The sequence below is a fragment of the Arthrobacter sp. 10N410 genome (assembly GCF_056394945.1).
This window is the reverse complement of record NZ_JBFTIP010000002.1, coordinates 115344-229760: the sequence shown is the minus strand read 5'-3', so window position 1 is coordinate 229760 and position 114417 is coordinate 115344. Positions and strand designations below refer to the sequence as shown.

96 protein-coding genes, 6 tRNA genes, 1 pseudogene and 1 riboswitch (2 of these 104 running past the window's edge) are annotated in these 114417 nt (G+C 67.4%); of the genes and pseudogenes, 34 read left to right on the top strand and 69 right to left on the bottom strand.

Going from position 1 to position 114417, the window contains the following annotated elements; all coding sequences use genetic code 11:
* Together AC1DB8_RS05570 and AC1DB8_RS05565 are read left to right on the top strand one after the other, a co-directional pair.
* A protein-coding gene (locus AC1DB8_RS05570) for an aminotransferase-like domain-containing protein (protein ID WP_476892424.1) crosses the window boundary here: on the top strand, positions 1–662 show its end. It extends 751 nt beyond the left edge of the window; the window shows 662 of its 1413 coding nt (coding positions 752–1413); its start codon lies off the left edge, out of view; its stop codon occupies positions 660–662.
* Between the two features lie 52 nt (positions 663–714).
* Positions 715–2148 (top strand): AAA family ATPase, encoded by a 1434-nt coding sequence (locus tag AC1DB8_RS05565; RefSeq protein WP_476892423.1) that lies wholly within the window; start codon positions 715–717, stop codon positions 2146–2148.
* Here the strand turns inward: AC1DB8_RS05565 and AC1DB8_RS05560 are convergent.
* From AC1DB8_RS05560 to AC1DB8_RS05550, 3 genes and pseudogenes are all read right to left on the bottom strand, one after another.
* Positions 2134–2802 carry a hypothetical protein gene (locus AC1DB8_RS05560; RefSeq protein WP_476892422.1) on the bottom strand — a complete coding sequence of 223 codons (669 nt, stop codon included), beginning with the start codon at positions 2800–2802 and terminating at the stop codon, positions 2134–2136. The two genes, AC1DB8_RS05565 and AC1DB8_RS05560, sit on opposite strands and share 15 nt — an antisense overlap.
* Positions 2799–3521 (bottom strand): dienelactone hydrolase family protein, encoded by a 723-nt coding sequence (locus AC1DB8_RS05555; RefSeq protein WP_476892421.1) that lies wholly within the window; start codon positions 3519–3521, stop codon positions 2799–2801. Before AC1DB8_RS05555 ends, AC1DB8_RS05560 begins: the two co-directional genes overlap by 4 nt.
* A 168-nt stretch (positions 3522–3689) precedes the next feature.
* Positions 3690–3936, bottom strand: a pseudogene (locus AC1DB8_RS05550) (LLM class flavin-dependent oxidoreductase); the annotation flags it as partial.
* 84 nt (positions 3937–4020) lie between these two features.
* Between AC1DB8_RS05550 and AC1DB8_RS05545 the strand changes: the two are divergent.
* Positions 4021–6168, top strand: coding sequence for a transglycosylase domain-containing protein (locus AC1DB8_RS05545; RefSeq protein WP_476892420.1), 2148 nt, complete (start codon positions 4021–4023; stop codon positions 6166–6168).
* A 73-nt stretch (positions 6169–6241) separates the two neighbouring features.
* Positions 6242–7090 (top strand): SDR family oxidoreductase, encoded by an 849-nt coding sequence (locus AC1DB8_RS05540; protein WP_476892419.1) that lies wholly within the window; start codon positions 6242–6244, stop codon positions 7088–7090.
* Between the two features lie 30 nt (positions 7091–7120).
* Here the strand turns inward: AC1DB8_RS05540 and AC1DB8_RS05535 are convergent, their stop codons facing one another.
* Complete coding sequence (locus tag AC1DB8_RS05535) at positions 7121–7978, bottom strand: 3-hydroxyacyl-CoA dehydrogenase (protein ID WP_476892418.1); 858 nt, start codon at positions 7976–7978, stop codon at positions 7121–7123.
* A 26-nt stretch (positions 7979–8004) separates the two neighbouring features.
* Positions 8005–8637 (bottom strand): TetR/AcrR family transcriptional regulator, encoded by a 633-nt coding sequence (locus AC1DB8_RS05530; RefSeq protein WP_476892417.1) that lies wholly within the window; start codon positions 8635–8637, stop codon positions 8005–8007.
* 70 nt (positions 8638–8707) lie between these two features.
* On the opposite strand from AC1DB8_RS05530, the gene AC1DB8_RS05525 reads away from it, so the two are divergent.
* Together AC1DB8_RS05525 and AC1DB8_RS05520 are read left to right on the top strand one after the other, a co-directional pair.
* Positions 8708–11113 carry an alpha/beta fold hydrolase gene (locus AC1DB8_RS05525; protein WP_476892416.1) on the top strand — a complete coding sequence of 802 codons (2406 nt, stop codon included), beginning with the start codon at positions 8708–8710 and terminating at the stop codon, positions 11111–11113.
* Between the two features lie 77 nt (positions 11114–11190).
* Complete coding sequence (locus tag AC1DB8_RS05520; RefSeq protein ID WP_476892415.1) at positions 11191–11778, top strand: TMEM175 family protein; 588 nt, start codon at positions 11191–11193, stop codon at positions 11776–11778.
* On the opposite strand, the gene AC1DB8_RS05515 is transcribed toward AC1DB8_RS05520, so the two are convergent.
* Both AC1DB8_RS05515 and AC1DB8_RS05510 read right to left on the bottom strand, forming a co-directional pair.
* Positions 11779–13233 (bottom strand): FAD-dependent monooxygenase, encoded by a 1455-nt coding sequence (locus AC1DB8_RS05515; RefSeq protein ID WP_476892414.1) that lies wholly within the window; start codon positions 13231–13233, stop codon positions 11779–11781. It abuts the gene before it with no gap.
* Positions 13234–13416: 183 nt separating this feature from the next.
* Positions 13417–14214: a dioxygenase family protein gene (locus AC1DB8_RS05510; RefSeq protein WP_441417629.1), complete on the bottom strand. Its 798-nt coding sequence runs from the start codon at positions 14212–14214 to the stop codon at positions 13417–13419.
* Positions 14215–14352: 138 nt separating this feature from the next.
* Between AC1DB8_RS05510 and AC1DB8_RS05505 the strand changes: the two genes are divergently transcribed.
* Positions 14353–15426, top strand: coding sequence for a DNA polymerase IV (locus AC1DB8_RS05505; protein WP_476892413.1), 1074 nt, complete (start codon positions 14353–14355; stop codon positions 15424–15426).
* Positions 15427–16183: 757 nt separating this feature from the next.
* Here the strand turns inward: AC1DB8_RS05505 and AC1DB8_RS05500 are convergent.
* Entirely contained in the window at positions 16184–16945 is a 762-nt protein-coding gene (locus AC1DB8_RS05500; RefSeq protein WP_476892412.1) for a GAF and ANTAR domain-containing protein, read from the bottom strand.
* A 322-nt stretch (positions 16946–17267) separates the two neighbouring features.
* On the opposite strand from AC1DB8_RS05500, the gene fdh reads away from it, so the two are divergent.
* The 3 genes from fdh to nrfD are packed head-to-tail and all read left to right on the top strand — an operon-like array spanning position 17268 to position 22678.
* A complete protein-coding gene (fdh, locus tag AC1DB8_RS05495) occupies positions 17268–20582 on the top strand; it encodes a formate dehydrogenase (protein ID WP_476892411.1) in 3315 nt (1104 codons plus the stop codon).
* On the top strand, positions 20583–21593 hold the full coding sequence (locus AC1DB8_RS05490) for a 4Fe-4S dicluster domain-containing protein (protein WP_476892410.1): 1011 nt from the start codon (positions 20583–20585) through the stop codon (positions 21591–21593). It begins immediately after the preceding gene.
* Positions 21590–22678 (top strand): NrfD/PsrC family molybdoenzyme membrane anchor subunit, encoded by a 1089-nt coding sequence (nrfD, locus tag AC1DB8_RS05485; RefSeq protein ID WP_476892409.1) that lies wholly within the window; start codon positions 21590–21592, stop codon positions 22676–22678. The genes AC1DB8_RS05490 and nrfD overlap by 4 nt, the downstream gene beginning before the upstream one ends.
* 62 nt (positions 22679–22740) lie before the next feature.
* Here the strand turns inward: nrfD and selD are convergent, their stop codons facing one another.
* Positions 22741–23766 (bottom strand): selenide, water dikinase SelD, encoded by a 1026-nt coding sequence (gene selD / locus AC1DB8_RS05480; protein ID WP_476892408.1) that lies wholly within the window; start codon positions 23764–23766, stop codon positions 22741–22743.
* A gap of 42 nt (positions 23767–23808) precedes the next feature.
* Here selD and AC1DB8_RS05475 point away from each other — a divergent pair.
* From AC1DB8_RS05475 to AC1DB8_RS05460, 4 genes are all read left to right on the top strand, one after another.
* Positions 23809–23903, top strand: a tRNA-Sec gene (locus AC1DB8_RS05475).
* Between the two features lie 39 nt (positions 23904–23942).
* Positions 23943–25274, top strand: a complete 1332-nt coding sequence (gene selA / locus AC1DB8_RS05470) for an L-seryl-tRNA(Sec) selenium transferase (RefSeq protein WP_476892407.1) — start codon at positions 23943–23945, stop codon at positions 25272–25274.
* 3 nt (positions 25275–25277) lie between these two features.
* On the top strand, positions 25278–27068 hold the full coding sequence (gene selB, locus AC1DB8_RS05465) for a selenocysteine-specific translation elongation factor (protein WP_476892406.1): 1791 nt from the start codon (positions 25278–25280) through the stop codon (positions 27066–27068).
* Positions 27069–27122: 54 nt separating this feature from the next.
* Entirely contained in the window at positions 27123–28298 is a 1176-nt protein-coding gene (locus tag AC1DB8_RS05460) for a hypothetical protein (protein ID WP_476892405.1), read from the top strand.
* Here AC1DB8_RS05460 and AC1DB8_RS05455 read toward each other — a convergent pair.
* The gene (locus AC1DB8_RS05455; RefSeq protein WP_476892404.1) at positions 28249–29271 is read right to left on the bottom strand and encodes an LLM class flavin-dependent oxidoreductase; all 1023 of its coding nucleotides are present in this window, start codon (positions 29269–29271) and stop codon (positions 28249–28251) included. The two genes, AC1DB8_RS05460 and AC1DB8_RS05455, sit on opposite strands and share 50 nt — an antisense overlap.
* A 174-nt stretch (positions 29272–29445) precedes the next feature.
* Between AC1DB8_RS05455 and AC1DB8_RS05450 the strand changes: the two genes are divergently transcribed.
* Positions 29446–29943: a rhodanese-like domain-containing protein gene (locus tag AC1DB8_RS05450; RefSeq protein ID WP_476892403.1), complete on the top strand. Its 498-nt coding sequence runs from the start codon at positions 29446–29448 to the stop codon at positions 29941–29943.
* Positions 29944–30110: 167 nt separating this feature from the next.
* Here the strand turns inward: AC1DB8_RS05450 and AC1DB8_RS05445 are convergent, their stop codons facing one another.
* The gene (locus AC1DB8_RS05445; RefSeq protein ID WP_441417618.1) at positions 30111–30686 is read right to left on the bottom strand and encodes a MarR family winged helix-turn-helix transcriptional regulator; all 576 of its coding nucleotides are present in this window, start codon (positions 30684–30686) and stop codon (positions 30111–30113) included.
* A 230-nt stretch (positions 30687–30916) separates the two neighbouring features.
* On the opposite strand from AC1DB8_RS05445, the gene AC1DB8_RS05440 reads away from it, so the two are divergent.
* Complete coding sequence (locus AC1DB8_RS05440) at positions 30917–31864, top strand: FUSC family protein (RefSeq protein ID WP_476892402.1); 948 nt, start codon at positions 30917–30919, stop codon at positions 31862–31864.
* Between the two features lie 696 nt (positions 31865–32560).
* A complete protein-coding gene (locus AC1DB8_RS05435) occupies positions 32561–32854 on the top strand; it encodes a hypothetical protein (protein ID WP_476892401.1) in 294 nt (97 codons plus the stop codon).
* Positions 32855–32946: 92 nt separating this feature from the next.
* Here AC1DB8_RS05435 and AC1DB8_RS05430 read toward each other — a convergent pair whose 3' ends face one another.
* The 8 genes from AC1DB8_RS05430 to AC1DB8_RS05395 form a co-directional block, all read right to left on the bottom strand.
* On the bottom strand, positions 32947–33993 hold the full coding sequence (locus AC1DB8_RS05430) for an MsnO8 family LLM class oxidoreductase (RefSeq protein ID WP_476892400.1): 1047 nt from the start codon (positions 33991–33993) through the stop codon (positions 32947–32949).
* 376 nt (positions 33994–34369) lie between these two features.
* The gene (gene nrdF / locus AC1DB8_RS05425) at positions 34370–35344 is read right to left on the bottom strand and encodes a class 1b ribonucleoside-diphosphate reductase subunit beta (RefSeq protein ID WP_018773326.1); all 975 of its coding nucleotides are present in this window, start codon (positions 35342–35344) and stop codon (positions 34370–34372) included.
* A gap of 90 nt (positions 35345–35434) precedes the next feature.
* Positions 35435–37555, bottom strand: a complete 2121-nt coding sequence (nrdE, locus tag AC1DB8_RS05420; protein ID WP_476892673.1) for a class 1b ribonucleoside-diphosphate reductase subunit alpha — start codon at positions 37553–37555, stop codon at positions 35435–35437.
* An 80-nt stretch (positions 37556–37635) separates the two neighbouring features.
* A complete protein-coding gene (gene nrdI, locus AC1DB8_RS05415) occupies positions 37636–38130 on the bottom strand; it encodes a class Ib ribonucleoside-diphosphate reductase assembly flavoprotein NrdI (protein ID WP_441417599.1) in 495 nt (164 codons plus the stop codon).
* A gap of 42 nt (positions 38131–38172) precedes the next feature.
* A complete protein-coding gene (nrdH, locus tag AC1DB8_RS05410) occupies positions 38173–38418 on the bottom strand; it encodes a glutaredoxin-like protein NrdH (protein WP_018773329.1) in 246 nt (81 codons plus the stop codon).
* A 478-nt stretch (positions 38419–38896) separates the two neighbouring features.
* Entirely contained in the window at positions 38897–39394 is a 498-nt protein-coding gene (locus AC1DB8_RS05405; protein WP_441417598.1) for a hypothetical protein, read from the bottom strand.
* Between the two features lie 428 nt (positions 39395–39822).
* A complete protein-coding gene (locus AC1DB8_RS05400) occupies positions 39823–40722 on the bottom strand; it encodes a hypothetical protein (RefSeq protein WP_476892399.1) in 900 nt (299 codons plus the stop codon).
* Positions 40723–40965: 243 nt separating this feature from the next.
* Positions 40966–41598 carry a hypothetical protein gene (locus tag AC1DB8_RS05395; protein ID WP_476892398.1) on the bottom strand — a complete coding sequence of 211 codons (633 nt, stop codon included), beginning with the start codon at positions 41596–41598 and terminating at the stop codon, positions 40966–40968.
* A gap of 431 nt (positions 41599–42029) precedes the next feature.
* Here AC1DB8_RS05395 and AC1DB8_RS05390 point away from each other — a divergent pair, with 431 nt between their 5' ends.
* Together AC1DB8_RS05390 and AC1DB8_RS05385 are read left to right on the top strand one after the other, a co-directional pair.
* The gene (locus AC1DB8_RS05390) at positions 42030–44366 is read left to right on the top strand and encodes a bifunctional polysaccharide deacetylase/glycosyltransferase family 2 protein (protein WP_441417595.1); all 2337 of its coding nucleotides are present in this window, start codon (positions 42030–42032) and stop codon (positions 44364–44366) included.
* A 68-nt stretch (positions 44367–44434) separates the two neighbouring features.
* Positions 44435–45523, top strand: a complete 1089-nt coding sequence (locus AC1DB8_RS05385) for a chitinase (protein ID WP_476892397.1) — start codon at positions 44435–44437, stop codon at positions 45521–45523.
* Between the two features lie 19 nt (positions 45524–45542).
* On the opposite strand, the gene AC1DB8_RS05380 is transcribed toward AC1DB8_RS05385, so the two are convergent.
* From AC1DB8_RS05380 to AC1DB8_RS05365, 4 genes are read right to left on the bottom strand one after another with little or no spacing between them, the layout of a single operon-like run.
* A complete protein-coding gene (locus AC1DB8_RS05380) occupies positions 45543–46784 on the bottom strand; it encodes a class I SAM-dependent methyltransferase (protein WP_476892396.1) in 1242 nt (413 codons plus the stop codon).
* Positions 46781–48229, bottom strand: a complete 1449-nt coding sequence (locus tag AC1DB8_RS05375) for a class I SAM-dependent methyltransferase (protein WP_476892395.1) — start codon at positions 48227–48229, stop codon at positions 46781–46783. Before AC1DB8_RS05375 ends, AC1DB8_RS05380 begins: the two co-directional genes overlap by 4 nt.
* On the bottom strand, positions 48226–48957 hold the full coding sequence (locus AC1DB8_RS05370; protein ID WP_476892394.1) for a DUF1365 domain-containing protein: 732 nt from the start codon (positions 48955–48957) through the stop codon (positions 48226–48228). The genes AC1DB8_RS05375 and AC1DB8_RS05370 overlap by 4 nt, the downstream gene beginning before the upstream one ends.
* Positions 48954–50324 (bottom strand): NAD(P)/FAD-dependent oxidoreductase, encoded by a 1371-nt coding sequence (locus AC1DB8_RS05365; RefSeq protein ID WP_476892393.1) that lies wholly within the window; start codon positions 50322–50324, stop codon positions 48954–48956. Before AC1DB8_RS05365 ends, AC1DB8_RS05370 begins: the two co-directional genes overlap by 4 nt.
* Positions 50325–50496: 172 nt before the next feature.
* Between AC1DB8_RS05365 and AC1DB8_RS05360 the strand changes: the two genes are divergently transcribed.
* Positions 50497–51417 (top strand): LysR family transcriptional regulator, encoded by a 921-nt coding sequence (locus AC1DB8_RS05360; protein ID WP_476892392.1) that lies wholly within the window; start codon positions 50497–50499, stop codon positions 51415–51417.
* A gap of 3 nt (positions 51418–51420) precedes the next feature.
* Here the strand turns inward: AC1DB8_RS05360 and AC1DB8_RS05355 are convergent, their stop codons facing one another.
* Positions 51421–52848, bottom strand: coding sequence for an aldehyde dehydrogenase family protein (locus tag AC1DB8_RS05355; RefSeq protein ID WP_476892391.1), 1428 nt, complete (start codon positions 52846–52848; stop codon positions 51421–51423).
* Positions 52849–52947: 99 nt separating this feature from the next.
* Between AC1DB8_RS05355 and AC1DB8_RS05350 the strand changes: the two genes are divergently transcribed.
* Positions 52948–53454: a DUF2004 domain-containing protein gene (locus tag AC1DB8_RS05350; RefSeq protein ID WP_441417587.1), complete on the top strand. Its 507-nt coding sequence runs from the start codon at positions 52948–52950 to the stop codon at positions 53452–53454.
* A 159-nt stretch (positions 53455–53613) separates the two neighbouring features.
* Here AC1DB8_RS05350 and metE read toward each other — a convergent pair whose 3' ends face one another.
* Together metE and AC1DB8_RS05340 are read right to left on the bottom strand one after the other, a co-directional pair.
* Positions 53614–55956 (bottom strand): 5-methyltetrahydropteroyltriglutamate--homocysteine S-methyltransferase, encoded by a 2343-nt coding sequence (metE, locus tag AC1DB8_RS05345; RefSeq protein ID WP_476892390.1) that lies wholly within the window; start codon positions 55954–55956, stop codon positions 53614–53616.
* Between the two features lie 57 nt (positions 55957–56013).
* Positions 56014–56988, bottom strand: coding sequence for a methylenetetrahydrofolate reductase (locus tag AC1DB8_RS05340; protein ID WP_476892389.1), 975 nt, complete (start codon positions 56986–56988; stop codon positions 56014–56016).
* Between the two features lie 460 nt (positions 56989–57448).
* On the opposite strand from AC1DB8_RS05340, the gene AC1DB8_RS05335 reads away from it, so the two are divergent.
* A complete protein-coding gene (locus tag AC1DB8_RS05335; protein ID WP_249777074.1) occupies positions 57449–57646 on the top strand; it encodes a hypothetical protein in 198 nt (65 codons plus the stop codon).
* A 46-nt stretch (positions 57647–57692) separates the two neighbouring features.
* On the opposite strand, the gene AC1DB8_RS05330 is transcribed toward AC1DB8_RS05335, so the two are convergent.
* The 17 genes from AC1DB8_RS05330 to AC1DB8_RS05250 all read right to left on the bottom strand — a co-directional run bounded on the left by AC1DB8_RS05330 (position 57693) and on the right by AC1DB8_RS05250 (position 75594).
* Entirely contained in the window at positions 57693–58895 is a 1203-nt protein-coding gene (locus AC1DB8_RS05330; RefSeq protein WP_476892388.1) for an ROK family transcriptional regulator, read from the bottom strand.
* A gap of 187 nt (positions 58896–59082) precedes the next feature.
* On the bottom strand, positions 59083–60243 hold the full coding sequence (locus AC1DB8_RS05325; protein WP_441417583.1) for a class I SAM-dependent methyltransferase: 1161 nt from the start codon (positions 60241–60243) through the stop codon (positions 59083–59085).
* Positions 60244–60252: 9 nt separating this feature from the next.
* Positions 60253–61341 (bottom strand): NAD(P)-binding domain-containing protein, encoded by a 1089-nt coding sequence (locus AC1DB8_RS05320; RefSeq protein ID WP_476892387.1) that lies wholly within the window; start codon positions 61339–61341, stop codon positions 60253–60255.
* A gap of 68 nt (positions 61342–61409) precedes the next feature.
* Positions 61410–61772 carry a zinc ribbon domain-containing protein YjdM gene (locus AC1DB8_RS05315; RefSeq protein ID WP_476892386.1) on the bottom strand — a complete coding sequence of 121 codons (363 nt, stop codon included), beginning with the start codon at positions 61770–61772 and terminating at the stop codon, positions 61410–61412.
* A gap of 64 nt (positions 61773–61836) precedes the next feature.
* A tRNA-Ala gene (locus tag AC1DB8_RS05310) sits at positions 61837–61909 on the bottom strand.
* Between the two features lie 187 nt (positions 61910–62096).
* Positions 62097–62169: transfer RNA gene (locus AC1DB8_RS05305), tRNA-Ala, on the bottom strand.
* Positions 62170–62287: 118 nt separating this feature from the next.
* On the bottom strand, positions 62288–62689 hold the full coding sequence (rsfS, locus tag AC1DB8_RS05300; protein WP_441417580.1) for a ribosome silencing factor: 402 nt from the start codon (positions 62687–62689) through the stop codon (positions 62288–62290).
* 113 nt (positions 62690–62802) lie between these two features.
* A complete protein-coding gene (locus AC1DB8_RS05295; RefSeq protein ID WP_476892385.1) occupies positions 62803–64146 on the bottom strand; it encodes a hypothetical protein in 1344 nt (447 codons plus the stop codon).
* Between the two features lie 7 nt (positions 64147–64153).
* Positions 64154–64825, bottom strand: a complete 672-nt coding sequence (gene nadD / locus AC1DB8_RS05290) for a nicotinate-nucleotide adenylyltransferase (RefSeq protein ID WP_441417578.1) — start codon at positions 64823–64825, stop codon at positions 64154–64156.
* A 13-nt stretch (positions 64826–64838) separates the two neighbouring features.
* The gene (locus tag AC1DB8_RS05285) at positions 64839–65072 is read right to left on the bottom strand and encodes a hypothetical protein (RefSeq protein WP_175320924.1); all 234 of its coding nucleotides are present in this window, start codon (positions 65070–65072) and stop codon (positions 64839–64841) included.
* Between the two features lie 91 nt (positions 65073–65163).
* The gene (locus AC1DB8_RS05280; RefSeq protein WP_476892384.1) at positions 65164–66498 is read right to left on the bottom strand and encodes a glutamate-5-semialdehyde dehydrogenase; all 1335 of its coding nucleotides are present in this window, start codon (positions 66496–66498) and stop codon (positions 65164–65166) included.
* Positions 66499–66524: 26 nt separating this feature from the next.
* The gene (gene proB, locus AC1DB8_RS05275) at positions 66525–67676 is read right to left on the bottom strand and encodes a glutamate 5-kinase (protein WP_476892672.1); all 1152 of its coding nucleotides are present in this window, start codon (positions 67674–67676) and stop codon (positions 66525–66527) included.
* Positions 67666–69255, bottom strand: coding sequence for a GTPase ObgE (obgE, locus tag AC1DB8_RS05270; protein ID WP_441417575.1), 1590 nt, complete (start codon positions 69253–69255; stop codon positions 67666–67668). The genes proB and obgE overlap by 11 nt, the downstream gene beginning before the upstream one ends.
* A 116-nt stretch (positions 69256–69371) precedes the next feature.
* Complete coding sequence (gene rpmA, locus AC1DB8_RS05265; RefSeq protein WP_009372867.1) at positions 69372–69635, bottom strand: 50S ribosomal protein L27; 264 nt, start codon at positions 69633–69635, stop codon at positions 69372–69374.
* 60 nt (positions 69636–69695) lie between these two features.
* A complete protein-coding gene (rplU, locus tag AC1DB8_RS05260; RefSeq protein WP_175321083.1) occupies positions 69696–70004 on the bottom strand; it encodes a 50S ribosomal protein L21 in 309 nt (102 codons plus the stop codon).
* Between the two features lie 368 nt (positions 70005–70372).
* A complete protein-coding gene (locus tag AC1DB8_RS05255) occupies positions 70373–71953 on the bottom strand; it encodes a bifunctional hydroxymethylpyrimidine kinase/phosphomethylpyrimidine kinase (protein ID WP_476892671.1) in 1581 nt (526 codons plus the stop codon).
* A gap of 49 nt (positions 71954–72002) precedes the next feature.
* A riboswitch (TPP riboswitch) is annotated at positions 72003–72100 on the bottom strand.
* 137 nt (positions 72101–72237) lie between these two features.
* On the bottom strand, positions 72238–75594 hold the full coding sequence (locus AC1DB8_RS05250; RefSeq protein WP_476892383.1) for an Rne/Rng family ribonuclease: 3357 nt from the start codon (positions 75592–75594) through the stop codon (positions 72238–72240).
* A 474-nt stretch (positions 75595–76068) separates the two neighbouring features.
* Between AC1DB8_RS05250 and AC1DB8_RS05245 the strand changes: the two genes are divergently transcribed.
* A complete protein-coding gene (locus AC1DB8_RS05245; RefSeq protein WP_441417573.1) occupies positions 76069–76740 on the top strand; it encodes a vitamin K epoxide reductase family protein in 672 nt (223 codons plus the stop codon).
* 92 nt (positions 76741–76832) lie between these two features.
* On the opposite strand, the gene ndk is transcribed toward AC1DB8_RS05245, so the two are convergent.
* The 7 genes from ndk to AC1DB8_RS05210 all read right to left on the bottom strand — a co-directional run bounded on the left by ndk (position 76833) and on the right by AC1DB8_RS05210 (position 85043).
* On the bottom strand, positions 76833–77246 hold the full coding sequence (ndk, locus tag AC1DB8_RS05240; protein WP_441417572.1) for a nucleoside-diphosphate kinase: 414 nt from the start codon (positions 77244–77246) through the stop codon (positions 76833–76835).
* Between the two features lie 38 nt (positions 77247–77284).
* Positions 77285–77728, bottom strand: coding sequence for a DUF4233 domain-containing protein (locus AC1DB8_RS05235; protein WP_441417571.1), 444 nt, complete (start codon positions 77726–77728; stop codon positions 77285–77287).
* A 3-nt stretch (positions 77729–77731) separates the two neighbouring features.
* The gene (locus tag AC1DB8_RS05230) at positions 77732–79090 is read right to left on the bottom strand and encodes a bifunctional folylpolyglutamate synthase/dihydrofolate synthase (protein WP_476892382.1); all 1359 of its coding nucleotides are present in this window, start codon (positions 79088–79090) and stop codon (positions 77732–77734) included.
* A 3-nt stretch (positions 79091–79093) separates the two neighbouring features.
* Positions 79094–82441, bottom strand: a complete 3348-nt coding sequence (gene ileS, locus AC1DB8_RS05225; RefSeq protein ID WP_441417569.1) for an isoleucine--tRNA ligase — start codon at positions 82439–82441, stop codon at positions 79094–79096.
* 311 nt (positions 82442–82752) lie between these two features.
* Complete coding sequence (locus tag AC1DB8_RS05220) at positions 82753–83832, bottom strand: glycerophosphodiester phosphodiesterase (RefSeq protein ID WP_476892381.1); 1080 nt, start codon at positions 83830–83832, stop codon at positions 82753–82755.
* A gap of 165 nt (positions 83833–83997) precedes the next feature.
* Positions 83998–84777, bottom strand: a complete 780-nt coding sequence (locus AC1DB8_RS05215) for an SDR family oxidoreductase (RefSeq protein ID WP_441417567.1) — start codon at positions 84775–84777, stop codon at positions 83998–84000.
* A gap of 26 nt (positions 84778–84803) precedes the next feature.
* The gene (locus AC1DB8_RS05210) at positions 84804–85043 is read right to left on the bottom strand and encodes a DUF488 domain-containing protein (protein ID WP_476892380.1); all 240 of its coding nucleotides are present in this window, start codon (positions 85041–85043) and stop codon (positions 84804–84806) included.
* A 211-nt stretch (positions 85044–85254) separates the two neighbouring features.
* Between AC1DB8_RS05210 and valS the strand changes: the two genes are divergently transcribed.
* Complete coding sequence (gene valS / locus AC1DB8_RS05205) at positions 85255–87873, top strand: valine--tRNA ligase (RefSeq protein WP_476892379.1); 2619 nt, start codon at positions 85255–85257, stop codon at positions 87871–87873.
* 114 nt (positions 87874–87987) lie between these two features.
* Here valS and AC1DB8_RS05200 read toward each other — a convergent pair whose 3' ends face one another.
* The 8 genes from AC1DB8_RS05200 to AC1DB8_RS05165 all read right to left on the bottom strand — a co-directional run bounded on the left by AC1DB8_RS05200 (position 87988) and on the right by AC1DB8_RS05165 (position 95920).
* The gene (locus AC1DB8_RS05200) at positions 87988–88281 is read right to left on the bottom strand and encodes a putative quinol monooxygenase (protein WP_441417564.1); all 294 of its coding nucleotides are present in this window, start codon (positions 88279–88281) and stop codon (positions 87988–87990) included.
* Positions 88282–88377: 96 nt separating this feature from the next.
* Positions 88378–90207 carry a glycoside hydrolase family 15 protein gene (locus AC1DB8_RS05195; RefSeq protein WP_476892378.1) on the bottom strand — a complete coding sequence of 610 codons (1830 nt, stop codon included), beginning with the start codon at positions 90205–90207 and terminating at the stop codon, positions 88378–88380.
* A gap of 336 nt (positions 90208–90543) precedes the next feature.
* Positions 90544–91161 (bottom strand): mycothiol-dependent nitroreductase Rv2466c family protein, encoded by a 618-nt coding sequence (locus AC1DB8_RS05190; protein WP_476892377.1) that lies wholly within the window; start codon positions 91159–91161, stop codon positions 90544–90546.
* A gap of 147 nt (positions 91162–91308) precedes the next feature.
* On the bottom strand, positions 91309–92589 hold the full coding sequence (clpX, locus tag AC1DB8_RS05185; RefSeq protein WP_441417561.1) for an ATP-dependent Clp protease ATP-binding subunit ClpX: 1281 nt from the start codon (positions 92587–92589) through the stop codon (positions 91309–91311).
* A gap of 210 nt (positions 92590–92799) precedes the next feature.
* Positions 92800–93459, bottom strand: coding sequence for an ATP-dependent Clp protease proteolytic subunit (locus AC1DB8_RS05180; protein WP_441417867.1), 660 nt, complete (start codon positions 93457–93459; stop codon positions 92800–92802).
* A 38-nt stretch (positions 93460–93497) separates the two neighbouring features.
* Complete coding sequence (locus tag AC1DB8_RS05175) at positions 93498–94109, bottom strand: ATP-dependent Clp protease proteolytic subunit (RefSeq protein WP_476892670.1); 612 nt, start codon at positions 94107–94109, stop codon at positions 93498–93500.
* Positions 94110–94355: 246 nt separating this feature from the next.
* Positions 94356–95777: a trigger factor gene (tig, locus tag AC1DB8_RS05170; RefSeq protein ID WP_476892376.1), complete on the bottom strand. Its 1422-nt coding sequence runs from the start codon at positions 95775–95777 to the stop codon at positions 94356–94358.
* A gap of 68 nt (positions 95778–95845) precedes the next feature.
* A tRNA-Pro gene (locus AC1DB8_RS05165) sits at positions 95846–95920 on the bottom strand.
* A 131-nt stretch (positions 95921–96051) separates the two neighbouring features.
* On the opposite strand from AC1DB8_RS05165, the gene AC1DB8_RS05160 reads away from it, so the two are divergent.
* Positions 96052–96122, top strand: a tRNA-Gly gene (locus AC1DB8_RS05160).
* A gap of 93 nt (positions 96123–96215) precedes the next feature.
* Here the strand turns inward: AC1DB8_RS05160 and AC1DB8_RS05155 are convergent.
* The 3 genes from AC1DB8_RS05155 to AC1DB8_RS05145 form a co-directional block, all read right to left on the bottom strand.
* Positions 96216–97130 carry an Fpg/Nei family DNA glycosylase gene (locus AC1DB8_RS05155; RefSeq protein WP_476892375.1) on the bottom strand — a complete coding sequence of 305 codons (915 nt, stop codon included), beginning with the start codon at positions 97128–97130 and terminating at the stop codon, positions 96216–96218.
* Complete coding sequence (locus tag AC1DB8_RS05150; protein ID WP_476892374.1) at positions 97130–97624, bottom strand: ribose-5-phosphate isomerase; 495 nt, start codon at positions 97622–97624, stop codon at positions 97130–97132. Before AC1DB8_RS05150 ends, AC1DB8_RS05155 begins: the two co-directional genes overlap by 1 nt.
* Positions 97625–97696: 72 nt before the next feature.
* Positions 97697–98698, bottom strand: a complete 1002-nt coding sequence (locus AC1DB8_RS05145) for a hypothetical protein (RefSeq protein ID WP_441417557.1) — start codon at positions 98696–98698, stop codon at positions 97697–97699.
* A gap of 144 nt (positions 98699–98842) precedes the next feature.
* Between AC1DB8_RS05145 and pepN the strand changes: the two genes are divergently transcribed.
* Positions 98843–101395, top strand: coding sequence for an aminopeptidase N (pepN, locus tag AC1DB8_RS05140; RefSeq protein WP_476892373.1), 2553 nt, complete (start codon positions 98843–98845; stop codon positions 101393–101395).
* Positions 101396–101500: 105 nt separating this feature from the next.
* The gene (locus tag AC1DB8_RS05135) at positions 101501–102028 is read left to right on the top strand and encodes an OsmC family protein (RefSeq protein WP_441417555.1); all 528 of its coding nucleotides are present in this window, start codon (positions 101501–101503) and stop codon (positions 102026–102028) included.
* Here the strand turns inward: AC1DB8_RS05135 and AC1DB8_RS05130 are convergent.
* Positions 102016–103023 (bottom strand): NAD-dependent epimerase/dehydratase family protein, encoded by a 1008-nt coding sequence (locus tag AC1DB8_RS05130; RefSeq protein ID WP_441417554.1) that lies wholly within the window; start codon positions 103021–103023, stop codon positions 102016–102018. The two genes, AC1DB8_RS05135 and AC1DB8_RS05130, sit on opposite strands and share 13 nt — an antisense overlap.
* Positions 103024–103111: 88 nt before the next feature.
* Here AC1DB8_RS05130 and AC1DB8_RS05125 point away from each other — a divergent pair, with 88 nt between their 5' ends.
* From AC1DB8_RS05125 to AC1DB8_RS05110, 4 genes are all read left to right on the top strand, one after another.
* On the top strand, positions 103112–103771 hold the full coding sequence (locus AC1DB8_RS05125; RefSeq protein ID WP_441417553.1) for a mechanosensitive ion channel family protein: 660 nt from the start codon (positions 103112–103114) through the stop codon (positions 103769–103771).
* 1 nt (position 103772) lies between these two features.
* On the top strand, positions 103773–104231 hold the full coding sequence (locus AC1DB8_RS05120) for a globin (RefSeq protein WP_441417552.1): 459 nt from the start codon (positions 103773–103775) through the stop codon (positions 104229–104231).
* Positions 104232–104367: 136 nt separating this feature from the next.
* Positions 104368–104811: a GNAT family N-acetyltransferase gene (locus tag AC1DB8_RS05115; RefSeq protein WP_476892372.1), complete on the top strand. Its 444-nt coding sequence runs from the start codon at positions 104368–104370 to the stop codon at positions 104809–104811.
* A gap of 36 nt (positions 104812–104847) precedes the next feature.
* Positions 104848–105477: a CG0192-related protein gene (locus tag AC1DB8_RS05110; RefSeq protein ID WP_476892371.1), complete on the top strand. Its 630-nt coding sequence runs from the start codon at positions 104848–104850 to the stop codon at positions 105475–105477.
* A gap of 43 nt (positions 105478–105520) precedes the next feature.
* Here AC1DB8_RS05110 and AC1DB8_RS05105 read toward each other — a convergent pair whose 3' ends face one another.
* Positions 105521–106180, bottom strand: coding sequence for a DUF8185 domain-containing protein (locus AC1DB8_RS05105; RefSeq protein WP_441417549.1), 660 nt, complete (start codon positions 106178–106180; stop codon positions 105521–105523).
* Positions 106181–106243: 63 nt separating this feature from the next.
* Here AC1DB8_RS05105 and tesB point away from each other — a divergent pair, with 63 nt between their 5' ends.
* Positions 106244–107224 (top strand): acyl-CoA thioesterase II, encoded by a 981-nt coding sequence (gene tesB / locus AC1DB8_RS05100; RefSeq protein ID WP_476892370.1) that lies wholly within the window; start codon positions 106244–106246, stop codon positions 107222–107224.
* 78 nt (positions 107225–107302) lie between these two features.
* Here the strand turns inward: tesB and ettA are convergent, their stop codons facing one another.
* From ettA to AC1DB8_RS05085, 3 genes are all read right to left on the bottom strand, one after another.
* A complete protein-coding gene (gene ettA / locus AC1DB8_RS05095; protein ID WP_346960802.1) occupies positions 107303–108985 on the bottom strand; it encodes an energy-dependent translational throttle protein EttA in 1683 nt (560 codons plus the stop codon).
* 88 nt (positions 108986–109073) lie between these two features.
* Positions 109074–109529, bottom strand: a complete 456-nt coding sequence (locus AC1DB8_RS05090; RefSeq protein ID WP_476892669.1) for a DUF6993 domain-containing protein — start codon at positions 109527–109529, stop codon at positions 109074–109076.
* Between the two features lie 80 nt (positions 109530–109609).
* On the bottom strand, positions 109610–110152 hold the full coding sequence (locus AC1DB8_RS05085; RefSeq protein WP_476892369.1) for a single-stranded DNA-binding protein: 543 nt from the start codon (positions 110150–110152) through the stop codon (positions 109610–109612).
* Positions 110153–110408: 256 nt separating this feature from the next.
* Between AC1DB8_RS05085 and AC1DB8_RS05080 the strand changes: the two genes are divergently transcribed.
* Positions 110409–110481 (top strand) — tRNA-Arg (locus tag AC1DB8_RS05080).
* An 89-nt stretch (positions 110482–110570) separates the two neighbouring features.
* On the opposite strand, the gene AC1DB8_RS05075 is transcribed toward AC1DB8_RS05080, so the two are convergent.
* Entirely contained in the window at positions 110571–111587 is a 1017-nt protein-coding gene (locus tag AC1DB8_RS05075; RefSeq protein WP_441417546.1) for a magnesium and cobalt transport protein CorA, read from the bottom strand.
* Positions 111588–111824: 237 nt separating this feature from the next.
* Between AC1DB8_RS05075 and AC1DB8_RS05070 the strand changes: the two genes are divergently transcribed.
* Positions 111825–112334 carry a LapA family protein gene (locus AC1DB8_RS05070; RefSeq protein ID WP_476892368.1) on the top strand — a complete coding sequence of 170 codons (510 nt, stop codon included), beginning with the start codon at positions 111825–111827 and terminating at the stop codon, positions 112332–112334.
* A gap of 31 nt (positions 112335–112365) precedes the next feature.
* Here the strand turns inward: AC1DB8_RS05070 and map are convergent, their stop codons facing one another.
* Together map and mptB are read right to left on the bottom strand one after the other, a co-directional pair.
* Positions 112366–113133: a type I methionyl aminopeptidase gene (gene map / locus AC1DB8_RS05065; RefSeq protein ID WP_476892367.1), complete on the bottom strand. Its 768-nt coding sequence runs from the start codon at positions 113131–113133 to the stop codon at positions 112366–112368.
* Positions 113134–113173: 40 nt separating this feature from the next.
* Positions 113174–114417: the 3' portion of a polyprenol phosphomannose-dependent alpha 1,6 mannosyltransferase MptB gene (gene mptB, locus AC1DB8_RS05060; RefSeq protein WP_441417543.1), read on the bottom strand. The gene runs 322 nt beyond the window's last position; the window shows 1244 of its 1566 coding nt (coding positions 323–1566); the start codon falls outside the window, past its right edge; it ends in the stop codon at positions 113174–113176.

Here is a 114417-nt window from a genome sequence, read left to right as displayed (position 1 = left end):
CCAACCCCACCGGGGCGCAGTGGACGGGCCGGCGCGGCGAAGAGGTCCTGGAGGTCGTGCGCCGGCACGGAGCGTTCCTGGTGGAGGATGACTGGGCCCACGACTTCGGCATCACATCGGCCCCCTCCCCCGTCGCCGCGCGTGACGATTCCGGCCACGTCGTATACCTGCGGTCCCTGACGAAGAGTGTCTCGCCTGCCATGCGGGTGGGGGCCGTGATCGCGCGCGGCCCGGCTCGGGACCGCATCCTCGCGGACCGCGGGGCCGAGTCGATGTACGTCAGCGGCGTCCTCCAGTCCGCTGCCCTCGACGTCGTCACCCAGCCGGCCTGGCAGACGCACCTGCGCAGCGTCCGCCACCAGCTCCAGTCACGCCGCGACCTGCTGGTCACGAGCCTTCGCGAGCATGCCCCGCAGGCCCATCTGACGCTGGTCCCCAAGGGCGGGCTGAACCTCTGGGCCCGCCTGCCTGACGGGACCGACGTCGACCGGCTCAGCGCCGACTGCGAGCGCGCCGGGGTGCTGATCGCCGCCGGCACGGAATGGTTCCCTGCCGAACCCGCGGGTCCCTTCATCCGGCTCAACTACGCCGGGCCGAACCCGGGTGACTTCCCGGAGGGCGCCCGGGTCCTGGGCCAGGCGATCGAGCGGAACGGGCAGTAGCGGATGGTGCGGCAGCGGACGCTACGCTGGCGGCCGCTGGTAGGGTCTGCGCATGGATGAAAATTTGGGGAAGTTCATCGACGATTTTGCGCAGCTTGTGCAACTTGCGCAGTCCGGCCAGCACCGGACGCCGGCGGGACCACAGTTGCTGTCGACGCTTACCGAACATTTGGGCGCGCCGGCCGGGTCGGTTTCTGTCGTGGTGGAGGAGATTCCGCCGCACCGGTTCGTCGACGCAGACATCCAAATGGCCGAGCTGGCGCGCGAGGATCCGAAGTCCCGGCTGGTCGGCATCGGTGGCGGCGACCAGCGACACCATCATTCCTTGAGCGACATGCTGCAGCAGGCGCAGGTCTTTCCCCAATTCCCGCTCTCCCAGCCGGACTACGCCAACCTCGCGGTGGGCCCTGACGAGCAGCGGCAGGCCGTGGCGCTGGGGCTCTGGCTGTTCAGTCACGGCGGACATCCGATCGTGGTGCTGCAACGGGATGCCAACCCCCGGTACGGTCGGCAAACGGCGTCCCTGGAAGTCCTGGCCGGCGCTACCGATACTGCCGCAAGCTTCCTCGCGGAGTTCCGACGTCGGATGCAGCGCCACAGCATCTTGAAGGGACAGGTCATCTCCCTTGTCATGGGCGAGTACGGACCCAGCGCGGCAGGCGTGACCTTCCACGCCCGGCCGGATCTGGCCGCGTCCGAGGTCATCCTGCCGGACGGTCTGCTGCAGAAAGTGTCTGACCATGCCCTCGGCATCGCCGAGCACCGGGACACCCTCAACCAGTACGGGCAGCACCTGAAGCGGGGCATCCTGCTCTACGGGCGGCCGGGCACCGGAAAGACCCACACGGTGCGGTATCTGCTGAGCCGGAGCCAAGGTGCCACTGCCATCCTGTTGTCCGGCGGATCGCTTGCCCGGATTTCCGAGGCGGCCTCCATGGCCAGGGCGCTGCAGCCCTCCATCGTGGTGCTCGAGGACTGTGACCTCATTGCCGAGGACCGCAGCTTCGGACATGGACCCCAGCCGCTGCTATTCGAGGTGCTCGACGCGATGGATGGCCTGGCCAGCGACGCCGACGTGGCGTTCGTCCTCACCACCAACCGGGTGGACATGCTGGAACGCGCCCTCGCGCAACGCCCCGGGCGGGTGGATCTGGCCGTGGAGATTCCCCTGCCCGCGCAGCCCGAGCGCGTGGCGTTGCTCAAGCTGTATTCACGCGGGATCCCCTTCAGTGTTGCCGCCCTTGATGAGGCGGCTGCCCGCACCGAAGGAACCACGGCCTCCTTTGCCCGCGAACTGATCCGCCGTGCCGTCGTGGCGGCCGCCCTGGCCGGCGTCCCGGTCGCGGACGGCCACCTTCAGACTTCCGTGGGCCAGCTGATGGCCGACGGCGAGGCGCTCACCCGCAGTTTGCTGGGCAGCGGGGTCGGAGAGGGCGCTGGTGGTGGCCCTGCCGGAGGCGAATTCCGGGGTTCAGCTGCTTTCTGACTCAACGAGACGTTTCAGATTTGAGAACTGGCGGGTCTGCATGACCCAGTGCGAGGGCTCCAACACCAAGATACTCAGCGCGGGTTGAAGCCATTGGGGCCGGAACGACCAATAGCCGCTGACCACCAGCCTGGTGCGGCCGCCTGCCGCGTCCTTCAGCTCGAACCCCCACAGCGAGTCGGTGAAGTGACGGGGCCGCTCTCCCGCTGGGTCGAACGGACGCCCGCGCAAATCGATCGACATGCGCAGACCCAGAAACTTCTCGGGTTCCAGCGCCGCGACCTCCCACCACTGGCTGCCGTCCGGCGTGGCCGCCAGCCGGTCCCCAACGGCGACATCCTGCCACTCAGGATGGATTGTCCCGGCACTGCGGCGCCCGAAGTTATCCAGGCGGTCCCAGCTGTACCAGCCGCCCTGCCTGGTTCCCATCTGCACCAGCCAGGGCCACACGCGCGAACGGGGCGCGTCAACGGTCACGGCCATCGTGGCGCTTCGGGTCCCGTCCGGGATAAGCCCGGCACCCGGGTAGGGTCCGTGAACTTCACCGTCGGTCGCACCGGCGCGTAGCAGGCGCGGGCGCACAACCATCAGATAAGCGGCGGTGAGAAACGCGGCAACTCCGCCGGCCATTCCCCCCATCCGGTGCGAGGTCATCGTGGCACCCCCTCAGGTTTCAGATGCGTCCGGAAGAACGCCAGGATCCGCCGTCGGGCGTCTTCGGCCGAGGGCTCGTGGTAACCGGCGGCCACCAGTTTCGCCAGCAACTTGTCGCCGAACGTCAGGTCTGACGGGCCATGCCGGTTGAGGAAGCCGTGGCCCGCGCCGGGATAGACCTTGATGTCGTGGTCTATCCCCGCGTCAGCCAGCAGCGGTTCCAGCCGGGCGGGCACCCGGCGCACCCCCGGCCAGCGGTCTCTTGCTCCGTAGCTCGCCACGATTGGGCAGGCCCGCGGCATGGCCCGGGCCGTGGCGTCGTCGAGTCCGCCGTAGTTCACGCTGGCCGCGGCAAAGTCGTGATCCGGTGCGAGCATGAGGGCGAAGCCACCACCCATGCAGAAGCCGATCACCCCGACGCGGCCTGTGCAGTCGCCGCGTGCCACCAGCCAGGCGCGGGTGAGGTCCAGGTCGCCGAGGGGCCGCCAGCCGCGGATAAGTGACCAGAGGCAGGCTGCCCTGGTGTCCCAGTAGAACAGGTCCGGTGCCACTGCGAGGAACCCCTCGCGGGCCAGCCAGTCGGCCTGCCCCCGGGTGTCTCGACTCAGGCCCAGCGCGTCATGGATAACCACGACGCCGGGCCAGGGACCTTCGCCGGACGGCGTGGCCACGTAGGCCGGCATTTCGCCGCGGGAAGTGCCAATGATTACCTCGGCCATGGGGCCTCCCGGACGACTGGAACAATCAGGACCTGATTACCGGCCTACCAGCGACACGCCCCTCGCGGGAAGAGTCATTGGCCACCGACCGGGGCGCCGGCACACGGGAGAGCTCCTGCACGAGGGCTCGGGTTCGCCGGCGTAGCTGCGCCCGAAGCGGTCAAGTCCGCCGTCGAGGTACCCCATCTGGTCCCGGGCATCCGCCTGGGCCCGGGAGTCCTCCTCGGCCATATAGAGCGGGTTCTCGTAGCGCATGTCAATCACGCCGGTGCCGAGTTCGATGCGCGAGGTGCGGCGGCGATTGCGGCGAGCAGCGGAAACGGCGAGGCCTGCTGTTCCGCAAAAAATGGTGAACTCTCACAGGGACTCGGGCTCCCGGAAGCGGACGGGTGTCGCGCCTCACGGATGCCGGCAGCGGGAAGGCCTTCCGGCACTGGTCCTTCGGGGGCGGCCCGGCCTAATCTGGGCACAGATTTTGAGCGTGATAGCTGGACAGAAAATGGCGCAGAAAAAGCGATTCGGAGCTCGGCTGGCCGCGGCCTTTAGGAGGGTCCTCGGGTTCTTGATAGTGAGCGCGTTCTGCGGTGTTCTGGCCGCCAGCCTGGTGGTCCCCGGTGTGGCGGCGGCCGGCGTCGCCGTCAGCAGATCAATCACGTTCTTCAATAACCTTCCCTCCGAGCTGGCCGTGACTGCGCCGTCGCAGTCAACCAAAGTACTGAGCGCGGACGGGAAACCGATTGCCACCTTTTTCGCGGAGAACCGTGTGAAGGTGAGGCTGGACCAGATGTCCCCGTACATCAAGGATGCGATTGTCGCCATCGAGGACAGCCGCTTCTACGAACACGGCGGCGTCGACCCGCAGGGCATTCTCCGGGCGCTCACCTCCAACCTGACCGGCGGCGCGAGGCAGGGAGCATCGACGCTCACCCAGCAGTACGTCACGAACGTAATCAACGAGTCCCTGCTGTCGGCGGACCGGAGCGATCAGGTCATCCTCAGCGGGCAGAAAAACATCGGCGACAAGGTACGCGAGATGAAGCTCGCCATCGAGCTGGAAAAGAAGTACACCAAGGCACAGATCCTGGAGGGCTATCTCAATATCGTGTTCTTCAGCCGCGACGCATACGGCATTGAGGCCGCAGCCAGGCATTTCTTCAGCACCACCGCCAAGGCTCTCACCCTGCCCCAGGCTGCCCTGCTGGCCGGCCTGGTCAACAGTCCCAGCTTCTACGACCCCGCCGTCCATCCGGAAAACTCCATCAAGCGGCGCAACCAGGTCCTGGACAAGATGCTCAGCGAGGAAAAAATTACCCAGGCTGCCCATGACGCCGCCGTCGCCAGCGGTGTCAGGCTGAAAATCGCCGCCGCAAAGCAGGGCTGCTCCGCGGCGGACATGGCCCCGTACTTCTGCGACTATGTCTCCCACCTGATCCTCAACAACCCGGCCTACGGCGCCGACACCACGGAACGCGAAAGGAGGCTGTACCGCGGCGGCCTGACCATCACCACCACGCTGGACAGCAGGCTGCAGGCGGCCGCCCAGGTGCAGGTCGACGCCACAGCCGGGGCCAACCCGGACAAATGGGGCGCGTCCCTGGTCTCTATCCAGCCGGGCACCGGCAAGATCCTCGCCATGGCGCAAAACACCGTGTTTCTGCCCGCCCCCGGAAAGTTCGACACCCAGCTGAACTTCAACGTCGATTCCAAGGACGCCAACGGCAAGGACCTGAACGGCGCCGGCGGATTCCAGCCCGGGTCCACAATGAAACCGTTCACTTTCGCGGAGTGGCTCAATGAAGGCAAATCCATGCTCACCAAGGTGGATGCTTCCCGGCGGGTCTATCCGCTGGACTTCCCCTGGAAGTCCAGCTGTGGCAAGGTCCTCGGCGCCTACAACACAGCGCAGAGGGCCCTCGGTGCCGCCGACGACTTGAAGAACAATGATGAGGGTTACTACCGCAAGATGCCCGTCAATTACGGGCTCTACAACTCCATCAACACGGCAACCTTCGCCGAGGCCGCCCAGCTGGACTTCTGCGGCATCCAGAAAATGGTGGACACGGTGGGCCTCCACAGCGGCGTGGACAACGCCCGGGTGAACATGCACCAGCTGGGCAACTTGCTCGGGGCCATCGGCGTGGCGCCGCTCCATCTGGCGAATGCCTTTGCCACCTTCGCCGCCGATGGCAAGTACTGCGCCCCCATCGCGATCACCGCGGTGACCGATGCCGCCGGACGGGAGCTTCCGGCCCAGGCCAGCGACTGCCGGAGCGCGGTCAGGCCCGAGGTGGCCCGCGGCGTGAATGCCGTGCTGCAGGACGTGCTGAAACGGGGGTCGGGAATCTACATTGAACCCAAGGTCCAGGCCCGAGTTCCGGTGGCTGCCAAGACCGGCACCTCCAACAACAATGGCGCGACTTGGGTGGTCGGCTACACCACCGGCCTCGCCACCGCATCGTTCTTCGGCGACACCCTGGCGGCCCAGAAACGGCCAGGCCAGAACGTCACCATCAACGGCAAGTTCTACCGGAACATTGACGGTTACATGCTCGCCGGCCCGCAGTGGGCCAACTACATGCAGCAGGTGGCCCCGCTCTACCCCGCCGCACCCTTCCCGCCGCCGCCCAAGTCGATGACCAAGCCCTGAGCCTCGCTCCGCCCCGGTACCGAGTCCGATGACAACTCTTGCTCTCCACGGCCGCTGCGCGTATGAGAGAAGCATGAGTTCGCAACGGGACGTCCTCCACGGACGCGTGGCGGTCGTGACCGGCTCGACACGCGGTTTGGGTTTTGCCATGGCGCGGCTGCTGGGGCACCAGGGGGCGACCGTGGTGCTGGCGTCAAGATCCGACGCCGACGTCGCCGCCGCCGTGGAGCGGCTGAGAACGGAAGGGATCGCGGCGTCCGGACGTCGCTGCGACACCGGGGAGCTCGCCGACGTGGAGGCCCTTCGCGACGAGGCGCTAAGCCGCGGGACGCTCGACATCTGGGTCAACAACGCCGGAGTCTCCGGCGTCTTCGGGCCCACGGCGTCCACACCGGTCGACGACTTCACGCGGGTGGTGCGCACAAACATCCTCGGCACGTTCCACGGATCGAGAGTCGCGTTGCCCGTGTTCCTCGGCCAGGGCCGCGGCGACCTCGTCAACGTCTACGGCCAAGGCGACCGGGGGCCCGTCGCGCTGCAGAATGCCTACGCGTCAAGCAAGCGCTGGGTCCGGCAGTTCACCGAGACGTTGCGGCTGGAGACCCGAGGCACCGGCGTCCGGGTGCATGGCATGAACCCGGGGCTGGTGGTGACGGACCTGCTGGGGCACATCACGTCCCAGCCGGGGTACGACCATCGGCTGGGCGCGTTGCAGGTCGTCGTCGGATTGTGGGGGCAGACCCCCGACGACGCCGCGCGCCCCCTCCTGGATCTCGTAACGTCGGACGCGGCCGAGTTCCGGTATCTGACGAAGACCACCATGGTGACCCGTGGAGTGCGCAACGTGCTGGCCGGACGGCTCCGCCGGGCCAACCGGATGCCCCTGAGCGTCACGGTCCTGGACACGAACGGCCGGGGCTGACACCCGGGACGCACGTGGCGCCGGCATGGCTCAGTACCGGTAAAAGCCCTCGCCCGTCGCGACACCGAGCTTGCCCATGTCGATGTAATTGTCCTTCAGATGCTTAGCGAATGCCTGAGACCCGGCGTCCGGCGAGGAGGCGGCGATGTTGTACGCGGTGCCCAGGCCGACGACGTCGAAAATCTGGAACGGTCCGCTCGGCGCCCCGGTGGCAATGCGCCAGGTCTTGTCGATTGTCTCCGGGCTGGCGATGCCCTGCAGCAGCAGGCCGGCGGCCGCGTTCAGCAACGGAACCAGCAGCGAGTTCAGCACGTAGCCGGCCTTCTCCTTCTTGATCTCGATCGGCTCCAGGCCGCTGTTCCGCGCGAACTCGACGACGGCGTCGAACACTTCCGGGTCGGTGTCAGCGGTGCCCATCACCTCGGCGATGTTTTGCGCCCAAATGTTGTTGGCGTAATGGATGGCGAGGAAGCGGTCGGGGCGGCCGGTGGACTCCTTGAGGTCGCTGGGCAGCAGGGTTGAGGAGTTGGTGGCGAAGATGGTCCTGGCGGGGGCCAGCTCCGCGAGTTTGCGGTACACGTCCCGCTTGAGCTCGAGCAGTTCGGGTACGGCCTCGATCACGAGGTCCGCCTCGGAGACGGCGTCCCCGAGGTCGGCGGTGAGGCGGAGGTTGCCGAGAGCCGCCTCGGCCTTGCCCTCCCCGGCGCCGGCAATGTTCGCCGCCCGGTAGATGCCGGCGAGCTGCGCGAAGCGGGAGCGGGCCTTGTCGAGGGCCTCATCGTCGAGGTCGTAGGCGGTGACGGCGAACCCGTGGAACGCGGCCTGGTAGGCGATTTGGGAGCCGAGTACTCCGGTGCCAAGCACGGTGAGGGTCTTGATTTCTGCCATTTGCGTTCTTCCTTTCGGCACGGACGTTACCGTCGGCCGGGGTTGTCGGAGCCGTAGATGCTGCGGATCCAGATGGTCGATAACACGTGCAGGGCGCTGGACTCCGCGATGGCGGGACTCTCCTGGTTGAGGACCGCGGTGATCACCCGTTCGTTCATCAGGTTGAGGCTTACTGCCAGGTCGTGGGCGTCGACGCCCTCCGGCGCAGCGCCTCGTGCCTGCTCGGACCGGATCACGTCGCTGGAGAAGTCGACCCATGACTGCATCGACTTGGACCATAGCGCACGCACCTCCTCGTTGCGGGCGCGCGCCGCGATCGCCGCAGTGGAAACACCCCGGTGGGCCGCGAACACCTCGACGAACATTCCAATGGAACGGGTCCAGGCTGCCGCGGGGTCGCTCTCGAAATCGCGCGGCAGGTCACCGACCCGGTGCTCCACCTCGGTGATGACACGGTCCAGCAGGGCCAGCAGCACCTCGTCCTTGGACCCGAAGTAGAAATAGAAGGTAGGGCGTGAAATGCCGGCGCCGCGGGCCAGCTCCTCAATCGAAATGTCGTCGAAGGCCCGCTCGGCCAGGAGGGCCTCGGCGGTAATCAGGATTGTGTCCTGGCGCTCATCACCCGAGACCTTTGCGGAGCGTCTTCCTCGCTGAACCATGCCGCCCATCCTAATCCAACTTTCCGACGCCGTGTTGACTCTCTCAACACTAAGTCGATAACTTGGCGGTATGAGCGAACACGTGGATGTGTTGATTGTCGGCGCCGGGCTGAGCGGCATAGGTTTCGCCAGCCGGCTGAAACGCGAGCTGCCCGGGAAGTCGTTCGCGATCCTGGAATCCCGCAGCGCCGTCGGAGGCACCTGGGACCTCTTCCGGTACCCCGGCATCCGCTCCGACAGCGACATGTACACGCTCGGCTACTCCTTCCGGCCCTGGGCCGGCGCCAAGGCCATCGCCGACGGCGATTCGATTCGCGAGTACATCCAGGCGACGGTCGCGGACGAGGGTCTCGAATCGCGGATCCGGCTGAATTACCGGGTCGTCTCGGCCGAGTGGTCAAGCGAAGCCGCGCTGTGGACGGTGACGGCGGTCCCGACGTCGGGCGGCGAGTACCGCCAGGACGCTGCGGCATCCCGTCCCGGCAAGCCGGCCACCTTTACCTGCTCGTTCCTGTCCGTCTGCTCGGGTTACTACCGCTATGACGAGGGCTTCACCCCGGCCATCGAGGGCGCCGACACCTTCACCGGATCGATCGTCCACCCGCAGCACTGGCCGGCCGACCTCGATTACGAGGGCAAGCAGGTGGTGGTCATCGGCAGCGGCGCCACCGCGGTGACGCTCGTGCCGTCGATGGCGAAGACGGCCGCCAGGGTCACCATGCTGCAGCGCTCCCCCACCTACATCGCCCCCGTGCCCTCCCGGGACCACCTGGCCGACCGCCTCCGAGGCAAGATGCCCGCCCAGCTGGCTTACGACGTCGTCCGGGCCAAGAACATTCTCTTTTCGATGTTCACGTACCAGCTCAGCCGGCGGCGGCCGGAAACGATGAAGGCGATCCTCCGGAAATCAGCCGTCGCCAAACTGCCGGCCGGCTTTCCGGTCGACACGCACCTGGCCCCGTCGTATCAGCCCTGGGACCAGCGGGTCTGCGCCATCCCCAATGGGGACCTTTACCGGGCGATCAGCGCCGGCACTGCCGACATCGTGACCGACGAGATCTCCCGGATCACCCCGGACGGCATTGACCTGGTTTCCGGCGGATCGATTCCTGCCGACGTGATTGTCACGGCGACCGGGCTGAACCTGCTGGTGATTGGCGGAATGACCCTCACCGTGGACGGCGAGCCCGTGGACGTCGGCAAGACCTTGACCTACAAGGGCATGATGCTCGACGGCGTACCCAACTTTGCGCTCACCATCGGCTACACGAACGCGTCATGGACGCTCAAGGCCGATCTGGTCGCGGGTTATATCTGCCGGCTGCTCAAGCACCTCGACCGCCGGAACCTGCAGTGGGTTGCACCCGCGGCGCCCGGCGAGGTTGCGGACGCGGGGCTGACTTCGATGATCGACCTGAAAGCCGGGTACATCCTGCGCGGCGCGGACAAGCTCCCCCGGCAGGGCGCCGGCTCACCCTGGCGGCTGCACCAGAACTATCTGCGCGACTTCGCCCTGCTCAGGGCCGGCCGGGTCACGGACCACGTCCGTTTCGGCCGGCGCGGGCAGCAAGTGCGCGGGTCCAGACGTACGACGGCGGCGCTTGGCCCTCTTGAGCTTCCGGGAACGGGATACGTCGACGTCGGCGGTGCGCGGCTGCGCTTCCGGAAGACCGGCAGCGGGGACCCCGTGCTGCTCCTGCACGGCATCGGCCAGAGCCTGGAGGATTGGAACGAGCAGCACGATCGTCTCGCGGCACGGCACACGGTCATCAGCGTGGACCTGCCCGGGTTCGCGTACTCTGCCCGCCTCTCCGGGCCGGCGACGTTGGCAAAGCTTGCCGACGCCCTGCCGGCCTTCCTCGACGCCGTCGGGGTGCACGAGCCGCTGCCCGTGATCGGCAACTCGCTGGGCGGGGCCGTCGCCATGAAACTGGCGGCCGACCATCCGGACCGCGTCTCCGCCCTGGTTCTTGCCAACAGCGCCGGATTCGGCAAGGAGGTTGCGCTAGTCCTGCGCCTGCTTACGATCCGGCCGCTCGCGGCCCTGCTCATGCGTCCCGCTGCGGCGGCCTCCCGCCGCACGGTCGAGTCGATCTTCTATGACAAGAGGCTGGTGACCGACGACCGGGTTGGCCACGCTTTCGCCCTGTCGCGACGGGCCACGCACCGCAAGACGCTGCTGGACGTCGCCCGCGACCTTGGCACAGTCTCCGGCGTTCGGGCCGAATGGCGGACGTCCCTGCTTGGTGCTTTGGCGACGTCGGAGATACCCGCCCTGGTGTTGTGGGGCTCCCACGACCACATCCTGCCGTTTAGCCATCTGGCGGCGGCGACGGCGGCACTGCCGCAGGCCGAGTCACATGTCTTCGCCAAGACGGGGCACATGCCGCAGATCGAGCGGCCTGACGAGTTCGCCGCAGTGGTGGAGGAGTTCCTTTCCCGGCGCGTGGCGGGGCGCGAGGCTGCCAACATCTGATCCGACCGGCGTTGCCGTTGCGTTGCCGTTGCCGTTGCAGTCTGCCGCGAGCATGATGACTTGATGGAGCAAACGGTGTGAACAAGAACCGCCTGGAGGCGTTCAGCGACGGCGTGCTGGCCATCATCATCACGATCATGGTCCTGGAGCTGAGGGTGCCGGAAGAACCGACCTGGCATAGCCTGGCCGATGTCCTGCCAACCTTCCTCAGCTACCTGCTCAGCTTCGTTTACGTTGGAATCTACTGGAACAACCACCACCACATGATCCACCTGGCCGACCACGTCAACGGGGCAATCCTCTGGGCGAACCTGCACCTGTTGTTCTGGCTTTCGCTGTTCCCCTTCACGACCCGCTGGATGGATGAAACCGGCTTCGTCCAGGTACCGGTGCTGGTCTACGGGATGAACTTATTCTGTGCAGCCATCGCCTACTTCATTGTGCAGCAGGCACTGATCCGCCAGCAGGGCAGGGACGGCGCCCTGGCACGCGCTGTCGGCCGGGACTGGAAGGGCAAGGCGTCGCCGCTGATTTACCTCACCGGGATTGCCGTGGGCGTCGTACAACCGCTGCTCGGGCTTGCCGTGTACACCGTGGTGGCCCTGATCTGGCTGGTGCCGGACCGCCGGGTTGAGCACTTTGTCACCCAGGCGGGCCGTGGCTAGTCAGCCCTGAGGCCCGAACCACCTGGCCAGCGCCTCGGCCAGCCCCCGCGAGGTTCCGTCTCCCGTCCACGCCACATACCCGTCCGGACGGATCAACACGGCAGCCGGGGCGCTCACCGGACCGATCACCGGAAGCTCCCATCCGCCGTCGTACATGGCGTCCACCGGCTGCACCCGGTCCGCCCACGGCCCCGGGTCGACGCTGCCCGGCGCCCCGAGGTTGAGCAGCACCGCGCGGGCGTTGTGCAGGAAGCTGAACACGCGCAGCGGACCGCTGGCGGTGACGACGTCGAGATCGGGCATCCTGCGTCCGAGCAGCGGATGCCCCTCCCCCAAGTCGTAGCGGACGTCGAGGCCGGAGATGAGGCCGCCAAGCCGTTTCCGGGCCTCATCGATCGTCAGCAGGCCGGCCACAGTGTCGGCCAATGCGCCGATGCGCGGGTCGGACCGCTGCATAACGGACTGTGCCATCGTGTGCTGTAGCGCGCGTGCCCCGGCGGGGTGCCGCTCGGCGTGATAGCTGTCCAGCAGGCCCTCCGGCGCCTGTCCCTTGACCACCTGGGCGAGTTTCCAGCCGAGGTTCACGGCGTCCTGGATCCCAAGGCCGATCCCCTGGCCACCCGACGGAGAGTGGATATGCGCGGCGTCCCCGGCGAGCAGCACACGGCCGCTGCGGTAGGCCGCGGCCTGGCGTGTGGCGTCGGTGAACCGCGAGATCCAGGTCGGAGTATGGACCCCGAAGTCCGTGCCGTAGACCTCGACCAGCGCCCTGGCGAGGTCAGCCAGGGTCGGCTCCGTGGCCGGTCCGAGATGCTTCTCGGTCACGACCACCCGCATGGTTCGCCCGTCCTCCATCGGGTGCAGCCCGTGGACCCCCACCTCGTCGATGCGCATGCCCGTTGGCGTCTCCTCCGTCACCTCCACCTCGGCGATCAGGCTGCTCCTCGTCGCATCCCAGCCGGGGAACTCGATGCCGGCCGCCTTCCGGACGGCACTCCGGCCGCCGTCGGCGCCTATAAGGTACAGCGCGCGCCTCGCACCGCCGTCGGCGAGCTGGACGGTGACACCGCCGCTGTCCTGGGCAAAGCCGGCAACGTCGAGCCCCCGATGAACCGGCACACCCAGCTCTTCCACCCAGCCTGCCAGGATCCGCTCGATGTGGTTCTGCCACAAGCCGAGCGTGTACGGATACCGGGTAGGAAAGTCACCCAGGTCCAGGGCCGTCGTGCCGAAGAATGCCGCCTGGACGGCCTTGCCCTCGGCGAGGAACCGGTCTGCAATCCCGCGCTGGTCGAGGAGTTCGATCGTCCGCGAGTGGAACCCGCCCGCTCTCGAGCCCACCAGTTCCGGCGTCGGTCGGCGTTCCACAATCGCCACATCTATCCCGGCCAAGGCGAGCTCGCCGGCCACCATCAACCCCGTCGGACCGCCGCCCGCAACAATCACATCAACCACCAATACCCCCGCCTCTCCGCGCCTTCTACAGGCTGGCTTCCCCGGCACCGCTTCCGGCACCACCGAGCCAGTTTGAAGCATGAAGGGGGCCTTGCCGCAAGCCCTTTAGGGCGCGGTAGATTGGAAGAAGGGCGGGACACCCGGAGAACGGACCGGAGGAAGTCCCGCAGCCGGTTTCTTGGCTTAGGTCAGGGTCCAGGAGCGCTTCGACAGGCCGAACCAGAACCCGTCGATGGCGGTCTTGGCCTGCAGGTCACCGGACTCGTAGGCCGCGCCAAGCGCCACATACAGCGGTGCCCAGTGCTCGCTGCGGGGGTGCGCCTCGCGGGCTGCCGGGGCCTTGTGCAGGAAGTCCAGGATAGAGTCGACGTCGCCGCGCGCCATCGCTTCCTCGGCCCACTGGTCGAACTCACGGGAGACCGACGGCGGGGTGCTGTCGGGTCCCCCGGCGGGGTTGAACCAGCGCAGGTTGTGTGTGGTGAAGCCGGATCCGACGATCAGCGTGCCGCGGTCCCGCAACGGCGCCAGCGACTTGCCCAGATCGAACAGGCCCTGCGGATCAAGGGTGGGCATCGACATCTGCACCACCGGTACATCCGCGTCCGGGAACATCTCCTTGAGCGGGACGTAGGCGCCATGGTCCAGGCCGCGGCTCTCGTCCCGCTCGACGTGATGGCCATGGCCGACCACAAGCTTCTCCACCTCGGCGGCCAGCCCGGGAGCCTGCGGGGCGTCGTACGTGACGTCGTAGTACTTCTGGGCGAACCCGCCGAAGTCGTAGACCAGTCCCGGGTTGCGCCCGGTGGCACTGAGGGTGACCGGGGCGTTCTCCCAGTGGGCGGACACCATCAGGATGTCTTTGGGCTTGTCAAAGGTGGCGGACCAATTCTTGAGTTCACCCGTCCACGTCGCGTCGTCAGCCAGCGGCGGCGCGCCATGGCTGAGGAAAAGAACCGGAGGGCGGTCGAGTGTCGAAGTCATGCCTTCAGCTTAGTCGGCTTTACTTGAAGGTTCAAGCTTCGTGAATCACATAGTGAGGGCTAGCTTCCCCGGACCGGCGCCGCAAACTCGACTGCTGCGGCCGATGCCTGCCGGTGATGTTTAGGGCAGACTGGTGGCGTGGACGGAATCCGGTGGGTGCTGCACGTCGATCTCGACCAGTTCATCGCCGCCGTCGAAGTGCTCCGGCGGCCGGAGCTTGCGGGCAAGCCGATCATCGTCGGCGGCCGCGGCGATCCCACGGAACGGGCGGTGGTCTCCACCGCGTCCTACGAAGCCAGGGCGTTCGGGGTGGGATCCGGAATGCCCTTGCGCATTGCGGCCCGGAAAGTGCCCGACGCCGTGATCCTGCCCGTCGATCACGAGGCATACCTCGCGGCGTCTGAAACGGTGATGGCTACCCTGCGCGCGCAGCCGGGCGCCACCGTCCAGGTGCTGGGTTGGGATGAAGCCTTTGTCGGCATCGAGTCAGAGGATCCGGAAGCCTACGCCCGGCAGGTGCAGGCCGCCGTCCTGGAGCAAACGCAGCTGCATTGCAGCGTGGGCATCGGCGACACCCTGGTCCGTGCCAAGGTGGCCACCGGTTTCGGCAAGCCGGCCGGCGTCTTCCGCCTCACTTCCGAGAACTGGCTCGAGGTCATGGGCAGCCTGCCCACCAAGGAGCTGTGGGGCGTCGGAACCAAGGTGTCCGGCCGGCTGGCCAAGCTCGGCATCAACACTGTCGCCGAGCTCGCCGCCGCCGACCCTCAGGACCTGGTCCCGGAGTTCGGCCCCAGAATGGGTCCCTGGTACGCGGAGCTGGCACGTGGCGACGGCACCAGCGTGGTGGACGCCACCCCGTGGGTTGCCCGCGGTCACAGCAGGGAGACCACCTTCCAGCACGACCTGACCGAGGCAGCCCAGGTGGCCGGCGCTGTCAGGGAGCTGACAGCGCGCGTCCTCGAGGATGTTGCGGCCGAAGGACGACCCGTCATTGGGCTGACCTTGAAGGTTCGGTACGCGCCGTTCGTCACCAAGACCCACGCAAGGAAGATTCCGGAGACATTCGACCGGGACGAGATCCTCGCGCAGGCGTTGGACCTTGCGGCCGCAATCGAAGCGGGCAGGCCCATCCGGCTCCTGGGCCTGCGGGCCGAAATGCCGATGCCCGACGACGCCCGGAAGGGTCACACCCCAACGCGCGGCGGCTGGTGACGCCGTCGTGCGGCGGCCGCAGCTAGCGGGCGGATCCGCGGGCGGATCAACTCGTCGGACCGTCGCAGGCGCTGGTCGCAGCCCGGCGACCGACCGTCGGCGCGCTGACGCCGCCGGGAATAGTGTCGTCACAACGGGTCCGTTCCAGCCATACTCCGATACTCTGGAAGAGGTCAGGCAGTGGCCTCCGTTCTTTTCCAGAGGACACACTGTATGCCCGCGAAACTCTCCGTAACTGTCGCCGTCGACATGGACGCCGCCGCCGTTACCCTTCGACCCACCGGCCGGTTGACCCCCAGGAACGTTTAAGGCCTCCTTGCTGTGGTGCGACGCGCGACGCGCGTCCTGCCCGGCTTTGACGTCCTGCTTGATCTTGACCAGCTCCTCGTGGATTGCCCTGAAACGCTCCCCGCCCTTAGCCAGGCCGGGGCCCGGACCATTCGCAGCCATCACCCACGCGCCGGGTGCCGCCCCAGTGCCCCAACGCGGACGGCCGCGTGATGGAACTAAGCAGCTCCGGCTACCACGAGCGGATATTCCACCATTTCGGGAGATGGCCGTTCGTGCCCGCTGAAGACCTGTTGAAGTTGCGCCAATCACTGCGTCAGGCGCAGAGCCTCGGCGGCCGGACCGGCGCCAGCGAGCTCCTTCTCCTTGTCGATGAGGAAGTAGTCAGGCGCCGGGGCGGCGCACCGCGCGACGATGAGCCCTCCGGGGACGGGGCAGGCGCGAACTGACGATCTGCCGCGGCACTGCCCTACTTTGGACGCGGAGGTATTTCGGTCGACATTTCTCCGCTACTGGTCAGGTTTTCTGCCACCTCACGCAGTTTCGTGTTGGACGTGGTGCTGGCGCGTGAGAGGACCAGAAAGGCCTGCTGGGCGGTTAGTTTGTAACGCTCCATGAGGATGCCTTCGGCCTGGCCGATGAGCTGGCGGGAGACCAGCGCCTCATTGAGCTGGCTGATTTTCTGGGAGTCGGCGAAGGCCACCGCTGCGTGGGCGGCGACGAGCAGCCCAATTTGCTCCGACTCTAGGTCGAAAGCGTTCGGACTGGCGCCATACAGGTTCAACGCACCCAGCCGGTCGCCTTCGACGAACAACTGGATTGAAAGCATGCTGCGCGCCCCAAGCTCAACGGCGCCGCGGGAGAAGGCCGGCCAACGGGTCTCACTGCTGAGGTCGGGCACCCGCACAATCCGGTCTTCGTAGGCCGCGTCCAGGCACGGCCCCTGTCCGGATGTGCTTTGCAGAGCGTCAACCCTGCGGGGAAGGTCTCCCGAAGCGACCGGTGAATCGATCTTCTTCCGGCCAGTGACCACGCTGATGGACGCATCGGCGGCGCCGGGGATGAGCTGGACGGCGGCCTGCACTATCCCGGCAAGCACCCTGTCGGGATCATGTTCGTGCTGCAGCTCCCTGGCCAGGTCGCTGAGCCGTGTGGCCAGTCCGCCGCTGCCACTCCCGCCCTGTTCTGGCTGCCCGGAAGGGCCGTCCGTCTGTGATGCGTCGGTGTTCATCTGCTCACCTCAGTTCTTCCGTATGCGCTGATACTACGTCCGGAATCTCCTGCCGGACCCTCTCGGCAGGGGTTTTCTTCCGGCACCGGACGGCCAAGCATTAGCTCGGACTTCGGCCCACAATGTCCGGCCCCCGGGTCCCGGCGCCGCGATGCGGACAAGCCGCACTTATCCAGGACTTCTCCGGATTTGTTCGACGGCTCGCCTGGATAACGGCGGCCGTGCACTCCAACGGCCCGCTGAAACGTCGGAGGCGATGGGCAGCACGGAACGCTTCATCGACACCCTGTCGTTGGGGCCCCGGATTGTGTAGGCTCCTGCCATGGCTCGGCGCAGTTTTCTTCAGTGGCCGGTCGTCCGGCAGTTCAGCACGGGCGATCTGCTGGGACGCGGCCCGGCGGTAACCTCCCCGCGGACGAGGGACATCACCCCGCGCACGGCCACCGCAGACCGCGTCGTGCAGAGCGTGTGCCCGTATTGTGCCGTGGGCTGTGGACAGCGGGTCTACGTCAAGGACGAAAAGGTCGTTCAGATCGAAGGCGATCCCGATTCGCCGATTTCCCGTGGCCGGTTGTGCCCCAAGGGCTCGGCGAGCGAGCAGTTGGTCAACTCGCCGGGCCGACAGACCGAGGTGCTCTACCGTGCGCCACGCTCCACCCAGTGGCAGCATTTGGATCTGGAAACTGCCATCGACATGGTGGCGGACCGCTTCGTCGACTCCCGCCGCCGGACCTGGCAGCAGGAAGACGAAAAAGGCCGGCTGCTTCGACGCACCATGGGCATAGCCTCGCTGGGCGGGGCAACCCTGGACAACGAAGAGAACTACCTGATCAAGAAACTCTTCACGGCTGCCGGAGCAGTGCAAATCGAGAACCAAGCCCGCATTTGACACTCCTCCACGGTTCCCAGTTTGGGAGCCTCGTTTGGACGCGGTGGTGCGACGCAATCACTGCAAGATATGGCCAACGCCGACTGCATCATCATTCAGGGTTCCAATATGGCCGAATGCCATCCTGTGGGATACCAGTGGGTTGCGGAGGCCAAGGCCCGCGGAGCGAAGGTCATCCACGTCGACCCCAGGTTCACGCGCACCTCGGCCGTCGCGGATAAGCACATCCCCATCCGGGCCGGCTCTGACGTTGTCCTCCTGGGCGCGCTGATTAACTACGTGATCACCAACGACCTGTGGTTCAAGGAGTACGTCAGCGCCTACACGAACGCGGCCACGCTGGTTCACGCCGATTACCGCGACGCCGAGGACCTTGGCGGCCTGTTCTCCGGCTACGATCCCGAAACCGGAGCATACGACATGGCGTCATGGTCGTACGCGGAACAGGGCGGAGGCACCATCGGGGACGCTGGGGCGGGCACCGAGCACGGCTCCCACGCGTCGGATCGGGCCGCGGGAGACCAGTTCGGCAGCGGGGGCCCCGCCCTGGAACACGCCCAAGTGCAGCGTGACGATACCCTGCAGGACCCCCGGACCGTCTTCCAGATCCTGAAGCGCCATTACGCCCGTTACACCCCGGAGATGGTCCAGGATATGTGTGGCATCAACGCCAAGGACTTCGAGTATCTGGCCCACGCCATCACGGAAAACTCGGGGCGCGAACGGACAACGTGCTTTGCCTACGCCGTCGGCTGGACCCAGCACACGCTCGGAGCGCAGTTCATCCGGGCCGCCGCTATCCTGCAGCTTCTGCTCGGCAACGTGGGCCGCCCGGGCAGCGGAATTATGGCCCTGCGCGGGCATGCAAGCATCCAAGGCTCCACGGATATTCCAACCCTGTTCAACCTGCTGCCCGGTTACCTGCCGATGCCCAGCGCCGGACGCCACGACACCTTCAGCGAATACCTGGATGCGATCGCGTCGAAGAAGCAGAAGGGCTTCTGGGCGGACGCCGACTCCTACGTCATCAGCCTGCTGAAGGCCTGGTGGGGCGACGCCGCGACCGCGGAGAACGACTGGGCCTACGACTACCTTCCCAGACTGACCGGAGCGCACGGCACGTACCAGACGGTGATGGACATGCTCGAGGACAAGGTGGAGGGCTACTTTCTGCTCGGACAGAACCCCGCCGTAGGTTCGTCCAACGGCCGGATGCAACGCCTTGGCATGTCGCACTTGAAGTGGCTGGTGGTGCGCGACCTGAACCTCATCGAGTCGGCGACCTGGTGGAAGGACGGCCCGGAGATCGAATCGGGCGAACTGCGCACCGAAGACATCGAGACCGAAGTGTTCTTCCTGCCTGCAGCAAGCCACGTCGAAAAGGCCGGCTCGTTCACGCAGACCCAACGGCTGCTGCAGTGGCGGCACCAGGCGGTGGCACCGCCTGGTGCGTGTCAAAGTGAATTGCAGTTTTTCTTTGAGCTGGGCCAGCGGATCCGCGAAAAACTGGCGGGTTCGGAGGATGAACGCGACCGTCCGCTGCTCGACCTCACCTGGGATTACCCCACCGACGAACACGGCGAGCCCGACGGCGAGGCGGTGCTGGCCGAGATCAACGGCCGCCACCTCAGCGGCCCGGACGCAGGCAAACCGCTCTCCGCGTATACAGAGCTGCGCGCCGACGGTTCCACGTCGGCGGGCTGCTGGATCTACACCGGCGTCTACGCCGACGGCATCAACCATGCCGCCAACCGGAAACCGGGCCATGAGCAAGGGCCTGTTGCCTCGGAATGGGGCTGGGCCTGGCCGGCCAACCGCCGGATCCTCTACAACCGGGCGTCGGCCGACCCGGCCGGTAAACCGTGGAGCGAGCGGAAGAAATACATCTGGTGGGACCAGGAGCAGGGACGTTGGGTCGGAGACGACGTTCCCGACTTCCCGGTTGACCTTGCACCGGGCAGCCAACCCGACCCCGATCTCGGTGGTCCGGCCGCCCTGACAGGAGATGATCCCTTCATCATGCAGTCAGACGGCAAGGGATGGTTGTTCGCGCCGAAGGGCGTCGTCGACGGCCCCCTTCCCACCCACTACGAACCGCAGGAATCGCCGGTGGCCAATGGCCTTTACCCGCAGCAGCAAAATCCGGCCCGGCTGGTGTACCCCCGCGCAGACAACCTCAGTGCACCAAGCGCCGGTACCAGTGGCGCGGGCGTCTACCCCTACGTCTTCACCACGTACCGGCTGACCGAGCACCACACGGCCGGCGGAATGAGCCGCTGGTTGCCGTACCTCTCGGAGCTGCAGCCGGAAATGTTCTGCGAGGTCTCTCCCGAGCTGGCCGCTGAGCGCGGGCTTGAGCCGTACGGGTGGGCCACCATCATTTCGGCCCGCTCCGCCATCGAGGCGAAGGTGCTCGTCACCGAGCGGATGAAACCGCTGGCCGTCGGCGGCCACACCGTCCATCAGATCGGGTTGCCGTACCACTGGGGCGTCGGAGCGGATGCTGTGGTCAGCGGTGACGCGGCCAATGACCTGTTGGGCGTGACGCTGGACCCCAACGTCCAGATCCAGGAATCCAAGGCCGCCTCCTGTGACATCCGTCCGGGCCGCCGGCCCCGCGGGGCGGAGCTGCTTTCCCTGGTTGCTGAGTACCAGGCCCGGGCCGGAGCGACGACCGAGACCGGGAACCGACTCGTTACCGATCCGGGCGGCACCGTTCCGGATGCCGACTCGATGTTGGAGGATTAGATGGGCCAGCTGTCCGGACCGACCGACCCCGCCGCCGATGCCCGGTGGGAGGACCAGCAGCCGCGCAAGGGGTTCTTCACAGACACCTCCATCTGCATCGGCTGCAAGGCCTGCGAAGTGGCCTGCAAGGAGTGGAACCACAACCCCCACGACGGGAACCTGGAGCTGCTGGGATCCTCCTATGACAACACCGGAGGACTCGGCGCCAGCACCTGGCGGCATGTTGCCTTCGTTGAACAGGGCCAGGAACGCATTACCGAGGCGCGGGAATCCGGGCGCGCGCTGGTCAACCTCGGCATGCCCCGCATCGGGCCTCCCCCGACGGCGGCGTCCGCCGGGGCGGACCTGGCGAATGTGGATACGACGCCGCCGGACACGGCAGACTTCCGTTGGTTGATGTCCTCCGATGTCTGCAAGCACTGCACGCACGCCGGGTGCCTTGATGTCTGCCCGACCGGAGCGCTGTTCCGCACCGAGTTCGGCACGGTGGTGGTCCAGGACGATGTGTGCAACGGCTGCGGAACCTGCGTGGCCGGGTGTCCCTTCGGCGTGATTGAGCGCCGCAGCGACGGCATGGTGGCGGTGGCCGCCCAACGGGAGGAGCCGCACGCCAAGCAGCCCGCCGTCCCCAACGTCGGCGTCGCCCAGAAGTGCACGCTGTGCTACGACCGGCTGGTCGACGATGAGACGCCCGCTTGCGCTAAAGCCTGCCCGACGACGTCCATCAAGTACGGCAACCATGACGACATGGTGGAGACCGCCCGGGAGCGGGTCGCCGCCCTGCACCAGCAGGGACTCACGGAAGCCAGGCTCTATGGTGCGAACGAACTCGACGGCGTCGGCGGAACCGGAGCGGTCTTCCTCCTGCTCGACGAACCGGAAGTGTACGGGCTTCCGCCGGATCCGAGAGTGCCAACCGCCGATCTGCCGCAGATGTACCGGCGGGCCGGTATGGCCGTCGCCGGCATGGCCGCCGCTGCGGCGCTGGCTTTCCTGGGAGGGCGCGCGTGACCCACTCTGAGTTCGACAGCTTTCGGCCGCCCGAACCTGCCCGCCGGCGTCGGGCTGGCGGCAAGCGCGGCACCGGCCGCCGCGACGGCGGTGACGGTTCCCGAGAAATGCCTATGGTCCCGGAGCCGGAATTCACCTCGTACTACGGCCGTCCCGTGGTCAAACCGGCACCCTGGACCGAAGATGTGGCCGCCTACCTGTTCCTTGGCGGCGTGGCGGCCGGCTCTGCACTGCTCGGTCTCGGCGGCCAGCTGACCGGGCGGCCGACGCTGCGCCGGAATGCCCGGCTGAGTGCCCTGACGGCAGCAAGCATGGGCACCGTTGCGCTGTTGAAGGATCTGGGCAGGCCGGAGCGCTTCCTGAACATGCTGCGGACCATCAAACTGACCTCGCCGATGAGCGTGGGCTCGTGGATTCTCAGCGCATTCAGCGTGGGCGCGGCGGTCTCGGCGGCAGCGGAGGTCGATCGGATGACCGGAGCGCGGTTGCCGCTGGGGCCGTTGCGGAACCTGCTGTACGCGGTCGAGGGACCGGCCGGCTTCGAGGCCGCGTTTTTCGCCGGACCGCTGGCGGCGTACACGGCGGTCCTGCTCGGTGACACGGCCACCCCCACCTGGAACGCCGCGCACGAGGAACTGCCCTTCGTTTTCGTGAGTTCCGCGGCCCTCGCTTCTGCCGGGCTCGCGATGATCACGACTCCGGCACAGGAGGCGGGCCCGGCACGGAAACTTGCGGTGCTGGGCGTGATGGGTGACGTGGTGGCCATGCGGGTGATGGAGCACCGGATGGACCCGGTGGTCGCCGAGCCCCTGCATCAGGGCAAGGCAGGTGTCATGCTGAAATGGAGCGAGCGGCTAGCCGTTGCGGGCGGACTGGGGGCACTGTTGGGCGGACGCAACCGGGCGGTGGCCGCGGCCTCGGGACTGGCACTGCTGGCCGCCTCGGGGCTGACCCGGTTCGGGGTGTTCGAGGCCGGCCTTGCCTCGGCTCGGGACCCGCGGTATACGATCGAACCGCAGAAGAACCGTCTCGCCGCCCGCCGCGCCGCCGGCATCACCGGAGACTCGATCACCACTGCCGGCTGACGAGTCCGCTGTGCTCTAGGGGATGCTGTTCTAGAGGACCGTGGGTTCAGGAGATCCCGGGTTCAGCGGATCTCGATGCCCTGACCGACGACGGTATGCCCGATCACTGGATAGCCTGGCACCTCGCCGACCACGAGCAAGCCGCCGGAAGTCTGCGCATCGGCAAGCAGCAGCAGATCGTCTTCAGTGACGCCCGCCTCGGTCTGCAGGTGCGGTCGAACCCAATCGAGGTTGCGCCGCGTCCCGCCGGAGACAAAGCCGTCCCGCAACGCCTCCCGGGCGCCCTCGACGAGTGGCAGCGCCGCCCGGTCGATCACTGCCCCCACTCCGGAGGCGCGGCACATCTTGTACAAATGTCCAAGCAGCCCGAAACCCGTCACGTCCGTGGCCGCCCGCACGCCGGCCGCCACCGCGGACTCGGCGGCGTCGCGGTTGAGGCGCGTCATCGTCGCCACGGCTTCCGCGAACACTTCACCGGTCTGCTTGTGCCGGTTATTGAGCAGTCCGACGCCGATCGGCTTCGTGAGGGTGAGCGGCAGCCCGGGCCGGGCGGCGTCGTTGCGCAGCAACCGGTCCGGATGGGCGACGCCGGTGACCGCCATGCCGTATTTCGGCTCGGGATCGTCAATCGAATGCCCGCCAATCACCGGGCACCCCGCCTCGGAGGCGACGCTCAGGCCGCCGCGGAGCACTTCAGTCATCAACTCGAGCGGCAGCACGCCGCGGGGCCAACCGACGAGGTTGATTGCCATGATCGGGCGGCCGCCCATGGCGTAAATGTCAGAGAGCGCGTTGGCGGCAGCAATCCGGCCCCAGTCAAAGGCGTCGTCGACCACGGGAGTGAAGAAGTCGGCGGTGGACAATACCGCCAGGTCGCCGCGCACCAGGACGGCGGCTGCGTCGTCGCCGCTGTCAAGACCCACCAGCACGTCCGCTCCTGGCTGGCCGGTAAGGCCGCGCACCGCTTCTTCGAGTTCGCCGGGCGGAATCTTGCACGCGCAGCCCCCACCGTGGGCATAGCCGGTGAGCCGGACTGCGCCGACGCCGTCGTTTTTGAGCTGCGGAATAGACGTCTCGGTCTCTTTCACACCCCTAGGCTACCCCCGGGGGCAATCTGCTACATTGAACGCGGTGGCGTCCGGGTCCTGGTGGGCCCCCCGGTCTTCAAAACCGGTGAGGCTGAGTATCTCGGCCTGGCGGGTTCGATTCCCGTCCGCCTCCGCCAACCACCGTCACGCAATGCCGCGGAAGGAAGAGGGACTGTGTGGACCAGGTCGATCCCCGCCGCCTGATTCCGCGCACCGACGATCTGCTGGCATTGCCGGCCGTCCGCGCGGCCCGGAGTCGTCTGAGTGCACAACTCATCGGTGAACTCGTCCGGCAAACCCAGGAGCGGGCGCGGCGCGGTGAACTCGCTCCCGGCCAGGTGGAACCGGCCCTGCTCACCGCCGTCGCCGCACGCAGGGCGACCACCCTGCGCCCGGTGCTCAACGCAACCGGCGTAGTCGTCCACACCAACCTCGGCCGCGCCCCGCTGTCCGCGGCCGCGGTCGAAGCTCTTGTCGCAGCCAGCGGCTACGTCGACGTGGAGCTCGACCTGGCAACCGGCAGCCGCGCCCGCCGCGGCGCCGGTGCCCGGGCCGCATTGCTCGCCGCCTGTCCCGCTGCCGAGGACGCTCTGGTGGTCAACAACGGGGCTGCGGCGCTGGTGCTGGCCACCACGGCCCTCGCCGCGGGCCGGGAGGTGGTGGTGAGCCGCGGCGAACTGGTTGAGATCGGTGCCGGCTTCCGGCTTCCCGACCTGATCGAATCAACGGGCGCGACACTGCACGAGGTGGGCACGACCAACCGCACACACCTGCGGGACTACGCCGACGCCATCGGACCAGCCACCGGCTGCCTCCTCAAGGTCCACCCGAGCAACTTCCGGGTGGACGGATTCACCTCCGCTGTTCCATTGGACGAACTGAGCAGGCTCGCCGCGGCGCACGGGGTCGCCCTCGTGGCCGATCTCGGCAGTGGACTGCTGGCGCCCGATCCGCTTCTTCCCGCAGAACCGGACGCTGCCACCGCGCTGGCAAGCGGGGCCGACGTCGTGATCGCCAGCGGCGACAAACTCCTGGGCGGACCACAGGCCGGTCTGCTGCTCGGCCGGACGGAGATCATCTCCCGGCTGGCACGCCACCCGCTGGCCCGAGCAGTGCGGGCCGATAAACTGGCCCTCGCGGCGCTGGAGGCGACGGTCGCGGGTGAAGCACCGCCGGTTGTCCGGGCCCTGCACGCGGACCCGGAGTGGTTGCGGAACCGTACCGGCCGGCTCGCCGCGGCACTCGGGGTACCGGTGGTCGCGCACGACGGCCGGGTCGGCGGCGGCGGAGCGCCCGGCGTGGCGCTGCAGGGGTGGGCGCTCCGGCTACCCGAAGCGCTCGCGGCGCCCCTGCGAACCGGCGACCCAGCCGTGCTCCCGCGCGTCCATGACGGCTCCTGCCTGCTCGATCTGCGCTGCGTGCCCGAAGCGGACGATGACCGGATACTCGACGCGGTGCGCCAGGCGCTGGCGACCCTCACGGATTCGGATGCAGGCAGGGCGGGCTGAACCGTGCATGTCGTTGCCACCGCCGGACACGTCGATTGCGGCAAGAGCACGCTGGTGCGCGCGCTTACCGGCATGGAACCGGATCGCTGGGAGGAAGAGCGGCGCCGTGGGCTGACCATTGACCTGGGCTATGCCTGGACCACGTTGCCTTCCGGGCAGGATGTTGCCTTCGTGGACGTACCGGGCCACGAACGGTTCCTCGGGAACATGCTCGCCGGAATCGGACCCGCTCCCGTCGTCTGCTTCGTCGTCGCTGCCGATGGAGGCTGGCAGGCGCAGTCAAGCGACCACCGGGACGCCGTCGCGGCGCTGGGCATCGAGTACGGCGTCGTAGTCATTAGCCGAACCGACCGGGCACCCGGGCAGGTTGGTGAAGTGCTCGCCCGGACGCGCAGAGAGCTGGCCGGGACAGGTCTGGCGGATGCGCCCGCAGTGGCTGTGTCTGCCATCGAGGGCACCGGGCTGACCGAACTGCGTGCCACGCTCGACGGCGTTCTGGCCGGGGTGCCCGCCCCCGCCACCACAGGCCGGCTCCGGCTGTGGGTGGACCGCTCGTTTACCATCAAGGGTGCCGGAACCGTGGTGACCGGAACTTTGGCAGCGGGAACACTTGCTCAAGGTGACCGGCTGGAGCTGCTTGGCCACGATGGCTCGCGGTCCGTCGTGGTCCGCGGCCTGCAAAGCCGCGACACGTCGTACTCCTCGCTGGGGCCGGTCAACCGGGTGGCACTGAACCTGCGCGATGTTTCCGCCGCCGACGTCCGACGGGGAGACGCGTTGCTGACCCCCGACGCGTGGCCCGTCACGGGCGTCCTGGGCATCCAGCGCACAACCGGCGTGGCCTACACGGACGTACCGGAGCAGCTCATGGTGCATGCCGGAACCGCTGCCGTGCCGGCCCGGCTGCGTCCCTTCGGTGCCGATCACGCCCGGCTTGTCCTGGACCGGCGCCTGCCGCTCGTTCTCGGAGACCGTCTGGTGCTGCGGGACCCCGGGACCCGCTCGGTGCTGGGCGGCGCGCAGGTGCTCGACGCCGATCCGCCGGCCTTGCGGCGGCGCGGGGACGGCGTCCACTGGGCTGAGCGGCTCGCAGGCATGGACGCCGCCGGAGACGTGCTTGGGGAAGTGGCAGGCCGCGGGGCCGTGCAGGAAGAGCACCTGCGTCGGCTCGGGCTATTGTCTGCGCACGAGGCGGCGCCACCCGGCGTCCGGGTTCTCGGCGACTGGTGGGTGCACGCTCCCCTCTTCGAGGCATGGCAGCGTCGGCTGCGTACGGCGCTCGGGGAACTGCAGGAGCGCGATCCTCTCGCCCCGGGCCTTTCCCGAGGCGCGGCCCGGGACCTTCTCAAACTGCCCGATGAGCGGCTTCTTGACCCGGTCATCCGCGAAGCAAGTCTCGAACAGGAGGGCGGCCACGTCCGGCTGCCAGGGACCCAAGGCAACCTGGGCGCCGCCGGGCCGGCGGTCGCCGAGCTGGAGCGCAGGCTCACTGAAAACGCCTTCCATGCCCCGGAAACCGATGAGCTGGCCGCACTGGGCCTGGGCGCCCGGGAGCTCGCTGCCGGCGAGCGCACCGGGCGGCTCTTGCGGTTGCGCGACGGGGTGGTGCTGCTGCCTACGGCCCCGGCCCTGGCGATGCGCGAACTGGCCCGCTTGGAGCAGCCCTTCACCACCAGCCAGGCACGCCAGGCCCTCGGCACAACTCGACGGGTCGCGGTCCCCTTGCTTGAATATCTGGACTCGCGCGGCTGGACCCGGCGTCTGGATGCCGGTCACCGCACCGTGATGCGGTGACCCCCGGGCTTTTAGCCTCTCGCCCCCAAAGGCCGCGAGTCCTACTGTGGAACCATGGACGCCGCAGCCGCCAACGCCTTGGCCATTCCGCAGGTCTCAGTGCACCGTCCCACTACGGTCGCTGAAGACACCATCACCCTCGCCGCCGGGGTCTGGCTCCTCGGCGGGACGTACGTGGACGGCTGGGCCCACAACAACCTCCACGACCTTGAGAGCTTCTTCACGCCTTGGCACGCGGTCCTCTACTCGGGCTTTGCTGCCTGCGCCCTCTGGCTCGCCGCCCTGACGTGGCGCCGGCACGCACCGGGCATGCGGTGGACGGAAGCGATCCCGGCAGGCTACGGACCCGCCGCTGCAGGCGTCTTCCTCTTCCTTGCCTCCGGGGTGGCCGACTTCGCCTGGCATTCGGTCTTCGGAATTGAGCAGAACCTCAAGGCGCTGTTCAGCCCGTCCCATCTGGGACTTGCTGCGGGCGCATTCCTGATCCTCAGCGCGCCGTTTTCCGCCGCATGGCACGCGCCAGAGCGGTCACGGCCACAGCTGGTGCCGGCCGTCGTGAGCGCGATGCTTTCGGGCATGGTTGCGGCGTTCATCCTGCAGGAATTCGCTGTCTTCGCGCGCCATGGCCTCGTCCAGACGTACACCGGCTCCGCAGCCCAGCCCGCGGTGACGGCTCCGACGTCGTCGGCCATCCTGGTCGCCTTGGGATCGTTCTTCGTCTCAACGGCCGTGCTCTTCGTGCCCGTCCTGTTGCTGTCGCTGCGCTGGCACGTGAACGCAGCGGTGCCCGCGGCCATGGCACTCGTACCCTCCGTAGCGATGCAGCTTATGGTCGCGATGCGGGACGCCTGGCTCGTGCCGGTGGCCCTCGTCGGTTCCCTGCTCGTGGGAGTGGTGTGGGCAGCGGTCCGCCCGGCCCCGGGCCACCAGGCAAGGCTCATGACCGCGGCAGCACTCTCGCCCGTCGTGTTCTGGGCCGCCTACTTCGCCGGTGTGGCACTCCACGATGGGGCCCTCAGCTTCTCCGCCGAGATTTGGGGCGGGACGCTCGCCTGGACTGGGCTCGAGATGCTGGGGCTGGCCTTGCTCGCGCTCAAAGGGGGCGCTCCGGCACGCGTACAGCACCAGCCAACCGCGCCACTAATTCAGCAGTCTCCCAGGGGGAAGCTGCCACGCGGGGTCAGCGCCAGCCGAGCTGCGGCGCCACATACTTCAGAATCGACTCGATGACGTGGGCGTTGTAGTCGACACCGAGCTGGTTCGGGACCGTGAGCAGTAGGGTGTCTGCCGTGGCGACCGCCTCGTCCTCCGCCAGCTTCGCGGCCAGCTCATCCGGGGCACCCGCATAGGACCGGCCAAATACCGCGCGCGTATTCTCGTCGATGTTGCCCACCTGGTCCGAGCTGCGGCGGTCGCGGCCGAAGTATTGCCAGTCGCGCTCGTCCGTCAGGGCGAAGATGCTACGGCTGACCGAAACGCGCGGCTCCCGCTCGTGCCCCGCCTCCTTCCAGGCCTGCCGGTAGAGCTCGATCTGCTCGGCCTGCTGGACGTGGAAGGGCTTGCCGCTCTCGTCATCCTTGAGCGTGGAGCTCTGCAGGTTCATGCCGAGCTTCGCCGCCCAGATAGCCGTGGCGTTCGAGCCGGAACCCCACCAGATGCGCTCACGCAGGCCCTCCGAATGCGGCTCCACGCGCAGCAGGCCCGGAGGGTTCGGGAACATCGGGCGGGGGCTCGGCGCCGCGAAGCCCTCGCCAGTGAGCACCTCGAGCAGGCGCTCGGTGTGCCTGCGGCCCATATCGGCGTCCGACTCGCCCTCGGCGGGGGCGAAGCCGAAGTGACGCCACCCGTCGATGACCTGCTCGGGTGAACCCCTACTTATGCCCAGCTGCAGCCGGCCGCCCGAGATCAGATCGGCCGCACCGGCGTCCTCCGCCATGTAGAGCGGGTTCTCGTAGCGCATGTCGATCACGCCGGTACCAATCTCGATGCGGCTGGTCCGTGCCCCGATGGCGGCGAGCAACGGGAATGGGGAGGCGTACTGCCGCGCGAAGTGGTGGACGCGGAAGTACGCGCCGTCCGCCCCCAGCTCCTCGGCCGCGACCGCAAGATCGATCGCCTGCAACAGCGCGTCCGACGCGCTGCGCGTGCCGGACTCCGGGTGGTCGGTCCAATGGCCAAAGGACAGGAATCCGATGTTTTTCACACGACAATCCAACCTCTTGTCGGGGGTTCTTATTCCCGCGGGGCCCCAGCCTCGCACCTCATCCCGCGGCACGGGCCGACTCCGCCGAGAGAGGCCGGGCATGGCCGTAGTGCATGACTGACGTGTATTGACATGATTCCCTCCATGCCCTTGGATTGATGACCAAAATAGCTCATGGTTCCGCTTGGGGGTGGAACGACAGACGGATCAGCAGGCAGAGCGAGGAAAACCGTGACGCAGTGTGAAATCTCCGATGACGGCGTTCCGATCTGCCAACGGGTCCTAGATCCGAGCGCTTCCCCTGCAACGCTTACGATCAACGAATTACTACTTGAGAGCCGCATGGGGCTCGAGCGTGTTCACGCTTCGGATCTTGAGCGAGAGATGGCAGCGGGCGCCCTCGTTGTCGACACGCGGCCGGTCGATCAGCGAGACCGCGACGGTGATCTTCCGGGAGCGGTCGTTATTGACCGAAACGTTCTCGAGTGGCGGCTGGACCCTTCCAGCCCCCACCGGCTCCCGATCGCTGACAACCCCGCACGGCGGATCGTGGTGGTCTGCAATGAAGGTTACAGCTCGAGTCTCGCTGCACACACCCTGCGACGGCTGGGACTGACCCGCGCGACCGACCCTATCGGCGGTTTCCAAGCCTGGGCAGCGTTGCGCAAATAGTCCCCTAAACAAGCTGCCGGCGTCGGGAGTCGGCAGGGCTGATGACCACCGCGCATCGCGCGGTAGCTCTTCGTCCTCAGGTTGGAGCAGCGCGCCGTTGGTGGTCTACCACGCGGAGCCCGGTAGCGCGTCGGCTGATGCTCACCCGAAGCGCGCGCTGCTGCGGCTCATCCGGAGGGCTCGAGCGCGCCGTTCCGCCGGTCCTTGCTGGACCCGGCTTGGTGGCCTCGTCCTTGCTCCCACACCGAGGTCAGTGCCCGCAGAGGACCGACCAAGCCCTCGATGGCCCAGGCCGGGGCTTCACCGAGTAGGGCATCTTCGAGGGCGAGCTGGGCGGGAATCACCTCGTCCACGAGCGCGGCGCCAGTGTCGGTGAGGACGAGCAGGGACGAGCGGCCGTCGGCCGGGTTGGCCGTCCGGCTCAGCAGTCCCCGAGCCTGGAGGGCGTTCAGCCGCATGGTGATCGCGGAGCGCGGGGCAAGCAGCGTCTGGGCCAGCGTCGTTGGGCTCAGAGGTTCGCCCGTACGGCGCAGCGCGGAAAGCACGTCCAGCTCGCCGCGGGTGAGCCCGTAGTCGGCGAGGAAGGCGTCACTGGCTTCGAGGATGAGGCGGGAAGCGCGCAGCACGCGGTGGATCACCCCGAGGCTGGTGAAGCTCAGGTCCGGGCGCAGCAGGGCCCACTCACGCTGCATCCGGTCTACGACGTCGCCATGAGCGGGCAGGCTGTCTGCGTCCTGGTCCATCCGGCTCCTCCGCGCCTCCGTGGCGGTCGCCTCGGTCAACTCAATAGTAGTTCATACGTGTAGTAACCTTGAGGTACTTCATTCCTGTACCACCTCGGAAGGTTAAAATGACGCAGGCCACCCCCACGCGGTCCTGGTGGGCGGCAGTCTTCGATCTGGGCCCGCATGCCGGCGCCCATTGGACCGCCCTGCGCGCAAGCCTGGCTATCTTCGTGCCGCTGGTGGCTTGCTTGGCGTCCGGTCGCGGCGACCTGCTGCTGTATGCGGCGATCGGTGCCTTCGCCGCCCTGTACGGCCGACACGAGCCGGGTCGGGTACGCCTAACCATGCAGGCGCAGGCGGGCCTGGTGATGGTGGTCGGCGTCGTCGTCGGCGCCCTAGTGGCGACCGTCCCGTTCCGGCTCTGGCTGCTCGTCCCGGTCGCGGCCGCCTGGGCCGGCGTCGCGGTAGTGCTAGCCGAGCTGGGCCGATGGCATCCGGCCGGAGCTCTCAACCCGGTCTTCGCCCTTACAGCCTCGGCCACGGTCCCGATCGCGCTGAGCACGGTGCCCGCAGCCGCCCTCGCTGCGACTGGCGCGGCCGTCTTCGCACTGCTGCTCGCCCTCCCGGGTCGCACCGCCCGCGACGGCGGCGACCCGGTGCGGTATCGGCTGTCGTGGCGCGGCCTACGCCCGTCCGACCCGGTGGGCCGCCACGCCGCCCGCTATCTGCTCGGTATCGCCGCCGCCGCCCTCGCCGTCGCGACCAGCGGCATCGGCCACCCCTACTGGACCTTCGTCACGGCGTCCGTCCCCATGTCGGCACCCGACCTGCACGCCAGCCTCACGCGCGCTGCCCAGCGGGTGATCGGCACCGCCGCCGGCCTCGGCGTCGCAGCCCTCGTCCTGGCCGCCCACCCCAGCAGCTATGCCGCGATCATCGTGATCGCCGTGCTCCAGGCGTGCACCGAGCTGACAACCGGGCGCAACTACAGCCTCGGCCTGGTCTTCTTCACCCCGATGGCCCTTCTGCTCGGCGATCTCATGCTGCCCGCCTCGATCGGCACCCTCCTGACTCAGCGGGCCCTCGAGACCGTCGTTGGCCTCAGCATCGCCCTGGCCGCCACTGTCATCACCCACGAACGGCGCACTCGTACGAGCCAGACCCCACCGCGCGATCATGTGCTCGACCACGTTTAAAGGCGGCCGCGGGGAGGCGAACCTGCCCTCAGCCGCGGGGTTCCTTGTCGCGGGCGAGTTCCGTAGAGGCTCGATCATCGGCAGATGAGTGCACTCACAACCCGAATAGGGACACACCCAGTAAGACTTCGAAGCGAACTGGCTCTTTACGGATGGGACATCTACTTCTGGAGGGAGTCGGGTGGACGGGTGTTCCACCCTGCTTAGCTCCCAATCTTGGATGCTGTCCCCTGGCCCGCTAGGTATGGCCAGATGATGATTGTGCCCCCCGTAAGGCCGCCCGCGACGGCACCACGTGCGGGTGCGGTTCCGAATGAGAACGCAAGGATGACCGCTGGAATGATGAGGGCGAGTGCTGTCGGGCAAAGCCCATGCCGCGCTCGCCGCATTCCCTTCCCCCGGACCGGGTGCGGGCTCGTCTTTTGCTGACCAGAGGGTAGAAGAATAAGAATCGTCCCCGGTTGTGGACAGCGCACAGGATCCGGGGGCCGTATGCGCTGCTTCTTCGGCGCCGTCGTGTCCTCCGTCAATATTGCATCGATCGCCCTCGCCCGACTGCCCAATGCAACACTGCCGGGGTGCGCATTGACCCTATCCCTCTCCAGCGCTCCTTAAAGTCGCCCGGCCGCGTCCGGGTCATACCTGAGCTGCCGGGCATACGCTGAGGTGATTGAGGCTTTACGAAAGGATGAACCAATGACCGGCAACAGCGAAGGCAGCTTCAACGGCTTTATAGTTCCGAACCCGTCAAAGTTCAGCGAGGACGTCCCGGGCGACGTCGGCGACGAAGCGAACGAGATCCGCTTCAGCGAAGAGGAAGCCCTGATCGAGGAACAAGCCCACGGCATCTTTCCGGATACTTACAGCGTCCCCGGAATGCCCAATATGTCCGAGGCGATCGGGAACATCGACCTGCCCCCGGAGGACCTCGGCGCAACACCAGACACCGACGCCAGCAACGACCCCCTGCACGGCGGCGCCGAGCAGTAGCTCCTCCACCAGAGCGCATTTACAGGACCGGGCCGGGCCGGAATGGCTGCTCGCGCTGGGAGGGCGCTAGGCGGCGTCAAGTCAGGTGGGCGTCAGTGGGATGCCGCGAATCCACGGCGGTCGTCCATGCTGCGGCGCTCGTCTTGGGGGAAAAGCCCGGCCAGGATCCGGTCGGATTCCGCCTGTGCCGCGACATCGAAGGCTCCGCCAGTGACCAGCAACTCGTTAGCTCCGGAGGCCGCGAGCAGGTGCTGGACTTGGGTCCGCACCTCGGAGGCCGTGCCGTAGAGCGATGTGGACAGGCTCATTTCGACCGCTTCCTTTTCCCGGCGAGTCAGCCCGGCCCATTCGGTCGGACCCACGGGCGCCAAGGCAGCGAATTCGCCGGTGGTCCTGGAACGGGCCAGCGCGACGGCTTCGGGCAGAAGCAGTTCCCTCGCTGCCTGGCGGGTGGCGGCCACTGCTACGTTGGCGGAAACCAGGATATAGGGCCGCTCGAACCAGCGTGATGGACGGAACTGTGAGCGGTACCTTTCCAGCGCCGGGAGTGTGCCGTTCTGATCCGTCCGGAACACGGCCGGCCCGCCCAGCACCACAGCCAGGCCGGCACGGGCTGCAATATCGATTCCCGAACCGGTGGCCAGCACGAATACCGGTGTAGCCGAATCGTTCCGCGGCCGGGCAGTGATGGGCGCGGCTCCGGACAGGTAAGCCAGCAGTTGGGCCAGCGGCTCTCCAAACCGCTCCGCGTCCTGTTTCCCGGCGCCCAGCGCATTCCGGACTGCCGGGGTGAAACCGACAGACCGGCCGACGCCCAGGTCGATCCGTGCGGGATGCAGAGCCTCCAGCGTGGCCGCCTGTTCGGCCACCACGAGTGGTTGGTGGTTGGGGAGCATGATGCCTCCTGAACCGACCCGGATGGAATGCGTCCGGGCAGCAACGGCGGCCATCAGCACGGCCGGAACGGAACCGGCAATGCCTGGCACCGCGTGGTGCTCTGCAACCCAGAAGCGGTGGTAACCCCATTCCTCGGCCCGCTGGGCCCGTTCCAGCACCCGGTTCAGGGCGTCCGCAGCAGGAAACCCGTCCCGTGCGTTGGCACGGTCGAGAATGGAAATCCGGGGAAGGGGAAGGGCCATACTCTTGGAACCACTCCGGGCGAGGAAGAATTCCGCTCCGGGACGCGGGTTCGGAGTCCGGGTCCCGGCACTGTCCAACCTCATGTGTGCGGACGGCCGAGGGCAGGTCCCCGGGTGCCTCGTTCTCGTGTTCTAAGTCGAAGCTGCGGTACCCACGGCCGAGGGGGCGGAGCGCGTGTGGATGTCTCGTCCCCTGGCCAGCTCAGTCAGCGCGTGGGCGTGTCCGTGGTCAATCTCGTGGTGAAAGACGACCGCGCCACTGCTACAAACCATGGACGAAGCTCACGAAGCGAGCCCTGCACGATTCATCGCGCAGGGCTCGCTTCAGTGACACCTACTTGGAGGAATGCCAACTAGCTTCCGATCTCACAAGGACCTAGAAGTCCCAGTCATCATCCTCAGTGTTAACAGCCTTGCCGATCACATACGACGACCCCGACCCGGAGAAGAAGTCGTGGTTCTCGTCCGCGTTGGGTGACAGGGCCGAGAGGATCGCCGGGTTCACGTCGGTGACGGAGGCCGGGAACATGGCCTCGTAGCCCAGATTCATCAGCGCCTTGTTGGCGTTGTAGTGCAAGAACTTCTTGACGTCCTCGGCCAGGCCGACGGAGTCGTAAAGGTCGTGCGTGTACTGGACTTCGTTCTCGTACAGCTCGAAGAGGAGCTCGAACGTGTAGTCCTTGATCTCCTGCTTGCGCTCCTCGGAGAGACCTTCCAGGCCCTTCTGGAACTTGTAGCCGATGTAGTAGCCGTGCACGGCTTCGTCGCGGATGATCAGGCGGATCAGGTCGGCCGTGTTCGTCAGCTTGGCCCGTGAGGACCAGTACATCGGAAGGTAGAAGCCGGAGTAGAACAGGAAGCTCTCCAGCAGCGTGGAAGCCACCTTGCGCTTCAGCGGGTCGTCGCCCTGGTAGTAGTCCATGACGATCTGGGCCTTCTTCTGAAGGTTCTCGTTCTCGGTGGACCAGCGGAACGCCTCGTCGATCTCCTTGGTGGAGGCCAGCGTGGAGAAGATGGAGGAGTAGCTCTTGGCGTGCACGGACTCCATGAACGCGATGTTCGTGTAGACAGCCTCTTCGTGCGGGGTAAGGGCGTCCGGAATGAGCGAGACGGCGCCGACGGTGCCCTGGATGGTGTCCAGCAGGGTCAGGCCGGTAAACACGCGCATGGTGAGCTGCTGCTCGTCCGGGGTAAGCGTCGCCCACGACTGCACGTCGTTGGACAGCGGCACCTTCTCCGGCAGCCAGAAGTTGTTGACCAGGCGGTTCCAGACGTCAACGTCCTTGTCGTCCTGGATCCGGTTCCAGTTGATCGCCTCGACGTGGCTAAGCAGCTTGACCTTCTCGGTCATGTCATCCCCTCAATGTTGGGTTGTTCTCTAAGTTAAAGCGTACGACGGCGGGCGGGCGCCCGCCGTCGTACTCAAGCCTTCAGCGGCTGGTTACAGCATGCAGCTGACGCAGCCCTCTACCTCGGTCCCTTCCAGCGCGAGCTGGCGGAGACGGATGTAGTAGATGGTCTTGATGCCCTTCTTCCAGGCGTAGATCTGGGCCTTGTTGATGTCGCGCGTGGTGGCGGTGTCCTTGAAGAACAGCGTCAGGGACAGGCCCTGGTCCACGTGCTGCGTGGCGGCGGCGTAGGTGTCGATGACCTTCTCGTAGCCGATCTCGTACGCGTCCTGGTAGTACTCGAGGTTGTCGTTGGTCAGGTACGGCGCCGGGTAGTACACGCGGCCCAGCTTGCCTTCCTTGCGGATTTCGATCTTGGACGCCACCGGGTGGATCGAGGAGGTGGAGTTGTTGATGTAGGAGATCGAGCCGGTCGGCGGGACGGCCTGCAGGTTCTGGTTGTAGATGCCGTGCTCCATGACGGAAGCCTTCAGCTCGCGCCAGTCATCCTGGGTGGGGATGTGGATGTGGGCGAACAGCTCGGCGACCTTCGCCGTCTGCGGGACCCATTTCCGGTCCGTGTACTTGTCGAAGAACTCCCCGGACGCATACTTGGACTTCTCGAAGCCGCCGAAGGTCTGGCCGGTCTGGATGGCCAGCAGGTTCGAGGCCCGGACAGCGTGGTAGACCACCGAGTAGAAGTAGATGTTGGTGAAGTCCAGGCCCTCTTCGGACCCGTAGTGGACCCGCTCGCGGGCCAGGTAGCCGTGCAGGTTCATCTGGCCGAGGCCGATTGCGTGGCTCTGGTCGTTGCCGCGGGCGATCGAGGGCACCGAGGTGATGTTGGACATGTCCGAGACGGCCGAGAGCGAGCGGATGGCCGTCTCGATGGTCAGGCCGAAGTCCGGCGAGTCCATGGCCTTGGCGATGTTCATCGAACCCAGGTTGCAGGAGATGTCCTTGCCGGTCTGGTCGTAGGACAGGTCATCGTGGTACGTCGTCGGCTGGGAGACCTGGAGGATCTCCGAGCACAGGTTGGACATGATGATCTTGCCGTCGATCGGGTTTTCCCGGTTCACGGTGTCCTCGAACATGATGTACGGGTAGCCGGATTCGAACTGGATCTCGGCGAGGGTCTGGAAGAACTCGCGGGCCTTGATCTTGGTCTTCTTGATCCGGGAATCGTCCACCATCTCGTAGTACTTCTCGGTGACCGAGACGTCGGAGAACGGCATGCCGTAGACCTTTTCGACGTCGTACGGCGAGAACAGGTACATGTCCTCGTCCTTCTTGGCCAGCTCGAAGGTGATGTCCGGGATGACGACACCCAGAGAGAGGGTCTTGATGCGGATTTTCTCGTCCGCGTTCTCGCGCTTGGTGTCCAGGAAGCGGTAGATGTCCGGGTGGTGGGCGTGCAGGTACACCGCGCCGGCACCCTGGCGGGCACCGAGCTGGTTGGCGTAGGAGAAGCTGTCCTCGAGGAGCTTCATCACGGGGATGACGCCGGAGGACTGGTTCTCGATCTGCTTGATCGGCGCGCCGACCTCGCGGATGTTGGTCAGTGCGAACGCGACGCCGCCGCCGCGCTTGGAGAGCTGCAGCGCGGAGTTGATGGACCGGCCGATCGACTCCATGTTGTCTTCGATGCGGAGCAGGAAGCAGGAGACCAGCTCGCCGCGCTGCTTCTTGCCCGCGTTCAGGAACGTGGGGGTGGCCGGCTGGAAGCGGCCTTCGATGATCTCGTCCACCATCTGCAGGGCAAGCTTCTCGTCGCCGCGGGCCAGGTGCAGGGCCACCATGCAGACGCGGTCCTCGTAGCGCTCCAGGAAGCGCTTTCCATCGAACGTCTTGAGCGTGTAGGAGGTATAGAACTTGAACGCGCCAAGGAAGGTCTCGAAGCGGAACTTCTTCTTGTAGGCGCGGTTGAAGAGCTCGCGGATGAAGTTCATCGTGTACTGGTCGAGGGTTTCCCGCTCGTAGTACTCGTTCTTGACGAGGTAGTCGAGCTTTTCCTCGAGGTCGTGGAAGAACACGGTGTTGTTGTTCACGTGCTGCAGGAAGTACTGGTGGGCAGCCTCGCGGTCGGCCTCGAACTGGATCTCGCCGTTGGGGCCGTAGAGGTTCAGCATGGCGTTGAGCTCGTGGTAGCCCAGGCCCTGGTAGGCGGCCGGCATGGCCGGCTTCTCGCCAGCTACGGTGTGCTTCTCGACGGCGGTATTGCTGGCCTTACCGGCGGTGCCGTGGGAGTCCCCGGTCACTTCGGTGTCTGCGACAGTCGTGTCCAAAATTCTTCCAATCCTTGTTGTACTCGGCTGACGTCTTCCGGCGTCCCCATGAGTTCGAAACGATATAGGTGCGGGACCTGGCACTTGGCGGCGACGATGTCCCCGGCCATGCAGTAGTTGTCCCCAAAGTTCGTGTTGCCCGCCCCGATCACTCCACGGAGCTGTTGCCGGTTCCTCGGATCGTTCAGAAAGCGGATGACCTGCTTCGGAACCGATCCTTCTCCCCCGGTCCCCCCGTAGGTGGGAAGCACCAGCACGTAGGGCTCGGTCGCCACCAGCCCCGGTTCCCTCGCGTGGAGGGGGATGCGGGCGGCGTCGACACCCAGCTTCGCAACGAAGCGTTTGGTGTTCTCGGAGGTGGAGGAAAAGTAGATGAGGTGGCTGCTGGTGGTTCGGACCGGGTCCGGATCTCCGGCGCCTGCTGCCAGCGGCGTGTCAGCTGTTGCCGCTGTAACCGGTGCCATCGGAGTCACCTCATCTGACGTGCTTGTGCCGTGTGTTGGCTTTCAGGCGACCGCGACGGCGGCAGCCTGTGCCAGTTCTTCGATCTTGTCCGGGCGGAATCCGGACCAGTGGTCCTGGTCGGTGACGACGACCGGGGCCTGCATGTAGCCCAGGGACTTGAGGCGCTCAAGGGCCTCGGCATCCTGGGAGATGTCGACGCTCTGGTAGGCGATGCCCTTCTTGTCGAGAGCGCGGTAGGTGGCGTTGCACTGCACGCAAGCCGGCTTCGTGTAAACCGTAACGGTCATGTCCTTCAGTCCCCTTTGTTGAAATCTGTGGTTCGTGTCCGGTGGGGCCTGACCGGAACAGGAATCCTTATCCGTTACTGGCCTCGCCTGGCGGTCTGCAACCGCTCCGCTCGAACTGTATGTCGATACTACATGTAGTGCAAGAGTCCCGCGCGGACCCCAAGATGATGTATTACAAGTATGTCATTTAACCCACTTTTAATCCACAGCCCAGGGCCTTCAAAATGTCCGGATTTCAGCCGTTTTCGAGGACGAAATCCACACCCTGTGGAGTACTTAGCCACAATTAACCGCCCCGCGTGTCGCATTTTGGACGGCGTGTCGCAGGTGCGTCGCAGCAGGCCGCGGAGTGGCACGAAGCACCACATCCAGTGGGCGAAGGCACAGCAAGAGCCACCCCGAGTGTCCGGACCGGGATGGACGGATCTGGACCCGAGGCGGCGGCGCGCTGCCCTCGGCAGGTGGCGCCCGGCCGGGTCTAGTCCGCCGGACGCAGCGAGGTGATCATCTGCCGTAGCGAGTCGTACTCCTCGGTTCCCGTATAGGACTCCGGGGTGTCGACGTCGGGCGTGTCCCCCGGTGTCGTAAGGAGCGGATCGTAGACGCCGCTGAAGGCCGCCACGCCCGGCGGCCAGTTGAAGAACTGGAAAATCGGGCAGGCGCTGGGGCCGGCCGGCAGCGGTGCGGAGGTGATCCCGTAGGACAACGGGGCCGGCCTTGAGGGGTAGGACTCATGGTCGTCCCGGCCCTCGAACACAAAGCGCGGCTTCACACCGTTCCGGGCAAGAGCCGGCAACTCCTGTGAGTCCATCAGGGCATAGGGCAACTTCCGGGTGCAGTTCGCCTTGGTCACAATGTTGGTCCGCAGGGTGGCGATCGACTTGCGGGCGCCGGTGAGGACTTCGATGAAGACTCCCCCGGGCGCTGCCTCGCGGGCCCGGTCCTTGACGGTCCAGTCCGGCGGGTAGTCGAACATAAGCGTGCCATCCGGCGTCGTGTAGGTCTTCCAGTCGGCCTGCCCTGTCGGCCGGGGTGAAGCCTGGGCCAACGGTTTCAGGCCCGGCTTCGAGCTTGCGGACGAGGCGGCCGGCGACGGCGTAGCTGTCCCGGTACCCGTTGGCGGGCCACTGGGGGAAGAACAGGACGCCAGCAGAAAAGCGACGCAAAACCCTACTGAAACTGCCCTGACGGACTGTGCGGACCGACGCATGGCGCCCTCCCCTTTTGGGTGCGACTACTCCATCCAAGTCTGCGTTGTCCCAGGCCAGGAACAAGGGTCTTTGGGCCTCCGGAGCGGAACGGGGCGGCCCAACACCGGCCCCGCCAACAGAAAACGGGGGCCGGCGAAGTCTCGCCAGCCCCCGCAGGGCCTCCGGCCGCAGCCGGAGGTCAATCTCCCGAAAGCTACCGCTTCAGGAGCGTGTTGCCATAGCCGGCGTCGCACTTGCCGTCGTGGATCACGCCCGTGCCCGGGGCAACCGCGTAGTTGCTGGCAGGGTTGAAGACGGCCGTACGGACGTTCGTCACCCGGCTGGCGCAGTTGTCGGCACCGTCAGCGCTCATGCTCTGGCCGCCGATCCACATGTCGATCCAGATGGTGGAGTTGGTCCCCTCCACGTTGGTGCCCTGGTGGCAGGGGCCGCCCTGGGGGTCGTCGCCGTCGCCGCAGCTGTCCTCGACGATAAAGTAGCGGCGCACGTCCGGAAGATAGATCCGGGTGCCGGCCGGGAAGTCCAGCACGTCCTTACCGGTGGCGGTGGAATGACCCACGGCGATGGTGATCGGGTCGTTGTAGGTGCCGGTGCCCCCGGCCGTGCTGTGCAGAATGGGGTGGCTGATCGTGGCTGAGCCCACCGGTGTGTTGTCGTACCAGGTGTACGCCGTCGTGTACGTGGTGTGGACAACCCGCTCGGAGGACGACGCCGGCACAACGGGTGCCGGGGCCGGCTTCGGAGCCACGGCCGGCACGGCGGGTGCGGCGGGAACAGTTACCGGCGTCTTTACTGCGGCCGCCGTTTTGGCTGCTGCAGCGGCTGCGGCTTTCTGAGCCGCGGCCTTCTGCGCTGCTGCCGCCTTGGCCTTCTTGGCGGCTACAGCTGCAACCTTGGCCTTCTCGGCAGCGGCCCGCTGCGAGGCGCCGACCTCGGCGGACGGCTTATCGGCAGCGGCCGAAACCTCAACACCGGCGTTTGCCGCTCCGGAAGACTGGGCGGATGAATTGGAGGCGCCGGTTTCGGCGCCACACGCCGAGGTGGCGAGGAGGACCGAGAGCATGCCGGCGGCCAGCAGAGTATTTCTGCGCATGGAAAATAAAGCCTTTTCATGGGGTGCGGAAAACGGGCAGTCCCTGGGGATGGTTCCTGCCCGGAGTTGGTCACGGCATGCGGAGCGCTAAGACGCCTCGCCGAGGGGATTACCACACGCAAGAGCATTCTGGATGTTCTGTCGGGCGTGTGTACCAACCGGTAACCCAAACGTTACCTTGGCAAGCGCGGAGAGGCCAATCGACAGGGTCCTTTGACCTGTTTTCAAACTCGGAGCAGGAAATCAGCGGGCCTTCGGGGACGGTGACGTGGTGACGAGCTGATTGCCGTAGCCGCTATCGCACTTGCCGTCGTGGATCACACCCACCCCGGAAGCCACGACGTAGTTGTCCGCAGGGTGGAAGACGGCGGCCCGGACACCGGTTACCTGGTCCGCGCAGCGCCTGGCAAATGACTCGCTCTCCCCCTCACCGCCAATCCAGACATCAAGCCAGCTGGATGCACCCCCGTGCCTGGCCGCCAGTGCGTGGCAGGGCCCGTCCTCCGGGGTGGGGCCGTCCCCGCAGGTGTCCTCCACGATGAAGTACCGGCGGACGTCGGGTAAGTAGATCCGGGTGCCGGCAGGGAAATCAAGGACATCCTGGCCTGTCTCCAGGGAGTGCCCGACGGCGATCGTCACCGGATCCGCGTAGGTCCCTGCCCCGCCCGCCTTCTTGTGCAGCACCGGGTGGCTGATGTCCGGGGAGCCCTCGGGCGTGTTGTCGAACCAGGTATAGGCCGTGATGTACGTGTCCGGGACGGCCGAGAGCCCCGATGACGAAGGAGAAGGCGGTGGCGACGGCGGCGCGCCCTCGCACGCGGCGGCAGCCAGGACAACCGACAGCAAGCCCGCGGCCAGTCCGATCTCTCTGCGCATTCGGCATCTGCCTCCACTAATTCGGACCACGTACCTAGAACGCTACCCGTCGGCCCGGCTGCGGCGATAGACGCAAGCTTCACCCGTCTCTCAGAGTCCGGCGGCACCCCAGTTGTGCCCCTCCGCGCTTACTCGACTCGTCGCCACCAATCGCGGTAGTCGGCCCCTCAAACCAAGTAGAACCACTCTTAAAACGCGGGTGTTTCCTACGCGTGTGTGACCCCATCGGGCGCTCCTAACCTCGAAGGCATAGGGGGACGCCGCGAACCGGCGGCTCCCGCGGCTTCAAGGGAGAGATCAGATGAGCGCCGATTTTTCCCTCCGCGAGTTGGCCGCCAATTCCGGGTTTGACCCCCGGGCACGAGCACTGGCGCTCACGCCCTGACTCCGGTCGGGACTTCATCACACCAGATTCCCTGTCGAGGCAATCCATGAAGAAAATATCCCCAGTTTCCGGCACTGCACCGGTCTTCTTCGATCCCAGTGGAAAACGGTGGCGACGCATCCTCGTCGCCCTGGTGGCGAGCGTGCTGTTGATCGTCCTGTCGGTCGTGTGGATCCTGCCCGCTGCCAGCGCCCCGGTATGGAAAGCAGCGGAGAACCAGTCCGTGGAGTATCCCCGGAAATTGCTGTCCACCCAGGATCTGCGCAACATTCCCCGAATCGGCCCTGAAGGCGGCTTCGCCTTCGACCGGATAGCGCTCATCGAGCGGCGAGGCGGCAAAGTCTTCCTCAAGGATCCCTTCAGCAACACCATCTGGAGGGAGGCCACCGCCGAGGAAATTGAGCTGATCGGCAACAGCCCCTACGCCATGGAAACTTTTGGGAAGCCGGCGGACCACACATTGATGTTGACCTTCGATGATGGGCCGGACCCGCGGAATACGCCGCAAATTCTGGATTTGCTGTCCAAAGAAGGCGTGCCGGCGACGTTCTTTACGGTTGGCGACAACATCGTCAAGTACCCGGATATCTTCCGCCGCATGACCCAGGAAGGTCATATGGTCGGAAACCACACGATGTCCCACATCGATTTCTGGGCTCACGACGACCTGTTTAACCGCCAGCAAATTATCGGGGCGGACCGGGTTATGCGCGCCGCAGACAACTATGGAACACGGCTGTTCCGGATCCCCACCGGAGACCCGGAAAACAACACATTGGCTCTCCTGCAATCCCAGCAGTTGGGGTTCCTCCACATCAACATGGACTTTGATACGCGTGACTGGTCCTACGCCCCCGGCGTTCCGATCAAGGCGCAGAAACTGGACGGACAAGGACACATTGTCCTGGTTCACGACGGCGGCGGTGATCGCAGCGCAACGATCGAAATGCTGAAGACTTTCATCCCGCAGGCAAAAGCGATGGGTTACACCTTCACCACGGTCGAGCCGCTGCTTCCGCCCGAATACATTCCCCAGTCGGACGCCAAGGCCGCCGTGGAGGACGATGCGACCCTGGCCGCGATGACGACGTATCTAGTGACTCCGAACGTGGTCCTCACCTGGCTTTTCTGGTTCGGAATCGGCTCACTGACCGTCCTGACGTTCCTCTACGTGGTCCTCGCCGTCATCAACAATCAGCGGCAGAAGAAACGTCTTTGGGCGGACGTCAAGGAGGAAGAGTGGCCGTTCGTCAGCGTCGTCCTGCCGGTGTTCAACGAAGAACTTGTCGTGGCCAAAACATTGGATGCCCTTAGAGCCAGCGACTACCCCCGGATGGAAGTCGTCGCCATTAATGACGGCTCTACCGACGGCACCTTGGCGGTTCTTTCCGAATACGCCCAGACCTGGCCGCAACTGCGCGTCATCGACCAGCCCAACGGCGGAAAGTCCGCCGCCAGTAACCACGGAATAGCCCAGTCCCGCGGAGAAATTGTGGTCACCCTCGACGGTGACACGCTGTTTGAACCCCAGACCATCAAGATGTTTGCCCGCCATTTCCTGGCGCCGCGCAACGGCAAGATCGTCGGAGCAGTCGCCGGGCACGTGAAAGTCGGAAACCGCCGCAATCTCCTGACTGCCTGGCAAAGCCTTGAATATCTCTCCGGCATCTGCGTCACCCGAATGGCGGAGGGCCTGATGGGAGCGATCTCGATTGTCCCGGGCGCCTGCGCAGCCTGGCGGCGGGAGGCACTCATCCAGGCAGGCGGCTACTCCCACGACACGCTCGCAGAGGATGCTGACCTCACCCTCTCCCTGCAGCGGCTCGGCTACAGCATCGTGCAGGAGAACTCCGCCGTGGCATGGACGGAAGCGCCCATGACCCTGCGGGGATTGTTCAAGCAGCGGCTCCGCTGGACTTATGGCAACATCCAGACGCTCTACAAGCACCGCTCGATGCTCTTCAATCCCCGGTTCGGCGCCCTCGGCATGCTGACCATGCCCTACGCCCTGATCTCGGTGCTGGTTCCGCTGGTCTTCATGCCCCTGACGGTCATTGTGGCTGTGACCAGCCTGGCCCGCGGCGAATGGCAGGCCGTCGCCGCGTTCTCGGTGTTCGTCGCCGCAACCCACATGATCATCTCGATAGTGGCCGTGCTGATGGTCCATGAGAGCCCGATGCACCTCCTCATGGTCCCCATCTACCGGCTCATCTACGAACCCCTCCGCGCCTACGTGGTGTTCGGGTCCGCGATTCTGGCCCTGCGGGGCACCGCCGTCGGCTGGTACAGGCCCGAACGCACCAACAGCGTCCTGATGCCGACGGGCCAGGCAAAACTGGGTGCCCTCGCCCCGGCGCATGCGGACCAGCTGGCCCCGTTGTAGCCTAGGGCCGTTGGCGGGATCCGTGGCGAAGAAAGGGACGGCCCTCGTGGCGGACGGAGGAAGCATTCATGCAAAGACGGAATAGGCCCCGCTCCCGCAGCCGGAGCGGGGTCCTCGCCACCTCCGCCATAGTGTTGGCGGTTGCCGCTTGTTCTCCGGCACCGCCGACCAACTACGGACAGGAGCCGCGCAGGAGCCAGTCCGCGCCGGCCCCTCAGTGGTTCGGCGGCTACCTCGACGTCACGCTCCTCCCGAGCCTGCGCCTACAGGACACGGCACTTCACGGAGCCGCCACGACCGTTCTGTCCTTTGTTGGCGCACATCCGAAAAATACCTGCCAACCCTCCTGGGACGGCGTACACACGCTTGACCAGGCCGGCGCCAAGCTGAGCGTGGACGACCAGATCAAATCATTCCGCAAGGCCGGCAATGACATAGCTGTCTCTTTCGGAGGACAGCTCGGCAAGGAGCTCGCCGAAACCTGCACCGACCTCGGCGCGCTGGTGAAGGCCTACGCGGCGGTCATCACCAAGTACGGACTCGACATCCTGGACTTCGACATAGAAGGCGCGGGCTTGAGCGATCAGGTCGCGGCAACACGACGTGCCGCGGCCGCCGCGAAGCTTCAGGCCGACAGTCCTGCCGTCAACCCGTTGAAGGTCTGGCTGACCCTTCCCGTGTCGATGCAGGGCCTGACGACAGACGGCGAAAAGTCCGTGACAGCCATGCTGGATGCCGGAGTCGAACTCGCCGGCGTCAACATCATGGTGATGGACTTTGAACCGCTCGCGCCTGGCCAGACGATGCTCGCCGCGGCAAAAAGCGCTGCTGAGGCTACCCACCAGACTCTGGGTGCACTGTACAAGCAAGCCGGCAAGCCGCTCGACGATGCGGCGTTGTGGCAGCGGATCGGGCTCACCCCGATGATCGGGGTGAACGATGTGAAAGGCCAGGTCTTCACCCTCGCGGACGCCGAAGGCCTGAACAGCTTCGCCGCGGAACGCGGCATCGCGCGGATGTCCATGTGGTCGCTGAACCGGGACATCGCCTGCACTTCCGCCAGCCGGCCCGAAGAAGGCAGCAGCGCTTCCAGCAACTGCAGCGGCGTGCAGCAGGCGCCCGGGATGTTCGCGAAGCTGCTGGCCAAGTCCTTCTAGGGTGGAGCTTCCGGAACAGTTAGTCCGGCCGGCTGCAGAGGATCTGTTCCACGCCCATCCGGCCCTCCGCGAAGCTGCGCAGTGCGCCCACCAGGTACAGCCGCCATACCCGGGCGATCTCCTCACCCATCATCGCGACGGCGGCGTCGTGGTTCTGCTCGAACCGCGCGTACCAGGCCTCAAGGGTGCGGACGTAGTCGCGGCGCATCGCCTCGACGGCCTCGACCTCAAGACCGGCGCCCTCCAGGAACCCCAGCGTCTCCCCGACCGGGCGCATATGCATGTCCGGGGCGATGAACGACTCGATGAACGGCCCTCCCCCGGGGTGCTTGCCGCGACGGGACATCTGCTGCACCAGGACGCGGCCGCCGGGGACCACGTTGTTGAACAGTGCGGCGGCGTAGATGGGGTAGTTACGCTGCCCCACGTGCTCGCCCATCTCGAGCGATGCTACGGCGTCGAACGGGCCGTCCGGGATCTCGCGGTAGTCCTGCACCCGGATGTCTGCCCGGCCCTCCAGCCCTCGCTCCTTGATCCGCGCGTCGATGAACGCCTTCTGCTCGACCGACAGGGTGACACCGACGACGTCGACGCCGTAGTGCTGCGCCGCATGCAGGCTCAGCGATCCCCAGCCGCAGCCGATATCGAGCAGCCGCATCCCCGGCTTCAGCCCGATCTTGCGGCAGACCAGATCCAGCTTGTCCCGCTGGGCGTCCTCGAGCCCATACCCTGGGGCGGCGTTCCCGCGGGAATCCATCCAGTAGCCGCTGGAATACGCCATCTGCGGGTCCAGGATCAGCGCATAAAAGTCGTTGCTGAGGTCGTAGTGGTGGCTGATGGCGGCGCGGTCACGGATCAGGCTGTGCAGCCGGCCCTTCACCCGGGCCTGGCTGGCCGGCGGTTCGGGCGGCGCGCCCAAGGCGCCGGCAGCCTTAGCGATCCGGCCGACGCCGGCCAGAATGGACGGGGTGGGCCGGACGCCGGACAGACCGCGGTCCCGGACCACCTTCCAGAGGTGCTCAAGCACCGAGTTCAGGTCGCCGTCGACGTCGAGTTCCCCGGTGACGTAAGCCTGCGCGGCACCCAGCTCCCCCGGCGCCCAGAGCAGCCGGCGGATGGCATCCGGGGAGTTGAGCCGCACCACCGGTGCCCCGGCCGGACCAGCCTCGCTGCCGTCCCACACGACGAGCCGGACGGGGAGTTCACCGCCGACCACCGGGCGAAGGACGTCAGCGATCATGGTTGCAAGCGCCGCCGTCATCCTGCGGTCCGCTCGCTGGAAACCTTGGCCGCTGCCTTACCGGCGGCAGTCTTGCTGGAAACCTTGTCCAGCACGATCTGCTGCACGTCCAGGTAACCGGTCTCAAAGCCGGCGCGGGAGTAGCACAGGTAGAACAGCCACATCCGCTGGAAGATTTCGTCGAACCCGAGGGCGCGGACGTCCTCCGCGCGGGCCATGAAGCGTTCCTCCCAGAGCCGCAGGGTCTGGGCGTAGTGTTCGCCCATGGCGAGTCGTTCGCGGACCCGGAGCCCGGTCTGCTTCTCGGTGATCTCCTCGATCGCCCGGACCGAGGGAATGACGCCGCCCGGGAAGATGTACTTGTGCACCCAGGTGTAGCTGGTCCGGGTGGCGATCAACCGGTCGTGGCCGATAGTGATGGCCTGGATGGCGACCTTGCCGCCGGGGGCCAGCACGCGCTCGATCGTCTGGAAGTAGGTGGCCCAGTACTCGTAGCCGACCGCCTCGATCATCTCCACGGAGACGACGGCGTCGTACTCGCCTTCCACCGCGCGGTAATCCTTGAGCTCGATCGTGACGGCGTCGGCGTAGCCTGCTTCGGCCACGCGCTGTCGCGCCAGTTCCTGCTGCTCGCTGGAGAGGGTCACGGAGTAGACCGTCGCCCCGCGGGCCGCGGCCCGGAGGGCAAGTTCACCCCAGCCGGTGCCGATTTCCAGCACGCGGGTTCCCTCCGTGACACCGGCCTTGTCCAGCAGCCGGTCGATCTTCGCCTGCTGCGCGGCGGCCAGGCCGTCCCAGGCAACATTCCGCAACGCGTCGCCGCTCTCCGGGAAGAGGGCGCTGGAGTAGGTCATGGTGCTGTCCAGGAACGTGGCAAAGAGCTCGTTGGACAGGTCGTAGTGCCGGGAGATGTTGGAGCGGGTGTTCTGCTCCGTGTTCCGCTCGGTGCGCGGCGTCCGGGGCAGGTACAGGCCGCGGAGCTTCTGCAACGGCTCAGGTACGAGTGTTCCCACCCGGGCCGCGAAGACCTCCATCACGGCGGTCAGGTCGTCCGCGTCCCAGTCCCCGGCCATGTAGGACTCACCAAGGCCGATCAGTCCGCCGTCGCCGAGCCGGGCAGCGAATGCCTCCGGACGGTTCATCGTCATCACCGGGAAGGACTGGCCCGGCCCGGCCTGGCCGGATGCCGCCCTCCCGAGGACGGAGCCGTCGGGGTAGCGCACCTCCAGCGGGAGGCGGCGCACCGCGGCACGGAAGATCGCATCGGCGGCCTTCCCCGCCAGCCGGGCCTTGAGGCTGGAGGGCACGGCCGCGATGCTGGGCCAGATCGTGGCGTCGATAGCCGCCGGCGGCTGCGGAACCGTGTAGGGCACCGACGGGTTCGCGGATGTGTTCGTCTGCGCCGTGTTCGCCTGCGTGGTGTTCGTCTGCGCAGGCTGGGACCCGGTCGCTTCGGTCATGGTCACTGGACTGCCTCCTGTGAGGGGTGGTGTGGTCTTTTGATGATGGGCAACCGACGTGCCCAAAGCTTGATTCCCTGCCAGCGGATCTGCGCGGCCACCCGCAGCGGCGCCAGCGGGACGGCGAGCGCCGCGGCCAGGATGTTCGGCACGGTGGCGTCGCGGCGGCTGCCGTCCACCGTCGCGACGAACGGCTTCTGCCCGTCCCGCTCCAGGACAATCGAGACGGCGAGCCGCTCGGCGGGTTCCGGCAGCTTCATCCGGTACTGGCCGTCGACGTCGTTGAACGGCGAGACGTAGAACGCCTTGGGTACGGTGGCCCGTCCGGCGTCGTCGGTCTCCAGCAGGTAGCAGTGCCGTTCCCCGTACGTGTTGTGGACCTCGGCGACGACGCAGCGCAGCTCCCCCGCGGCGTCGCGGCACCAGAACAGGCTGAGCGGGTTGAAGACGTGGCCGAAGACGCGCGCGCTGGCCAGCATGGTGATCCGCCCGCCATCGAGCTCAATGTTCTGGGTGGCGAGATAACGTTCGACGTTGCCGCGCAGCGTTCCGTCCGGGTCACCGAGGTGGTCGGCAACGCAGAAGCCGGCCAGCGGGGCGAGCCAGCGCGGCAGGCTGGGGAGGGAATCGACGTCGACATACCAGCTGTAGCTGCGGTAAGTGAAGGCATTGTGCAGCGGGGTGCGGCGCACGTGCGCGATCGACGTGCGGTAAATGGCTGCCTGACTGCTCATGCACCCTCCTGGGCAGCCGCCTGCAAGGAAGCCGCCTTCACTTCGGCAACACCGGCGGGTTCCCACTCGCGTCCCAGCTCTCCTGCGGCGCGGACGCCGGAGAGGGCGCCGTCCTCATGGAAGCCCCAGCCGTGGTAGGCGCCGGCGAACGCCAGGCTGCCGTCGCCAAGGCCCAGGATCTGCTGCTGGGCGCGCAGTGAATCCGGCGTGTACTGCGGGTGTTCGTAGACCATCCGCTCCAGGACGGTGCCGTCTCCAATCAGCTCCGACTCGCCCAGGCTGACGATGTAACGCTTACCGTCCGCCGGTTCCAGACGCTGCAGGCGGGTCATGTCGTAGCTGACCAGGACCCTGTCGGGGCGGGCGTCGCACGAGGGCAGCCGGTAGTTCCAGGACGCCTTGGCATTGTCGCTGGCGGGCAGCACGGCGTCGTCGCGGTGGAAGACCGTGTGGTTGACCGAGTAGGGCATGCCGGCCAGGGCTTCGCGCTCGGCGGCAGTGGCGTCCTCGAGCATCCGCAGCGCCTGCGCCGGATGGGTGGCGATCACGACGGCGTCGAACTGCTCGGTGCTCTCCCCGGTGGTGACTTCCACCCCGCCGGCGTGGCGGCGGACCCGTGTGACCGGGCTGGAGAGGCGGATGTCCGGCAGAGTCGCGGCGACTTTATCCACGTAGCTGCGCGAGCCGCCGGTGACCGTGCGCCATTGCGGGGAGCCCTTCACGCCGAGCAGCCCGTGGTGGCCGAGGAAGGTGAAGAGGTAGCGGGCCGGGTAGGCCAGGGCGGTGGTGGGGTCGCAGGACCACACTGCGCTGACCACGGGGGTCATGAAGTGGACGACGAAGTAGCTGCTGAACTTCTCCCGGTCCAGGAACTCGCCGAGGGTCAGCTCGGGCGCAGCCGTGCCGGTGGCGGCGTCGGCCTCGGCCAGCAGGGCCCGGGCCCGGCGGTAGAAGCGGGTGACCTCCAGCAGCATCAGCAGGTAGCGGCCGCGCATCAGGGTGGAGGGCCTCGGGATGATGCCCCGCGCGCCGCCCCGGGCGCCCGCGTATTCCAGTCCGCAGCCGTCGCAGCGGATGGACATGCTCATTTCCGATTCCTGGGTCTGCACGCCCAGTTCCTTGAACAGCCGCAGCAGGGTGGGGTAGGTCCGGTTGTTGTGGACGATGAAGCCGGTGTCAATCCCCAGGACGGAGCCGTCGGCCTGGCCGACGTCGTGCGTGTGGGCGTGGCCCCCAAGCCGTGCATCCGCTTCGAACACCGTCACGTGGTCGCGCCGGTTCAGGACGTAGGCGGCGGTCAGTCCGGCGACCCCGCTTCCGATCACGGCGACGCGCCGTCCGTCCGGGATGCTTGATGCTTGCTGCACTGGTCTGCTCCTGTTGCTTCGCCTGAATCGTCCTGGTGGACCGTCTTATGGGCAATTCGTAACCGCGGGGCGGCCGGATGAGTCCGATTTCCCAGCGGCTGCCTGCACACCAATGTGCCAGAATGAAGCGGGATTTCGCTCCCGCCTCACCGTAACCACCGAAGGGCCGCCCTTGATCAACCCCGTGCACCTCCGAACGCTCGTGGAAGTGGTCCGGCTGGGCTCGTTCGCGGCGGCCGCCACGCGGCTGGGCTACACCGCCTCGGCGGTGTCGCAGCAGATGTCAGCCCTGGAGCGGGACACCGGGGTGGCCCTGTTTCAGCGCTCGGCCCGCAGCATCAACCCGACGGAGGCCGCTGTCGTGATGACCCGGCATGCGGCCAAGGTCCTCACCGACATCGACGCGCTGATGGCGGCGGCGGCCCGGACCCACGACAGTGCCAGCCAGGAACTCCGGCTCGGCATCTTCCCCAGCCTGGCCACGTACGTCCTCCCCCGGATCCTGCAGAATCCGGCGTGGAAGAAGCTGGGCATCGAACTGCGGGTCTCCGTGGCCGAGCCGGGCCAGACCATCCAGGGGCTGCGCACCGGCGGCGAGCTCGACGTCGCGCTGGTCTACCAGGTGGGCCAGTCCGGCCTCGCCTGGCCGCATACGGTGAACCGGCAGTGGATCGGCGACGACGACTTCCGGGTGGTGCTGCCCGCGGCCTGGGGCATCGGCCCCGAATCCAAGGTGGCGGCCGACCACCTTTCCGACATGCCCTGGATCATGCACCACCCCGGCACCTCCGACGCCACGGTGATCGAACGGCTCTTCGCCAGCTGCAACCTGCACCCGCGCGTAGTGGCCTACAGCGACGATTTCCACGCCAGCCTGGAAATGGCCGCTGCCAGCCTGGGCGCGGCCTTGGTCCCCGAGCTGGCCTTGCTGCACCGGCCGGCCGGCGTGGTGGTGCTGGATGTCCCCGAGATCCGGCTGGCCCGCAACGTCTTCGCGCTGCTGCCCAAGGAGAAGCAGACGGCCCAGGTCCAGCTGTTCGTGGAACTGCTGGCCGACACGCTCCACAAACTCGGAACCACGCGCCGGGACTGAGCGCTAGGACCGGCCGGGCTTCTCCGCCGGCTTCCGGGACTTTCCGGTCTTCCCGGCCGGCGCCACGAGCGTGCTGATGATCCGGTGCTTCGCCCTTGTGTACGGCGGATAGATCAGCGCCAGGGTGTCCGGCCAGAGCGGTTTGGAGAGCGTGGAGCGCTCGTGCGAGAACGTCCGCAGCGAGTGTTCGCCGTGGTAGGCGCCCATGCCGCTGCCGCCCACCCCGCCGAAGGGCAGCCCGGGAACGGTCAGGTGCGCGGCCGGCACGTCGAAGCACAGCGCCCCCGAGGAGGTCTGTTCGGCGAACGCCCGGCGCGTGTCGGCGTCGTTGCTGAACACATACAGGGCCAGCGGCTTGGCTCCGGCGTTGATCGTCCGGATCGCCTCGTCGCGGCCGCTGACCGGCACCAGCGGCAACAGCGGGCCGAAGATCTCCTCCCCCATCACGGCATCCCCGGGCGCCGGGCGCAGCAGCGTCGGAGCGAAGTGCCGGCTGACGGCGTCGCGCTCACCGCCGTGGACCACGGTGCTGCTGTCCGCGAGCGCGGCGAGCCGGGCAAAGTGCCGGTCGTTGACGATCCGGCCGTAGGACTCGCTCCGCGCGGAATCCGTGCCAAACAGCGCCTTGATGGCCTTGACCAGCTCGCGTTCCAGCGGCACCAAGACGTCCTCCGTGGCCAGAATGTAGTCGGGAGCGACACACGTCTGCCCGGCATTCATGAACCTGCCCCAGGCGATCCGTTTGGCGGCGCCGGCCAGGTCCGTGGAGGCATCCACATACACCGGGGACTTGCCGCCCAGTTCCAGGGTCACCGGCGTCAGGTGCTCGGCTGCGGCGCGGAGCACCACCTTGGCCGCGGCCTCGCCCCCGGTGAAGAAGATGTGGTCGAAGCGCTCCGCCAGCAGCGCCGTGGTCTCGGGGATGCCGCCCTCGACCACCTGGGCCGCGCCGGGCAGGTATTCCGGAATCCAGCGGGCCAGGGCGGCGGAGGTGGCGGGGGCGTGCTCACTGGGCTTGAGCACCACGGCGTTGCCCGCGGCCAGGGCGCCGGCCAGCGGGGCGAGCAGCAGCTGCAGCGGGTAGTTCCACGGGCCGATCACCAGGACCACGCCCAGCGGGGTGAGTTCGGTCCAGGCCTTCGCCGGCTGGACCGCCAGCGGTACGGACACCGGCCGCCGCCGCAGCCAGGCTTCGAGGTGCTTCTCCAGGTACGCGGCTTCCGCCGTGACAAACCCGATTTCCGTCAGCTGCGCCTCGGTTTCGTGTTTGCCCAGGTCGCGGGCCAGTGCGGCGGCAAACTCCCGGCGCCGCTCAATGAGCATCCGCCGCAGGTTGCCGAGCTGCTCCAGCCGCCACGCCAGCGGGCGGGTGGTTCCGCTGTCAAAAAAATCTCGGGCGCGGGCGACGGTGGCGGCCGCAACTGTTTGCATCCGATCAATGTACCGTTCCCCTGCCGGAGTTCAGGGGCGGTATCGGATAAATGCCGGCCAATGCTGGAACGGACCAGTATTCAGGACTATGTTGAAGACATGAGCAAGGTAGCGAGCCAGCACTTTGGAGAGATCGAGCTCAACCACGGGCGTGACCATAATTTCGCTGCGAAGCACGAACTTGCCGGCCAGCCCCTGGAGCTTGACCTGAATGTCAACGCGCATGACCATTTCGACGAGGCGGCCATGCACAAGGTTGACTACCGGCTGCGCTTCCTGCCCGAGCTTGTGGACCAGGTCCGCGAAATGATTGCCGAGGAGTTGGAGCAGGAAGGCACCAGCCCGCAGGAATACCTCCGCTTCCACTGCAACGCCATCAAGCCCGAGCACCTGCAGCAGGTCTTCGGCGTCACGGACAAGTCACAGCTGACCAACCAGGTCTTCCTCAAGGCCCTGAAGCTCGGCCACGTCGGCATCTACCCGGGCCAGCCGGAGCGCTACTTCGTCCTCGACTTCACCCTGGGCGCCCACTTCTCCGACGAGGTACTGGTGGCCTCCGCGGACGAGGACGGCGTGGTTGACGACGAGATCCTCTGGGAATCCTGAATCGATTGTTCCGCAGCGGCCCTTCTGAGCGCTGACAGGGGCCCCTGCTCAGCAGCCGATGGGACATGCGTACGACGGCGGCCGGCCACCTAGGAAGGTGGCCGGCCGCCGTCGTCGGTTAAGCCGCCGACCGTTCAGCGACCGCCGGGCCGGCTGCTGCTACTTGGCCGCTTCGAGCACTTCCGCGCGGACCGTCCTGGTGGCCGTGACCACGTTGCGCAGCGACTCCTCGGTTTCGGCGTAGCCGCGGGTCTTCAGGCCGCAGTCCGGATTGACCCAGAGCTGGCGGGACGGGACGTGCTTGACCGCCGTGCTGAGCAGTTCGGTGACTTCCTGCTCGCCCGGGACGCGCGGCGAGTGGATGTCGTAGACGCCCGGGCCCACGCCGCGGCCGAAGCCGTGCGATTCGAGGTCGTGCACAACCTCCATGCGGGAGCGGGCGGCCTCGATCGAGGTCACGTCGGCGTCCAGGCCGTCGATCGCGTCGATGATGGCGCCGAACTCGGAGTAGCACAGGTGCGTGTGGACCTGGGTGGCGTCCGCGGCGCCGGCGGTGGCGAGGCGGAAGGACTTCACGGACCAGTCCAGGTAGGCGGCCTGGTCCGCCTTGCGCAGCGGCAGGAGCTCGCGTAGGGCCGGCTCGTCGACCTGGATGACCTTGATACCGGCCGCCTCCAGGTCCGCGATCTCGTCGCGGAGCGCGAGGGCCACCTGGTTGGCGGTCTCGCCGAGGGGCTGGTCGTCGCGGACGAAGGACCAGGCGAGGATGGTGACCGGCCCGGTGAGCATGCCCTTCATCGGCTTGCTGGTCAGCGACTGCGCGTAGCGGGCCCATTCCACCGTGATCGGGGCGCTGCGGGTGACGTCGCCCCAGAGGATGGACGGGCGGGTGCAGCGCGAGCCGTAGGACTGCACCCAGCCGTGCACGGTGACGTCGAAGCCTTCGAGGTTCTCCGCGAAGTACTGCACCATGTCGTTGCGCTCGGGCTCGCCGTGGACCAGGACGTCGAAGCCGAGCCCCTCCTGCAGCTCCACGACGCGCTTGATCTCATCCTTCATGAGCTGCTCGTACTGTTCGGTGCTGAGCTCGCCCTTGTTGGCGCGGGCCCGGGCGGTGCGGATCTCGGAGGTCTGCGGGAAGGAGCCGATGGTGGTGGTGGGCAGCGGCGGCAGGTGCAGCGCCTCGGTCTGCGCGGCTTCGCGGACCGCGTAGGCGGAGCGGCTGAAGTCCGCGTCGGTCAGGGCAGCGGTGCGGGCACGGACCTCGGCACGGCGGACACCCTCGGCCTCGGCGCGGGAGGCGATGATGCGGGTGGCCTCCTCGATGGCCGGGCGGACGGCGTCGGCATCGCTCAGCAGCCCGGCGAGGGTGACGACCTCGGTGGCCTTCTGGTCGGCGAAGGCCAGCCAGCTGCGCAGCTGCGCGGAGAGCTGGACTTCCTCGTCGACGTCGTGCGGGACGTGCTGGGTGGACGTGGAGGTGCTGATGGCGAGCTTCGCCACCGACTTCTGCAGCTCGGCGATCTTCGCGGCCGAGGCCGACAGTTCATTGCGCCAGATATTGTGGCCGTCCACGACGCCGGCCACGAGGGTCTTGTCGCCCAGCGCGGCCAGGGCGGCGGCGGACGGGACGTCGCCCTTGAAGACGTCCAGGTGCAGGGCATCGATGCCGGTCGCCGCGAGGGTGCCGAGCTGGCCGTTGAGCGCACCGTAGGGGGTGGAGACGAACAGCTGCGGACGGTCCGCGGCGGCGGCGAGCACCTCGTAGGAGCGGGCGACGGCGGCCTGGATCTCGTCGGCGGGGGTGTCCTGGTCCACCACGAGGGCGGGCTCGTCGAGCTGGACCCAGCTGGCGCCGGCCGCGGCGAGCTTTTCCAGCAGTGCGGTGTAGACGGGGAGGACGTCCTCGAGGCGGGACAGCGGGTTGAACCCGGCCGGGGCGTCGTCGGAGGCCTTGCTCAGCAGCAGGAAGGTGACCGGGCCGACGATGTACGGGCGGGTCTCCACCCCGTCGGCCAGGGCGTATTCGAATTCTTCGACGATCCGGTTGGACGTCAGCGCGAAGCTGGTCTCGGGGCCGATTTCCGGGACGAGGTAGTGGTAATTGGTGTCGAACCACTTGGTCATTTCCAGCGGCTGCTGGTCCTTGGTGCCGCGCGCCAGGGTGAAGTAGCCGTCGATGTCCAGCTGGCCCTCGGCGTCGAGGAGGTTTCCGAAGCGGGCCGGAACGGCGCCGAGGTGGGCGGCGGCATCGAGCACCTGGTCATAGTAGGAGAAAGTGCCGGGGACGGCGGCGGCTTCGGTCAGGCCGAGGCCCTGGAGGCGCTTGGCGGTGCCCAGCTGGATCTCCTTGGCGGCGGCATCCAGGGCGGCAGCGTCGATCTTGCCGGCCCAGTAGGCCTCGACGGCCTTCTTGAGCTCGCGGCGGCGGCCGATGCGCGGGTAGCCCAGGATCGAGGCGGCCGGGAACGGGGTGGGGGCAGTGGTGTTGTGGTCAGTCATGGAAAGTCCTAAGAGTTCGTGGTGCTGTGCAGAGGAAAGTTGTGTCTACCGGCGCCGTCAGCTGGCGAGCTGGCGGCGGCCGGCCGGGCGCTGGTGGCTACTGTGCCGGTTGCCGCTTCGAGGGCGGGGAAGCGCGAGCTTGTCCAGCACCTCGAGGGCACTGGCGTGCTCGTTGAACGTGTACAGGTGCAGGCCCGGGGCCCCGGCGTCCAGGGCCGCGTTGGCCAGGTCCACGGTGGCGCTGACCCCGATCCGGTTGCGTTCGGCGTCGGTATCGGCGGCTGCCAGCCGCTCAATCAGCTCCGGCGCCGGTTCGACGCCGGTCAGTTCGCCCAGCCGGGTGAGCCGCCGGATGCTGGTCAGCGGCATGACCCCGGGGACGATCGGGATGGTGACGCCGGCCCGGCGTGCCCGGGACAGCAGCTGGGCGTACTGCTCGGTGTGGAAGAAGACCTGGGTGATGGCGAAGTCCGCGCCGGAGCGCTGCTTGGCCAGCAGCACCTCGACGTCGTGCGCCTCACTCGGGGATTCGGGGTGCCGCGTGGGGTAGGCCGCGACGCCGACCGCCACCTTGCCGGCGCAGAGCAGAGCCGAGCGTCGCTGCTCGACGCGGCGGATGAGCTCGATCAGGTCCTGGGCGTAGCGCAGCGAGCCATCGGCCGGCGCGCCGCCGTCCCTGGGCTGGTCGCCGCGCAGGGCGAGAATGCCGCGCACGCCGACGTCGAGCAGTTCGCCGATGATTTCGGCCAGCTCCTGGGGGGTGTTGCCTACGCAGGTCAGGTGCGCCAGCGGGCGCAGCGTGGTTTCCTGCACCAGGCGGTTGACGAGTTCGACGGCGGTGTTCCGGTTCGAGCCGCTCGCGCCGTAGGTGACGGACACGTAGTCGGGGCTGGTGGCTTCCAGTTCCCCGATGGTGGTCCAGAGCGACTCAGCAGCCGCTGGCGAACGTGGCGGGAAGAGTTCGTAGGACAGGGCGACGGGGGCCGCGCCGGCGAGATTTGGATGTGCGTCAATAAGGCTTGGTGGAGACATTTGCGTCCTTGGCTGTGGGCCATTGGTGCCAGCTGGGCCGGAGTCCGGCCGGCGCTGCCGCCAATGAGTTGAGTTTGGGGAACACGGAGGAAACTTCAGCAGGACGCAGCCGCGACTGTTACGCCTGATACGAAGTTGTCCGTGAGCAAATGTCAGGCCCACATGGGGGCACCCACACCCTCCTAGGCCGCCCGTGAATAATTCGCATGGAATTCTTCCAAGAGCCGGCCCGCAGCGGAGGATCGCTGACACGTTACCGCGGTAACTTGTCTACGACTCTAAGGTGCCTGGGAAGGGCATTCAAGTTCTCCGCCGAATTAAGACGCGACTTTACGCCTTCGCGAAGCCTTCCACGGAAGATTCTTCGCCTACCAGGCCGATTACGTTGGCTGACGTTGTCCCGGAACCTGGGGCCCTATCGGCCCTCCCCATGTCCGCGGCGCAGGTCTATCCTGAGGGCATGATCCAGCTTCCAGCCAGTTACCAGGAGTATCTCGCCGGCAAGAGCGAGAGCGTCATCAACACCGTCCGCCCGATCCTGATGCAGTCGGCGGCTGACAAGTTGCACGGGGTCCGGGTGGTGGTGCACCCGCACGACCACCAGGCGCATCTTGATGACACCATCCCGTTCGGGACCGTCATCGAGGACATCGACTGACGGCTCCGGCTCACGGCTGACGGCAAGGCACCCGGACGGCTCCCGGCTACCCCTCCAGCAGGAGGCGCTGGGAGCGCGGAGCCAGGGTGTGCTCCAGGACCAGGCAGGCGGCGCCGACGGCGCCCACATCCTCACCCACGCCGGTGCCGACGACCTCGATCCCGTGGATCTTCCGGGTGGCGCTGTTGTCCCCGACGAGTCCCGGGATCAGCTCCAGGTAGGCCGGCGCGAGGCAGGTCCAGAACGGGCCGCCGAAGACGACGCGGTCCACGTCCAGGGCGTTGGTGACGGCCGAGATGGCCCGTCCCACCAGCACGGCGGACCTCCGCAGGATGCCCTGGGCCTCCTCGTTCCCGCCGTAGGCCAGTGCGCAGAGTTCCGCGAAGCGTTCCTGCACCGCCGGAGCGCTCCGGTCCGCGAGGGCGCCGTCCAGCACGCCGGCCGCCTCGGCCTGGGCCACGAGGACCTGGGGGATGGCGGAGGACTTCACGCAGCCGTGCTGCCCGCAGTCGCACAGCGGGCCGTCGGGGTCGACGATGATATGCCCGATTTCGCCGGCGTTGCCGGAGGTCCCGCGGATGACCTCGTCGTTGAGGACCACCCCGCAGCCGATTCCGGTGCCCATGTACATAAAGACGAAGCTGCCGGCGCCACTGGGGCCGCCGGCCCAGGTTTCGGCCACGGCGGCGCTGGTGACGTCCTTGTCCAGGAGCGTGGACAGCCCGGTGGCTTCAGCGAGCCGGTCGCGCAGCGGAACGCGTTCCCAGCCCGGCAGCAGCGGCGGGTCCACCACGGCGCCTTCCTCGAGGTCGATCGGCCCCGGCGAGGCGATGCCCAGCCCGGCGACCTTGGCCCGGTCCACCCCGGAGTCCTCGATCAGCTGCTTGATCTCGGCGGCAATGGTGTCGATGATGGACCCCGGATCCGCGCCCGAGGGTGTCTTGATCCGGGAGTGCTTCACCACGGCGCCGACGAGGTCCAGCAGCACGAACGTCAGCACGGCGGGATCGAGGTGGACGCCGACGGCGTACATTCCGCCCGGATGAAGCCGGAGCATGGTCCGCGGCTTTCCGGGACCGGTACCCTCCTTGCCCGCCTCGACGATCAGGTTCTGGTCCAGCAGCCGGCGGGAGATGTTGGAGATGGTCTGCGGCGAGAGTCCGACGAGCTGCGCGAGTTCCACCCGGCTAAGGCCGCCCGGGGCGCGCCGGATCGCATCCAGGATAACCGTGAGGTTGAAATCCCCCATCCGTGGGAGGTTCGTTCCGCGCCGCGGCGAGGGTGTTCGGATCTCAGTCACTGATACCTCTAAACGTCTTCGGCCAAGCACTGCTGATGTCAGAATCGTACGTTACCCGCGGCCCCACGCCCCCACCTTCGGCCGTCACAGTCGGTCAGATTTCGCCCGAACGGCCTACCGTTACCGGCGCGGGCTCCTACGGCCGTGGCCTGCGGACACTCGCGGTGACGGTAAATTTCGGATTGCGGCCCACCTCCCGCGTGCGGCCGACCAGCCGTTCCAGCGCGGGCTGGTAGTGAAGATGGCTGTTGAACACCGTCCAGAGTTCACCGCCGGGGGCCAGGACCCGGGCCGCGGCTTCGATCAGTTTGATCCCGGCTCCGGCGTGCACCGCGGCGCCGAGATGGAAGGGCGGGTTGAGTAGGACCAGCTCGGCGCATCCGTCCGGCAGGGTGCTCATGGCGTCGTCCTGCAGGACCTCGATCCGGCGGTCCAGGCCGTTGGCGCGGGCCGTCGCCCGGGCGGAATCGACGGCCGCCGCGGACCGGTCGGTGGCGGTGACCCGGGCCTCCGGATGGCTGCGGGCGTACAGTGCGGCCAGGATGCCGGTGCCGCAGCCGAGGTCGACGGCGTGCCGGACGCCGGGGATCTCCGGCAGGAAATCCAGCAGGAAGCGGGTTCCGATGTCCAGCCCGGTGCCGGCGAACACGGCGCCGCGGGCGCAGACCGTGAGCTCCAGCCCGGTGTTCCGCTCAGAGACGGGGAACGGCGGTGGCCCGTCCATTGCTTTCGCGGCCCGGGCCAGCAGGATCCGTGATTTTTGCCGCGCCAGCTGCGGCTGCACCTCCCCGAAGTAGCGCTCCAGCACAGCGTTCATGCCCAGGCTCATGTGCTTGACCCGGCCGCCGGCGAGCAGCACCACCCCGGGTGCGGCGTACCGCGCGACGGCGTCGGCGATCTCCTCCAGCTCGGCCAGGGACCGCGGCAGCTGGAGCAGGACCAGGGCGGCGCCCTCCACGGCGTCGGCCAGCGGGAGCTGCTCGAACCCCTCGGTGAGCCCCGTGGCGGCGGCGTTATGCCGCAGCGCGCGTTCGCCCGTGATCAGGTCTTCGTGCACCCGGACCGGGCCGGCGTCGTGCCACCCCAGCGCGAGCACACCGAGGGTCAGTGCACCGTAGCGGTCCCCCACGACGGCGATCCTGCCGCCGGATGCCACCTGGCCGGCGGCCCGCAGTTCGGCGGCGGTGTCCAGCAACAAACGGTCGGTGGCGTCCCAGGCCTGCAGGTTGGCGGCCTCGACGTCGGGGAACCTCCGGAGCCGGGGGAAGAGGGATTCAAGATTGTTGGTAACGGGCACCGCTTTACGTTATCCCGAACCGGCCAGCAGTTTAACGATCCCTGCCACGGCGGCCCGGCCGGCGCGGTTGGCCCCGATGGTGGAGGACGACGGCCCGTAGCCGACGAGGTGCACCCGGGGCTCCGCGGCGACCCGGGTGCCGTCCATCGCGATGCCGCCGCCGGGTCCGCGCAGGTGCAGGGGCGCGAGATGTTCCAGCTCGGCGCGGAAGCCCGTTGCCCAGAGGATGACGTCGGCGGACCGGAAGCTGCCGTCCGCCATCCGCACTCCCCCGGGTTCAATGCCGGTGAACATGGGGTGTCGCTTGAGCACGCCGCGGTCCGCGGCGGCGCGCAGGGCCGGTGTCCAGATCAGTCCGGTCGCAGCGACGACGCTCTGCGGCGGCAGCCCCTGCCGGACCCTCTCCTCGACCAGGGCGACGGCGTCGTGGCCTGCCTGCCGGTCGAAGGCGGCGTCGCGCCAGACCGGCTCCCGCCGGGTGAACCAGGTGGTGCCGGTGACCTTGGAGATCTCGTCGAGCAGTCCGACGGCGGAAATGCCGCCGCCCACCACGATCACGTGCTGGCCGCGGAATTCCTCCGCGGACACGTAGTCCGCGACGTGCAGCTGCCTGCCGCGGAAACTGGCCTGGCCCGGATAGATGGGCCAGAACGGGCGCGTCCAGGTGCCGGTGGCGTTGATCAGGGCCCGGGCGGACCAGGCCCCGCGGGAGGTCTTAATGCGCAGGCGTCCGGCCGGGTTGCTGTCCTCGCGGGTGACGGCGTGGACCTTCACGGGCCGCTCGATGGCCAGGCCCAGCCGGGATTCGTAGCCGCCGAAATAGCGGCTCAGGAAACTCGAACTGGGCTCCTGCGGGTCCACCTGCGGCTGCGCGATGCCGGGGAGGTCGCTGATGCCGTTGACGGTGTCCATCAGCAGGCTTTTCCAACGGTGCCGCCAGGCGCCGCCGGGGCCGTCCTCGGCGTCGAGCACCACGTAGCTCAGCGGGTCGGCGGCGCTGTCCGCACCGGCGTTGCCGGAGACGCCGGCCGGGACGAAGCCGCGGCGCTGCAGATGGTAGGCGGCGGACAGCCCCGCTTGGCCAGCACCGATGACCACGACGTCGGCGGAGATTACGGGCGCTTCCGGTTGGCCCGGACGCGGTTCAGGAATGGCGGGTCCCCCGCTTAGCTCTTCTTGACGACGCTGGACTTGAGTTGCATGGGTCCGACGCCGTCGACCTTGCAGTCGATGTCATGGTCTCCAACGCCGTCCATGAGGCGGATTCCGCGTACTTTGGTCCCGACCTTGATGACAGTGGAGCTGCCCTTGATTTTCAGGTCCTTGATGACCGTTACGGTGTCACCATCGGCCAGCACGTTGCCCACCGCGTCCTTGATGACTCGCGCGGCCCGGGCACCGGCTTCGGCCTCCGCCGCATCGGCAGTAGCGGACCACTCATGGCCGCATTCGGGGCAGACCAGCAGGACACCCAGCTCGTAGCTGTATGTACTGGAGCATTCGGGGCACGGCGGCAGGGAGTCGTCCACGGTCCCCATCCTAATTGAGCGTTAACTAAGCGAGGCCCCGCTCAGAGAGCGGGACCTCGTTCGGTGGAGCTGAGGGGACTCGAACCCCTGACCCCCTGCATGCCATGCAGGTGCGCTACCAGCTGCGCCACAGCCCCGAAACTGCCGCTGACCGGGACCTTCAAAGAGCCGGTTCGATCAAGCAACCTGATTAGCTTAATCTACATTTGCCGCCGACGCTAATCGGCGTGCGGCGTGTCGGGCCGGACCGCTGTCCGCACGCCTCCGGGCGGAGCGGGCGCAAAAAAATCCGCCGGAATCTTTCGATTCCGGCGGATTATCCGGTGGAGCTGAGGGGACTCGAACCCCTGACCCCCTGCATGCCATGCAGGTGCGCTACCAGCTGCGCCACAGCCCCGAATTTTCGCTGCTCCGACTTCGTTCTCTCCGAAGCAACTCAAATATCTTAGATCAGCACTTCTGAAAATTCCAAATCGGGCATATTCAGGGTTTTGCGCTGCTGGCTGCCGCGCCGCCTACTCGGATTCGGTGGCGGCAGTGGCCTTCGCCGAGGCGTCGTCACCGAGCTGGAGGTCCACGACGGGGCAGTCCTTCCAGAGGCGCTCCAGGGCGTAGAACACGCGGTCTTCCTCGTGCTGGACGTGGATCACGACGTCGGCGTAGTCCAGCAGCACCCAGCGTCCGCCGGAACGTCCTTCGCGGCGCACGGGCTTGAGGTCGAACTTGGACAGTTCATCCTCGATGCCGTCGACGATCGCGTTGACCTGTCGCTCCGACGGCGCCGAGGCGATCAGGAAGACGTCGGCGAGGGCAAGCCGCTCGCTGACGTCGAGGGCCACAATGTCCTCGGCCAATTTTTCCGCGGCAGCACGGGCTGCGTGGCGGGCTGTGGCGATGGATGAATCGGTTGCAGTCACGGGACTCCTTGTTGAATGTAAAAGCATTGAATGTCGAAAGCTGTTGGAATGAAAAGCTGTGTGCTGGAACCGGAAGGCTACCGAAGCAGCCTGGCGCCGCCGCGGCGGAGCGGCTAGTGCGCCAGTCCGGTGACGATCAGGATGATGCCGGCAATCAGCGCCAGCACGCCGAGGGCCAGAACGCTGAGCTGAAGGGCTCGCAGACGCCTCGCCCGGCCCAATCCGGCCGTGGCCGCGTCGAGCGGATCGAGGCCGTAGGCGGCGTTGGCAGCGACCGGCGGACGTGCCGCAAAGTCTTCCTCCACCGCCGGGGCACTGGGATTTTCGGGGGCGGCTGCCGCAGCCGGGCGGCGGACCTGTGCGGCCTGCGCGGCCGCCTCCGCGCGTGCCAGGACACCGGAGCGGCCGTTGACCGTAGCGGCATCCCGCTTGCGGGCCTGGCCGGGACGGCGCGAGGTGCGCGGAGGCTGGACCTTCGGGCTGGAGTTGGTGACCAGCGGGACATACGACGTGGCAGGGCGCTTCATTACTGGCCGCTCCACGCCGGGGACCTCGACAAATTCCAGCGGCGTCACCATGGCGAGGTTGCTGGCGGTCGAGGGATCGTTCTTAGGCTGTTCGCTGCGCGGCTGGGCGGGCCGGTTGTTCTGCTCGGCCAGCTTTTGCTTCGCGGCCGCGCGACGGTTGAGCACCGCCGCCCGCTCGGCGAGGGCAATCTGCTCGGCCAGAATCTCCGGATCGACGGCGTCCGGATCGGTGGCGGCAATGTGCTCCATCTTCGCCATCTGGTTGCGGGCCTGCTCGGCGAGCAGTTCGCGCGCGGCGAGGGCCTGCTCGACGCTCATTCCGTCCGGCAGCTTTCCGCCGCGGCCGGGACCGGGCTCGCCGTCGCCCTGGTTCGGGGCGGCGGCAGCCTCCGCCGGCGTCGGGACCGCGTCAGCGGACGTTTCCGCGCCGGCCGGCGGCTTGGCAGCCGCTCCCACTGCCGGGTGCGAGCGGGTTCGCGGGCTGGGCATCGGCACGATCGGATTGGCCGAGGTGGCAGGTGCGGTCTCCTCGGCAAGCTGCTGGAGCCGGAGCTGGCGGCGCGTGGGCGCACCGCCGGGCGACAGCTGCCCCTCTTTTTCCGCAAGTTCCTTGATGGTCCGCAGCGCGGCACGGTCGCGGGCGCGGATCTGGGAGGACCGTTCGGCGGCGGAAGTAGTCCGGACGGAATCCACCGGGCCTGGGACGCGGCGGCGGCCCGTGGTCTCGGCCTCGGTCGGTTCCTCGGGACGTCCGGAGAAGGAGGGATCCGCGCCGGCCTGCCGGGAGCCGGAACCCCCGCCGTCCTGATTCCGGGCAGCCTGATCCGCGCCAGCACCCGCGGTACCGGCGCCGGGGTTCACTTCCTGGCGTTCATCCCTGGCCTGGCGCAATTCGCGGCGGCTGCGGATGGGAGGCTGTTCCTGACTCATTGAAGGCTCATTCGGTGCTGGCGGTTTGGTTTATTTCGAGGGCAGCCCGGGATTCCCGGAAATCCGGCCCGGGATCGGGCTGGCCGTCGTACAGGTCGTACTTGGCGATGTACTGGACCACGCCGTCCGGCACGAGGTACCAGACAGGGTTTCCCGCGGCGACGCGTGCCCGGCAGTCCGTGGAGGAGATCGCCATGGCCGGGACCTCGAGCAGGCTGACATCATCGCGGCCCATGCCGTCCAGCACGTGTCCGGGGCGGGTCACACCGACGAAGTGCGCCAAGGACCACAGTTCGTCAATGTCTTTCCAGGACAGGATCTGGGCCAGCGCGTCCGCGCCGGTGATGAAGAACAGATCGGCGTCCGGCCGCAGCGTGCGCAGGTCGCGCAGGGTGTCGATGGTGTAGGTGGGACCCGGGCGGTCGACGTCGACCCGGCTCACCGTGAACCGGGGGTTCGAGGCCGTGGCGATGACCGTCATCAGGTACCGGTGCTCGGCCTCGCTGACCTTCTTGCTGCTCTTCTGCCAGGGCTGGCCGGTGGGAACGAACACCACCTCGTCGAGGCCGAACTTCGCCGCGACCTCACTGGCCGCGACGAGGTGACCATGATGGATCGGATCAAACGTGCCGCCCATCACACCCAGCCGCAGGCGGCGCTTCGCGCCGTGCTGCTTCACCTTGGCGGAAATATTAGTGGCCCTGGCCGTGGTCGTGCTTGTTCGGGTGCTGGCGGTGCGGATCCGCGTGCTCCTCGACGGCTTCGTGGCGCTTGCCGAGGTTGCCGTAGGACAGCGTGATGAACATCAGGACCAGCAGGATCACGAACATGGAGCCGCCAATGACGAACGGCGGCGCAATGAGCGGCGCGAGCTCCTCATGTTCAACGGCTGCGGCGATGGACGTGGTGATCTGCTGCAACAGCATGTTCTCCCCTAGTGACTTCACAAATTAATTGCGGTTTTGCGACGACGGAGGTCCCCGCCGTTCCTGGCTTCTGTTCCATGTTACCGCGTTGCTAGGCCCGGACCTGGCCTTCGCCCTGCACGATCCACTTCGTGGTGGTGAGCTCGGTCAGCCCCATCGGACCGCGGGCATGCAGCTTTTGCGTCGAAATGCCCACTTCGGCGCCGAGGCCCAGCTCCCCGCCGTCGGTGAACCGCGTTGAGGCGTTCACGATTACCGCAGCCGAGTCCACCTCCGCGATGAAGCGCTCGGCATTGGCGAGGTCGTTGGTGAGGATCGCCTCGGTATGCCCGGTGGACCAGGTGCGGATGTGTTCCACGGCCTCGTCGAGGCTGTCCACCATGGCCACCGCCAGGTCCAGGTCCATGTATTCGGTAGCCCAATCCACCTCGGTGGCCGGCACGGACTCCACTGCGGCCGGGAGCGCGGCGCGGATCCGGTCGTCTGTGTGCAGAGTCACGCCGGCGGCGCGCAGGGCGGCGGCGACGGCGGGCAGCACGGTGGAAGCGGAATGGACCAGCAGCGTCTCCACGGTGTTGCACACGCTGGGCCGCTGGGTCTTGGCGTTGAGCAGGATCTCGACGGCCATCTCCTCGTCCGCGGAGGCGTCGAGGAAGATGTGCACGTTGCCTTCGCCGGTTTCGATGACCGGCACCGAGGAGTTCGTCACCACGGTCTGGATCAGCTCGCGTCCGCCGCGGGGAATGAGCACGTCGACACGGCCGCGGGCACGCATCAGGACGTTTGCGCCGTCGCGGCCGTACTGGTCAACACTCTGGACGGCGTCCGCCGGCAGGCCCACGGACTCCAGCGCCTCGCGGAGGATGCCGACAAGGGCCTCGTTGGTGGCGGCGGCGGCACTTCCGCCCCGCAGGATCACGGCGTTGCCGCTCTTGAGGGCCAGTCCGGCAATGTCCACGGTGACGTTGGGACGCGCCTCGTAGATCGCGGCAACCACGCCCATCGGCACGTTGACCTGGCGCAGGCGCAACCCGTTCGGGAGGGTTTGGCCGCGCACCACGTTGCCTACCGGGTCGGGCAGGTTGGCGAGGTTTTCCAGTGCGGCGGCCAGGCCCTGCACCCGGGTTTCGTTGAGGGTGAGGCGGTCCAGCAGCGCCGCGGAGGTGCCATTGGCCCGGCCGGCAGCGACGTCCGTGGCGTTGGCGGCCAGGATCCGGTCCCTGTGCTCCAGCAGTGCGGCGCCGATGGCGCGCAGCCCCCGGTCCTTCCAGGCCCGGTTGGCGCGGGCCATCCGGCGGGAGGCGGTCCGGGAGCGGTCTGCGACGGCGTGCACGGCGGCTTCGACGTCCGTTGCGGCCGGCGGCAGGCCCCCGGAGGGCGCGTCGTGAACCGGCAGGTCGGGGTGCGAAGTCAGGGCCTCAGTCATGCTCCAAGTTTAGGCGAGGCGGCAGCTTAGACCAGCACCAGGTCGTCAACATGAACAACTTCACGGTCATAGCCGCGGCCCAGCGTCTTGCCGAGTTCACGGGTGGAGCGGCCGAGCATCTGGGGCAGCTCGGCGGCCCCGTAGTTCACCAGGCCGCGGGCGATCACGGTCCCGTCGGTGCCGACCATCTCTACGGCGTCGCCGGCTTCGAAGTCCCCGCGCACGGCGGTAATCCCGGCCGGCAGCAGCGAGGTGTGGCGGTCGCGCACGGCGCGGACGGCGCCGTCGTCGAGTACCAAAGTGCCTTGCACGGATGCCAGGTGGGCAAGCCAGAGCAGCCGGATTGGCTTGCGGGCGCCGTTGACGGAGAACCAGGTTCCCACGTCCTCCCCCGCCAGCGCGGCAGCGGCGTTCGCGGTGGAGGTCACAAGGGCGCTGATCCCGGAGCCGGCGGCGATGGATGCGGCCTCGACCTTGGTGACCATTCCGCCGGTGCCGACTCCGGCCTTGCCGGTGCTGCCGATCGAGATGCCTTCGAGGTCGTGCGGGCCGGAGACGTGGGCAATCCGCTTGGCGCCGTGCGAGGGCGGCCCGTCGTAGAGCGAATCGACGTCGGAGAGGAGCACGAGGGCGTCGGCACGGACCAGGTGGGCCACGAGGGCCGCGAGCCGGTCGTTGTCGCCGAAGCGGATCTCGTGGGTCGCGACAGTGTCGTTTTCGTTGACCACGGGGACGACGCCAAGGTTCAGCAGCCGGTCCAGGGCGCGGAAGGCGTTGGTGTGCTGGCTGCGGCGCATGAAATCGTCCGCGGTCAGCAGCACCTGGCTCACCGTGACGCCGTGTGCGCCGAAGGCGTGGGTGTAGCGGGCCATCAACAGGCCCTGGCCCACGCTCGCGGCGGCCTGCTGGGTGGCGAGGTCCCGAGGGCGTTTTTCGAGCCCCAGCGGTGCCAACCCGGCGGCGATCGCCCCGGAGGAGACCAGGATGATCTCGGTGCCCGCGTTGCGCTTGTGCGCGAGGGCGTCGGCTAGGTCGCTCAGGGCTTCCTCGGCGATGCCGCCCTTGATGGACGTCAGCGAGGAAGACCCGACCTTGACCACGATTCGGCGGGCGCCGGAGAGCAGGGTGCGGCTGGGGACCGCCGCCGCTCCGGGCACGACGACGGCGTTACTCGTCATCGGCTTCGCCGAGTCCACTCTCCTTGAGCGGCTGCGGGGCGCGGCGGGCACTGACCGACTCGGTCCAGATGCCGGCCTTGCGCTCGGCCTCCAGCTCGGCCCGGGCAGCGGCCTTCGCGTCGCGGCGTTCCTGCTGCTCGTCGCGCTTCTGGCCACGGGTGGGGCGGTCGCCGATGTCCGCGAAGCGCACGTCGGTGCCGCGCGGGGAGGCCAGCAGTTCGGCGCCGGCCATCATGGTCGGCTCCCAGTCGAAGACGACGCCGTCGTCCTCGCCGATGACCACCATGTCGCCGGGCTTGGCGCCCTGCTTGAACAGTTCGTTCTCGACGCCGAGCTTAGCGAGGCGGTCAGCGAGGTAGCCGATGGCTTCCTCGTTGGTGAAGTCGGTCTGCTTGACCCAGCGCACGGGCTTCTCGCCGAGCACGCGGAACAGCGGCTCCAGGTTCTTTTCCTCGCGGCGGATCGTGAACCCGCTCTCGTTGACGGCGCGCGGGCGCAGCACGGGGGCCTGGACCTTCGGCGGCGTGGCGGCCACGGCGTCGCGGGCGGCCTTGACGATCTCGGCCATGGCGAAGCCCAGCTGGCGGAGTCCCTCGTGGCTCGTGGCGGAGATTTCGAAGACCTTGTAGCCGCGCTTTTCGAGTTCCGGGCGGACGAACTCGGCCATGTCCTTGCCGTCCGGCAAGTCGACCTTATTCAGGGCGATCAGGCGGGGGCGGTGGTTCAGCGGCACGACTTCACCGTCGGTGCCGGCGTAGCTCATGTCCACGGCGTACTTTTCGAGCTCGGCTTCGATCACGGCGAGGTCCGACAGGGGGTCACGGTCCGATTCCAGCGTGCCGCAGTCCAGCACGTGCACGAGCGCGGCGCAGCGTTCGACGTGGCGCAGGAAGTGATGGCCCAGGCCCTTGCCTTCGCTGGCGCCTTCGATCAGGCCCGGGACGTCGGCGATGGTGAAGCGCACGTCGCCGGCCTGGACGACGCCGAGGTTGGGGATCAGGGTGGTGAACGGGTAGTCGGCAATCTTGGGCCGCGCGGCGGACATCGCGGCGATCAGGCTGGACTTGCCGGCGGACGGGAAGCCGACCAGGGCGATGTCCGCGATGGACTTCAGCTCCAGGACGATGTCGCTGGATTCGCCCTCGATGCCCAGCAGCGCGAAGCCGGGGGCCCGGCGCTTCTGCGAGGACAGCGAGGCGTTGCCGAGGCCGCCGATGCCGCCGGCAGCGGCGACGTACTCGGTGCCTTCGCCCACCATGTCGGCCAGGACGGTGCCGTCCTTGCTCTTGACGACCGTGCCCTCGGGCACGGGCAGGACCAGGGTCTCGCCGTTCTTGCCGCCGCGCCAGTCACCCATGCCGGGGCCGCCGTTGGTGGCGTGCCGGTGCGGGGCGTGGTGGTAGTCGAGCAGGGTGGTGGTCTGGGGATCCACGCGCAGGATGACGTCGCCGCCGTTGCCGCCGTTGCCGCCGTCGGGACCGCCGAGGGGCTTGAACTTCTCGCGGTGGACGGAGACACAGCCATGGCCGCCGGTACCGCCGGATACGTGCAGTACTACCCGGTCTACAAAGCTCGCCACGTGGATCTCCTCAGTGCTGTTCCTCGGGCCCGCAAGGGGCCCAAGATGATTGTAATGCGGTTAAAACACCGGTGGAGCGGACCTACTGGTCCGCCCCACCGATTTAGAACTTGTTGTTACTCTGCAGCTGCAGCAGCCACGATGTTCACAACGCGACGACCACGGCGGGTGCCGAACTCGACAGCGCCGGGGGTCAGTGCGAACAGGGTGTCGTCGCCGCCGCGGCCAACGCCGGCGCCCGGGTGGAAGTGGGTGCCACGCTGGCGGACGATGATCTCGCCTGCGGAAACTACCTGGCCGCCGAAGCGCTTGACGCCGAGGTACTGGGCGTTGGAGTCACGACCGTTGCGAGTGGAGCTCGCGCCTTTTTTATGTGCCATTTGAAATGCCTGCCTTTAAAATTCTGGGGAATCTGCTGAAAACCTGAACAGTAACGTTAGTTACTTGATACCGGTGATCTTGACCTTGGTCAGTTCCTGACGGTGACCCTGGCGCTTCTTGTAACCGGTCTTGTTCTTGAACTTCTGGATGACGATCTTCGGACCACGGAGGTCTTCGAGGATCTCAGCCGTAACCGTTACCTTGGCCAGGTCCTTGGCTGCAGACGTGACCTTGTCACCGTCCACCAGGAGCAGTGCGGGCAACTCAAAGGTGCTGCCGGCTCCACCGGGGACGCGGTTCAGGGTAACGAAGTCTCCAACGGAAACCTTCTCTTGGCGGCCGCCTGCGCGGACAATCGCGTACACCACTGGGGAACTCACTTCTCTCGACGTTTATTACTAGATTTGCGTGCGGAACCTGGGGCCCAAAATGCTTGGACCGGCTCACGCTGTGCCTCAACGCCGGTGGATTCCCCGGGGGAACCCATGAGCTATCCTGCGGAAAAGTCCTGCCCGTAGTACGGGTGAACTGTTCCTCAAGGTCATAACCCAAGTGTTGGCGTAAGCACCGAAGATCTAGACTACGCTAATTTTGCCTTCGGCCGCAAACGAGGCTGGTCCCGGCAGGTAGTGCGTGACGGACGCCACACCCTGCGCCCGGGGGCCAAAGTTATGGTGCCGCAGCGACTTCCGGAACCGCGCCCAACTATCCTACCGGCTGCTTCGCGTAGCGCGGCTTAGGCGTGCAGCCTCGGCGCGTCGAAGAACTCCACCTCGTAGCGGGAGGACTGCCTGAACGCCACCGCCATGGCGCTGCGTTCCGCCTCGGAGCCTTTACGGGCCGCCGCGTCCGTGTACCTGATCGCCTGCCGCGTCGCCTCCGCGAAGGCCTCGTCCGCATAGGTGCGCAGCCACTCCGCGTAGGGATGCGTTGCCGGTGCGCCGGCAGCGAGGAACTCGCGATGCAGCGTGGCGCCGACCTCCGCGTAGAGCCAGAAGCACGGCAGCGCCGCGGCCACGAGCACGCCGTAGCTGCCGGCGAGCGATGCCGCGTGCAGATGGTCCACGTACGCCTTGGTCACCGGTCCCAGCTGGGTCTCGACGGCGCGGCCGGCCAGCCAGTTCCGGTGCAGTTCGGATTCGACTTCGAGGCACTGCTGCGCCGAGCGGGACCAGAAGAGTTGTTCGGCTTCCGACGGCGCCAGGGCCGCCGCGCGGGACAGCACCCGGGAGTAGCCGTTGAGGTACAGGGCGTCCTGGCCGAGGTAGTAGGCGAACTCGGGTTCCGGCAAGGTACCGTCCGCGAGCCCCCGAATGAAGTCCAGGCCGTAGATCGCGTCCAGCCCGTCCGCCGCGTGCCCTGCCAGCAGCGCGGCGAACTCGCCCTCGGCAGGAAGCTGGGGTGCCGCAGCGTGCTGCAGGTGGTGGAAGTGGTGCACGGGTCCGTTGCCGGATCCGACCTCCAGGCGGCCGGCATCCCGCAACGCACCCAGCAGCCACGGCTTGACCTCCCGCAGCGCTGCCTCCCAGTCCCCCGTCCTGGCCTGGACCGTGGCCAGCGCCGAGGACAAGGAGCAGCCGGTGCCGTGGCTGTTGCGGGTGTCGATCCGCTCGCCGGGCACCACCACCGTCTCCTGGCCGAGCACTCCCCCGGTGTTGACGAGCGCGTCCGGGCAACCGCCGTCGTTCTGGGCGCAGTCGCTCTGGGCTCCGCCGGCCGGGGCTCCGCCGGCCGGCAGGTGGCCTCCCTTGACCAGCACCGTGGTGCCGGCCAGGGCCGCGAGCCGCTTGCCCTGTTCCAGCGCGCTGGCCCAGTCCGCGGCGGGCGGTTCGCCCAGCAGCATGGCCAGCTCGGCCAGGTTCGGGGTGATGAGGTCCGCCAGTGGCAAGAGGGCCCGCAGCGCGGTCTCGGCCGATTCCTGGAGCAACCGGTCGCCACTCGTGGCCACCATCACCGGGTCCAGGACCACGACGCCGGGGCGCACCTTTTCGAGCCAGGCCCGGACGGCGTCGATCACCGAGTCGTCGCCGAGCATACCGATCTTGACGGCGTCGATGGTGATGTCGTCGCTGATGGCCTCCAGCTGGGCGGTCAGGAACGCTGCCGGCGGTACATGCACCGACCGGACGCCCTGGGTGTTCTGGGCGGTCAGTGCCGTGATGGCAGCCATCCCGTAGCCGCCGTTCGCGGCAATGCTCTTCAGGTCGGCCTGGATGCCGGCGCCGCCGGAGGGGTCCGAGCCCGCGATGGCCAGCACCCGCGGAATCCGCGGCGGCGTTGAGGCCCCGCCGTCGGGCTCCGGGAAGACGGACTGCAGGAAGGCTGACGTTCGGCTAGATGCAGGCTGCGTCGATGCAGGCTGGGTTGTTGAAGACAAGAGACATCCCTTCGCCGGTGCTAACCGGACAGGTTCAACGGGTCTGGATCTCAGCCGGCTCGATGCGCGGCACCCCGTGTCAGTCCCCCAGCCTAGCGTTCCTCGCCGGCAACCCCGCTAAATTTCAGCCTGTCCCCTTAACGCCCTCGCGGGTTCCGTCCGGGGTCGACGTGATGTTACGTCGATCCCGGACGGAACCCGCGAGTGGTGGTGCCTGCTGGGTCCTAGAGCTCCGACGCCGGGACGCCGACGCCGAGGATGATCGGCTCGTTGGCGGCGGGCTTGGCGGCCACCTTTGCCGGCTCCGGGGCCTTGGCCTCATGGACTGAGACGGCCTCAACCGACGGAGCGGTCTCGCGCTGCTGCACGGACGTCTCGTTGGCGGCGCCCTGGGCTCGGCTGGCGCTCCGGTTCCGGCGCACCCGTCGGGGTCCGGTGGTGTCCGGGGCCTGGGCCGCAGGGGCCTTGCGGGCTTCCTGGCGTACCGGGGCCTGGGCCGCAGGAGCCTTGCCGGCTTCCTGGCGGGCCGGCGCCTGGGCCGCAGGGGCCTTCGCAGCTTCCTGGCGGGCCGGGGCCTGGGCCTCGGCGGTACGTACACTCGGCGGCTGGATCCGCGCCGTCCTGGCGCGGCCGCGGCCCCGGGTGGCGCGGGACGGCGCTGCAGCTGCAGGCGCAGCGTGCTCCGCAGCGTGCTCCGCCGCGTGCTCGGCCGTGGGAACCTCGGCTGCGGGCGACTCGGCAACCGGAGCCGCGGCGGCTGGCTTGCCGGTCTCGGCGTCGCCCAGGTGGGCGAACGCTTCGGTCAGCAGGTCCAGGGTCAGCGCGGGCTGCGGGGTTTCCTCGGCGTGCTCGACGAAGGGCAAGGCAACCTGTTCGCCGCCGAAGGTCAGCACGGCCGCGGGACGACCCGCTGCCTCCTCCGACGAAGCGAGTTCCACGGCGGCGTCGAGCGCGGCCTGGCGGGTTTCGGCGTCGGGAGCTGCTGTCGCTTCACCGTCGTGCAGGTGGGCAGCGTGCGCCGCGGCGGCGATGTTGGCCAGCGCGGCGCGCGTCGCCTCTGCCTTGGCGTGGCGCTCCGCCTCGGTGGGCTCGGCGTGCACGGCGACGGGTGCGGACGGCATGGCTTCGCCGCCCTGGCCGCCCTTGCCGCGGCGACGCTTGCGCTCACTGCGTGCGGCGGGCTGGTGCTCGGTCCGCGGGACGTGGTGTTCTGCGGCGACGGTGTTGGCACGGCGGTGTTCCACGGGCTCGTCGTGGGTGACGATGCCGCGGCCGGCGCAGGCCTCGCACTGTTCGCCGAAGACTTCGAGCAGCCCGGTGCCCATCCGCTTGCGGGTCATCTGCACGAGGCCCAGCGAGGTCACCTCGGCAACCTGGTGCTTGGTCCGGTCCCGGCCTAGGCACTCCACCATGCGTCGCAGCACGAGGTCGCGGTTGGATTCCAGCACCATGTCGATGAAGTCGATCACGATGATGCCGCCGATGTCACGCAGCCTCAGCTGCCGGACGACTTCCTCGGCCGCTTCGAGGTTGTTCTTGGTGACGGTTTCCTCGAGGTTGCCGCCGCTGCCGGTGAACTTGCCGGTGTTGACGTCCACCACGGTCATGGCTTCGGTGCGGTCGATCACGAGCGAGCCGCCGGAGGGCAGGAAGACCTTGCGGTCCAGTGCTTTGTGGATCTGCTCGTCGATGCGCCACGCAGCGAAGATGTCTGTGTCCTTGGTCCACTTCTCAAGCCGGCCCACCAGGTCCGGTGCCACGTAGGTGACGTAGGCCTCGATGGTGTCCCAGGCTTCCTCGCCGGAGACGATCAGCTTGGAGAAGTCCTCGTTGAAAACGTCGCGGACCACCTTGATGGTCAGGTCAGGTTCGCCGTAGAGCAGCTCGGGGGCGAGGATCTTGGTGGACGTGGACTGGCTTTCGATGCCCTCCCACTGGGCTCGCAACCGGTTGATGTCATGCGTCAGCTCTTCTTCCGAAGCGCCCTCGGCCGCGGTGCGGACAATGACACCGGCGTCTTCCGGCAGGCGGTCCTTGAGGATCCGCTTGAGCCGGTTGCGTTCGACGTCGGGCAGCTTGCGGGAGATGCCGGTCATGGAACCGCCGGGCACGTACACCAGGTAACGGCCGGGCAGCGAGATCTGGCTGGTCAGGCGGGCACCCTTGTGGCCGACCGGGTCCTTGGTGACCTGGACGAGCACGGAGTCGCCGGACTTGAGCGCATTTTCGATCCGCCGCTGCTTGCCTTCGAGGTTGACGGCGTCCCAGTTGACTTCGCCGGCGTACAGCACGGCGTTGCGGCCGCGTCCGATATCGACGAACGCGGCTTCCATGGACGGCAGCACGTTCTGGACCTTGCCCAGGTAGACGTTGCCGATCAAGGAATCCTGCTGGGTCTTGGAGACGAAGTGCTCGGCCAGCACGCCGTCTTCCAGGACGCCGATCTGGATTCTGTCGTCGCGCTGGCGGACGATCATCTGGCGGTCCACGGATTCGCGGCGGGCCAGGAACTCGGCCTCGGTGATGACGGTGCGGCGGCGGCCGGTGTCGCGGGACTCGCGTCGGCGCTGCTTCTTGGCCTCCAGGCGGGTGGAGCCCTTGACGGAGGTGACGCGGTCGTTGACCGGGGCCTCGCTGACCGAGCGCGGCGCCCGGACGCGGGTTACCGTGTTGGGCGGATCGTCGTCCCCGCCGCCGGTCAGTTCGAGATCCTGGTCGCCGCGGCGGCGACGGCGACGGCGGCGCGAGGTCACGCCGTCTTCGAGGGTGCTCTCGGAGTCCTCGCCGGTCTCCGCTGCATCTTCGGCTGCGCCGTCTGCGTCGGTGTCGGCTTCGCCGGTCCGGCTGCGGCCACGGCGTCCACGGCTGCGGCGGCGACGGCGGCTGCCGGCATCCTCGCCCTCGGCTTCTTCGTCTTCTTCTTCTTCGGCTTCCTCGGCAACAGCAGCGGGGGCCGGGGCCGGGCGGATGACGGTGCTCAGATCCGGGGCCTGGAAGATCATCGAGGTGACGGCGCCCGGTGCGAGGAAGAGCGAGGGGGCTCCGGATGTTTCTACAGACGCCTCGGCAGCGGGTGCAGCGTCGGCCGGGGCCTCGACGGGCGCGGCCTCAGGGGCCGGCGCGTCGGAAGCCACGGCGGCGGGAGCCTCGGCCGGGGCCGGGGCTTCTTCCGTCGCTGCAGGCGTCACGGCTGTCTTCGCGCGGGAGGCGCGGCGGCGGACCGGCTTCTCCGGTGCCGCCTCGGCGGCCGGCAGCTCGGCAGGCGCTTCATCGGCGGGAACCGCAGTTTCCGTGCTGGCGGCTGAGTCAGCGAAGGCGGGCAGCACCTCGGGTTCGACCTTCTTCCGCGACCGGCTCCGGCGGGCCGGGGCCTTCGCTTCCGGGGCCGCTTCGGGATTGTCGACGGCGGGGGCGTCAGCAACGACGTCGGACGCGACGGCTGCTTCGGCGGCCTCCGCCTTTGGGGCCGCCTTGCGGCGGGACCGGGTGGCCTTCTTGGGCGCCTCCGCGGCGGCGGCTTCCGGTGCTACTTCGGCAACAGCGGCTTCGTCGTTACCGGCTACAAGCTGGTCATTATCCATATGTGGCGACACTCCTGCCCCTGATGTACCGCCACATCCGGCACCCGTGGGGCAAATATTTGTCAACACCCGCAGGCATTGACAGAAGTCAATTGGATACCTCCAGGTTCGCACCGGCAGTGGGGTGCGGCAGCCCTGGAAGGCCGGCAAGATTGCTCTGAACCCGTTGATCTCTCTGTCACAACCAGGTGCCGTCCAATGGCATTGCGGGATAGGCCGGATCGAGGGATCCGAAGTATGCCCTGCTCATCATTGGCGGTCTTGAAAGCAAAGTCGCCGGACCGAAACCCGAATGTGGATCGGGCCCCAGCCAGGTTCATTGTCTCACAGGAGCCGCCAAAGCAGGGCTAAGCGGGACATCCAGTCCGCGCCGTGGACCGAATCACCGGTGAGGGCACGACTCCTACCCGGTTACATCCAGCCTCCGGCGATAGAATCGGCCCAAGAGCACCCGACGCAAAGGACTGAAATCCCATGCCCAGCATCTCCCACGCCCCCGGCGACGTGACCGCCCACGAGCGCGGCACCGGCGCGGCAGCTGCGGAGCGCCCGCTGCCCCCGATGACGCGTGACCGGCCCTTCGCCTGGCTCCTGCTGATCACCGGCGTCGTCGGCTGGCTCGCGTCCGGCACGCTGGTGCTGGAGAAACTGGCTGTCCTCAAGGACCCCAACCACGCCACGGTGTGCGACGTGAACCCGTGGATCTCCTGCGGCCAGGTAATGCAGACCTGGCAGAGTTCGGTCTTCGGTTTCCCGAACATGTTCATCGGCATTGTCGCGTTCGCGGTCATCATCACCACGGCCATGGGAATCCTCGCCGGGGCCACGTTTGCCCGCTGGTACTGGATCGGGCTGCAGGCCGGTGTGACGCTGGGCTTCGCCTTCGTGGTGTGGCTGTGGTCCCAGGCGCTGTACTCGATCCACATTCTCTGCCCGTTCTGCATGATCGTCTGGGCCGCGATGATTCCGCTGTTCGTCTGGGTGACGGTCCGCAACGTGAGCCACGGCGTCATCCGGGTGCCCGCCGCTGCCGCCCGCATCCTGGCGGACTCCGGCTGGATCCTCACGGCCCTGCTCTACGTCGCCGTCGTCGCCACGATCTTCTTCGCCTTCATTCAGGTGTTCATCGGAACCTCCGGCTACTGAGCGTTCCGCAAACGCCGCGAGGTGACAGATAAGGCCAATGTTCAACGCGAACATTGGCCTTATCTGTCACCTCGGTGTGGTGCCGCGGGTTCTTAGAACCAGATCTTGATCTCGCGTTCGGCGGACTCCGCCGAGTCTGAGCCGTGGACCAGGTTCTGCTGGACCTTGAGGCCCCAGTCGCGGCCGAAGTCGCCGCGGATGGTGCCGGGCGCCGCCGTCGTCGGGTCCGTGGTGCCGGCGAGCGAGCGGAAGCCCTCAATCACGCGGTGGCCTTCGAAGATCGCGGCAACGACGGGCCCGCTGAGCATGAACTCGACGAGGGGCTCGTAGAACGGCTTGCCGACGTGCTCCTCGTAGTGCTGTTCGAGGAGTTCGCGGCTGGCGTTGACCTTCTTGAGTTCGGCCAGGGTGTAGCCCTTGGCTTCGATCCGGGCGATGATGCTGCCGGTCAGGTTGCGGGCGACGCCGTCGGGCTTGATCAGGACTAGGGTGCGCTCAGTGCTCACAGCTGCTCCAATGTGTTGGGGTGGGGTTCGGGACAAGTCTAGTTGCTTTGGCCCTCGGGGTTCGCGGCCTCCCAGGCCGCCTGCTCGCGTTCGCGTTCGGCGGCTTCGCGGTCGATCCGGATGCCGGTGCGGATGCCGTACCACCACGTGATCGCGAAAAGGCCGCCCACCACGAACATCGTGGGCTCCACAATCCCGGTGAGGACCAGCACCAGCTGCAGGATCCAGCCCAAGGCCACGCCCCACGGCTTGGAAAGCACTGCGCAGGTCAGCACAAGCACCGCACTGAGTCCGATCCCGACCCCGAAGACCAGCAGCGGCGGGAACTCGCCGCGCCGGAGGCCGAAGACCGCCAGGGTGCCGAAGAGCGCCACGAAGGCCTCCAGCAGGAGCACCGTGGAGGCGAACATGACCTTGGTGGAACGGCGTTTCTTGGGCATGCCCGGACGCCATTCGCGCTGGGCTTTGGTGAGTCTGGCCATGGGTTACGCCTCGGTCTTTCCGAGCAGGATCCGGGCCTCGGCAACGAGCGTGATGGACCCCGTGACCAGGATCCCGGCGGCAAGGTCGTCGTTGGACTCGGCCCGCTCCACGGCCCATTCCAGGGCGTCGTCGAGCTTCTCGGCCACGTGGACGTGGTCCTCGCCGAAGCCCAGGTCCAGCGCCAGCTCCGCGAGGTCCTCGGCCGGTACGGCGCGGGGCGAGTTGGACTGGGTGAAGCAGTAGTCCGAGGCGAGGTCGCCCAGGGATTCCTTGAGCTGGCGGAGGATTTCCTCGGAATCCTTCTCCTTCAGGACGCCCACCACCACCACGAGCTTGCTAAAGCTGAAGGCCTCGTGGATCGCCTCGGCGGAGACCCGGATGCCCTCCGGGTTGTGCGCGGCGTCCACGATGATGGTCGGCGCGGTGCGGAGCACCTCCAGCCGGCCCGGGGAGGTGACAGAGGCGAAGGCCTCCTGCAGCACCTCGGAGTCGAGCGGCTTTTCGGCGCCGAAGAAGGCTTCCAGCGCGGCGACGGCGACGGCGGCGTTCTCCGCCTGGTGTGCGCCGTGCAGGGGCAGCAGCAGGTCTTCGTAGCGACCCGCGATGCCTTGGATGTTCACCATCTGGCCGCCGACGGCGACGGTGCGGGACTCGACGCCGAACTCCACGCCCTCGAAGCGGAACGGCACGTTTGCTTCCTTGGCCTTTTCCAGCAGCACCTGGGCCGCGTCGACGGGCTGCGCGGCGCTGATGAGGAACCCGCCGGGCTTGATGATGCCGGCCTTTTCGTAGGCGATCTCCTCGGTGGTCTCGCCGAGCAGCTCCGTGTGGTCCAGCGAAATCGGGGTGACCACGGCAACCTGGCCGTCGCCGACGTTGGTCGCGTCTGTGATGCCGCCGAGTCCCACCTCGATCACGGCGACATTGACCGGCTGGTCCGCGAACACCGCGAAGCCGAGGATGGTCAGGCATTCGAAGTAGGTCAGCCGCGGTTGGCCCTCGGCGACGAGCTCGCTGTCCACGATTTCCAGGTACGGGCGGATCTCGTCCCAGATCCGGACGAACGTCTCATCCGGCACCGGTTCGCCGTCGATGCTGATCCGCTCGGTGACCTTGGACAGGTGCGGGCTCGTGTACCGGCCGGTGCTCAGCCCGTAGGCGCGCAGGCCGGCCTCGATCATCCGGGCCGTGGAGGTCTTGCCGTTGGTGCCGGTGACGTGGATGATCGGGAACGCCTTGTTCGGCTCCCCCAGGATGTCCATGGCCCGGTGCAGCGGAGCCAGCCTCGGCTCCATCTTGTTTTCCGGCGCCCGGCCCAGCAGCTCGGCGTAGACGCTCTCTACGGAAAATTCGTCGCTCATGAATTATGCCCCTGCTTCAACGGTTACTTTTTCGACGCTGACCTGAGGTTCCTTGACCTCGGCGGGAACGGTGTCCAACTCCACGGTCAGGGTCTCGGTCTTGACCAGCGCGGCGTGGGCCAGCAGCGCCTCGACGGTGTCCTGCGCCGCGGTGACGGTGGTGCGGATCCGGTCGCTGACGTTCAGCCCGGCGTCCTTGCGGGCCTGCTGGATGGCGCGGACCAGGTCGCGGGCGGTCCCTTCGGCTTCCAGCTCCGGGGTGACCTCGGTGTTGAGCACCACGAAGCCGCCGCCCGGCAGCACTGCCGCTGCGCGGGAGCCCTCGCCTTCGGCTGCTTCTGCCACCACGGTTTCCAGGGTGTATTCCTGCGGCTCGAGGGCGAGGCCACCGGCGGTGACCACACCGGCGTCGTCCACGGACCAGTCGCCGGACTTGGACCCCTTGATCGCCTGCTGGACGTTTTTGCCCAGCCGCGGGCCGGCCGCGCGGGCGTTGACCACGAGCTTCTGCTCGATGCCGAACTCCTCCGGGGAGGCGCTCTCGGCGTCGAGCAGGCGCACGGAGCGCAGGTTCAGTTCATCGGCGACGACGGCGGCGAAGCCTGCCAGCGCGTCCGCGCCGGGTGCCACGACCGTGAGTTCCTGCAGCGGCAGTCGCACGCGGAGGTTGGCGGCCTTGCGCAGCGAGGAGCCGGTGGAGCAGATCTGCTGGACCCGGTCCATCGCCTCAACCAGGCCGGCGTTGGCCGGGAACAGGTCCGCGTCCGGCCAGTCGGCCAGGTGCACGGAGCGCCCGCCGGTGAGGCCGCGCCAGATTTCCTCGGAGACCAGCGGCAGCAGCGATGCCGCGACCCGGCAGACGGTCTCCAACGCGGTGTAGAGCGCGTCGAAGGCGTCGACGTTCTCGTCGAAGAAGCGCTGGCGGCTGCGGCGGACGTACCAGTTGGTGAGCATGTCCAGGTAGCCGCGCAGTTCGTCGCAGGCCCCGGAGATGTCGTAGCTGTCCAGCTGCGCGGTCATGTTCCGGACCAGGTCCCCGGTGTTGGCCATCAGGTACTGATCCAGGGTGTCGGCGTAACCGTCGTAGCGCAGCTTCGCGTCGTACCCGTCCCCGCCGTTCGCGGCGTTCGTGTAGAGCGTGAAGAAGCTGTAGACGTTCCACAGCGGCAGGATGACCTGGCGGACGCCGTCCCGGATGCCCTGCTCGGTGACCACGAGGTTGCCGCCGCGCAGGATCGGGCTGGACATCAGGAACCAGCGCATCGCGTCGGAGCCGTCACGGTCCAGGACCTCGGAGACGTCCGGGTAGTTGCGCAGGCTCTTGGACATCTTCTGCCCGTCGGAGCCGAGCACGATGCCGTGGCTGATGACGTTGCGAAAGGCCGGCCGGTCGAACAGCGCGGTGGAGAGGATGTGCAGCATGTAGAACCAGCCGCGGGTCTGTCCGATGTACTCGACGATGAAGTCCGCCGGGTTGTGGGTGTCGAACCACTCCTCGTTCTGGAACGGGTAGTGGACCTGGCCGTACGGCATGGAGCCGGAATCGAACCAGACGTCCAGGACGTCCTCGACGCGGCGCATCACGGACTGGCCCTGTTCCGGGGTGCGGGGGTCGTCGGGGTTCGGGCGGGTGAGCTCGTCGATAAACGGCCGGTGCAGGTCCACCTGGCCGTCGTTGTTCAGCGGCAGCCGGCCAAAGTCGGCTTCGATCTCGGCGAGTGAGCCGTAGACGTCTGTGCGCGGGTAGTCCGGGTCGGTGGACTGCCAGACCGGGATGGGGCTGCCCCAGTAGCGGTTGCGGCTGATGGACCAGTCGCGGGCGTTGGCGAGCCACTTGCCGAACTGGCCGTCCTTGACGTTGCCCGGGATCCAGTTGATCTCCTGGTTCAGCTCGGACATGCGGTCCTTGAACTTGGTGACCTCGACGTACCAGGAGGACACCGCGCGGTAGATCAGCGGGTTGCGGCAGCGCCAGCAGTGCGGGTAGGAGTGCTCGTAGCTGGCCTGGCGGACCAGGCGGCCCTGGGCGCGGAGCACCTGGGTGATGGGCTTGTTGGCTTCGAAGACCTGGAGTCCGGCGATTTCGGCGAGGTCGCCGTGGCCGAAAAGCGGCAGGAACTTCGCGCCCTCGTCGACCGAGAGGACCACCGGGATCCCGGCCTCTTCACAGACCTTCTGGTCGTCTTCACCGTAGGCCGGCGCCTGGTGGACAATGCCGGTGCCGTCGGTGGTGGTGACATAGTCCGCCACGAGGACGCGCCAGGCGTTCTCGGTGCCGTACTTCTCGGCGTCGTGGAAGTAGTCCCAGAGCGGTTCGTAGCTCAGGCCTTCCAACTCGGCGCCGGTGTGGCGGGACGTGACGGCGGCCTCGGCCGCTGCGGCACCCTCGGCGCCGTCGCCGTAGCCGAGGTCCTTGGCGTAGGCGCCCAGCAGGTCCGCGGCGAGCAGGAAGCTGCCCGTGACGGGGGCCTCGGCCGAGGCGGCCTTGATCCCGTGCGGGCCGGCCGGCAGCACGACGTAGTTGATCGCGGGCCCGACGGCGAGCGCCAGGTTGGTGGGCAGCGTCCATGGCGTGGTGGTCCAGGCGAGCGCCTGCACCCCGGCCAGCTGGCGGGACAGCGCCGACTCCCCCGCGGTGATCGGGAAGGTGACGGTGACGGTCTGGTCCTGGCGGTTCTTGTAGACATCGTCATCCATGCGCAGTTCATGGTTGGACAGCGGCGTCTCGTCCTTCCAGCAGTACGGCAGCACGCGGTAGCCGTTGTAGGTCAGGCCCTTTTCGTGCAGCTGCTTGAAAGCCCAGAGCACGGACTCCATGTACTCGACGTTGAGCGTCTTATAGTCGTTCTCGAAGTCCACCCAGCGCGCCTGGCGAGTGACGTAGCTCTTCCACTCGTCGGCGTACTTCATCACCGAGGCGCGGCAGGCGTCGTTGAACTTGTCGATGCCCATGGCCTCGATCTGGGTCTTGTCCGTCATGCCGAGCTGCTTCATGGCTTCCAGTTCGGCAGGCAGGCCGTGGGTGTCCCAGCCGAAGCGGCGCTCGACGCGGCGGCCGCGCTGGGTCTGGTAGCGGCCCACGAGGTCCTTGGCGTAGCCGGTCAGCAGGTGGCCGTAGTGCGGCAGGCCGTTGGCGAAGGGCGGGCCGTCATAGAATACGAATTCGTTGGACCCGTCTTTACCCGCATCCCGCTGGTCGATGCTGGCCTGGAAGGTGCCGTCCTGGTCCCAGTACTTGAGGATGCGCTCTTCGATCTCCGGGAACTTCACGGAAGCGGACACGCCTGAGGTGTTGGAAGCGGAGGTGCTGGCGCCTGACGGTGCGGCTGAGGCCTTTGGGTAATGGGTCATCTCGACATCCTGGGTTGAGCTGGTGAACAACGGGATTCATTCAGGATGCGAGGACGGCCCGTGTGTTGTCGGAACAACACCGGCACCGCGGTACCACCTCACTTACCGGCGCCGGTCCCGCCCTTTCCCTAAGAATCCAAGGAAAGCGCTGCACCGGCGGCGGCCGCTCGTTGACTGCTGTGACGGGCTTACCCGTCCGGTTCTACCGGCCCCGGCGCACAATGCTGCTGCGCCGGGGCGTTCTTCCGGAAGCTCACCGGTGATGGCCGGGTCAAAGCTGATACGTCGATGTTACCGGAAACTCCCAGCGGCTACCCGACGGACGGCGCGGGCTTGGGCAGTTTCATGCCGGACTCGGCCATGACGTCGCGCAACAGGTTCGGGTAGTCGGTGATGAGGCCGTCGACGCCGGCGCCGATCAGGGCGCGCATGGTGGGCTTGTCGTCGACAGTCCATGGAATGACCTGCATGCCCGCCGCGTGGGCGCGCCGGACCATGTCCGGGGTGACGTAGGGGACGTAGTCCGGGTCGGTGACCTTGCCGTTCTGCGGCGTGCCGTGCACCGGCGAGATGGCACTGAAGCCGAGCGACGCGGCCGAAGCGACCAGGTCGCCGCCAAAGTCGTCAGCGTCGATGCCGCCAAGCCAAGGGGACTTCCCCGGCTGGCCTGCCTGCAGGAAGTCCTTGTTGGTCAGTGCCACGGTCGGGATCTGCGGCGCGCGCTGCTGCACCAGCCGCAGTGCACCCCAGTCGAAGCTCTCGATCGAGACGCGGTGCTGCATGTGGGCCTTGGTGATCTCACGCAGGGCCACGTCAACGAACTGCTCGCGCGGGGCGGTTTCCTGGGGAGCACCGGCTTCGACCTTGGTCTCGATATTGAACTTCACCTGGCTGGCCCGGTGCGCGTTCGTCATGGCGAAAACCTCGGCAAGGGTCGGCATTTTGGCGCCCGGGGCGGCCTGCTGGCCGGGGAACTCGGGCTGGGTGAGTGAGCCGCAGTCCAGGCTGCGGACCTGCGCGAAGGTCAGGTCCTTGATGTACTTGCCCACGTACGGGTACTGAGGGTCGTTCGGCGTGACCGGCGCGGTGTCCAGGCATTTCTTGCCGCTGATCTTCCGGTCATGGGTGATGACTTCACGGCCGTCCTTGGTGATCTGGAGATCCAGCTCGAGGGTGGAGACGCCGGTCTCGATGCCCTTGGCAAAGGACGCCAGGGTGGACTCGACGGTCAGGCCAATGCCGCCGCGGTGGGCCTGGAGGTCGAAGTGGTTGTCGCCGCCGTTCGGGTTGGTGTCGGCAGCATGGGCCTGGACGGAAGTGGCAAGGAGCAGGGCCGCGCCGAGTGCGGCGGCGCCGACAATCGAACCAGCGGGCTTCGTGGGGGTGCGCATGGGAAGGAGTCTCCACTCTGGTGGTGTGCAGTTGCCCACCCACGGTGTCCTCCGCCGGCCAACTCCCAGCCACCCCTGTCCGACTACCGTGCAACGCATGGGTGAACGTCCGGGGGCGGCCCGCTGGGCCCGACGACGGAGCCCGGTGCGCCCCGGCGGTTGCCGCTAGCCCTTGCGGATCACCTTGAAGTTGGAGGCCTGCGCCACCGGGCGGATCACGATCTGGTCCAGGTTGACGTGGTGCGGCGCGGCGACCGCAAAGCGGACGACGTCGGCGACGTCGGCGGCCGTCAGCGGCTTCTCGACGCCGGCGTAGACCTTTTCCGCGGCGCCCTGGTCACCGAGCCGGTTGAGTGAGAACTCCTCGGTCTGCACCATGCCCGGGGCCACCTCGATCACCCGCAGGTTGTGCTCGGCCTCTTCCAAGCGCAGGGCGCCGGTGAGGGCGTGCTGGGCAAACTTCGCGGCGTTGTAGCCGCCGCCGCCCTCGTAGGCGGACAGCCCCGCCGTCGAGGTCAGGTTCAGGACGGTGCCTTCGCCGCAGGCACGCAGCATCGGCAGGAACGCGCGGGTGAGCTTCATGGTGCCGAGCACGTTGACCTCGTACATCCACGCCCAGTCCTCGGTCTTGGCCTCGGCCACCTTGTCCGCGCCGCGGGCACCGCCGGCGATGTTGATCAGGGTGTCGATGCCGCCGGCGCGGGTCACCTCATCCACCAGCCGCGCGACGTCGGCGTCGTCTGTCACATCGGCGGGGACCGCGACGGCGCCGGTCTCGGCGGCGAGCGCCTCCAGCCGTTCGGCACGGCGGGCGACGGCGAAGACGGTCCAGCCTTCCTGCCGGAGCGCGCGCACGGTGGCCTGCCCGATACCGGTGCTGGCGCCGGTGACGACGGCGGCTTTTGCTGTAGTTGCAGTTCCTGCGTTGTGGATTCCCTCAGTCATGGCACCACCCTATGGGAATCGGCGGCTCATTTCCTGCCCCGCCCGAGGAACTCCAGCAGCACCCGGGCGTGGTTGGTCTCCGGGTCCCGGGCGCCGAACAGCAGGGTCACCTTCCCGTGTTCGGCGGCCAGTTCCCGCAGGGTGCCAACGGCGGGGTTGGATTCGAGCTCCGCCTCGTAGGCGGCGCGGAAGTCCGCGAAGCGTTCCTGCATGTGCGCAAATTCGGTGCGCAGCGGCGGCGAGGGCGCCACTTCCTTGAGCCACAAGTCCAGTCGCGCCCGTTCTTTGCTGACTCCGCGCGGCCAGACCTGTCCACCAAAACCCGGCAACCGTCGTCGTCGGCGGTCTCGTCGTAGATGCGCTTGATCGCGAAACTTCCGGTGTTTTCCTCCATAGTGGTGCAGGTTATTGCACTTAGATTCGCGAAACTAGCGAAGCGCGGTGAAGCGAAGTGTAAAGAACTGCAAGAATTGACCCATGGCTGAAGACACTCAGGGTACAGACACGCCCACCACTGCCCCCATCAACGTTCCGGACAAGCCCGCCCTCGAGGGGCTCGAAGTCGCCCTCACCCGGCGCTGGCTTGACGAAGGGACCTACAAGTTCGACCGGGAGACCACCCGGGAGCAGGTCTACTCGATCGACACACCCCCGCCCACCGCGTCGGGGTCCCTGCACGTGGGGCACATGTTCTCCTACACCCAGACCGACGTCCTGGCCCGCTACCAGCGGATGACCGGCAAGAACGTCTTCTACCCGATGGGCTGGGACGACAACGGCCTGCCCACCGAGCGCCGGGTGCAGAACTACTACGGCGTGCGCTGCGATCCGGCCATCCCCTACGACGCCGGGTACCGGCCGCCGGCGGAGCCCGCCAAGAACCAGCGCGACTTCGACGTCGTCTCGCGCCGGAACTTCATCGAACTCTGCGAGGAACTCGCCGTCGAGGACGAAAAGGTCTTCGAGAACCTCTTCCAGACCCTCGGCCTGTCGGTCGACTGGGACCTGACCTACCGCACCATCGACGACAAGTCCCGCGCCATCTCGCAGCGGGCGTTCCTGGCCAACCTGACCGCCGGGGATGCCTACATGGCCGAGGCACCCACGCTGTGGGACGTCACCTTCCGCACCGCAGTGGCCCAGGCCGAGCTGGAGGACCGCGAGGTCGCCGGCGCGTACTACCGCTACCCGTTCTTCACCGCCGAGGGCGAGAAGATCTACATCGAGACCACCCGCCCCGAGCTGCTCGCCGCGTGTGCCGCCCTGGTGGCGAATCCCGACGACGAGCGGTACCAGCCGCTCTTCGGCAAGACGGTGACCTCTCCCCTGTTCGGCGTCGAGGTGGAGGTCAAGGCCCACCCGCTCGCGAAGGCGGACAAGGGTTCCGGCATCGCCATGGTCTGCACCTTCGGCGACCTCACTGACGTCACTTGGTGGCGCGAGCTGCAGCTGCCAACCCGCGCGATCGTCGGCCGCGACGGCCGCATCATCGGCGAAACCCCGGACTGGATCACGTCCGCGGAAGGCCGGGCCGCGTTCGAGGCGATCGCCGGCAAGACGGTCTTCAGCGCCAAGGAAGGCGTGGTGGAGCTGCTCGCCGCCGCGGACCTGCTCGACGGCGAACCGAAGAAGATCATGCACCCGGTCAACTTCTTCGAAAAGGGCGACAAGCCCCTCGAGGTCGTCACCTCCCGCCAGTGGTACATCCGCAACGGCGGCCGTGACGAGGAGCGCCGCGAACGCCTGGTCGGCCGCGGCAACGAGATCGAATTCCACCCGTCCTTCATGAGGTCCCGCTACGAGAACTGGATCACCGGTCTGAACGGGGACTGGCTGGTCTCCCGCCAGCGGTTCTTCGGCGTGCCGGTGCCGGTGTGGTACCCGCTCGACGCCGACGGCAACCCGGACTACGACGCGCCCATCCTGCCCGCCGACGGGCAGCTGCCGGTGGACCCCGCCGCGGATGCGGCCCCCGGCTACGAGGAGGCCCAGCGCGATGTGCCGGGCGGCTTCACCGGCGACGCGGACGTCCTGGACACTTGGGCCACCTCGTCGCTGACCCCGCAGATCGTGGGCGGTTGGAGCACCGATGAGGCACTCTTCGCCAAGGTCTTCCCGTTCGACGTGCGCCCGCAGGCGCACGACATCATCCGGACCTGGCTGTTCTCCACTGCCGTCCGCGCCGATGCCCTGCAGGACGTCGCACCGTGGAAGCACGCGGCGATCTCCGGCTGGATCCTGGACCCGGACCGCAAGAAGATGTCCAAGTCCAAGGGCAACGTGATCGTCCCGACCGATGTGCTCAACGAATACGGCTCGGACGCCGTCCGCTACTGGGCGGCCTCGGCCAAGCTCGGCGCGGACACCGCCTACGAGATCGCGCAGATGAAGATTGGCCGTCGTCTGGCGATCAAGCTCCTCAATGCATCCAAGTTCGTGCTGAACCTCGGCGCCACCGAGGACTCGGTGGTCTCTTCCGACCTCTCGGTCCTCACCAATCCCCTGGACCGCGCCGTGCTTGCCCAGCTCTCAGACGTGGTCCAGCAGGCCACCAAAGCGTTCGAGAATTACGACTACGCCCGGGCGCTGCAGATCACCGAAAGCTTCTTCTGGCACTTCACCGATGACTACGTGGAGCTGATCAAGGACCGCGCCTACGGTGCCGCCGGTGAGGCCCAGCAGGCGTCCGTGCTGGCCGCGCTGGCGACGAGCCTGGACACCCTGCTGCGGCTTTTTGCGCCGTTCCTGCCGTTCGCCACGGAGGAAGTCTGGGGCTGGTGGCGGACCGGCTCGGTGCACCGCGCGCAGTGGCCGGCCGCCGTGGACATCGACGGCGACACCACCCTGCTCGCCACCGTGGGCGCGGCGCTGGGCGGCATCCGCAAGGCCAAGTCCGAGGCCAAGGTCAAGCAGCGTACCGAGGTGCTCTCCGCGACCATCACGGCGTCGGAGTCCCTGACCACGCAGCTGAAGGCCGGACTGGGCGACCTCAAGGCCGCGGCCAACGCGCGTGAGCTGGCGCTGGTGGCCGGCGAGGGCGAACTGACCGTGAGCGACGTCGTGCTGGTCCCCGCCGAGGAGCCCGCCCAGGCGTAACCCACGCAAAGCGACAACAAAGAAGAAGGCCCTCCGGCCGGCTCGCGCCGGGCGGAGGGCCCTCTTCTGTTCTGGGTCTTCTGTTCTGGGTCTTCTGCTCTGGGTCTTCCGGGCTCAGATCCCGGTGGTGGCCTCGAAGTGCGTCAGGACCGGCGGGGCGGCCAGGAGGTCTCCCAGCCCGCTGGCTCCCTCGCCCGCCCGCCAGGCGCGGTAGGCGGAGTCGTGCTCCAGGGACGCCCACTGTTCCACGACAAGGATGTGCGCCGGATCCGCATTGTCGACCAGCACATCGACGCCAAGGCAGCCGTCGAACGCCCGGGTGTCGGCGAGAATGTCGCGGAGCACGGCCGGCGCCGTGGGCAGGGATTCCGCTTTGAGGGTCAGGTCAAGGTGGGCTGTGATGGGCATGGCACTCCAATGGTCGCGTGGTCAGCTTGCTCACTGGAGGCAACAGCGGCGCTTCCGGACTTGTTCCCTCGACGCCGTGCCGGTCCTCTGCCGCCCTTAGGTGGCAGAACCCCGGCCTCGCCGTTCCGCCTCGCTGATGGCCCAGGCCGCGTTGACCAGTCCGATGTGGCTGAACGCCTGCGGGAAGTTGCCCAGCAGCTCACTGCTGTCCGGGGCCACCTCCTCGGCCATCAGTCCGAGGCCGGTGGCGAATCCGGCGGCCCGCGCGAAGACCGCCCTGGCCCGTTCCGTCAGCCCGGCCAGGGCAAGGGCGTGTGCGAGCCAAAACGTGCACAGCAAAAACGCTCCCTCCTCGCCCGGGAGCCCGTCGTCGCCGTGGTACCGGTAGACCAGCCCGCGGGTGTCGGTGAGCCGGTGCTCGATGGCCTCGATCGTGGCCAGGAACCGGAGATCGCCGGCCGGCAGGAATCCGACGATCGCCAGCATGAGGGCAGAGGCGTCGAGTTGCTCGCTCCCGTACGCCTGGGTGTACGCGCCCGCGGCCTCGTTCCAGCCGTTGTCGCGGATGGAGGCGGCGATCTGTTCCCGGGCGTCCGTCCAGCGGGGCACCCGGTCGCTCGCCTGCAGCATCCCGGCGAGGGTAATCGCACGGTCCACCGCCACCCAGCACATCAGCTTGGAATACAGGTAGTGCCGGGGGTCGCCGCGGACCTCCCAGATCCCCTGGTCCTGATTCTGCCAGCGGGCCATGGCGGCGTCGGCCGCGTCGGCGAGGAAGCGCAGGGTTTCCGGTGCCAGCTCCGCCAGGAATTCCGGCATGGTGGCCGCGGCGTCCAGCAGTTCGCCATAGACATCGAGCTGCCGCTGGTTCCAGGCGCCGTTGCCGACGCGCACCGGTGCACTGGACCGCCAGCCGGGGAGGTGGTGCAGCACCCGTTCGGGCAGGTCCCGTTCTCCCCCGATCCCGTACATGATTTGCAGCTCTTCGCCGCCGGCGAGCTGGCGGGCGGCGGCCGTGGCGAGGAACTGGAAGAACTTGCCCGCCTCGTCCGGACAGGCCGCCACCCACAGGGCCTGCAGCGTCATGCTGGCGTCCCGGACCCAGGTGTAGCGGTAGTCCCAGTTGCGCGTGCCGCCGGCAACCTCGGGCAGCGAGGTGGTCGGTGCGGCCACGATCGCACCGCTCGGGTAGTAACTCAGGGCCTGCAGGACCCGGCCGCTGCCTGCCACCAGCTCCTGCCACGGACCGCTGTAGCTCTGGTGGATTCCGGACCAGCTTGTCCAGCCCTCGACGGTGTCCGTAAGCCGGCCGGCCATCTCCTGCTGGCTCCAGAACGACGGCGCTTCGTCATGGCCGCGCTGGCGGTGCAGGGCGAAGCCAACAGCGTCACCGGCGCGGAGGCGCAGGACGGCGCGCGCCGTGCCGCCGTCGAGCTCTAACGGCACCGGGGAGGAAAGGGCGAGTTCCTCGGCGTCGGCGCGGGCCAGGACGCCGCCGTCGACGTTGTGAAGCATTGGAAGGATGAGGCCGTAGCCGGGCCGCGGCGCGAAACTGACCTCAACCTCCACGGTCCCCGCGGTGCAGGCCAGCCGGCGCAGCAACGTTCCGGGGGACGCCTGGCCGAGGTCGTGGCCGCGCCGGCCGGAGCCGAGGACCAGGGCGTCGCTCACCGTCAGTCGCCCGCGGGCGGTGGTGTGGAGCGACTCCAGCACCATGGACGGGCCCACGTACCGCCGGGTGGTTGTGTACTCGCCGGCAGGCCGGATAGACCAAAAGCCGGCCTCCTCGCCCAGCAGCCGGCCGAAGACCGAGGGGCTGTCGAAGCGGGGGAAACAAAGCCAGTCCACGGAGCCTGCGGCGCTGACCAGCGCGGCGGACCAGCAGTCGGACAGCAGGGCGTAGTCCGCGATGGGCTCGGTGCTCATGGCACCAATCTGAGGCCATTTTTGGGCAAAGGGGAAGCCCCATCAGCTTGTTGCGGTTGGTGGGGCTTCGACTTTTCGATCACCACGTGACGTCTTAGGTAATCTGGCGGGATCCTTGGAATTTCAGGTCTTCCTACCTCGTCACTGGTAGCCATCATCTGACTTTGCCGAAGGCTGCGTCGGATGAGTGTCACTGAATCTTTGGTTCCTGCGTCCCGCTTCTTTCGAAGTGGGTAAGTTCTATTGTTCTCCCGAGGTTGTGGATGCACAAGGGCCCCGGCGGAACTACATGGGAGTAGTTCTTCCGGGGCCCTCGCGGTCGCTGCCGGGGGCTGCCTAGCTGAAAACGGGGCTCTCGGTGCGGCTGCGCTTGAGTTCGAAGAAGTACGGGAAGGCGGCGAGAGCGACGGTGGCGTCCCACAACTTGCCGGCGTCCTCGCCGCGCGGGATGCGGGTGAGCACGGGCCCGAAGAACGCCGTGCCGTTGAACGCCACCACCGGGGTGCCGACGTCCTGGCCGACCAGGGAGATGCCGCCTTCGTGGCTGGCGCGCAGCTGGGCGTCGAACTCGTCGCTCTGGCCGGCGGCCGCGAGCTCGGCCGGCAGTCCTGCCTCGGCCAGCGACTTGGCGATGACCTCGGCGATGTCCTTGTTGCCCTCGTTGTGGATCTTGGTGCCCATGGCGTCATAGAGCGGCTTGATGTACTCGGCGCCATGCTTCTCGGCGGCGGCAACGATCACCCGCACCGGGGCCCAGGCCTTGACCAGGAATTCCTTGTACTCGGCCGGCAGCTCGTCCCGGCCTTCGTTCAGGACGGCCAGGCTCATCACGTGCCATTCGGTCTTGATGTCGCGGACATCTTCCACTTCGCTGATCCAGCGCGACGTCACCCAGGCGAAGGGGCACATGGGGTCAAACCAGAAGTCAGCTTTGTTCGTCATGGTCTCAGGCACAGGAGTTCTCCTTTGGAAGTCTACGGGGACGCGGAACCGCGGCGGGCCGGCGGAAATGGCCGCGGACGGCACGGAGCATCAGTTAGTCATAGCGAAGCTGCCGGCGGATTTATTCCGGAACTTCCCCGGCGCGCTGCGCGGTTCGGATCAGGCGGACTTGCGGCGTTTGACGTCGTGGGCGATCAAGGTGGGCGGGGCTTTCTTGGCCACAACGTCCTCGGTGATGACCACGCTGGCGACGTCGTCGCGGCTCGGCAGGTCGAACATCACCGGGAGCAGGACTTCCTCCATGATGGCCCGGAGGCCGCGGGCACCGGTGCCGCGTTCCAGGGCCTGGTCAGCGATCAGGTCCAGGGCCTCGTCCTCGAACACCAGCTCGACTCCGTCGAGCTGGAACATTTTCTGGTACTGCTTGACCAGCGCGTTCTTGGGCGTGGAGAGGATCTGGATCAGCGCTGGCCGGTCCAGGTTCGAGACCGTGGTGATGACCGGGAGCCGGCCGATGAATTCGGGGATAAGGCCGAACTTCAGCAGGTCCTCGGGCATGACTTCGCCGTAGGAGTCCGCGTTGTTCTTGACCTCGTTCAGCGGGGCGCCGAAGCCGATGCCCTTGCGGCCCGAGCGCGACCCGATGATCTCCTCCAGGCCGGCGAAGGCGCCGGCCACGATAAAGAGCACGTTGGTGGTGTCGATCTGGATGAATTCCTGGTGCGGGTGCTTGCGGCCGCCCTGCGGCGGGACGGAGGCGACCGTGCCTTCGAGGATTTTCAGCAGCGCCTGCTGCACCCCCTCGCCCGAGACGTCCCGGGTGATGGAGGGGTTCTCGCTCTTGCGCGAGATCTTGTCGATCTCATCGATGTAGATGATGCCCTGTTCGGCCTTCTTGACGTCGTAGTCCGCGGCCTGGATCAGCTTGAGCAGGATGTTTTCGACGTCCTCGCCGACGTAGCCGGCCTCGGTCAGGGCGGTGGCGTCCGCCACGGCGAAGGGGACGTTGAGGCGCCGGGCGAGGGTCTGTGCGAGGTAGGTCTTGCCGCAGCCGGTAGGTCCGATCAGCAGGATGTTGGACTTGGCGATCTCGACGTCGTCGTGGTGGCCGCCCTCGGCAAGGGTGCCGCTCTTGGGTGCGTGGCCGGCCTGGATCCGCTTGTAGTGGTTGTACACGGCGACGGCGAGGGACCGCTTGGCGGGCTCCTGGCCGATGACGTATTCCTGCAGGAAGTCGAAGATCTCGCGGGGCTTGGGCAGCTCGAAGCTCCCCAGGTCAGCTACTTCGGCGAGTTCTTCTTCAATGATCTCGTTGCAGAGTTCAATGCACTCGTCGCAGATGTAGACGCCGGGCCCGGCAATGAGCTTGCGGACCTGCTTCTGGCTCTTTCCGCAGAAAGAACACTTCAGCAGATCGGTGCTCTCGCCAATCCGAGCCATATGTGAACCCCTTAGTATCTTGCTGCCGGCTGGGTCGTGCTCCTGTGCAGCGCTGCACCCGTTACTGGAATCACGGACGTTCCTCGCGGGACGTGAGGCCGTGACAACTTCCACTCTAGGTCACTTTCGGCCTGATGGGTGGAAAGGAGACGCCGGTGCGGCCCATTTCTGCTTGAGCTGCACCGGCGTCGTGGTTGAACTGCCGTGTTGCTACTTGGTGATCGCCTGCGGCTTGATCTTGCGGGAGTCAAGCACCTGGTCGATCAGGCCGTAGCTCATGGCCTCGGCGGCCGTGAGGATCTTGTCGCGTTCGATGTCGTTGTTGACCTGCTCAGAGGTGCGGCCGGAGTGCTTGGCCAGGGTGTCCTCCAGCCAGGAGCGCATCCGCATGACCTCGGCGGCCTGGATCTCCAGGTCGGAGGCCTGTCCGCCCTGGCCGCCGGAGAGGGCCGGCTGGTGGATCAGGACGCGTGCGTTCGGCAGGGCCAGGCGCTTGCCTGGGGTGCCCGCGGCGAGCAGCACGGCGGCCGCACTCGCGGCCTGGCCCAGGCAGACCGTCTGGATCTCCGGGCGGATGTACTGCATCGTGTCGTAGATCGCCGTCATGGCGGTGAAGGAGCCGCCCGGGGAGTTGATGTAAAGCGTGATGTCGCGGTCCGGGTCGGTGGACTCGAGCACCAGCAGCTGCGCCATCACGTCGTCGGCGGAGGCGTCGTCGACCTGGACGCCCAGGAAGATGATGCGGTCCTCGAACAGCTTGGTGTAGGGGTCCTGGCGCTTGAAGCCGTAGGGGGTCCGCTCTTCAAACTGCGGCAGCACGTAGCGGCTGGTCGGCAGGTTACCGGCAGTCGATCCGAAGTTGTAGTCCATGTTCATTGCTCCTGAAGTCGGTTCTGTCTGCGTGCCGGTTAGTTTTCGGTGCCGGCGTCGGCGTTGGTTCCGCCGCCGCCTGCCACGGACCCGGCGTGCGCCGCGATCTTGTCGAAGAAGCCGTATTCGAGGGCTTCGGGCGCCGTGAACCACTTGTCGCGGTCGTTGTCCTTGAGGATGGTCTCCACGGCCTGTCCGGTCTGCTCGGCGGTCAGTTCGGCCATGACCTTCTTCATGTGCAGGATCAGCTCGGCCTGGATCTTGATGTCCGAGGCGGTGCCGCCGATGCCGCCGGAGGGCTGGTGCATCAGGATGCGGGCGTTCGGAGTGGCGTAGCGCTTGCCCTTGGTGCCGGAGGAGAGCAGGAACTGGCCCATCGAGGCGGCCAGGCCGGTGGCGACGGTGACGACGTCGTTCGGGATGAACTGCATCGTGTCGTAGATGGCCATGCCGGCGGTGACGGAGCCGCCGGGCGAGTTGATGTACAGGTAGATGTCCTTCTCGGGGTTTTCGGCCGAGAGCAGCAGCAGCTGCGAGCAGATCGCGTTGGCGTTCTCGTCGCGGACCTCGGAGCCGAGCCAGATAATGCGCTCTTTCAGCAGGCGGTTGTAAATGTAGTTATCCTGGGCTGCCGGATCGACGGTAGCCATCCGGGGTGCCCCTGCTTGCTGTGACATGTGTACTTACCTCTCGCTGGCGACGGTGACGCCACTGGACGGCATCACTGAACTTTCCTACATGGACACTAACGGTTTTCGCGGCTGCTTTGTGCTCAGGCGCAGGGCTGTTCGCTGACGGCGCACGATTGCCCGGAAGGGTTCATTGCAGGCTTAAAAAGCCGCACCCCCGGATCAGTGATCCGGGGGTGCGGGCAGGAACTGCGGGAACCGTGGGTGCTAGAACTTCACGGCCGCGGGGTCGTCGTTCTTGGGCGCTTCGGCAGCTGCCGCGTCGTCGGTGGACTCGGCGGGTGCTTCGGCTGCGGCTGCCTCGTCGGTGGCGTCGGCTTCGAAGGAGGCCTCTTCGCCGCCGGGGCGGACGAAGTCGCTCAGGTCAACCTTGTTGCCCTCGGAGTCGGTGACCTCGGCCTGGCCCAGGACCACGGCGAGTGCCTTGCGGCGGCGCACCTCGGAAACCATCATGGGAACCTGGCCGCTCTGATCGATGATCTGCGCGAACTGGTTCGGATCCATGCCGTACTGGCCGGCGGTGGTGACGATGTAGTCGATCAGCTCGTTCTGAGTGACGTTGACTTCTTCCTTTTCGGCGATTGCGTCAAGGATGATCTCGTTCTGGAAGGCACGCTCCGTGTTGGCCTTGACCTCGGCGCGGTGTTCCTCGGTGTCGTGCTCGCCTTCGCCGTGGGAGTTCTCGGCACTGAAGTGCTGCTCAAGCTGCTCTTCGACGACGGATTCCGGAACCGGCACCTCTACGAGCTCGACGAGCTTGTCCAGGACCTTGTCGCGGGCCTCTACGCCCTGCTCGACCGTCTTGGAGTCGGCGGCCTGCTTGGCGAGGTCCTCGCGGAGCTCCGCCAGAGTGTCGAACTCGGACGCCAGCTGGGCGAAGTCGTCGTTGGCCTCGGGAAGCTCGCGCTCCTTGACGGCCTTGACGACAACCTTGACCTGCGCGGCCTCGCCGGCGTGGTCGCCGCCCACGAGGGTGGTGTCGAAGATGGCGTCTTCGTCGGCGCTCAGGCCGGTGACGGCTTCGTCGAGGCCTTCGAGCATGGTGCCGGCGCCGACCTGGTAGGACAGGCCTGACGCAGAGTCGACCTCGGCGCCGTCGATCGAGGCGGTGATGTCGATCGTGAGGAAGTCACCGTCGGTTGCGGGGCGGTCAACGGACTTGAGCGTGCCGAAGCGGCCGCGCAGCTCGTCGAGGGCCTTGTCCACGTCGGCGTCGGACGACTCGGCAGCCGCGACCTCGACCTTGATGCCGGAGTAGTCCGGGAGTTCGATTTCGGGGCGAACGTCGACCTCGGCGTGGAACTTCAGTTCGCCGTCGGTGGCGGACGGATCCGGCACCTCGGTGATTTCGACCTCGGGACGGCTCAGCGGGCGGATGCCGGTTTCCTGCACGGCAGCCTGGTACCAGCCGTTGAGGCCTTCGTTGATGGCCGTTTCCAGGACGTAGCCGCGGCCAACGCGCTGGTCAATGAGCTTGGAGGGGACTTTGCCCTTGCGGAACCCGGGAACCTGGATCTGCGAAGCAACAGTCTTGTATGCCTCTGCGATGCTGGGCTTCAATTCCTCAAAGGGGACCTCAACATTGAGCTTGACCCGCGTAGGGGTGAGGTTCTCGACAGCGCTCTTCACAGTCTAAGTACTCCTGGTTTTGGGGGATGGGGTTCTGCAACGCCACATATCTGGCAGTTGCTGCAGAGTCGGGGTGACAGGATTTGAACCTGCGACTTCCTGCTCCCAAAGCAGGCGCTCTAGCCAAGCTGAGCTACACCCCGTAAGTGCACAGAACAGTCTACGGTCATACTGTGCTGATTTGCACATTTGACACTGGGGGCCTGAATTGGGTTTAGTTGTATCCGGCTTCAACAGCCGCCCGGAAGTTTTGCTGAAGTTCCAGCAAATTCCCGGGGACGTAGCTTAATGGTAAAGCCTCAGTCTTCCAAACTGATTACGCGGGTTCGATTCCCGTCGTCCCCTCCGAATATGACGAAGCTTGGCCCCTCCCCGGAGGGGCTTTTTTCGTGCTCACCCCGCCATGATCCGACACGGGGACGCGGTGCACCGGCCGGTTCAGGCCCGCTGGCAGGCCGGGCACCAGTAGAGCTTCCGGGCGGCGTGCTCGGTCAGCGCCACGGCTGCGCCGCAGTCCCTGCACTCCAGGCCCTGCCGGCGGTAGACGAAGTGCGCTTCCTCAGGCTCCGGCAGCCTGTCGCCCTGCCCTTTACCGTCGCCCTGCCCTGTCCAATAGCTTGCCGGGGTGGTGATGATCCGGCCGTCGCGGACGCCGTCGGACATCATCGCCACGGTGTCATCCCAGAGCAGCCCGGCGGATCCTGCCGGCAGGGCGCTCCCGGGCAGCCAGGGGTCCAGCCGCTGCCGGAACAGCAGCTCGGCGCGGTAGACGTTGCCGACGCCGGCAATCACCTTTTGGTCCATCAGCAGGGTGGCCAGCGGCGTGCGCTTTTTCGCCAGGGCGGCGATGAAGTCCTCCCGGTCCCCCGGGAGGTTCCGCAGCGGATCCGGGCCCAGCCGTGCCGTGACGGCTTCCGCCTCCCTTTCGGTCAGCGTCTCGCAGGTGGTCGCCCCGCGCAGGTCCGCCCACCCGTGCGCGCCGGCCAGCCGGACCCGGACCGCGCCCACCGGAGCCGGTGGGCCCGCGTACACGGGATCCGCGCCGCCGTCACTGTAGACCTCCCGCTCCCCTACTTTTCGGGGCGCGCCAATGCTGGAGGCCCCGCGGAAGTCCGCATCGCCGCCGAAGTCCCACGCGCCGTACAGCCCAAGGTGGACATGCAGGACCAGCCCGTGGTCGAAGTCGAGGAACAGGTGCTTCCCATGCGCCACGGACCCGGTGAGGACGTGGCCGTCCAGCAGAGCGGCACCGTGCACAAAACGTCCCTGCGGGCTGGACACGGCGAGCCGCTCCCCCGCGAAGACGTCCGCGAACTGGCGCGCCAGCCGATGGACCGAATGCCCTTCCGGCACTACTCGACGACCTCGCCGGTGGTTTCGTAGGTGGCGATCTTGCCGATCCGGCGGACGTGGCGCTCATCGTTGCTGAAGGGCTCGGTCAGGAAGGCCTCGATGATGGCGGTGGCCTCGTCGACGCTGTGCTGGCGCCCGCCCACGGCCACGACGTTGGCGTCGTTGTGCTCACGGGCCAGCCTTGCCGTGGAGAGGTTCCAGGCCAGGGCGGCCCGGACGCCTTTGACCTTGTTGGCGGCGATCTGCTCGCCGTTGCCGGAACCGCCCAGGACGATTCCCAGCGCGGGGGTGCCGGCTTCCTGGTCGGCCACAACGGCGCGGGCGGCGTTGATACAGAACGAGGGGTAGTCGTCCAGGGCGTCGTAAACCTTCGGCCCATGGTCCACCACGTCGTAGCCCTTCGCCCGGAGGTGGGCCACCAGATGGGCACTGAGCTCCATGCCGGCGTGGTCGGTGGCGATGTGGACGCGCGGGAAATCCGGGGCAGTGGTCACGGCGTATCCGTTCTGTGGGGCGCCGGTGGACTCTCGGCGCGGCTGATCAGGGCTCGTCCCAGCCTACTAGGGCTACGCCGCGGGCGCCCCGCCGTTGCGGCGAGCCCGCGCCGCCACGCGGGAGAGCACCTGCGCGACGTTGTCCGCCGTCGTTGCGCTGCCCCCGCTCACCGCCAGCCGTCGGCCGTCGGAGCGGTCGACGACGACGGCGGGGCCGCTGCTGACCAGCATCGCCGTCGTGGCGCCGTGGCTCCGGTAGCCCCAGCCGCCGTAGTCGGCGGCCTTGACCTCTTTCGGCGTCGCCGAATCGATGGCCGCCGCTGGAACATCCATGACCCGGACGAACCCGGCCGCGAACACCCGCAGGCCGCTCCGGTCCACCCGGATGCGGGCGAAGAGGAACACGGCGGCCAGCAGAGCGACCGCCACGAGCAACGCGGCCAGCCACGGCACGGCAACGGTGAGCAGGGCAGCGGGGAACAGCGTGGCAATCCCGAGCATCACAAACACCGAGCTGCGGGCGTGGACCCAGAGGCTCACGGAATCGCCGGCCAGTTCGGGGTCCAGCTCCCGTTCCAGCGCGGCCTGCGCGGCTCTTTCGTCCTCGGTGGACCACCGCTCGTCCGCCTTGAAGACGAAGCCCATCACCACCCCGAGGCCCAGGGCCGCGCCGCTGCCCATGGCCAGGACGGCCACGTCCACGCGGGACTCCCGCGCATCGGCCAGCCCCAGCTGGCCCACCAGTACGGCGGCAAGGACGGTGGTGACGAAAAGGCTTACCGCCAGCCCGGCGCCCATCATGAACCGGCGCATCAGGGCCGGCCGGGACAGCGGCGCCGCCTGCAGCAGGACGGCCCAGCCGACCAGGACGATCATTGCCGCACCAACCCCCACCACTGCTCCAAAGGGCGCAAAATCGGCGGCGCCGGCGCCGGTCCAGCGGACGGCCAGCGGCTCGGGCAGGTCCACACGGATCAGCAGCGCGCACACCACGAAGGCGACGGCCAGCATGAGCGGGAAACCCACGGCGAAACGCAGGGCCCTGGCGTCAACGGAATCCCGGATCTTTCCCATGAACCCAACGCTACCCCTGCCGGGCCCGCCGGAGGGGACGCGCTGTGAGGTGGACAACTTGCCAACGCACCACAACGTGAAAGAATAATTTCACAGTATCGTTTCCACCGTTCCCACCATTTCTGGAGGCACCTCTTGCCCGGTATGAACCTCACACGCGCCGAAGCCCGCGAGCGCGCCGAACTGATCGCCGTCGACTCCTACGAGGTCAGCCTCGACCTGACCCGTGGCGAAAAGGTCTTTGGCTCCACCACCGCCGTGAAGTTCACGGCCAAGCCGGGGTCCTCGACTTTCATCGACGCCGTGACCCACGCGGTGCACAGCGTCACGCTCAACGGCCGCGAGCTGGATTCCGCGGAGGTCTCCGACGGCATCCGGATCCAGCTGACGGACCTGGCCGCCGAGAACGAGCTCCTGGTGGTCGCGGACGCGCCCTACATGAACACGGGCGAGGGACTGCACCGCTTCGTGGACCCGGTGGACAACGAGGTCTACCTGTACACCCAGTTCGAGGTTCCGGATTCCCGGCGCATGTTCGCCGTCTTCGAGCAGCCAGACCTCAAGGCCAGCTTCAGCTTCACGGTCACCGCGCCCTCCCACTGGGACGTCGTCTCCAACTCCCCTACCCCGGTGCCGGTGGAAACCATCCCCGGCGAGGACGGCGGTGCGCGCTCGGTCTGGGAGTTCGCCCCCACCCCGCGGCTCTCCTCCTACGTCACCGCCCTGATCGCCGGTCCGTACCAGTCGGTCCGCAGCGAAGTGAAGTCCGCGGACGGAATAGTCACCCCGCTGGGCGTTTTCGCCCGCAAGTCCCTCATGCAGTACCTCGACGCGGACAACATCTTCGACCTGACCCGCCAGGGCTTCGAGTTCTTCGAGGCCCAGTTCGGCTGCCCCTATCCGTTCGAGAAGTACGACCAGCTCTTCGTCCCGGAGTTCAACGCCGGGGCCATGGAGAACGCCGGGGCCGTGACCATCCTGGAGGGCTATGTCTTCCGCAGCAAGGTCACCGACGCACAGGTGGAACGCCGCGCCATCACCGTGCTGCACGAGCTGGCCCACATGTGGTTCGGCGACCTCGTGACCATGCGCTGGTGGAACGACCTCTGGCTCAACGAGTCCTTCGCCGAGTACATGTCCCACCTCGCCGCCGTCGAGAACACAAAATTCGACCACGCCTGGACCACCTTCGCTTCGGTGGAAAAGTCCTGGGCCTACCGCCAGGACCAGCTCCCCACCACGCACCCGATCTTCGCCGAGATCAACGACCTGCAGGACGTCGAGGTGAACTTCGACGGCATCACCTACGCCAAGGGTGCCTCGGTGCTGCGGCAGCTGGTGGCCTGGGTGGGCCCGGAAGAGTTCATGGCCGGCGTCCGCGAGTACTTCCGCAAGCACTCCTGGCAGAACACCGAGCTCAGTGACCTGATGGTCGAGCTGGAAAAGGCCAGCGGCCGCGACCTGGACCACTGGGGACGGCTCTGGCTGGAGACCGCCGGCGTCAACACGCTCAAGCCGGAGCTGTCCGTCGGCGAGGACGGGAGCATTTCCTCGTTCGCCATCCTGCAGTCCGCCACCGAGGCGCAGCCGACCATCCGCCCGCACCGGCTCGCCGTCGGCTTCTACAACCTGGACGGCGCCGGGAAGCTGGAGCGCGTCCACCGCGAGGAGCTCGACGTCGACGGCGAGCGCACCGAGGTTCCCGCCCTGGCGGGCCTGGCGCAGCCGGACCTCATCCTGCTCAACGACGACGACCTCGCCTACGCCAAGGTCCGGCTGGATCCAAAGTCCCTCGCCACCGCAACGGCGCACCTGAAGGACTTCGGCCAGAGCCTCCCCCGCACGCTGGTCTGGGGTTCGGCCTGGGACGCGGCGCGCGACGGCGAAACCCCGGCCCGCGGCTACGTGGAACTGATTCTGGCCAACATCGCCGAGGAATCCGATTCTTCCGTGATCCTGGTCCAGCTCCGCCAGCTCGCCACCATGCTGAACTTCTACGTGGCCGCCGAGCACAAGGACGCCACCGCCACCGCCGCCGCGGACCGGCTCTGGGAGCTTGCCTCCCGCGTCCCGGCCGGGTCGGACGCGCAACTGCAGTTTGTGAAGTCCTACGCCCTGCTGGCACGCAGCGCGACCCAGCTGGACACCGTCGCCGGCCTGCTGGACGGCTCGCGCGAGCTGCCCGGCCTCGCCGTCGACCAGGACCTGCGCTGGGAGCTGATCGCGTCCCTCGTGGTGGGCGGTCGCGCCGGGCAGGAGCAGATTGACGCCGAACTGGAGCACGACAACACCGCCACCGGACAGAACGCCGCGGCCCTTGCCAAGGCGGCCATCCCCACCGCCGAGGCCAAGGCCGCGGCCTGGGAATCGATTGTGGTCAAGGGCGAGCTGTCCAACGCCCTGCAGGGTTCGGCGGTGGCCGGCTTCACCCGCGTGCTGGACACCGCGCTGCTGGAGCCGTACGCCGAAAAGTACTTCGAGGCCGTGCCGGGCATCGTCAGGGACCGCACCCACGCCCTGGCCCAGCAGATCGTCGTCGGGCTCTACCCGGCGCAGCTGACCACGCAGGCCACGGTGGACCGCACCGACGCGTTCCTCGCCTCGTTGCCGGAAGACAGCGCGGCGCTGCGCCGGATGATGTTGGAAAACCGCGACGGCGTCGCCCGCGCCCTGCGCGCACGTGCGGCTGACGTCTAGGCCCGGCGGAAACTAGCCCGCACTTCAGGACCAGCAGTTCAGGACCCCGGCACCGCTCTCGGCGGCGCCGGGGTCCTGCCGTTCCTGCGCCGTTAGACTGGCCGCATGAACCTCGACGAGCACCACTACGCCCTGACGGTTCGCTGGACCGGGAACCTGGGCAGCGGGACGTCCTCCTACCGGGGCTACTCGCGCGACCACGACGTCGAGATCCCCGGGCTGCCGGTCTTGAAGGGCTCTGCGGACCCCACGTTCCACGGCGACCGGGAGCGGTACAACCCGGAGCAGCTGCTGCTGGCGGCGCTCTCGCAGTGCCACATGCTGTCCTTTTTGCACGTCGCCGTGAAGCACGGCGTGGTGGTGACCGGCTATGAGGACCGTGCCGAGGGCGTGATGCGGACCAACCGCGACGGCAGCGGCCAGTTCGAATCGGTCACGCTCAAACCCCGGGTCACGACGGCGGCCCCGGTGGCCGGGGAACTTTTCGAGGAACTGCACCGCGGAGCGAACGCGGTGTGCTTCATCGCCCGGAGCGTCAACTTCCCGGTCCGGCACGAGGCCTCAGCCGCCGTGGAACCGGTTCCCGGTGCACCGGATCCGGCGGATCCGGCAGCAGATGCTCAGGCGGACTGAAACTCGGTCTGGAACTCGAGTAGCAGCCGGCGCTCGACGTCCGGGGTGAGCCCCGCCTGGCGCTCCCGGTGGAGTCCGCGGCGGCGCTCGTCCGCCAGCGTGTCCCGCAGCGTCCGGGTCCACGGCCGCAACTGCAGTCCCGCGGCGCGGGCCGCCGCGTTGCTGCGGGCTGCAAAGCCCTCGTGGCCGGGCGGGAGCCACAACGGAAGCGAGTCCGGACCGGCCCAGTAGTTCACCCCGCGTTCGGCGAGCCAGTCGGCCGGGGCGGCCACCACCTCCGCAGCTCCCCCCGACAGTTGCCGTGACTCTTCGAGGTACTCGGCGAACGGCACCGGTTCGCCGACCGCGTTCAGCGCCCCGGTGACGCCGGCCTCCGCCGCCAGCAGCAGCCAGGCGGCGAGGTCCCGGACATCGATGATCTGGGTGGGATCCGCCGGAATGTCCGGAACCAGCACCGGCCCCGGGTCCCGGGCGAAACGGGCGGGCCAGTAGCCGTAGCGGTCCGAGCCATCCCCCGGCCCTCCGATCAGCCCGGCCCGGCAAAGGTGCGCCCGGTCCCCGGCTAGTTCCGTTGTCAGTTGTTCGATGGCCGACTTTGCCTCGCCGTAGTTCTCCATGGTCGCCTCGATTCCCGCCGCCAGCGGGGCGAGCACGGCGGCGTCCTCGGCCGTGCCCGGGACGGAAGGGTCCGCGTAGACCGAACAGCTCGAAACGAAGGTCCAGTGGCGGGCCGTTCCGGCCAAGGTTTCGAGTGCCTCCCGCGCCTGGCGGGGGTCCCGGGCGACGTCGATGACGGCGTCCCAGTCCCCAGCGCCGGCGGCGCCGGCGTAGGCGGCAGGGCCCAGCGAGCGGTCCGCTTTCAGCCAGCTGGCGCCCTCCGGCGGGGCCGACCGACTCCCGCGGGCCAGGCACATGACGTCGTGCCCGGCGGCGACGGCCTGCCGGGCAATTTCTGCTGACAGGAAGGCGGTGCCGCCGAGGACCAGGATGCGCATGGGGCCACGCTACGGCGCTAATGTGGAAGCTGAACAGAATGTTATGCGCCCGGCGAACGCGGGCGCCCCTAAGGAGTAAACCCTGCTGATGTACAGCCTGACCACCGCCGAGCCCCTCACGCCGCCGGACATCTCGGCAGTCAACCTGCCGGGCGTCCTGATCAGCATCGGCGTTGGCGTCGCCACCTGGCTGGTGGCGTCCTTCGTGATCGCGGGCATCACGAAGCGGGTTGCCGCCGGAACCACGTTCTTCAAGAAACCGCATTTCCGCTGGGTGGCACCCGCGCTTCGTGCCCTGGACCATCAGCGGCGCGAGCAGCGCGCCAACACAATCGGTTCGCTGCTCAACAGCGTGGTCAGCGTGCTCGTCGTCGTCATCACGGTGATGTACGTCCTGCAGAACCTCAATGTGAACATCGCCCCATTGCTGACCAGCGTCGGCATCCTCGGCGTCGCGATCGGTTTCGGCGCCCAGCAGCTGATCCGCGATTTCCTGGCCGGCATCTTCATCACCATCGAGGACCAGTACGGCATCGGCGACATCATCGAAACGTCCGAAGTGGTGGGAACGGTCGAGTCCATGGGCCTGCGCATCACCCGAGTCAGGGCCGAGGACGGCACCGTCTGGTACCTGCGCAACGGCGAAATCCTGCGGGTGGGCAACCGTTCGCAGGGCAGCTACGTGGCGCCCGACAGCGGGCTGGCGGACGACGCCGGCTCCTCAACCCAGCAACAGGCCGGAGAATAAAATGTCGATCCCCATTTCCGGCGAACCCCGCCAGCCCAAGATGCTGATGCAGAACGATCCGTTCAGCCAGCCCGGTTACACCGACAACTTCTATGACGCCGTGGGCGGCCACGACACGTTCGTGAAGCTGATCGATGTGTTTTACGACGGCGTCGCGACCGACCCGCTGCTGCGCCCGATGTATCCGGAAGAGGACCTCGGGCCGGCCAAGCGGCGGTTCCTGATGTTCCTGGAACAGTACTGGGGCGGCCCCACCACGTACGGCGAGGAGCGCGGCCACCCGCGGCTGCGGATGCGGCACCAGCCGTTCCGCGTCACGCCCGAGGCGAAGGATGCCTGGCTGCACCACATGCGCACCGCCGTCGATGCGCTGGACCTGCCGCCGCTCTACGAGGGGACCCTCTGGGACTACATGGAGCGGGCCGCGCTCTCGATGGTCAACAGCCCTTCCGGGGCCTAGGACCGGACGTGGAAAGACCCCGGAGGCACTTGGGGGAATGCCTCCGGGGTCTTTCTGCGTCCAGAATACCCTGCCGGGTATGGGGCGGCAAGTATTCCGTCCCAGGACCGTCGCGGGGATTAGTAAGGTACTTCCCATGCCAATAATCCGCGACGAATGGCCCGGGGACCGCCCCGCCCTTGCAGCGCTCAGGGCCACATGGGCCGCGGAACAGGAGCCGGAACCGCAGGACGGTCACGGCTTCGAAGAGATCTACGGCGACTGGATGGACGCCAACCCGCGGAAGTTCTTTGTCGCCGAGGTGGATGGCCGACTGGTCGGGATGCTCAACCTCCTGGTCTTCGAGCGGATGCCCAAACCGGGGAAACCGCCCTCCTGCTGGGTCTACCTCGGCAACGTCTATGTGCTGCCGGATTTCCGGAACGCCGGCATCGGAGCACAGTTGGTCCAGGCGGCGGTTGAGTTCTCGCGGGGCCTCAACGCGGCCCGGATGGTGCTTTCGCCATCGCCTGCGTCCCGGGACTTCTACGCCCGGCTGGGGTTCCAGCCTGCCGAAGAACTCAGCATCCTCCGGTTCTGACCGGGACGGCACCCCGGTCCGGCTAGGCTGACGATCATGGCGATCATTCATCAGGCTGAGCTGCAGCCCACAAAACTTGAACTCCTCCAAGGCTGGCTGCCGCGCCAACCCTGGTTCACGGCAACCGCCGCGGCGCTGGGGAAGGTGGGCGCCTTCCGGTTCGACGACCCCGAAGGCGAAGTTGGCATCGAGACGATCCTCGTCGCCGCTGACGGTAGCGTGTTCCAGGTGCCGCTGAGCTACCGGGGATCGCCCCTGCACGGCGCCGAAGCGTCCTTGATCGGCACCATGCAGCACTCGGTCCTCGGCGAACGGTGGGTTTACGACGCCGTCGGCGATCCCTGCTACCTGGACGCCTTGGCTGCCGCCATTTTGACGGGCGAGCCCCAGGCGCAGCACTTTTTGGACGTCGATGGCAGGCTTGAGCCGATGCCGGAGTCCGTCCTCGTTGGCAGCACCGGGCCGCTGCGTTCCGCGGCGCCGGCCCTCGGCCCCGGCACAGCCTCCAGCACGGACGCGGAAACGGTGGTCCGGACCGGAGCGCTGGAGCTGCTGGTCAGCCGCCGGCTTCAACTGGCGGAACAGACCGCTGGCCCTGAGTCCCTCACCGCTACCTGGGCCGGACAGCGGACCCCGGTCAGACTCGCGTCCGTCACGGCGGACTGAGCAGGTCGTCCGCCAGCCGGCCGCCCCTCTGGACCTGGCGGCTCTAAAGTCCCGAGCCGGCGCGGACCAGGACGTGGCCGCGGGGGCTGCTGAGCCGGAACCAGCGGCCCGAACGGAAGAGGCTTTGTTCGCCGTCGGCCAGGAAGCCCAGCGTCAGCGCGGCGAACGCGGCCCCGGCGGGCAGTCCGCCGGCGTCGGGCAACTCCCGGCCCCAGACGGTCGCCCGGGCGTTGTTCACGATCAGGGCGCCGGGCTTGTCCGGGATGATGGCTGCGATCTCGGTGATGCCTGCCTCCGCGGCCTGCCGCAGGACAGTGTCCGGCAGCGCGCCGAGCGGCTCCCAGCCGGTGCGGGGTGCGCCGACGCCGGCCCACGATTCGGTGACGGCCATCGGCGGCACCGGGAGTTCGACGTCGTCGGCGCCCGCGCGGGCCAGACGGTCCAGCACGGCAGAGAGCGGGACGGTCACATCGAGCTCGGCCGGCGCTGCCAGCGCCACGGTCCGGAGCCCCAGGATGGTGGGGGTTGCCTCCCCCAGCAGCCGCGGCCGGAGCACGCAGACGTACGCGGCCAGGACCGGCCCGCTGGCGTTCAGCCGGATGGCGCCGTCCTCGACGGCCCGGGCGCGGGTGGCGAAGGTGCGCAGGTCGGCGAGGTCGCGGGGATCGGTGAACTGCAGGGGCTGGGTTAGGACGTCAGACACAATCTTGACTCTACCGGCTGTGCCTCTTTTGAGCCGTGCCGGGGTGCCGTCTAGAGTCAAACCATGACTGAAGCCGAAGCCGGATTGCAGGCGATGCCCACCGAGGACCCCACCTCCTCGCTGATCCAACTCCTGAACCTCGGCGAGCTGGAGGGCGCACGGACCGACGAGGACATCTTCATGGGCCCCTCGCAGAAGCAGCCGCGGCAGCGCGTCTTCGGCGGCCAGGTGCTGGCCCAGTCCCTCGTGGCGGGCAGCCGCACTGTTCCGGACGGCCGCGGGGTCCACTCCATGCATGGCTATTTCCTCCGGCCGGGCGACGCCAACAAGCCCATCACCTTCGGCGTCCAGAGGTTGCGCGACGGCCGTTCCTTTTCCGCGCGCCGGGTCCACGCGTACCAGGAGGGCATGCCCATCCTGTCGATGATCGCGTCCTTCCAGGACGAGGATGAAGGAATCGAGCACCAGACCCAGATGCCCGCCGGGATTCCGGACCCGGAGTCGCTGCCGAGCACGGCTGACCTGCTGGGCAAGTACGACCACCCGGTGGCCCGCCACTGGGCCTACGAGCGCCCCTTCGACATCCGCCATGTGGATCCAGCCCTGTACGTCTCCGCGAAAGGCCCGAAGGAAGCCCGGAACGCGGTCTGGATGCGTACCTTCGGCCCGATGCCCGATGACCCGGAGATGCACCGCGCCGCACTGGCCTATGCCAGCGACTACACGCTGCTGGAATCCGTCCTGCGCAAGCACGGCATGAGCTGGATTACCCCGGGAATGTCCGTCGCCAGCCTGGACCACGCCATGTGGTGGCACCGGCCCGTCCGCGTGGACGAGTGGTTGCTCTACGTCCAGGAATCCCCCAGCGCCCAGGGTGCCCGCGGCCTGGCTACCGGCAAGATCTTCAGCCGCGACGGCCGGCACGTCGCGACGGTGGCCCAGGAAGGCATGATCCGGGTGCCGACCGACTTCAAGAACAAGGTCAAGGGCGCCGTCCAGACCAAGGTGCTGGAGCACCAGATGCGCAAGGCCGACCGCGGCTGACGCGGACACGCGAAAGGCCCGGCTCCCCACGGGGAGCCGGGCCTTTCGCGTAGGCCCTGGCGGGACCGCTTTGCGGACTTAGTCGCGGGTCAGGCGGCGGTGCGTCACCCGGTGCGGCTTGGCCGCGTCGGGGCCGAGGCGCTCGATCTTGTTCTCCTCGTAGGATTCGAAGTTGCCCTCGAACCAGTACCACTTGGAGGGGTTCTCCTCGTCGCCTTCGTAGGCGAGGATGTGCGTGGCCACCCGGTCCAGGAACCAGCGGTCGTGCGAGACCACGACGGCGCAACCCGGGAATTCGAGCAGGGCGTTTTCGAGGCTGCTGAGAGTCTCGACGTCGAGGTCGTTGGTCGGTTCGTCGAGGAGCAGCAGGTTACCGCCCTGCTTGAGCGTGAGGGCCAGGTTCAGGCGGTTGCGCTCACCACCGGAAAGCACGCCGGCCTTCTTCTGCTGGTCCGGGCCCTTGAAGCCGAACGCGGCAACGTAGGCGCGGGACGGCATCTCGACCTGGCCGACCTGGATGAAGTCGAGGCCGTCGGAAACGACCTCCCACAGGGTCTTGTTCGGGTCGATTCCGCCACGGCTCTGGTCAGCGTAGGAGATCTTGACGGAGTCGCCGATCTTCAGTTCGCCGCCGTCGAGGGGCTCCAGCCCGACGATCGTCTTGAACAGAGTGGTCTTGCCGACACCGTTCGGGCCGATGACGCCGACGATGCCGTTGCGCGGCAGCGTGAAGGACAGGCCGTCGATCAGGGTGCGGTCCTCGAAGCCCTTCTGGAGGTTCTTGGCCTCCAGGACCAGGCCGCCCAGCCGCGGTCCCGGCGGGATCTGGATCTCTTCGAAGTCGAGCTTGCGGGTACGGTCCGCCTCGGCGGCCATTTCCTCGTAGCGTGCCAGACGGGCCTTGGACTTGGTCTGGCGGCCCTTGGCGTTGGAGCGGACCCACTCGAGTTCCTCGGAGAGGCGCTTGGCCTGCTTGGCGTCCTTCTTGCCCTGGACCTCCAGGCGGGCACGCTTCTTCTCGAGGTACGTGGAGTAGTTGCCCTCGTACGGGTACAGGTGGCCGCGGTCCACCTCGGCGATCCACTCGGCCACATGGTCCAGGAAGTACCGGTCGTGGGTGACGGCGAGGACTGCGCCCGGGTAGGAGGACAGGTGCTGTTCAAGCCACAACACGCTCTCGGCATCGAGGTGGTTGGTGGGCTCGTCAAGGAGCAGCAGGTCCGGCTTCTGCAGCAGGAGCTTGCAGAGGGCGACGCGTCGGCGCTCACCACCGGAGAGAAGCGTGACATCGGCGTCGGCCGGCGGGCAGCGCAGGGCATCCATGGCCTGCTCGAGCTGGGAGTCGAGATCCCAGGCGTCGGCGGCGTCGATGGCTTCCTGCAACTGGCCCATTTCCTCAAGGAGAGCGTCGTAGTCAGCGTCGGGGTTGGCCATCTCTTCGGAGATCTCGTTGAAGCGCTGGATCTTGCCGTAGATCTCGCCGACGCCTTCCTGGACGTTGCCCAGAACGGTCTTGTCCTCGTTCAACGGCGGCTCCTGCAGCAGGATGCCGACGGTGTAGCCGGGGCTCAGCCGGGCCTCGCCGTTGGAGGGAGTGTCCAGGCCGGCCATGATCTTGAGAATGGTGGACTTACCGGCACCATTCGGGCCAACAACACCAATCTTGGCCCCCGGGAAGAAGGACATGCTCACGTCGTCGAGGATAAGTTTTTCGCCAACGGCCTTGCGGGCCTTGGTCATTGTGTAGATAAATTCCGCCATGCCTACAAATCTAGTGGCTTGACGCGGATAACTCACATTCCGGTCCCCCGGCCAGCCGGCGGCCCGGCATCTGGTCTGCGGACGGTCTCTAGGCGGGTCTGCCCGCGAAACAGCGGCCATCCGCCAAGACTGTCAACACGGTCACCGCCACCGTACCGTTGCGCAGTTGGGCCACGACGCAGTCCCGGTCTTGCCGGACCGCAGCCTCTACAGCGTCAGCCTGCAGCCCGGTAGGGGTTCGGCTCGCCGTGACTTCGATGCCGTCCCGCGGGAATCCGGCTTCGACGAGGGCCGCCCGGATCTGTTCCGTTCCGGGCTCGGCCTCCCTGGCCAGCTTCGCCAAAGCCGCCTCAAGCCGGGCGGCGGCCGCGGAGGTGGCAGGGCGCGCTGTCGCTGCCGCGGAAGGGATCCGGGCGGGTGCGGGCCGGGCCGTGCCCGGCGGTGTTTCCGCGGAGAGGACGCCCCCCGGCGCTCCCCCACTGCCCCCAGCGGCCGCCGAACAACCCGCCGTTGATGCAAGCAGCAGGATAAGCGCCCCGAGCACCGGCAGCACCGCCTGGTCTTGAGAGTTCGTCCGGGCTCGCTTCACCCGGCAATTCTGCCATGGGCTGCAGTCCGGCGGCCTCAGGCGGCGGCCCCCTTCAATTCGCCGGTCTCTGCGTCAAAATCCTGCTCGTCGTCGCCCGACCCGGCATCGTCGGCCCCTGCATCGTCCGCGTCGACGTCCACGCCGCGGTCGTCGTCATGGGCGTCGTGGCCGCTCCCGGTGCGTTCGGGGGCTGCGGCGTCCTGTCCGGGCACCGGGCCATTAGCGGCGGTGCGCGTGAAGTTGGCGGACCCCCACATCAGGTCGTGGCCGACAGACTCGGCGTCGATTTCTGCCACGTGATAAACGCGGCCGTCCTTTTCCCAGCTGCGCATCTTAAGCCGGCCCACGATGATGACGCGCTGGCCCTTTTTGATGCTGCAGCCCATGTTTCCGGCCAGCTGGCGGTATCCCTGCACCGTGAACCAGTTGGTGTTTCCGTCCACCCATGCGTTTGCGGAGCGGTCAAAGCGCCGCTCCGTCGAGCCCAGCCGGAAGGAAGCGGTGGCGACCCCGCCCGGCGTCGTCGTGCTCCTGATCTCCGAGGCGACGAAGCCGCGGACCGTGATGCTGTCGTTCATTGGTCTGTCCTGTCTTGAGTAGTCGCTGTCCTGAACAAGCCCTGTCTTGAGTACGCTCGGTCGATTTGGTCTTGCCCCACCGAGCAGTTCCAGCTTCACGTGCGGGCGCGTCGGACGGCAGTGCGGGATTCCGCTATGTGGAAAACCTGGTCGGCCAGGCACAGGCATTTGCGGGCACGATTGACTGGCGGAGCGCGCGGGGCCCTGTAAACTTCTTGAGGCGTCCCCGGCAGTAGCCTGTCGGCACGCCGAACGTGCCCCAGTAGCTCAGGGGATAGAGCAGCGGCCTTCTAATCCGCCGGTCGGGGGTTCGATTCCCTCCTGGGGCACAACGTGCGGCCCTGGTCGCGGCTTATCCGCCGCCCAGGGCCGCACCCCTGCCGCCCCGAAGCCCGCTCTGACGCGAAGCCGGGCCCCTTCAGATCCATTTGTTGTGCCGGAAGGTCAGGTAAAGGGCCACGCCCATCACCAGCATCAGCCCGAGCGCCATCGGATAGCCAAATACCCAGTCGAGCTCCGGGATCAGGCGGAAGTTCATCCCGTAGATCGACGCGATCAACGTGGGCGCGAAGAGAATGGCGGCCCAGGACGAGATCCGCTTGGTCTGTTCGTTCTGGGCGATGCTCGACTCCGTGAGGAGCCGCATTTCATCGTTCTGTCGCTGCGCCACGAGGGCGGCGTTGACCGCGAGAGCGTTCTGGAGCAGGGCGCGGAACGCAGTGATCCGTTCACTCAGGCGCAGCACATGGTCCAGCACATCGCGGAAGTGGTCCTGCAGTTCCGGGCCCGGCACGTGGTTGGGGGCGCCGGCCCGGAGAGCCTGCAGGATGCCGGTGAGCGGCGCCGTGGCGCGCTGGAACATGATCACCTGCCGCGAGAGTTCGTAGATCCTGCGGGAGACTCCCGGATCTGCCGCGAACAGCTCGTCTTCAATCTCGTCGACGTCGTTCTCCAGGCCGGCGGCAACTGGCTCGTACTCATCGACCACCTGGTCGAGGATGGCGTACAGCACGGCATCCGGCCCAAGGGCCAGGAAGTCCGGCTGGGACTCCATCCGACGGCGCACCCGGGCCAGGTCCGGTGATTCCGCGTGGCGGACGGTGACCACAAAATCGGGCCCGGTGAAAATATGGATCTCGCCGAACTGGACCTTCTCCACCTCATCCAGGTACCGGGCCGGGCGCAGCACCAGGAAGTGGGTGTCGCCGTAGTGTTCCAGCTTGGCGCGCTGATGGCCGGCGAGCGCGTCTTCCACCGCCAGATGGTTCAGGTCGAATTCCTCGGCCACCGAGCGAAGCTCCGCTGCGTCCGGACGGTAGAGCCCGATCCAGGCCATGCCCTGGCGCTGCCGCAACAGGAAATACGTCTCGTCCAGGTCCTCAGGGTCCGCGGTCCGGTACCCGTCCACGTAGACGGCGTTGTCGACGATCGTCACGGCCATGCCTCCTCGCCTGAACCGCCCGCTCCGGGCGCCCCTTTGGCTGTGACGCTATACCCCCGCCCGCCCGGTGCCAACAGCCTGCCTTCCTGCGTTTGCCGCGGCCGGACTGAGCCGCAACGCACCCCTAGGCTGCAAGCCTCCCGAGCCATGAGCACGCTTAGTATTGAGGTGACAGGCGGGGCACCAGGGAAAGCCTGAGCGACCCGCCCGCAATCGAAAGGTACGGCCGCCATGACCCAGACACCCCACGGATTCGATCCGCAGGATCCGCGCAACGCCGCTCCCGCGCAGTACCCGGTGACTGCTGAGGCCCCGTCCGGCTCCGTTGAGGGCTACCCCGCCGGCGGCACGGCAGACAGCACCGACGCCGGCGCCGGGGCCCCCGTCGACGCCATAGCCGTTCCGCGCGAAGAAGCTCCCCGTGCCGGTACGCCGGAACCGACGGCCGCCGCACCGGAACCCCGCCGGGTCACCCGCGCGGGCATGGTGTGGACTGCGGTTGCCAGCGCGCTGGTGGTGCTGATCCTGCTGATCGTCTTCATCCTGCAGAACCAGGTCTATGTCCAGGTGAAGTTCTTCGGCCTGGAGGGCTCCGTCCCGCTCGGCGTTGCCCTCTTCATCGCGGCGGTCGGCGGCGGTGTGCTGGTCGCGATCGCCGGGGCGGCCCGCATCATCCAGCTGCGGCTCGCAACGCACCGCCAGCGCATCCGACTGGCTGGCCAGGCCACGCGGAGCCGCTGACCACCAGCGGGCGCGGCGCCGTCCGCCGGCCCTATGGCAGCGTCAATATGACCGGGCCCTCCGCGGTGATCGCCACGGTGTGCTCGCTGTGGGCGGCGCGGCGTCCGTTGGCCGATCGGAGGGTCCATTCGTCGTCGTCGTGGTAGTAGTCGCCGTTGCCGCCGAGGATCAGCATGGGTTCGATCGCGATGACCAGACCTTCGGTCAGCTTGATGCCCCGGCCCGGCCGGCCGTCGTTGGGCACGGGCGGCTCTGCGTGCATGGTCCGGCCAATGCCGTGGCCGCCGTGGTCGGCGAGCAGCCCGTAGCCGGCCCGGCGCGCGGCCCCGCCGATCGCGTACGCCACGTCGCCCATCTTGTTGCCGATCCGCGCCGCTTCAATGCCGCGGGCCAGCGCCTCGTCGGTGGCGTCGATCAGCGCCTGGTCCACCGGGTCTGCCGTGCCCACAATGAAGCTGACGGCGGCATCCCCGCACCAGCCCGCCAAGAAGGCACCGCAGTCCACACTGAGCAGGTCGCCGTCCTCGAGCCGGTAGTCGTTGGGGATGCCATGCACCACGGCGTCGTTGACCGAGGTGCAGATCACGCCGGGGAAAGGGACGGAAGCCCAGCGGGGACGGTAGTTCAGGAATGCCGGCGTGGCGCCCGCCTCGGCCATCACTTGCGCGGCCACGCCGTCGAGCTCCTTGAGGGACACGCCGACGGCGGCAGCCTCGCGTACCTGCGCCAGCGCGTTAGCCACCACCCGTCCGGCCTCGCGCATCAGGGCGATCTCTTCGGGGCTCTTGATCATGGACATGGGGCTTCCTTCCGACGCGGGAGCAGGTGGCTCCGGAGGCTCAGATGACGGGCCGGGTGGTCACCGGTTCCGATGGCTTGCTGAACAGCTGTTTGGTTTTCGGGTCGAGGAAGATCAGGTACAGCGCGAACAGCAGGGCGATGATGGCAGCGGCGTTGCGGGCCAGGGCGAGCGCGAGGCCCAGGTCGTCGGTCTGCAGGTAGGGGAAGACTTCCAGCTGGTCCGAAATGGCGTAGACCATGAAGAAGGACACCATGAAGTACAACGCCTTGACCTGCCAGTCGTCCCGGATGCCGGTCACCGCAAAGAGCGGGATGAGCCAGACGACGTACCAGGACTGGATCATCGGTGCCAGGAAGACGACGGCGGCGAAGGCCAGGGTGAGCCGGCGCATCAGCCGGTCGAAGTCGCCGCGGAAGATCTGCCAGCCGACGATGCCGAGCGCCAGCAGCTTCCCGGCGTCGTACACCCACTTGGCCATCCCCCAGCCGTCCAGGCTGAAGGCGTTGAAGATCGAGGCGACAATGAGCCCCAGCAGGCCGACCGGTGCGTACCAGATCCAGATGCTGCCCGGGGCGGAGAGCCCGTTGATCCAGCCGAAGCCGAAGCCGTTTACCAGGCTCATCGCGTACAGCAGCGCCAGGCTGAGGCCGGCGGTGAGCGCCCAGAAGACGAACTTGCGCGGCCAGCTGGCGTTCTTGCCGGCCCACAGCAGGCCAATGAACGGCAGGAACACGATCGTGATGGGTTTGACCGAGATGGAAAGCGTGACCAGGACCAGGCCCAGCAGCACGCGTTTGGTGGCGCAGTAGTAGAGGCCGGCGAGGGCCAGGCCGATCATCAGGGCATCGTTGTGCACACTGGCGATGAAGTTGGTCAGAAACAGCGGGTTGGCGGCGGTGAGCCAGAGGGCACGGTGCGGGTTGACGCCGTGCAGCTCGGCCAGTTTCGGCACGTAGATCACGCAGAGCACGATTCCGAGCAGGGCCGCGAGCCGGAACAGCATGATGCTGGCCTCGGGGTGGACGTTCGTGGACCAGACCACGAACTGTTCGATCCAGAGGAAGAGCTGTCCGTACGGCACGGGAGCCTCGGTCCACATCTTGTCCGCGCCCAGCTGGAAGTAGTTCGACAGCGCCGAGATGCCGTTCTCGTAGGGGTTGAACCCTTCGACCATCAGCCGGCCCTGGCCGATATAGGCGTAGACATCGCGGCTGAACAAGGGGACGGAGAACATCATCGGCAGCCCCCACGCAGCCACCGCCAGCAGCGTCGCCTTGCGGG

What these genes read in the sequence shown, in the direction of transcription:
- tesB (WP_476892370.1), top strand. Translation starts at nt 106,244, where the DNA reads ATGACTGAAGCCGAAGCCGGATTGCAGGCGATGCCCACCGAGGACCCC.
- ileS (WP_441417569.1), bottom strand. Translation starts at nt 82,441, where the DNA reads ATGACCCATTACCCAAAGGCCTCAGCCGCACCGTCAGGCGCCAGCACC.
- AC1DB8_RS05130 (WP_441417554.1), bottom strand. Translation starts at nt 103,023, where the DNA reads ATGCGCATCCTGGTCCTCGGCGGCACCGCCTTCCTGTCAGCAGAAATT.
- AC1DB8_RS05445 (WP_441417618.1), bottom strand. Translation starts at nt 30,686, where the DNA reads ATGGACCAGGACGCAGACAGCCTGCCCGCTCATGGCGACGTCGTAGAC.
- AC1DB8_RS05350 (WP_441417587.1), top strand. Translation starts at nt 52,948, where the DNA reads ATGAGCAAGGTAGCGAGCCAGCACTTTGGAGAGATCGAGCTCAACCAC.
- nrdI (WP_441417599.1), bottom strand. Translation starts at nt 38,130, where the DNA reads ATGGCACCGGTTACAGCGGCAACAGCTGACACGCCGCTGGCAGCAGGC.
- AC1DB8_RS05085 (WP_476892369.1), bottom strand. Translation starts at nt 110,152, where the DNA reads ATGAACGACAGCATCACGGTCCGCGGCTTCGTCGCCTCGGAGATCAGG.
- AC1DB8_RS05565 (WP_476892423.1), top strand. Translation starts at nt 715, where the DNA reads ATGGATGAAAATTTGGGGAAGTTCATCGACGATTTTGCGCAGCTTGTG.
- AC1DB8_RS05535 (WP_476892418.1), bottom strand. Translation starts at nt 7,978, where the DNA reads ATGGCAGAAATCAAGACCCTCACCGTGCTTGGCACCGGAGTACTCGGC.
- AC1DB8_RS05295 (WP_476892385.1), bottom strand. Translation starts at nt 64,146, where the DNA reads ATGAGTCAGGAACAGCCTCCCATCCGCAGCCGCCGCGAATTGCGCCAG.
- AC1DB8_RS05145 (WP_441417557.1), bottom strand. Translation starts at nt 98,698, where the DNA reads ATGGGAAAGATCCGGGATTCCGTTGACGCCAGGGCCCTGCGTTTCGCC.
- rpmA (WP_009372867.1), bottom strand. Translation starts at nt 69,635, where the DNA reads ATGGCACATAAAAAAGGCGCGAGCTCCACTCGCAACGGTCGTGACTCC.
- AC1DB8_RS05400 (WP_476892399.1), bottom strand. Translation starts at nt 40,722, where the DNA reads ATGCGCAGAAATACTCTGCTGGCCGCCGGCATGCTCTCGGTCCTCCTC.
- AC1DB8_RS05330 (WP_476892388.1), bottom strand. Translation starts at nt 58,895, where the DNA reads ATGGGGGATTTCAACCTCACGGTTATCCTGGATGCGATCCGGCGCGCC.
- nrdH (WP_018773329.1), bottom strand. Translation starts at nt 38,418, where the DNA reads ATGACCGTTACGGTTTACACGAAGCCGGCTTGCGTGCAGTGCAACGCC.
- metE (WP_476892390.1), bottom strand. Translation starts at nt 55,956, where the DNA reads ATGACTGACCACAACACCACTGCCCCCACCCCGTTCCCGGCCGCCTCG.
- map (WP_476892367.1), bottom strand. Translation starts at nt 113,133, where the DNA reads ATGTCCATGATCAAGAGCCCCGAAGAGATCGCCCTGATGCGCGAGGCC.
- AC1DB8_RS05370 (WP_476892394.1), bottom strand. Translation starts at nt 48,957, where the DNA reads ATGAGCAGTCAGGCAGCCATTTACCGCACGTCGATCGCGCACGTGCGC.
- AC1DB8_RS05125 (WP_441417553.1), top strand. Translation starts at nt 103,112, where the DNA reads ATGTACAGCCTGACCACCGCCGAGCCCCTCACGCCGCCGGACATCTCG.
- AC1DB8_RS05235 (WP_441417571.1), bottom strand. Translation starts at nt 77,728, where the DNA reads ATGGCCAGACTCACCAAAGCCCAGCGCGAATGGCGTCCGGGCATGCCC.
- AC1DB8_RS05510 (WP_441417629.1), bottom strand. Translation starts at nt 14,214, where the DNA reads ATGACTTCGACACTCGACCGCCCTCCGGTTCTTTTCCTCAGCCATGGC.
- pepN (WP_476892373.1), top strand. Translation starts at nt 98,843, where the DNA reads ATGAACCTCACACGCGCCGAAGCCCGCGAGCGCGCCGAACTGATCGCC.
- AC1DB8_RS05340 (WP_476892389.1), bottom strand. Translation starts at nt 56,988, where the DNA reads ATGTCTCCACCAAGCCTTATTGACGCACATCCAAATCTCGCCGGCGCG.
- AC1DB8_RS05120 (WP_441417552.1), top strand. Translation starts at nt 103,773, where the DNA reads ATGTCGATCCCCATTTCCGGCGAACCCCGCCAGCCCAAGATGCTGATG.
- AC1DB8_RS05560 (WP_476892422.1), bottom strand. Translation starts at nt 2,802, where the DNA reads ATGACCTCGCACCGGATGGGGGGAATGGCCGGCGGAGTTGCCGCGTTT.
- AC1DB8_RS05430 (WP_476892400.1), bottom strand. Translation starts at nt 33,993, where the DNA reads ATGGCCCTTCCCCTTCCCCGGATTTCCATTCTCGACCGTGCCAACGCA.
- AC1DB8_RS05195 (WP_476892378.1), bottom strand. Translation starts at nt 90,207, where the DNA reads ATGAGCACCGAGCCCATCGCGGACTACGCCCTGCTGTCCGACTGCTGG.
- AC1DB8_RS05355 (WP_476892391.1), bottom strand. Translation starts at nt 52,848, where the DNA reads ATGCAAACAGTTGCGGCCGCCACCGTCGCCCGCGCCCGAGATTTTTTT.
- AC1DB8_RS05380 (WP_476892396.1), bottom strand. Translation starts at nt 46,784, where the DNA reads ATGACGGCGGCGCTTGCAACCATGATCGCTGACGTCCTTCGCCCGGTG.
- valS (WP_476892379.1), top strand. Translation starts at nt 85,255, where the DNA reads ATGGCTGAAGACACTCAGGGTACAGACACGCCCACCACTGCCCCCATC.
- AC1DB8_RS05460 (WP_476892405.1), top strand. Translation starts at nt 27,123, where the DNA reads ATGGACGCCGCAGCCGCCAACGCCTTGGCCATTCCGCAGGTCTCAGTG.
- AC1DB8_RS05110 (WP_476892371.1), top strand. Translation starts at nt 104,848, where the DNA reads ATGGCGATCATTCATCAGGCTGAGCTGCAGCCCACAAAACTTGAACTC.
- AC1DB8_RS05545 (WP_476892420.1), top strand. Translation starts at nt 4,021, where the DNA reads ATGGCGCAGAAAAAGCGATTCGGAGCTCGGCTGGCCGCGGCCTTTAGG.
- AC1DB8_RS05335 (WP_249777074.1), top strand. Translation starts at nt 57,449, where the DNA reads ATGATCCAGCTTCCAGCCAGTTACCAGGAGTATCTCGCCGGCAAGAGC.
- AC1DB8_RS05385 (WP_476892397.1), top strand. Translation starts at nt 44,435, where the DNA reads ATGCAAAGACGGAATAGGCCCCGCTCCCGCAGCCGGAGCGGGGTCCTC.
- AC1DB8_RS05135 (WP_441417555.1), top strand. Translation starts at nt 101,501, where the DNA reads ATGAACCTCGACGAGCACCACTACGCCCTGACGGTTCGCTGGACCGGG.
- AC1DB8_RS05245 (WP_441417573.1), top strand. Translation starts at nt 76,069, where the DNA reads ATGCCCAGCATCTCCCACGCCCCCGGCGACGTGACCGCCCACGAGCGC.
- AC1DB8_RS05230 (WP_476892382.1), bottom strand. Translation starts at nt 79,090, where the DNA reads ATGAGCGACGAATTTTCCGTAGAGAGCGTCTACGCCGAGCTGCTGGGC.
- AC1DB8_RS05220 (WP_476892381.1), bottom strand. Translation starts at nt 83,832, where the DNA reads ATGCGCACCCCCACGAAGCCCGCTGGTTCGATTGTCGGCGCCGCCGCA.
- AC1DB8_RS05490 (WP_476892410.1), top strand. Translation starts at nt 20,583, where the DNA reads ATGGGCCAGCTGTCCGGACCGACCGACCCCGCCGCCGATGCCCGGTGG.
- AC1DB8_RS05435 (WP_476892401.1), top strand. Translation starts at nt 32,561, where the DNA reads ATGACCGGCAACAGCGAAGGCAGCTTCAACGGCTTTATAGTTCCGAAC.
- AC1DB8_RS05070 (WP_476892368.1), top strand. Translation starts at nt 111,825, where the DNA reads ATGACCCAGACACCCCACGGATTCGATCCGCAGGATCCGCGCAACGCC.
- AC1DB8_RS05200 (WP_441417564.1), bottom strand. Translation starts at nt 88,281, where the DNA reads ATGCCCATCACAGCCCACCTTGACCTGACCCTCAAAGCGGAATCCCTG.
- AC1DB8_RS05175 (WP_476892670.1), bottom strand. Translation starts at nt 94,109, where the DNA reads ATGGCTACCGTCGATCCGGCAGCCCAGGATAACTACATTTACAACCGC.
- nrdE (WP_476892673.1), bottom strand. Translation starts at nt 37,555, where the DNA reads ATGCCGGCCGCCTACCAGGGCCTGGGCTACCACGAGCTCAACGCCATG.
- AC1DB8_RS05500 (WP_476892412.1), bottom strand. Translation starts at nt 16,945, where the DNA reads ATGAACACCGACGCATCACAGACGGACGGCCCTTCCGGGCAGCCAGAA.
- AC1DB8_RS05405 (WP_441417598.1), bottom strand. Translation starts at nt 39,394, where the DNA reads ATGTTCGACTACCCGCCGGACTGGACCGTCAAGGACCGGGCCCGCGAG.
- ettA (WP_346960802.1), bottom strand. Translation starts at nt 108,985, where the DNA reads ATGGCGGAATTTATCTACACAATGACCAAGGCCCGCAAGGCCGTTGGC.
- AC1DB8_RS05115 (WP_476892372.1), top strand. Translation starts at nt 104,368, where the DNA reads ATGCCAATAATCCGCGACGAATGGCCCGGGGACCGCCCCGCCCTTGCA.
- clpX (WP_441417561.1), bottom strand. Translation starts at nt 92,589, where the DNA reads ATGGCTCGGATTGGCGAGAGCACCGATCTGCTGAAGTGTTCTTTCTGC.
- AC1DB8_RS05280 (WP_476892384.1), bottom strand. Translation starts at nt 66,498, where the DNA reads ATGACTGAGGCCCTGACTTCGCACCCCGACCTGCCGGTTCACGACGCG.
- proB (WP_476892672.1), bottom strand. Translation starts at nt 67,676, where the DNA reads ATGACGAGTAACGCCGTCGTCGTGCCCGGAGCGGCGGCGGTCCCCAGC.
- AC1DB8_RS05285 (WP_175320924.1), bottom strand. Translation starts at nt 65,072, where the DNA reads ATGCTGTTGCAGCAGATCACCACGTCCATCGCCGCAGCCGTTGAACAT.
- AC1DB8_RS05525 (WP_476892416.1), top strand. Translation starts at nt 8,708, where the DNA reads ATGAGCGAACACGTGGATGTGTTGATTGTCGGCGCCGGGCTGAGCGGC.
- nrdF (WP_018773326.1), bottom strand. Translation starts at nt 35,344, where the DNA reads ATGACCGAGAAGGTCAAGCTGCTTAGCCACGTCGAGGCGATCAACTGG.
- AC1DB8_RS05530 (WP_476892417.1), bottom strand. Translation starts at nt 8,637, where the DNA reads ATGGTTCAGCGAGGAAGACGCTCCGCAAAGGTCTCGGGTGATGAGCGC.
- AC1DB8_RS05215 (WP_441417567.1), bottom strand. Translation starts at nt 84,777, where the DNA reads ATGACTGAGGGAATCCACAACGCAGGAACTGCAACTACAGCAAAAGCC.
- AC1DB8_RS05180 (WP_441417867.1), bottom strand. Translation starts at nt 93,459, where the DNA reads ATGGACTACAACTTCGGATCGACTGCCGGTAACCTGCCGACCAGCCGC.
- AC1DB8_RS05395 (WP_476892398.1), bottom strand. Translation starts at nt 41,598, where the DNA reads ATGCGCAGAGAGATCGGACTGGCCGCGGGCTTGCTGTCGGTTGTCCTG.
- AC1DB8_RS05540 (WP_476892419.1), top strand. Translation starts at nt 6,242, where the DNA reads ATGAGTTCGCAACGGGACGTCCTCCACGGACGCGTGGCGGTCGTGACC.
- AC1DB8_RS05390 (WP_441417595.1), top strand. Translation starts at nt 42,030, where the DNA reads ATGAAGAAAATATCCCCAGTTTCCGGCACTGCACCGGTCTTCTTCGAT.
- AC1DB8_RS05450 (WP_476892403.1), top strand. Translation starts at nt 29,446, where the DNA reads ATGGTTCCGCTTGGGGGTGGAACGACAGACGGATCAGCAGGCAGAGCG.
- AC1DB8_RS05250 (WP_476892383.1), bottom strand. Translation starts at nt 75,594, where the DNA reads ATGGATAATGACCAGCTTGTAGCCGGTAACGACGAAGCCGCTGTTGCC.
- AC1DB8_RS05555 (WP_476892421.1), bottom strand. Translation starts at nt 3,521, where the DNA reads ATGGCCGAGGTAATCATTGGCACTTCCCGCGGCGAAATGCCGGCCTAC.